General features: G+C 43.4%; 93 protein-coding genes and 2 pseudogenes (2 of these 95 running past the window's edge). 82 read left to right on the top strand and 13 right to left on the bottom strand.

All coding sequences use genetic code 11. The features are described 5' to 3' along the window. The 11 genes and pseudogenes from AC1DOV_RS07335 to AC1DOV_RS07285 all read left to right on the top strand — a co-directional run. Positions 1 to 733, top strand: the 3' portion of a protein-coding gene (locus tag AC1DOV_RS07335) for an alpha/beta hydrolase family protein (protein WP_477549582.1). It extends 722 nt beyond the left edge of the window; only the last 733 of its 1,455 coding nucleotides appear in the window; the start codon falls outside the window, past its left edge; it ends in the stop codon at positions 731 to 733. Between the two features lie 811 nt (positions 734 to 1,544). Then, positions 1,545 to 2,810 (top strand): chloramphenicol phosphotransferase CPT family protein, encoded by a 1,266-nt coding sequence (locus AC1DOV_RS07330; RefSeq protein WP_477549581.1) that lies wholly within the window; start codon positions 1,545 to 1,547, stop codon positions 2,808 to 2,810. Positions 2,811 to 3,475: 665 nt separating this feature from the next. Then, entirely contained in the window at positions 3,476 to 5,248 is a 1,773-nt protein-coding gene (locus AC1DOV_RS07325) for a cache domain-containing sensor histidine kinase (protein ID WP_477549580.1), read from the top strand. Further along, a complete protein-coding gene (locus tag AC1DOV_RS07320) occupies positions 5,226 to 6,782 on the top strand; it encodes a response regulator transcription factor (RefSeq protein ID WP_477549579.1) in 1,557 nt (518 codons plus the stop codon). Before AC1DOV_RS07325 ends, AC1DOV_RS07320 begins: the two co-directional genes overlap by 23 nt. 138 nt (positions 6,783 to 6,920) lie before the next feature. Continuing rightward, positions 6,921 to 8,261, top strand: a complete 1,341-nt coding sequence (locus AC1DOV_RS07315; protein ID WP_477549578.1) for an ABC transporter substrate-binding protein — start codon at positions 6,921 to 6,923, stop codon at positions 8,259 to 8,261. Between the two features lie 166 nt (positions 8,262 to 8,427). After that, a complete protein-coding gene (locus AC1DOV_RS07310) occupies positions 8,428 to 9,306 on the top strand; it encodes a carbohydrate ABC transporter permease (RefSeq protein WP_076266068.1) in 879 nt (292 codons plus the stop codon). 24 nt (positions 9,307 to 9,330) lie between these two features. Next, positions 9,331 to 10,164, top strand: a complete 834-nt coding sequence (locus tag AC1DOV_RS07305; RefSeq protein WP_477549577.1) for a carbohydrate ABC transporter permease — start codon at positions 9,331 to 9,333, stop codon at positions 10,162 to 10,164. 632 nt (positions 10,165 to 10,796) lie between these two features. Next, the gene (locus tag AC1DOV_RS07300; protein ID WP_441883893.1) at positions 10,797 to 11,705 is read left to right on the top strand and encodes an AraC family transcriptional regulator; all 909 of its coding nucleotides are present in this window, start codon (positions 10,797 to 10,799) and stop codon (positions 11,703 to 11,705) included. Positions 11,706 to 11,798: 93 nt separating this feature from the next. Further along, positions 11,799 to 12,797, top strand: a complete 999-nt coding sequence (locus tag AC1DOV_RS07295; RefSeq protein ID WP_477549576.1) for a phytanoyl-CoA dioxygenase family protein — start codon at positions 11,799 to 11,801, stop codon at positions 12,795 to 12,797. 178 nt (positions 12,798 to 12,975) lie between these two features. Further along, positions 12,976 to 13,446 (top strand): annotated as a pseudogene (locus tag AC1DOV_RS07290) (discoidin domain-containing protein); the annotation flags it as partial. 802 nt (positions 13,447 to 14,248) lie between these two features. Beyond that, complete coding sequence (locus AC1DOV_RS07285) at positions 14,249 to 14,854, top strand: DUF1349 domain-containing protein (RefSeq protein WP_441883902.1); 606 nt, start codon at positions 14,249 to 14,251, stop codon at positions 14,852 to 14,854. Positions 14,855 to 15,099: 245 nt separating this feature from the next. Here AC1DOV_RS07285 and AC1DOV_RS07280 read toward each other — a convergent pair whose 3' ends face one another. After that, on the bottom strand, positions 15,100 to 15,309 hold the full coding sequence (locus tag AC1DOV_RS07280; RefSeq protein WP_441883905.1) for a hypothetical protein: 210 nt from the start codon (positions 15,307 to 15,309) through the stop codon (positions 15,100 to 15,102). Between the two features lie 108 nt (positions 15,310 to 15,417). Between AC1DOV_RS07280 and AC1DOV_RS07275 the strand changes: the two genes are divergently transcribed. The 12 genes from AC1DOV_RS07275 to AC1DOV_RS07220 all read left to right on the top strand — a co-directional run bounded on the left by AC1DOV_RS07275 (position 15,418) and on the right by AC1DOV_RS07220 (position 31,936). Beyond that, positions 15,418 to 16,539, top strand: coding sequence for a GerAB/ArcD/ProY family transporter (locus tag AC1DOV_RS07275; RefSeq protein WP_441883908.1), 1,122 nt, complete (start codon positions 15,418 to 15,420; stop codon positions 16,537 to 16,539). After that, the gene (locus AC1DOV_RS07270; protein WP_477549575.1) at positions 16,523 to 17,971 is read left to right on the top strand and encodes a spore germination protein; all 1,449 of its coding nucleotides are present in this window, start codon (positions 16,523 to 16,525) and stop codon (positions 17,969 to 17,971) included. The genes AC1DOV_RS07275 and AC1DOV_RS07270 overlap by 17 nt, the downstream gene beginning before the upstream one ends. Continuing rightward, a complete protein-coding gene (locus AC1DOV_RS07265) occupies positions 17,968 to 19,107 on the top strand; it encodes a Ger(x)C family spore germination protein (RefSeq protein ID WP_477549574.1) in 1,140 nt (379 codons plus the stop codon). The genes AC1DOV_RS07270 and AC1DOV_RS07265 overlap by 4 nt, the downstream gene beginning before the upstream one ends. 530 nt (positions 19,108 to 19,637) lie before the next feature. Beyond that, positions 19,638 to 20,573, top strand: a complete 936-nt coding sequence (locus AC1DOV_RS07260; protein ID WP_477549573.1) for a poly(ethylene terephthalate) hydrolase family protein — start codon at positions 19,638 to 19,640, stop codon at positions 20,571 to 20,573. Further along, positions 20,561 to 21,766 (top strand): pectin acetylesterase-family hydrolase, encoded by a 1,206-nt coding sequence (locus AC1DOV_RS07255; protein ID WP_477549572.1) that lies wholly within the window; start codon positions 20,561 to 20,563, stop codon positions 21,764 to 21,766. Before AC1DOV_RS07260 ends, AC1DOV_RS07255 begins: the two co-directional genes overlap by 13 nt. 8 nt (positions 21,767 to 21,774) lie before the next feature. Further along, the gene (locus AC1DOV_RS07250) at positions 21,775 to 22,407 is read left to right on the top strand and encodes a TetR/AcrR family transcriptional regulator (protein WP_477549571.1); all 633 of its coding nucleotides are present in this window, start codon (positions 21,775 to 21,777) and stop codon (positions 22,405 to 22,407) included. Further along, positions 22,392 to 24,170: a sensor histidine kinase gene (locus AC1DOV_RS07245; protein WP_477549570.1), complete on the top strand. Its 1,779-nt coding sequence runs from the start codon at positions 22,392 to 22,394 to the stop codon at positions 24,168 to 24,170. The genes AC1DOV_RS07250 and AC1DOV_RS07245 overlap by 16 nt, the downstream gene beginning before the upstream one ends. A gap of 2 nt (positions 24,171 to 24,172) precedes the next feature. Then, positions 24,173 to 25,771: a response regulator transcription factor gene (locus AC1DOV_RS07240; protein ID WP_477549608.1), complete on the top strand. Its 1,599-nt coding sequence runs from the start codon at positions 24,173 to 24,175 to the stop codon at positions 25,769 to 25,771. Positions 25,772 to 25,867: 96 nt separating this feature from the next. After that, positions 25,868 to 27,400, top strand: a complete 1,533-nt coding sequence (locus AC1DOV_RS07235) for an ABC transporter substrate-binding protein (RefSeq protein WP_477549569.1) — start codon at positions 25,868 to 25,870, stop codon at positions 27,398 to 27,400. After that, on the top strand, positions 27,397 to 30,096 hold the full coding sequence (locus AC1DOV_RS07230; protein ID WP_477549568.1) for a glycosylhydrolase-like jelly roll fold domain-containing protein: 2,700 nt from the start codon (positions 27,397 to 27,399) through the stop codon (positions 30,094 to 30,096). The genes AC1DOV_RS07235 and AC1DOV_RS07230 overlap by 4 nt, the downstream gene beginning before the upstream one ends. A gap of 1 nt (position 30,097) precedes the next feature. After that, the gene (locus AC1DOV_RS07225; protein WP_339203157.1) at positions 30,098 to 31,030 is read left to right on the top strand and encodes an ABC transporter permease; all 933 of its coding nucleotides are present in this window, start codon (positions 30,098 to 30,100) and stop codon (positions 31,028 to 31,030) included. A 24-nt stretch (positions 31,031 to 31,054) separates the two neighbouring features. Then, complete coding sequence (locus AC1DOV_RS07220; protein WP_477549567.1) at positions 31,055 to 31,936, top strand: carbohydrate ABC transporter permease; 882 nt, start codon at positions 31,055 to 31,057, stop codon at positions 31,934 to 31,936. A 726-nt stretch (positions 31,937 to 32,662) separates the two neighbouring features. On the opposite strand, the gene AC1DOV_RS07215 is transcribed toward AC1DOV_RS07220, so the two are convergent. Together AC1DOV_RS07215 and AC1DOV_RS07210 are read right to left on the bottom strand one after the other, a co-directional pair. Beyond that, on the bottom strand, positions 32,663 to 33,661 hold the full coding sequence (locus AC1DOV_RS07215; RefSeq protein WP_477549566.1) for a phosphotransferase: 999 nt from the start codon (positions 33,659 to 33,661) through the stop codon (positions 32,663 to 32,665). After that, positions 33,658 to 34,788, bottom strand: coding sequence for a glycosyltransferase family 4 protein (locus tag AC1DOV_RS07210; RefSeq protein ID WP_477509797.1), 1,131 nt, complete (start codon positions 34,786 to 34,788; stop codon positions 33,658 to 33,660). Before AC1DOV_RS07210 ends, AC1DOV_RS07215 begins: the two co-directional genes overlap by 4 nt. A 1,155-nt stretch (positions 34,789 to 35,943) precedes the next feature. Here AC1DOV_RS07210 and AC1DOV_RS07205 point away from each other — a divergent pair. The 4 genes from AC1DOV_RS07205 to AC1DOV_RS07190 all read left to right on the top strand — a co-directional run bounded on the left by AC1DOV_RS07205 (position 35,944) and on the right by AC1DOV_RS07190 (position 38,864). Continuing rightward, the gene (locus AC1DOV_RS07205; RefSeq protein ID WP_477509796.1) at positions 35,944 to 36,891 is read left to right on the top strand and encodes a glycoside hydrolase family 43 protein; all 948 of its coding nucleotides are present in this window, start codon (positions 35,944 to 35,946) and stop codon (positions 36,889 to 36,891) included. Between the two features lie 36 nt (positions 36,892 to 36,927). After that, complete coding sequence (locus AC1DOV_RS07200; protein ID WP_477549565.1) at positions 36,928 to 37,758, top strand: metallophosphoesterase family protein; 831 nt, start codon at positions 36,928 to 36,930, stop codon at positions 37,756 to 37,758. A 116-nt stretch (positions 37,759 to 37,874) separates the two neighbouring features. After that, a complete protein-coding gene (locus AC1DOV_RS07195) occupies positions 37,875 to 38,060 on the top strand; it encodes a hypothetical protein (RefSeq protein WP_477509794.1) in 186 nt (61 codons plus the stop codon). A gap of 78 nt (positions 38,061 to 38,138) precedes the next feature. Further along, positions 38,139 to 38,864 (top strand): glycerophosphodiester phosphodiesterase, encoded by a 726-nt coding sequence (locus AC1DOV_RS07190; RefSeq protein WP_477509793.1) that lies wholly within the window; start codon positions 38,139 to 38,141, stop codon positions 38,862 to 38,864. Positions 38,865 to 39,023: 159 nt separating this feature from the next. Here AC1DOV_RS07190 and AC1DOV_RS07185 read toward each other — a convergent pair whose 3' ends face one another. Continuing rightward, positions 39,024 to 39,608 (bottom strand): hypothetical protein, encoded by a 585-nt coding sequence (locus tag AC1DOV_RS07185; RefSeq protein ID WP_477509835.1) that lies wholly within the window; start codon positions 39,606 to 39,608, stop codon positions 39,024 to 39,026. 300 nt (positions 39,609 to 39,908) lie between these two features. On the opposite strand from AC1DOV_RS07185, the gene AC1DOV_RS07180 reads away from it, so the two are divergent. From AC1DOV_RS07180 to AC1DOV_RS06990, 39 genes and pseudogenes are all read left to right on the top strand, one after another. Then, positions 39,909 to 40,478, top strand: a complete 570-nt coding sequence (locus tag AC1DOV_RS07180; protein WP_477509834.1) for a MarR family winged helix-turn-helix transcriptional regulator — start codon at positions 39,909 to 39,911, stop codon at positions 40,476 to 40,478. Between the two features lie 105 nt (positions 40,479 to 40,583). Next, complete coding sequence (locus AC1DOV_RS07175; RefSeq protein ID WP_477549564.1) at positions 40,584 to 41,093, top strand: hypothetical protein; 510 nt, start codon at positions 40,584 to 40,586, stop codon at positions 41,091 to 41,093. Next, the gene (locus tag AC1DOV_RS07170) at positions 41,090 to 41,956 is read left to right on the top strand and encodes an SDR family oxidoreductase (RefSeq protein WP_477549563.1); all 867 of its coding nucleotides are present in this window, start codon (positions 41,090 to 41,092) and stop codon (positions 41,954 to 41,956) included. Before AC1DOV_RS07175 ends, AC1DOV_RS07170 begins: the two co-directional genes overlap by 4 nt. A gap of 617 nt (positions 41,957 to 42,573) precedes the next feature. Beyond that, positions 42,574 to 42,786: pseudogene (locus AC1DOV_RS07165) on the top strand (thioredoxin reductase); the annotation flags it as partial. Positions 42,787 to 42,963: 177 nt separating this feature from the next. Next, positions 42,964 to 43,857 carry a nicotianamine synthase family protein gene (locus AC1DOV_RS07160; protein ID WP_477509790.1) on the top strand — a complete coding sequence of 298 codons (894 nt, stop codon included), beginning with the start codon at positions 42,964 to 42,966 and terminating at the stop codon, positions 43,855 to 43,857. 372 nt (positions 43,858 to 44,229) lie between these two features. Beyond that, entirely contained in the window at positions 44,230 to 44,769 is a 540-nt protein-coding gene (locus AC1DOV_RS07155; protein WP_441883974.1) for a GNAT family N-acetyltransferase, read from the top strand. Positions 44,770 to 45,045: 276 nt separating this feature from the next. Beyond that, positions 45,046 to 45,933, top strand: a complete 888-nt coding sequence (locus AC1DOV_RS07150; protein ID WP_477509789.1) for a LysR family transcriptional regulator — start codon at positions 45,046 to 45,048, stop codon at positions 45,931 to 45,933. A 109-nt stretch (positions 45,934 to 46,042) separates the two neighbouring features. Continuing rightward, the gene (locus tag AC1DOV_RS07145) at positions 46,043 to 46,702 is read left to right on the top strand and encodes a type 1 glutamine amidotransferase domain-containing protein (RefSeq protein WP_477509788.1); all 660 of its coding nucleotides are present in this window, start codon (positions 46,043 to 46,045) and stop codon (positions 46,700 to 46,702) included. 35 nt (positions 46,703 to 46,737) lie between these two features. Further along, on the top strand, positions 46,738 to 47,637 hold the full coding sequence (locus AC1DOV_RS07140; RefSeq protein WP_477509787.1) for an NAD-dependent epimerase/dehydratase family protein: 900 nt from the start codon (positions 46,738 to 46,740) through the stop codon (positions 47,635 to 47,637). Positions 47,638 to 47,749: 112 nt separating this feature from the next. After that, entirely contained in the window at positions 47,750 to 47,989 is a 240-nt protein-coding gene (locus tag AC1DOV_RS07135; protein WP_477509786.1) for a hypothetical protein, read from the top strand. 97 nt (positions 47,990 to 48,086) lie between these two features. Then, a complete protein-coding gene (locus tag AC1DOV_RS07130; protein WP_441884039.1) occupies positions 48,087 to 48,920 on the top strand; it encodes a histidine racemase CntK family protein in 834 nt (277 codons plus the stop codon). Positions 48,921 to 48,946: 26 nt separating this feature from the next. Next, positions 48,947 to 49,741, top strand: a complete 795-nt coding sequence (locus AC1DOV_RS07125) for a class I SAM-dependent methyltransferase (RefSeq protein WP_477549562.1) — start codon at positions 48,947 to 48,949, stop codon at positions 49,739 to 49,741. 30 nt (positions 49,742 to 49,771) lie between these two features. Further along, positions 49,772 to 51,076, top strand: coding sequence for an opine metallophore biosynthesis dehydrogenase (locus tag AC1DOV_RS07120; protein ID WP_477549561.1), 1,305 nt, complete (start codon positions 49,772 to 49,774; stop codon positions 51,074 to 51,076). A 44-nt stretch (positions 51,077 to 51,120) separates the two neighbouring features. Next, positions 51,121 to 52,737: a staphylopine-dependent metal ABC transporter substrate-binding lipoprotein gene (gene cntA / locus AC1DOV_RS07115; protein WP_477549560.1), complete on the top strand. Its 1,617-nt coding sequence runs from the start codon at positions 51,121 to 51,123 to the stop codon at positions 52,735 to 52,737. Positions 52,738 to 52,832: 95 nt separating this feature from the next. Next, complete coding sequence (gene opp1B, locus AC1DOV_RS07110; RefSeq protein ID WP_477549559.1) at positions 52,833 to 53,765, top strand: nickel/cobalt ABC transporter permease; 933 nt, start codon at positions 52,833 to 52,835, stop codon at positions 53,763 to 53,765. After that, positions 53,766 to 54,662, top strand: coding sequence for a staphylopine uptake ABC transporter permease subunit CntC (gene cntC / locus AC1DOV_RS07105; RefSeq protein ID WP_477549558.1), 897 nt, complete (start codon positions 53,766 to 53,768; stop codon positions 54,660 to 54,662). It begins immediately after the preceding gene. A gap of 4 nt (positions 54,663 to 54,666) precedes the next feature. Further along, positions 54,667 to 55,473 carry a staphylopine uptake ABC transporter ATP-binding protein CntD gene (gene cntD, locus AC1DOV_RS07100; RefSeq protein WP_477549557.1) on the top strand — a complete coding sequence of 269 codons (807 nt, stop codon included), beginning with the start codon at positions 54,667 to 54,669 and terminating at the stop codon, positions 55,471 to 55,473. Between the two features lie 3 nt (positions 55,474 to 55,476). Further along, on the top strand, positions 55,477 to 56,211 hold the full coding sequence (locus tag AC1DOV_RS07095) for an ABC transporter ATP-binding protein (protein ID WP_477549556.1): 735 nt from the start codon (positions 55,477 to 55,479) through the stop codon (positions 56,209 to 56,211). Between the two features lie 58 nt (positions 56,212 to 56,269). Further along, positions 56,270 to 57,457, top strand: coding sequence for a staphylopine family metallophore export MFS transporter CntE (cntE, locus tag AC1DOV_RS07090; RefSeq protein ID WP_477549555.1), 1,188 nt, complete (start codon positions 56,270 to 56,272; stop codon positions 57,455 to 57,457). Positions 57,458 to 57,827: 370 nt separating this feature from the next. Beyond that, a complete protein-coding gene (gene bioA, locus AC1DOV_RS07085; RefSeq protein WP_477549607.1) occupies positions 57,828 to 59,150 on the top strand; it encodes an adenosylmethionine--8-amino-7-oxononanoate transaminase in 1,323 nt (440 codons plus the stop codon). A 5-nt stretch (positions 59,151 to 59,155) separates the two neighbouring features. Next, complete coding sequence (gene bioD / locus AC1DOV_RS07080) at positions 59,156 to 59,902, top strand: dethiobiotin synthase (protein WP_477549554.1); 747 nt, start codon at positions 59,156 to 59,158, stop codon at positions 59,900 to 59,902. A 5-nt stretch (positions 59,903 to 59,907) separates the two neighbouring features. Further along, positions 59,908 to 60,906, top strand: a complete 999-nt coding sequence (gene bioB, locus AC1DOV_RS07075) for a biotin synthase BioB (protein WP_477549553.1) — start codon at positions 59,908 to 59,910, stop codon at positions 60,904 to 60,906. Continuing rightward, on the top strand, positions 60,896 to 62,098 hold the full coding sequence (gene bioF, locus AC1DOV_RS07070) for an 8-amino-7-oxononanoate synthase (RefSeq protein ID WP_477549552.1): 1,203 nt from the start codon (positions 60,896 to 60,898) through the stop codon (positions 62,096 to 62,098). Before bioB ends, bioF begins: the two co-directional genes overlap by 11 nt. Next, positions 62,095 to 62,853: an alpha/beta fold hydrolase gene (locus AC1DOV_RS07065; RefSeq protein WP_477549551.1), complete on the top strand. Its 759-nt coding sequence runs from the start codon at positions 62,095 to 62,097 to the stop codon at positions 62,851 to 62,853. The genes bioF and AC1DOV_RS07065 overlap by 4 nt, the downstream gene beginning before the upstream one ends. Continuing rightward, the gene (bioC, locus tag AC1DOV_RS07060; protein WP_477549550.1) at positions 62,843 to 63,709 is read left to right on the top strand and encodes a malonyl-ACP O-methyltransferase BioC; all 867 of its coding nucleotides are present in this window, start codon (positions 62,843 to 62,845) and stop codon (positions 63,707 to 63,709) included. The genes AC1DOV_RS07065 and bioC overlap by 11 nt, the downstream gene beginning before the upstream one ends. A 406-nt stretch (positions 63,710 to 64,115) precedes the next feature. Next, positions 64,116 to 65,438: a helix-turn-helix domain-containing protein gene (locus AC1DOV_RS07055; protein WP_477549606.1), complete on the top strand. Its 1,323-nt coding sequence runs from the start codon at positions 64,116 to 64,118 to the stop codon at positions 65,436 to 65,438. A gap of 140 nt (positions 65,439 to 65,578) precedes the next feature. After that, positions 65,579 to 66,607 (top strand): galactose ABC transporter substrate-binding protein, encoded by a 1,029-nt coding sequence (locus AC1DOV_RS07050; RefSeq protein WP_441874859.1) that lies wholly within the window; start codon positions 65,579 to 65,581, stop codon positions 66,605 to 66,607. A gap of 78 nt (positions 66,608 to 66,685) precedes the next feature. Further along, positions 66,686 to 68,242, top strand: coding sequence for a sugar ABC transporter ATP-binding protein (locus AC1DOV_RS07045; RefSeq protein WP_477549549.1), 1,557 nt, complete (start codon positions 66,686 to 66,688; stop codon positions 68,240 to 68,242). Continuing rightward, positions 68,220 to 69,239: a galactose/methyl galactoside ABC transporter permease MglC gene (gene mglC / locus AC1DOV_RS07040; RefSeq protein ID WP_339203114.1), complete on the top strand. Its 1,020-nt coding sequence runs from the start codon at positions 68,220 to 68,222 to the stop codon at positions 69,237 to 69,239. The genes AC1DOV_RS07045 and mglC overlap by 23 nt, the downstream gene beginning before the upstream one ends. Positions 69,240 to 69,436: 197 nt before the next feature. Further along, positions 69,437 to 76,141 carry an InlB B-repeat-containing protein gene (locus AC1DOV_RS07035; protein ID WP_477549548.1) on the top strand — a complete coding sequence of 2,235 codons (6,705 nt, stop codon included), beginning with the start codon at positions 69,437 to 69,439 and terminating at the stop codon, positions 76,139 to 76,141. Positions 76,142 to 76,642: 501 nt separating this feature from the next. Continuing rightward, complete coding sequence (locus tag AC1DOV_RS07030; RefSeq protein ID WP_477549547.1) at positions 76,643 to 78,211, top strand: response regulator transcription factor; 1,569 nt, start codon at positions 76,643 to 76,645, stop codon at positions 78,209 to 78,211. Further along, positions 78,208 to 79,998, top strand: coding sequence for a cache domain-containing sensor histidine kinase (locus AC1DOV_RS07025; protein ID WP_477549546.1), 1,791 nt, complete (start codon positions 78,208 to 78,210; stop codon positions 79,996 to 79,998). The genes AC1DOV_RS07030 and AC1DOV_RS07025 overlap by 4 nt, the downstream gene beginning before the upstream one ends. A 178-nt stretch (positions 79,999 to 80,176) precedes the next feature. Next, the gene (locus AC1DOV_RS07020) at positions 80,177 to 81,478 is read left to right on the top strand and encodes an ABC transporter substrate-binding protein (protein WP_477549545.1); all 1,302 of its coding nucleotides are present in this window, start codon (positions 80,177 to 80,179) and stop codon (positions 81,476 to 81,478) included. A 23-nt stretch (positions 81,479 to 81,501) separates the two neighbouring features. Then, positions 81,502 to 81,660 carry a hypothetical protein gene (locus AC1DOV_RS07015; protein WP_441874874.1) on the top strand — a complete coding sequence of 53 codons (159 nt, stop codon included), beginning with the start codon at positions 81,502 to 81,504 and terminating at the stop codon, positions 81,658 to 81,660. 3 nt (positions 81,661 to 81,663) lie between these two features. Beyond that, positions 81,664 to 82,164 carry a hypothetical protein gene (locus AC1DOV_RS07010; RefSeq protein ID WP_477549544.1) on the top strand — a complete coding sequence of 167 codons (501 nt, stop codon included), beginning with the start codon at positions 81,664 to 81,666 and terminating at the stop codon, positions 82,162 to 82,164. Next, positions 82,161 to 82,373: a helix-turn-helix transcriptional regulator gene (locus AC1DOV_RS07005; protein WP_477549543.1), complete on the top strand. Its 213-nt coding sequence runs from the start codon at positions 82,161 to 82,163 to the stop codon at positions 82,371 to 82,373. The genes AC1DOV_RS07010 and AC1DOV_RS07005 overlap by 4 nt, the downstream gene beginning before the upstream one ends. 3 nt (positions 82,374 to 82,376) lie before the next feature. Beyond that, entirely contained in the window at positions 82,377 to 83,204 is an 828-nt protein-coding gene (locus AC1DOV_RS07000) for a hypothetical protein (protein WP_477549542.1), read from the top strand. A 275-nt stretch (positions 83,205 to 83,479) separates the two neighbouring features. Further along, positions 83,480 to 86,104, top strand: coding sequence for a glycoside hydrolase family 3 protein (locus tag AC1DOV_RS06995; protein ID WP_477549541.1), 2,625 nt, complete (start codon positions 83,480 to 83,482; stop codon positions 86,102 to 86,104). Positions 86,105 to 86,893: 789 nt separating this feature from the next. Next, the gene (locus AC1DOV_RS06990) at positions 86,894 to 87,226 is read left to right on the top strand and encodes a CatA-like O-acetyltransferase (RefSeq protein WP_477549540.1); all 333 of its coding nucleotides are present in this window, start codon (positions 86,894 to 86,896) and stop codon (positions 87,224 to 87,226) included. 310 nt (positions 87,227 to 87,536) lie between these two features. On the opposite strand, the gene AC1DOV_RS06985 is transcribed toward AC1DOV_RS06990, so the two are convergent. Then, positions 87,537 to 88,955 carry a glycosyltransferase family 4 protein gene (locus AC1DOV_RS06985; RefSeq protein WP_477549539.1) on the bottom strand — a complete coding sequence of 473 codons (1,419 nt, stop codon included), beginning with the start codon at positions 88,953 to 88,955 and terminating at the stop codon, positions 87,537 to 87,539. 266 nt (positions 88,956 to 89,221) lie between these two features. On the opposite strand from AC1DOV_RS06985, the gene AC1DOV_RS06980 reads away from it, so the two are divergent. The 5 genes from AC1DOV_RS06980 to AC1DOV_RS06960 are packed head-to-tail and all read left to right on the top strand — an operon-like array spanning position 89,222 to position 95,349. After that, positions 89,222 to 90,499 carry a nucleotide sugar dehydrogenase gene (locus AC1DOV_RS06980; RefSeq protein ID WP_441874886.1) on the top strand — a complete coding sequence of 426 codons (1,278 nt, stop codon included), beginning with the start codon at positions 89,222 to 89,224 and terminating at the stop codon, positions 90,497 to 90,499. A gap of 15 nt (positions 90,500 to 90,514) precedes the next feature. Further along, a complete protein-coding gene (locus tag AC1DOV_RS06975) occupies positions 90,515 to 91,477 on the top strand; it encodes an NAD-dependent epimerase/dehydratase family protein (RefSeq protein WP_477549538.1) in 963 nt (320 codons plus the stop codon). A gap of 34 nt (positions 91,478 to 91,511) precedes the next feature. Continuing rightward, on the top strand, positions 91,512 to 92,732 hold the full coding sequence (locus AC1DOV_RS06970) for a glycosyltransferase family 4 protein (protein ID WP_441874890.1): 1,221 nt from the start codon (positions 91,512 to 91,514) through the stop codon (positions 92,730 to 92,732). Beyond that, positions 92,729 to 94,087 carry a glycosyltransferase family 4 protein gene (locus tag AC1DOV_RS06965; protein WP_441874892.1) on the top strand — a complete coding sequence of 453 codons (1,359 nt, stop codon included), beginning with the start codon at positions 92,729 to 92,731 and terminating at the stop codon, positions 94,085 to 94,087. The genes AC1DOV_RS06970 and AC1DOV_RS06965 overlap by 4 nt, the downstream gene beginning before the upstream one ends. 26 nt (positions 94,088 to 94,113) lie before the next feature. Further along, positions 94,114 to 95,349, top strand: coding sequence for a sialidase family protein (locus tag AC1DOV_RS06960; RefSeq protein WP_441874894.1), 1,236 nt, complete (start codon positions 94,114 to 94,116; stop codon positions 95,347 to 95,349). Positions 95,350 to 95,436: 87 nt separating this feature from the next. Here AC1DOV_RS06960 and AC1DOV_RS06955 read toward each other — a convergent pair whose 3' ends face one another. Genes AC1DOV_RS06955 through AC1DOV_RS06945 form a run of 3 tightly spaced genes read right to left on the bottom strand, consistent with a single transcriptional unit; the run spans position 95,437 to position 96,875 of the window. Further along, positions 95,437 to 95,895 carry a hypothetical protein gene (locus tag AC1DOV_RS06955; RefSeq protein WP_441874896.1) on the bottom strand — a complete coding sequence of 153 codons (459 nt, stop codon included), beginning with the start codon at positions 95,893 to 95,895 and terminating at the stop codon, positions 95,437 to 95,439. 45 nt (positions 95,896 to 95,940) lie between these two features. Then, positions 95,941 to 96,390 (bottom strand): hypothetical protein, encoded by a 450-nt coding sequence (locus tag AC1DOV_RS06950; protein ID WP_076265539.1) that lies wholly within the window; start codon positions 96,388 to 96,390, stop codon positions 95,941 to 95,943. Positions 96,391 to 96,416: 26 nt separating this feature from the next. After that, a complete protein-coding gene (locus tag AC1DOV_RS06945; RefSeq protein WP_339203094.1) occupies positions 96,417 to 96,875 on the bottom strand; it encodes a hypothetical protein in 459 nt (152 codons plus the stop codon). 124 nt (positions 96,876 to 96,999) lie between these two features. Here AC1DOV_RS06945 and AC1DOV_RS06940 point away from each other — a divergent pair, with 124 nt between their 5' ends. After that, positions 97,000 to 97,638 carry a class I SAM-dependent methyltransferase gene (locus AC1DOV_RS06940; RefSeq protein WP_339203092.1) on the top strand — a complete coding sequence of 213 codons (639 nt, stop codon included), beginning with the start codon at positions 97,000 to 97,002 and terminating at the stop codon, positions 97,636 to 97,638. A gap of 60 nt (positions 97,639 to 97,698) precedes the next feature. Here AC1DOV_RS06940 and AC1DOV_RS06935 read toward each other — a convergent pair whose 3' ends face one another. From AC1DOV_RS06935 to AC1DOV_RS06915, 5 genes are all read right to left on the bottom strand, one after another. After that, the gene (locus AC1DOV_RS06935; protein ID WP_477549537.1) at positions 97,699 to 98,610 is read right to left on the bottom strand and encodes an NAD-dependent epimerase/dehydratase family protein; all 912 of its coding nucleotides are present in this window, start codon (positions 98,608 to 98,610) and stop codon (positions 97,699 to 97,701) included. 213 nt (positions 98,611 to 98,823) lie between these two features. Beyond that, positions 98,824 to 100,065 carry a sialidase family protein gene (locus AC1DOV_RS06930; RefSeq protein ID WP_477549536.1) on the bottom strand — a complete coding sequence of 414 codons (1,242 nt, stop codon included), beginning with the start codon at positions 100,063 to 100,065 and terminating at the stop codon, positions 98,824 to 98,826. Positions 100,066 to 100,646: 581 nt separating this feature from the next. Next, entirely contained in the window at positions 100,647 to 101,099 is a 453-nt protein-coding gene (locus AC1DOV_RS06925; RefSeq protein ID WP_441874907.1) for a hypothetical protein, read from the bottom strand. 57 nt (positions 101,100 to 101,156) lie between these two features. After that, positions 101,157 to 101,552: a hypothetical protein gene (locus tag AC1DOV_RS06920; protein ID WP_477549535.1), complete on the bottom strand. Its 396-nt coding sequence runs from the start codon at positions 101,550 to 101,552 to the stop codon at positions 101,157 to 101,159. Between the two features lie 614 nt (positions 101,553 to 102,166). Beyond that, complete coding sequence (locus AC1DOV_RS06915; RefSeq protein WP_477509760.1) at positions 102,167 to 102,541, bottom strand: MMPL family transporter; 375 nt, start codon at positions 102,539 to 102,541, stop codon at positions 102,167 to 102,169. Between AC1DOV_RS06915 and AC1DOV_RS06910 the strand changes: the two genes are divergently transcribed. From AC1DOV_RS06910 to AC1DOV_RS06865, 10 genes are all read left to right on the top strand, one after another. Continuing rightward, positions 102,512 to 103,582: a helix-turn-helix transcriptional regulator gene (locus AC1DOV_RS06910; RefSeq protein ID WP_477549534.1), complete on the top strand. Its 1,071-nt coding sequence runs from the start codon at positions 102,512 to 102,514 to the stop codon at positions 103,580 to 103,582. The genes AC1DOV_RS06915 and AC1DOV_RS06910 overlap by 30 nt on opposite strands. A gap of 280 nt (positions 103,583 to 103,862) precedes the next feature. After that, entirely contained in the window at positions 103,863 to 104,000 is a 138-nt protein-coding gene (locus tag AC1DOV_RS06905; RefSeq protein ID WP_477509758.1) for a hypothetical protein, read from the top strand. Further along, positions 103,997 to 105,178 (top strand): GH85 family endohexosaminidase C-terminal domain-containing protein, encoded by a 1,182-nt coding sequence (locus AC1DOV_RS06900; RefSeq protein ID WP_477549533.1) that lies wholly within the window; start codon positions 103,997 to 103,999, stop codon positions 105,176 to 105,178. Before AC1DOV_RS06905 ends, AC1DOV_RS06900 begins: the two co-directional genes overlap by 4 nt. 54 nt (positions 105,179 to 105,232) lie before the next feature. Continuing rightward, positions 105,233 to 106,966 (top strand): sensor histidine kinase, encoded by a 1,734-nt coding sequence (locus AC1DOV_RS06895; protein ID WP_477549532.1) that lies wholly within the window; start codon positions 105,233 to 105,235, stop codon positions 106,964 to 106,966. A gap of 1 nt (position 106,967) precedes the next feature. Next, positions 106,968 to 108,623, top strand: coding sequence for a response regulator (locus AC1DOV_RS06890; protein WP_477549531.1), 1,656 nt, complete (start codon positions 106,968 to 106,970; stop codon positions 108,621 to 108,623). Positions 108,624 to 108,722: 99 nt separating this feature from the next. Further along, a complete protein-coding gene (locus AC1DOV_RS06885) occupies positions 108,723 to 110,402 on the top strand; it encodes an extracellular solute-binding protein (protein ID WP_477549530.1) in 1,680 nt (559 codons plus the stop codon). Between the two features lie 128 nt (positions 110,403 to 110,530). Further along, positions 110,531 to 111,388 (top strand): ABC transporter permease, encoded by an 858-nt coding sequence (locus tag AC1DOV_RS06880; protein ID WP_430059307.1) that lies wholly within the window; start codon positions 110,531 to 110,533, stop codon positions 111,386 to 111,388. A gap of 17 nt (positions 111,389 to 111,405) precedes the next feature. Beyond that, positions 111,406 to 112,290, top strand: coding sequence for a carbohydrate ABC transporter permease (locus AC1DOV_RS06875; RefSeq protein WP_477549529.1), 885 nt, complete (start codon positions 111,406 to 111,408; stop codon positions 112,288 to 112,290). Positions 112,291 to 112,312: 22 nt separating this feature from the next. Beyond that, positions 112,313 to 114,763, top strand: a complete 2,451-nt coding sequence (locus tag AC1DOV_RS06870; RefSeq protein ID WP_477549528.1) for a glycoside hydrolase family 38 N-terminal domain-containing protein — start codon at positions 112,313 to 112,315, stop codon at positions 114,761 to 114,763. Then, a protein-coding gene (locus AC1DOV_RS06865; protein WP_477549605.1) for a glycoside hydrolase family 3 N-terminal domain-containing protein crosses the window boundary here: on the top strand, positions 114,763 to 115,343 show its start. Its footprint extends 1,729 nt past the window's final position; 581 of the gene's 2,310 nt are visible here — the first part of the coding sequence; it begins with the start codon at positions 114,763 to 114,765; its stop codon lies off the right edge, out of view. The genes AC1DOV_RS06870 and AC1DOV_RS06865 overlap by 1 nt, the downstream gene beginning before the upstream one ends.

The raw sequence follows: 115,343 nt of genomic DNA, 5'->3' as shown, positions 1-115,343 counted from the left end.
TGGGTTTATCGTGGTCACAATCGATCATACATACAGCACCTTTGCTACCATTTTTCCGGATGGCCGTGTAACGGACTATAAAACAAAGATGACAACAGTAGATGAACGCAGAAGAATTGGAAATATATGGACACAAGATGTAGAGTTTGTAATCAACCAAATTGAAAAGCTAAATTCAGGTGCAATCGAAAGTCAATTTAAAGGGAAAATAGATTTAAATAACTTAGGCGTGATGGGGCATTCTTTTGGGGGAGCAACGGCGTTTAATACAACTTATTTAGATCATAGAATCAAGGCCGGGATTAATATGGACGGGTCACTATTTGAAGTGGAAAATAGAGATGTTATAAACAAGCCTTTTATGTTCATTAGATCGGGAAGTTTTAAAGACTGGTTAGTAGATTTTAAAAATGATAAAAGTTCGGATAACGAAATAAATAAACAACTTTCAGATGAGCTGCACATTATTAAAAATGTTATCAATCAGGGGGGAAGTGCGATTTATGTAGAAGGTACCCAACACTTCAATTTCACGGACCTTCAATTCTATTCTGAGTTGATTAAACTGACTGGAATAACAGGAGATATAAATGGTAAAAGAGGATCAAGCATCGTAAATCAATATGTACTCGATTTCTTTAATAAGCAATTGAAAGGAGCAGGTGGAAATCTGATTCAGGGCCCGAACGACATGTATCCAGAGGTGAAATTTATAAAGCCGGAAGACCTTTAACCGATAATGTCCGACGGCGTAGAGTGTCACTGTAAGTGAACAGCAGTTAACAAAATGGATTAAAATAAAATATTATGCAATAACATGGTATTAAACTAACGTGTACTTTAGCTTAACAATAACCAAGACGAGGCTGCAGGCATGTAACGGCAGCCTCACTGCGCTAATGAGCAGCGTTCTAATATGAAGAAATATCGGATTTGAAAGCCGATGTATGCCGATCGGTTGGCACCAGGCACGGTAAGGATTAATCATAGTGGAGCTGGTACTGCTGTTCACACTATACGAATTGCTTCAACAAAAATCAGAGGTGCTTGACGTAAAGGCAAAGGGGCTAAGTTGCGACCAACAAACCTTGGTTGACATCATCGCCTTTACAGGTTTCGTTTTTTTTTTGGAGGGTAACCTAGTGTCGAATAGATCCTTCATTAATCGGTTATTGAAGTTGAAAGACATGAATATGTGTAACACTTAAAAAAGCTACAGGTTCAGGACAGGAATCTCCACTCCTATCCAAATCCGATTGTGCTCATCATGAGTACGGACCACCCTTCGGGGTGGTTTTTTTTGCTTATTAAGTGACCTATCTGACAATGACTGCGGCATAAGGATATATCTAGTTGAACCATAATATGAACGGGCAGAATAGCACAACAAGATAAGATTATGTTCTCATTCAATTTTACGCCTTATTATATTAAAATTACAGACTATTCCATTAGCCGAATAGTTGCTACAATCTCTATTGTAACTTCCAAAGATGTAGTAAACATTCACAGTATGAATGAAATCATTGTAGGGAGGGAAACGCATGTCACAAGAAGATAAACTCGGACAAATAGTCATTTTGAACGGCAATCCGCGGGCTGGGAAGTCAAGCATTGCCACCGCGATCCAGAATATGTTTGAGGGTGTATGGATGAACGTTGGGGGCAGTCAGTTCAAGAAAATGACCCCCGAACACTACCAGCCTGGGATCTCGCTTCGGCCAGGTGGGGAAAGCCCTGAACTTGAGCCTCTCATTGTGATCCTGTATCAAGCCATGTATGAAGCCATTGCTGCACACAGCCGTCTGGGACTTAATGTCGTGGTGGATGTCTGGCACCATGATGCTTATTCGATTCCGCGGGGGATTCTTCCGAGCTGTGCCCGGATCCTGAGTGGATTGCCTGTTTTGTTTGTGGGTGTACGATGTCCATTAGAGGTTGTCATGCAGCGGCGGATCGCTACCTGGAATTCCGGTTACGAAGAGGACGGCTCAGTGCCAAAGCCAGTGAGATTATGGCAGCAGGCTGTCCATATGCATGGTAACTATGACCTGGAGGTTGACACCTCGGTACTCAGTTCTGAAGAGTGTGCCGCCCTGATCCGCCAGCGCCTCCAAGAGGGTCCGAATTTCCAGTGTCATCAGGTTGAGAGCAGGAACTTTTATTCATTTCAATCAAGGGGGAAGCAAATGTTGCAGGTAGATGAGCCCGGACAGATTATTATTTTAAACGGGACTCCGCGGTCAGGGAAGTCCAGTATTGCCACTGTGATTCAGAATACGTTCGAGGGTGTGTGGATGAACATGGGAGTCGACCGGTTCATGCAGATGACCCCTGAACGCTACCGGCCAGGGATTGGGCTTCGGCCAGGTGGGGAACGCCCCGACCTTGAGCCACTTATTGTGACCCTTTATCAAGCCATGTATGAGTCTATTGCTGCGCACAGCCGCTTGGGGCTGAATGTTGTAGTTGATGTCGGTCACCACGATGCTTATTCGATCCCGCGGGGGATTCTTCCCAGCTGTGCCCGGACTCTGAGTGGACTGCCGGTTTTGTTTGTGGGTGTGCGATGCCCATTAGAGGTTGTTATGCAGCGGCGGATCGCTACCTGGAATTCCTGCTACGAAGAGGACGGATCTGTGCCAAAGCCGGTGAGATTGTGGCAGCAGGCTGTCCATATGCCTGGTATCTATGATCTGGAGGTTGACACCTCGGTGCTAAGTTCCGAAGAGTGTGCCGTCCTGATCCGTCAGCGCCTCGAAGAGGAGTCGCCGCCCTCAGCTTTCCAGCGTCTTAAGGACATGACGTAGTTGTGGAGTTTACACTCTGAAACGACTCTGAAAGCGCAACAGTTACATTATCTACTAGGTATGGTTGGGGTCAGATTTCGTATGATATTTAGCCTCAACCCCCGTTTCTATTCAATTATCGGTTAACGATAGTTGAAAAACACACATGTAGGAGCAGGCACTACAGTGGCATGCTCATTTTATTAAGCTAATGGGTTCGATAGTGGAGGAGCATCTTCGGCAGCTCCTCTTTTTGCTTATACAAATTGGAAATGTGTTTAAGTTAAACAGAGAAATTTTCCATAATAAAGGGCATTTTAGTTGATCTTGCCAATTCTGACGGAAGTGAAGCAAGCCTACGGTTGAAAATACCGATTCACCGGTAATTTATTCGTCGAAGCTTTAATGTGAGGTTGGTTTTCAGATGCTTTTTGGGAATTATTTTTTCAATTATGAGTTCTGTCAATTACTTGAAAACTTCTCCAAGTCAGGGTGAAGTCTCTTTATTATGCTCAGAAAACCTTATAGTTCGAGGGCTTTGATTATTGCAAAATGCACCTTTTTAAAATAAAGAGAAAGAGTAGAAGATAATCTATTTTTTTAATATGAACTATTGTAAGCGCTGTTATAGTTTGAGTAATATAGAGGTTCAACAAACTAATATTGAATATAAAGGAGGAACGACCATGCGCTTCCGTCATTTTCATTCCATTGTAGCCCAACTCTTTTGGTTCTGCTTTATTGGCATGACGCTTCCCGTTCTGGTCATGGGTTTTTTGTCTTATCATAAATCGTCCTCTATCGTAGAGGAACAAGTCAGTAAGGTAGCCTCGCTTACTATTACACAGGTGAGTGATAAGCTGAACCTTTATTTCAAAAAGCTTGATGATTCGTCCATGATGTTGTTAAACAGTAAGGTTATCCACAATATTTTGAAGGAACAATCGAAAGAGAAGTTGTATGAAACCACGCTCAAGATTCAAGATGGACAAGACATTCTAACATCCATCATGATCAATTCGTCAGAAATCCTCGATATCTATATATTCGATGTGAACCGCAACAATTCGGTATTAAGCTCGGACTCCTTGGTGTCTCTGGATCAATGGGATTCCGACTGGTATAAAGCGATATTGGAAGCAAACGGTAATAGCGTTTGGTTCGGACTCTCTCAAAACTCTTATTTAAAGAAAACGGAAATGGGGTTTCCTGTATTCGGCCTTGGCCGCGCTATACGAAGCTGGGAAACCGGCGACATCATCGGCGTGATGTTCTTTGAGATTATGGGCGAGGTTCTGATCGATGAGCTTGACCGCGTTCAATTTGGGGATACGGGTTACATCTACGTCACCAATGACAAGAACCGTTATTTCTATCATCCGGATTCCAAGCAGTATGGGAAAGAGTCCAAGCTCATCCTTCCTTCACAAGCAACGGAATATAACAAAGACAACAAAAGCACGCTGGTGATTCCTGAACGCCTGTATAACGGCTGGGATGTGGTTGGGGTTGTACCTCTCGAGGAACTGACAGCGGATTCAGCCAGTATCCGGAAATTCACGATGTGGATTGCACTTTGCTGCATCCTTTCTGCAATAGGCATGGGGTATTTCGTTACCCGTAAAATCGGTAATCCGTTAGTTAATCTGAGCCGATTGATGCGTAAAGGCGAGAACGGCGACCTAAGCGTCCGGAGCAAGAGCGTCGGCCGGAACGAGATTGGGCAGCTGGGCCGCAGCTTTAATAAAATGATCAAACAGATCGATCTGTTAATCGCCCGAATCGCCAAGGAGGAATCGGAGAAAAAAAAGGCGGAGGTACGAGCGCTCCGCTATCAGATTAACCCTCACTTTCTTTATAATACGCTGAACTCGATTAGGTGGATGGCTAAATTGAACCGGACCAATGATGTAGATAACGCCGTCACTACGCTGGTTCAAATATTGGAAGGCAGTCTTGAACGGAATGGCGTTTTCATTCCGCTCGGGGAGGAGCTTGAACTGCTCCAGAAATATATGATCATTCAGGAATACCGCTATGATAACAAAATCAGTTTAAATATCCATTGCCGGGAGGAGCTCAAAAAAATACAAATTCCCCGAATGCTGCTTCAGCCCATTGTCGAGAACGCCATTTTCCATGGGATCGCTCCAAAGGATGCAGATGGATCGATTGATATTGAAGTCGAACAAAACGGACAAAATATTGTGGTCAAAATAACCGACGACGGTATCGGAATAGATGAGGGAAGGCTTCATCAACTGCAGATGAACGAAAAAGAGCGCAGCAATAAAGGGATGACCAATATCGGGCTGAATCATGTTCATCAGACCATTCAGTTATATTACGGAAGTACATACGGCCTCAGCATCTCAAGCATCAAAAACGAAGGGACCCAGGTGCTTATTACGATTGCTATTTCAAAGGAGGAAACCTATGTACAGAGTGCTATTGGTTGATGACGAGAAGATAGCGCGAATCGGGCTTCGTACCACTTTTGATTGGGAGAGACACGGATTTACATTGGTTGGTGAAGCGTCAAACGGGCAAAACGCAATGAAATGGATTCAGAATCAAGAGATTGATATATTGATCACCGATATTGCTATGCCTGTGATGGATGGACTCGAGCTCACGCGCAAGACTAAAGAATTATGTCCTTGGGTCAAGGTGTTGCTGCTCAGCTGCCATAATGATTTCGAATATGTACGGGAAGGAATCCGGTTAGGGGCCAGCGATTACATCTTGAAGCCGACACTTAATTCGGATTCACTCATAACGGTTCTGAATCAAATGAAGAAAAAGCTTCAGGAAGAAAGCGAGAACAGACAAATCGTTCAGCAGTTTGAAGACCAACAGCTCGCTAATAAGCTGAAAATGCTGGAGAAGACATTCTGCAAGGCGCTATGCGGTGACCTGGCTGCTATCGAACGAATAAAGACAGAATGCCCGGAAGAAAGCTACCGTATTGCCGCATTGGGGATCAACGTATTTGGCAAAACGGATGCTGAAAGGAATGATCTCCTAACGGAGCTGGGAGAATCGCTCAAACAGGTACTTTATCAAGCATTTGGTTCCTATGTGTCGGTCATGCTTCGTCCGGACTTGCTTTTGGCTGCTCTTCCTGTACACCCAAACCTGCATGCCACTTTTTATGAGCTTATCGAGCAGTTTTCGCAGCATACCGAGTCGCACCTACTGCAAGTATCCATAGGACTCAGCGTCGTTTATGAGAATTATCTTGAACTTCAGAATGCCTCCATGGAGGCGAAAAAAATGCTCGCGGTCGGTTTCTTCCTCGGACCGTGTCGCTTGATTGCTGCTGAGGAGCAAACGGATTCCATTTCGGCATCGCCCTATCCTTTTGCGGCAGTCTTACACGATCTCAAAGAGTCGTTAACGATGGGCTTTCATTCCAGATCAGAACAAATAATAAATGAAATCATGAAGCATTGGTTACCGCAATATCGATCGAAAGAGGAAGTGCTGCAGGAGGCAGAGGAATTGCTTAGCCTGTTTGCCATATTCAAAGACGCAGATTCTTCCATCATCCGGAAAATCCGGGAGCTCGGCAGGCTGTGTTATGTCACTGAGGTCATTCAACATGTAAAAGATGTCTACCAAACAATCGTAGGCGGTGAAGACTCTCCACGGCCGGATAAAACATTGCACCAAAGGATCGTAATGGAGGCCGCTGACTATATCAAGAGCCATTATAGGGAATCGATCTCCCTGCAGGAAGTGGCTGATGCGGTAAATGTAAGCAGGAATTATTTCAGCGAAATGTTTAAACGTGTGACAGGAGAGAACTTCATCGACCACCTGATCGCCTTGCGCGTAAAGAAAGCGAAGGAGCTGCTGCAAGGATCATCGCTCAAGGTATATGAGGTAGCCGAGCAGTCTGGTTTTAACGACGTAAAATATTTTAGCAAGCAATTTAAAAAGATCGTAGGTGTATCTCCAGCCGAATTTCAAGGTTTATTGCGAAAATAAAATAACGCTAATTGCGGAAAACAAGACACTCTTTCGGAACATAAACCGTTCAAACCCGCTTTGACAATGAACTATAATTAAAGCGCTTACAAAATATTTTTGAATGAAAATTAGATATCTTGAGGGAGGAAAAAGAGAATGAAAAAGCTCAAATGGTCTCTACTCATCATGATTATTGCTGTGTCTGCTTTGATTCAAGCCTGCGGTACGAGCGGTGGTGGCAACAACGGAGTGTCTAATGGAGAAGAAGCTGGAACAAACAGTCCAAAAGAGGGGAAAGTAAAAATCAAGTGGGCTACATGGGGGAATCCGGGAGAATTAACAAGGTTTCAAGATTTCACAAATGATTTTAATAAGAAGCATCCTGAAATTGAAGCGGAGTTAATCCCGATCCCTGGGGAGTACGATCAAAAAATCTTAACGCAATTGAGTGGCGGAACGGCCCCTGACATTTTTTATGCCGGTGACGCTTTTATTGTTAAACTGATTGAAAACGGCAGCATAGAGGAACTCACACCGTTAATGGATGATGCAAGAAGCGCGGTTAAGAAAGAGGATTTCTTCCCGGGCCTATGGGGAGCCGCTGAGCGCCACGGTAAAATATACGGGGCAACGGTAGACAATAACCCGATGGTGCTTTGGTATAACAAGAAGGTTTTAAAGGACGCAGGCATTACTGAAATGCCCGCCGATTTGCAGATAAATGGTCAGTGGAACTGGGACGCTTTTAAGGAAATGACCGACAAAATCCGCGAAAGCGGCAAATATGGTTACGTACTTGATAATGCATGGAACAGCACACACAGTTGGGTAACCTCTAACGGCGGAAAGGTTTATGACGACAATGGCAAATATATCGGCTACACGGATCCGAAAGCGGTCGAAGCATTCCGATTCTTATATGATAACGTCAAGAGTAAAAACATTACATTTGCCGGTACGCTTCCAAAAGGACAAGGCGGCGATGCGATGTTTATGTCCAATCAGGTTGGCTTTGTCGGCGCAGGGCGCTGGTACCTGCCGCTGTTCAAGAAAAACGATAGCCTCGAGTACGATATCGTCACCTGGCCGACAAATACCGGCAATAAAATCGAGCCCGCAGGTATCCCGACAGCCTATATGGTACTGAATAAGACTACCAAGCATAAAGAGGCGGCGTACACCTTCTTGTCGGAATTCGTCAATAAGGAAGGTCAAACCTATCGTCTTCAAGGAGGAGGCAATGCCGTTCCTTCGGTATCGGGAGCAGACGAAGTGGTGCTTGAAGGGAACCTTCCCGAGCATGCGCAGTTTTTCCTGGATGCTCGTGAAATCGGTTATGCATTAACTCCGTTTGAAGCGGGTATTCCCGGTCTAAGTAATGATATTAATTCCCGTTTTGAGGCGCTATGGCTGAAAAATGAGGATTTGGATACAGCAATGAAGGAAATCGAGGAATTGGCGAACAAGAAGATTGAGGAATACAAAGGAAAAAAATAAGCATCCAGCAGTCCTTTCACAAGGAAATGGAAGGGGCCTTTCGAACATTCGAAAATCCCTTCCTTCTTACTATAATAGAAGAAAGGTGGCATACATCGATATGAAAACGGCCATTAATAATGGGCCCTCTCCGTCAATAGACCAAACAGATTCGAAACGCCATTTCATGAGGACGAAGACGGTGGACAGCCTTTGGGGATATTTTTTCATCTTTCCGCAAATGGTCGGTTTGGTTATCTTTTCGTTGATTCCGCTTATATTGGCTTTCGCCATCAGTCTAATGAGCTGGGACGGCTTCGGTGAACGGACCTTTGTCGGACTGGACAATTTCGTGGGGCAGTTTAAAGATCCCGATTTCAGGATCGCGCTAGTTAACACGCTGTATTATACCGTTCTCACCGTACCGACCGGCATCATTCTGGCGATGCTTGTTGCTATTGGCTTAAATAAAGTAAAAGGAAAGATCCTTTACCGGCTTATTTATTTTATGCCTAACATTACGATGTCCGTAGCTGTAGCAGTCGTTTTCATGTGGCTCTTTAACGCGGATTTCGGGCTGATTAATTTATACTTAAAAGATTGGTTCGGCATTGAAGGTCCCCGTTGGCTGACAGACACGCGGTTCGTAATGCCTTCCATTGCGCTGCTTAGCATATGGATGGGACTTGGAGGCAGTATGGTGCTTTTCCTTGCCGGATTACAGGGAATATCCGCGACATATTACGAGGCTGCACAAATTGACGGCGCCAGCAAATGGCAGCAGCTGCGGCATATTACGGTTCCTTTGTTGTCATCGACTACATTTTTTGTCACCATCATGTCCGTGATCGGATCTTTCCAGGTGTTTGATCAATCCTTTGTCATGACCTCGGGTGGACCTGCAAAAGCCAGTTATACACTTGTATACCACATTTATGACTCGGCATTTGTTGATTTCACCTTCGGTACAAGCACATCGGCCGCTGTCACGCTGTTTGCGATGATTTTGACGCTGACCTTGCTGCAGATGAAAATATCCAAACGTTGGGTTCATTACGAAGAATAAGGATGACCGGGAAGGAGAAAACTCATGAATTCGAAAAAGCTTCAACCCTCTACGATGGTGCTTCATGTCGTGCTGATTATTGGGGCCTGCATCATGGGGCTGCCTTTCCTATGGATGATACTCAGTGCGCTAAAAGATTTGTCCCAAGTATTCGTCGTTCCGCCTAAATGGATTCCAGAACCGTTCGTATGGTCCAATTTCAAAACTTCGTTGACGGCCTTGCCTTTCGGGCGAGCTTACTTTAACAGCTTCTATATCAATGTCATCGTCGTATTTGCGCAGCTGATAACATGCTCGATGGCTGCATACGCTTTCGCCAAAATCCGGTTCCCATTCCGGGAACCGCTGTTCATATTGTTTCTAGCAACAATGATGGTGCCAGGACAAGTGACAATCATCCCGCTGTACTTGATGATGAAAAATTTCGGCTGGCTCGATACGCATCTGTCGATCATCGTGCCTGCTGCCTTATTAAATGCTTTTGGCGTTTTTCTGCTCCGCCAGTTTTTTAGAGGCATCCCGAAGGAAATGGAAGAAGCAGCCATTGTGGATGGTGCCAATCGCTTTACGATCTATACGCGCATCATGCTTCCGCTTGTCAAGCCTGCGCTTTCAGCGCTCGGCATATTCACGTTTCTGGGCATGTGGAACAATTTCTTTTATCCGCTTATCTTTCTCAACAGCCCGGAGCAATTTACGGTACCTATGATGCTGAATCTATACCGCGGCATGTATGCGACGGACTGGACGCTGATGATGGCTGGTGCTTCAATCGCTCTGCTCCCGGTATTGGTCGTTTACATGATCGGACAGCGTTATATTATTGAAGGGGTAACACTGTCCGGCATAAAAGGATAAACCGATCATAAAAAACGGGTTGAGACCTAAGAGACCTCTATCCGTTTCCTTATCGTACAGCGATGCCCGCGAGCCCCGCATTATAGAATTGTGTGTTATTAGCAGATTTTACTTTTTTCGGATCTTCTGCAGAACGCATCGAAATGTACTTCCGGCTGATATCTTCAACTTCTTTTACGAATTGCCAAACCTATAATTCTTAGTATTTTTATATATTGTTACACAACATACTTGGGCATCCGTTTCTTAGGAACGAAGATGTCCATTTTTTTGTGAAGATGAAGTTGAGTGGAGGGAAAGATTTGGCTTCGTTTTTCCATACATACTGTCCGAAGGGGATCAGCAGCAGGTATCGATTGAATGTATGTGATGATTCGAAGGAGGCATTCATACCTCTGACTGAATTTTTACCACGTCCAGCTCAACAGGATCACTGAAAGTATCAGTCATATAATGTGTGAAAACCACAAATGAAACTGGTAGCGATATAACTGCTTGGTATGGTGCATCGATCGTGCGTAAGGTATTTTTCTTTTTTAGCATTAGACTATTTATATGATATCTTCAAGCGAAGGGACAAATAAAATAATTCCTTTGACTGTACATATTAGATAGAGAGGGAGTTGATGAATATGAGTGAACAAGAGCAAGAGACCTTTCAATTGCCCTTAGTCCATAACGCAGGAGACTTTGTCATTCAAGCTGGGTTTGTGCTCGGGCCCAGGCAAATTGACGATTTCGAATTAGTCTACTTTCCCGATGGTACCCAAACGGAATATGAGATAGGCGGAAGCCTATTTGTTCTTAAAGAGCCATGCTTCATATTCACACGCCCAGGTGACTGGCATACCTACCGGTTCGCGCCGGAAAAAAACGTACGGCATTTGTTTGTGCATTTTGATTATGCTTCACTGCGGAATGCGGACGAACGATTCGTGGCCTTGCTCCGAGAAGGGCATATGTTCCTGGCAGGGCGCCATATGCTCGTAACTGGCTTAATGGAGAAAATACTTTGGATTGCGAATCACCAGCCTGCGTATTGGCGGAGAAGGCTTGCCGTTTTGATTTCCGCCTCTCTAGAAGAACTATCGTCCTTTTCCTCACAAGTTGCGGAAGGGGAAGCCATTCCCTTGCCTATTCCTGTTCAACACGCGATTACCTATATGGAAGAGTATTTGACCGATCCTGTAAAGATTGAAGAAATCGCAGCGATATCGGGCTGGTCACATGAATACTTCACACGAATGTTTGTCGCTACCACGGGCATGTCCCCCAAACGGATGCTGCTCGAATTACGGTTTAGGCGTGCTGAGATACTGATGATGAGGGGCACCGGCACGGTAAAACAGATTGCCTATTCGGTGGGCTTCGGTGATGAACACCATTTCTCAAAAATGTATAAAAAAGTTCGTGGAATAACAGCATCGGATTACATAAAAAGGTGCCAGGATCCCTTATTTCGCCACACGGTATCCGTATTGGACCCGTACACTCCTTATCCTTTAAATCGAAATATTTTGGTGAATTCCTTGGTCAAATAAACACATCATTTGCCGGTTTTAGACTATGGAGAGTGCTGCCTCATCACGCTAAAATTAGGGGGTAGGCATATAAATCGAGGGAGTGAACTGGTTATGGGGAAGTTTTATATACCTAAATCACGTGCGAGGGATAACCGCTATTTAGTAAGCGTGAAGGATTATTCCCACTATCACAGAGAAGGCTATTTAATTGTCAGAAACTTATTGTCAAAAGAAGACATCGACGAGCTATATGAATTAGCAGAGCAATCAAGGCTTAATAGCCTTCAGCTAGATAATCAGGCAGATCGTGATAGTAAGGACCCTCTCAAGGAGGAATTTGCAAAGGCGACACGAATTCACATGATGTCTCGTTTCAGCGGAGCAGCGGAGAGGGGCATGCTTAACCCTCGAATAGTCGATGTTACTGAGGCATTGGTCGGGCCGGATGTATACGCCCTTCAGTCCATGCTTTTCTTAAATCCTCCTGGAAAAGGCGGTCAAGGCTGGCATCAGGATGCATGCTATATTAAGACGCATCCAGATACGTTAATCGGAGCGTGGATCGCCTTAGAGGATGCAGATGAAGAAAATGGCTGCTTATGGGTTGTACCCGGTTCGAACCACGAACCCATATATCCTCCTGATGGTGTTGGAGGAGGAAATGTGCACGCGGTGGATGCATTCGAGGATTTGAATGGTGTGCAGAATGTGAGCCATTTGGACGATAATGTGAATACGCTATCTAAGGTTGTCGCAAACTATCCTCCTGCCATACCCGTTCGGCTAAGTCCTGGAGATGTTTTATTTTTCCATTCGCATCTACTTCATCGCTCCTACCCGAATCGTACCCAGGATCGCTACCGTCGCTCATTCGTTTGCCATTATTGCAATGCACGTTCTTGGGTTCCATGGGACCATGACGGATTCGAAGGTCATTCAGGGAATTACCGTCAAATTCTCGTCCGCGGAAACACAAACCTCCCTTATGCTGAGCCAGCATTTGGAACTGAGGTTTATTTGGCAGACGGAGAAGAAGAATCGAGCAGCGTTACAATGATGGGGATGGATAATGGTATGATGATGCCAATTGGAACGGAAAAAGGCGAATAAGAAGTATTGATATTTGGATTGTTTCCAACCATATTGAAATAAATAAAATACAGTCGCCTCAAGCGGGTTCATAGCTTGGGGCGACTGCTCTGTGTAAACATCTATACATATCAAACCTTTTCTGTCTATTGGGCATGAAAGAAGCATATCGCTTTCATTATATAAATTCCAACTGCCCAATTCGACTGTTCGTAACAGCAGCTTACACAATAATTGAGATGATGGCATCGCTGTGTGGACGAGTAAAGCCAATGGCGCGTCAGCAGTGTCACACCACACCATTGAGAACAACTGGCGTGCAGCAGCCGTTGCATTCTTTGGAGGAGGACACAAGTCAACAAATAATGCTATCAGCGACACTGTAGACGGTAACGGTATCAGAATGAATACCGTGTTCCCTGATTACCCACTTTCAGAACAATACTGGCATTCTCTTACCGGATACGATTATTAGTAGTGGCATAAGTAACATCAATGGTACTGGGCTTGACGGAACATTAACCTCACGATTCACATTGCCGCATAAAGGAGCAGCTATTTACACTTATACCGGCAATGGGTATGCAACGTTTAACAATCTGACAACGAGTAATTTGCTAATCCTAACGTGAATTACATTCAAAATAACTTTGGATTAATCATTCAATAAAAATGGCATTCGAAGGGACAACAAGAAACAGGTTTATTACCATCTTAAGTTAATCAGAAATGGATAGAGCAGTGGATTCGTGTGGTTCTGTTTGGAATTGTTTTTTCTATAATACGTTCTATCATGTTACGTTTATCTCGTCGCGGATTCAAGTACAGGGGAATGTTATGCTTAGCTAAACAACATCTACTTTTTTCATAGCTGTAGTTAAAGTAGAGAATGGACATTCACCTGGTTGAGCAATCATGAATTGCTGAAGGACTTTTCTTGATGTCACGTCGATACCAGATACGTGTCCGTCATAACTGGTTTAGTTTGGTTTATAGCGGTAGAGCAGAGAATGATCCAAAAGAGCAGTATCGCTTATCCTTGATGTATACAGATACAAATAAACCTACAGTCAATTCAAATGATGTAATGCTCCTCAGGAGTCTATCATCGGCGATATATATGATAATGACAATTGTTAAAAATGGAAAAAGTTTGATATAATTGCAAAGAGAGATTGGCCACATTATTATAATCAACACAGATATCAGTTGGGACTTCCTACCTCGATGAATCGTTTGGTTCCATCTCAAAAATGTTCAAATGTAATCATTAACTCTTACTAGTGAATTATTGGGATAATTAAAAACGGTATAATTTACTTGTCAAACATGTCGGTTTTCTTGTTTGAAGGAGATTGATTAGGTTAATTTATCGTTGTATCAGCTTAAAATGGTACTATTGTATTTAAGCAATCAGCTACTTTAAACTAGTAATTTGCATCATACTTTATCGAAACAAAGGAGAATCTCCAATGGGAAATTCAATATTTGACAATTTTAAGTGGATTAATGAAAGCAAGGCAACCTATGAAAATGACAAACTGATTATTGAAGCCCCTGCAGAAAGTGATTTCTTCTGTAATAATGGTGCCGTTTCCGAAACAGGAATTACACCGGAAAATCTTTGCAATGCACCATTTTATTACAAAGAAGTTACAGGCGATTTTGTGATGCGTGTTCAGGTTTCTCATGATTTCAGGGATACTTACGATGCGGCGACAATTATGGTTATGCAAGATCTCCAGGTGTGGGCTAAAGCATGCTTCGAACAGACAGATTTTGGTACACATGCTGTAGTAAGTGTTGTCACGAATCATCATTCGGATGACGCTAACGGGTGTAACATTAAAGGTAATCATGTATGGTTACAGGTTGCAAGAGTTGATAACTCATTTTCATTCCATTATTCGTTGGATGGGGTTAAGTTCGATATGATGCGATTCTTTAGCTTACCAGTCGAAAAGACAATTAAGGTGGGACTTGTAGCTCAAGCACCAATAGGAAAAGGTGGAGAACGAGTCTTTCAAAACTTTTCATTGACAAATACAAAGGTTAACAATATTCGGTATGGTGTATAACTTGATTCGAATGTGTTCGTTAACAAATATAAAGAGGTTTTTTCCAACATATAAGAAACTGATTAAGCTGCGATAACCCCAAATAAGTGCGGGATTATCGCAGTTTTTTTTATTTATAATACACCTGTATTCCTGTGGCGAACTGCCAGAACCCAAGTACTTCTTAATATCTTCATTGGCATTATTCGTATAGAGAGAGAGGTACAGATAAACTCAGCTGATAGCGAAGAACGCATAAAATCAATTTATTGCGAATCTTCCGATTTCACGACAGGCTGAAGCCGATCAGCAATAAAGAAACATAGCAATACGGGAACCAGCGTAATGGCATTCACGAGTATAAATCCCCATGTTCCAGCAGCTATCCTTTGGTACCAATAGTAGTCAGATAAAAACACATACACCATAACAAGCCAGACGGCTGAAAAAGTAGACACGATGATATAAGCTTTCACAATGATCTCTCACCTCTGAGCTATTATTCCTTATGCGCAACCCAATTATGCCACGAATAAATTACCAATTACAGCGCATAATGAATCAATCGGTAAGGGAGGTTCAATATGGAACGTCGTATCACGACAATAAGCAACTTTCAAATGATGACCTTAATCGTCATTTCAACGATCGGAACCTCAAGTCTTTACGCCCCTGCAACATTTGCCGATTATGCGGAACGAAACTCTTGGTACTTGGCAGTGGCGGGAGGAATAATGGGTCTCATAAATTTGTGCGTTTTTTTGAAGCTCAATCAACTTTACCCGAATAAAAATATCATTTCCATTTGTACGCATCTGCTCGGTTCTTGGATCGGAAGCGTTATGGCCTTTTTATTTATCTGCTATTTTATTGACGTAACGTCTTGGGTTTTACGCGAGTTTTCCCAGTTTTTTATTATCGTATTAAATCCGCTCATTCCGCAGATCTGGTATTTGTCTGCCGGTGCTATCATGTGTGCGTATGCGGCTTATCATGGCCTTGAAGTGTTTGCGCGTGTTTCAGAGATAATATTCTTTGTTACAGTAACCACCTTCTTGTTGATCTACTTGCTGCTGATCAACCAATATCACCCCGAATATTTGCTTCCAATACTGGAAAACGGTCTGGCTCAGCCGCTCAGGGGGCTTTTGCTCTCTATGTCCTGGTTTGGTGATTTGATGTTTATATCAATGGTTCTGCAGCATGTTCGTAAGACGAAGCACACGAATGCTTATGCCATAAGTGCCGTGGGCATTACATTGCTGCTGCTTTTGATGTCGATCTTATCGTGCACGATGCTGTTTGGCGGCAAGACGACGGCAACCTTTACTTACCCGAGCATTAGTCTCATTCAAAATATAAAGCTGTTCAGCAACATAGAACGGTTTGATGCCGCGCTCGTTGTTGTTTGGGTGATGAGCTCGTTTATCAAAATAACGGTATACTTCTGGTCCGCGAACCAGGGTCTATCACAATTGCTGCGGCTCCGCAAGCCTCACATGTTCATTATTCCGCTGGCCATTGGTTTTGTTATCGTCTCCAAGTTCAAAGTATGGGGATTAATCGAGCTATCTGCCTTTTATGACAGCCAGGCTTGGTATTTTGTTATGTTTCAGCTATTCATTCCAGCCGTGCTGCTGTTTATTGCTTTGATCAAAGAGAATATGAAAAAAAAAGCAGGTGAATGCTGTGGGCAACAACAGTAACAACAAAACAAAGCTCACGAGCAACGTTTGCGATAACAAACGATTGCTAAAGGAATACATGCAAGCGACGGATGATCTGGTTATGGTTCATTCCACCTTTAGCGAGGGCCAGTCTGCTACGGTATGTTATCTAAATGAAATGACAGATACGAGGAAGCTTGATCTTATGCTGATTCGATATAAAGAAGATGAAAACTTGCTGACTGCTTTCCGAATGGACGAGAAAGTCTACACCATCGAGGATGCCGCGGACTCTCTTTCGGCTGGCCTATCGGTACTGTTTTTTGATGAAAAAGAATATGCGATATCCATCAATACGCTCGGAATCCAACTACGAAGCGTGGATGAACCGGTAACTGAAGCGGTAGTGAAAGGTCCAAGAAGTGGATTTACGGAGTCCTTGACCAATAATCTAGCTTTGATCCGTTATCATTTTCCGTCTCCCATCTTAAAGGTTGAATACCGCAAGGTAGGTCACTTGAGTAAAACAAACCTCATCATTCTGTCAGTTGGAGGAATAACGAATCCGGAAATTTTAAAGGAAGTCCACTTAAGAATCAGTGAAATTCCAGCGGATACGATACTGGAAGGCAACTACGTGGAGGAGTGGATCACCGATAACCGCGGGACCTTATTTCCGTTAATTGAATCGACAGAGAGGCCCGATCGAGTTATCGGGGCATTGCTTGACGGCAGAATTGCGGTCATTGTGCAAGGAACGCCTTTTGTAATGCTTCTGCCGTTCGTTTTTTTGCAAGCATTCCAAGTGAGCGAGGACTACGCCTGGAACTACTATATCGGCTCTGTGATGCGTCTAATTCGATTTTTCAGCGCAATGATCGGCATGCTGCTTCCTGCTTTTTACGTAGCTACGGTTACATTTCACCATGAGCTGGTACCGACGACTTTACTGCAGAGCATCGCATCGGCGAAAGAGCCTGTTCCTTTTCCGGCGGTGGTGGAAAGCTTCATGATGATGATCGCTTTCGAAATTATGCGCGAAGCGGGCATCCGCATGCCGAAGCAGGTCGGACAAGCTGTCAGCATCGTAGGCGCCCTCATATTGGGGCAAGCTGCCGTAGCAGCTGGAATCGTATCCCCCATTATGGTTATCGTCGCTGCTCTAACCGGAATTTGCACGTTTACGCTGCCTCCTACCGCTATTAACTATGTCATACGTATGCTTCAGTTCGGAATGACGCTGCTTGCTTCCTTATTAGGATATGTCGGAGTGATGGTTGGGATCATTATGCTCTTGACGTACCTCGCTTCGCTTCGCTCTTTCGGCATTCCTTATTTGGGACCTGCTTCACCATTTAAGTTCGAAGAATTAACGGACATTATCGTTCGTAGGCCGCATTCAATGAACAATAAACGGCCCGGATTGTTTCGTTCGATTCAAAACAGGCGATTCTCAGGTAAGCAAAGATGAAAGCAAGAAAATGGTTTGCTGTCGCGGTAATTGTTGTTTGCTTTATTAATACCGGCTGCAAGGGCAGTATGGAGCTTAACGAACTCCATATTGTACATTCCATTGCCATTGACAAAGGAGAGAACGGAGCGGTTAGATTAACGGCTGAAATTGCGAGGCTGACGACTGGCGGACAACAGCCGAAGGGGATGCAGGAGCGAACGTTTTTTTTATCCACGGAGGGTAGAAGCTTATTCGAGGCCGCCCGTCTCATGAGATCGAAATCGGACCGAACGCTGCTTTGGGGCCACACGTCTGCCATTATATTTAGTGCGGACCTAGCTAGGAGCGGAATTGATAAGATGTTAGAGGATATCCGGCGGTTAAGACAATTTCGGAATTCAACTTTAGTGTACGTAAAGGAAGGTACTGCTTTTGAAGCGTTAAAAGTATCTATGCCAAACGTATCCATCTCTTCTCAAGCACTAAAGGGTTTATCCGAGGGAGGGAACACGACGGCCTTAACCCAAAAAACTACTTTCATTGATGTCTATCAAGAATTAATTAACCAGTACAAAGACATAAGCATTCCGTCGATAGAGATTGTTAGTGACCAGGTAGATAAAAAACTTCAATTGTTACAGACGAAGGGACTTTTTGCTTTTAAAGGCGATCATCTCGTCGGTTTCTTGCATGTACAGGAAACAAAAGGTTTCCTTCGTGCTTCAGGCCAGATGAACGGTTCTTCCGAAACGATAAGGTGCGGGCGAAAGAAGGAGATGCTGACATTTGAAAACATTAATAACCGCAGCGTCATACATCCTATTGTGGATCAGCAGCTCAAAGCAATTGTCAAAATAGAAATTTATGCGGATCTGAATTTAACTAGTCAACAATGCACAGATACGAAGATCGATTCGGAAGAGGTAGCCGCTTGGGAGAAAGCGCTAAATGAAAGCATTACCCAAGAGATCGATCGGTTTATTCAATTTTCCAAGAAAAATAAGGTTGATATGCTTGGGATAGGAGAAATGATTCATCGTAAGCAGCCAAAATATTGGCGTAAAATGAAGGATAATTGGAAGGAGTACTATCCGGTAGTGAAATTTGACATACAGGTGCATACGAGAATAGATCATACGAATTTTACTTCTTGAGTCATAAAGGCTGGTAGTCACATTAAGGTGATTCTGGCCTTTTATGCGTTAAAAGCAATGCTAGTTATTCGTTAAAATGATCTATCAGTATACATAGCCTTGTTTTTAAGAGAGCCAATTACATACCTGGAGTAGAAACCGCCAGTAGTTCACCCAAAATCTACCGCCAAGATGAAAGTCAAAGCAAAAGCAAAAAAGCTAACGTCGAGAAGCAACGGTATGGGAAAAAAAGTCCGAGCGATGAGACTGAAACGGTACAAGAAAGAGCTATTGGCGAAGGTCCAATAGCCCTATCCTCTCCAGAACCCTCAACAACGCCACGATCAAAGAATTAGGATTCCTCTCCACACAAAAGCCTTAATGTGCTGCACTTTTCTGCCCTTATTTTCGTCCCTAGCAACTACAATTCGCAACTTCACAAATCCTGCATTGACAGTGGCAGTGTCCTTTATTATACTTTCATTACACACGGTGTGTAGTAAGTGATCTTGGTGTAATGCAAAATGAAAATGAGAGGATGGCAAGCACGGATGATAACATCAGAGAAGCCAGCTTACCGCCCCTGGGTAAAGTGGATTTTAATTCCGGTCTATCTGCTAGTCATGTATCCGCTTAAATTACGAAGGAGGCTTTACCGCTATCAGCCAGAACCTGTGGAGCAGCGTTATGGCGAACCAGGGCCGCATCGTAGCAGAAGTGTGGTAATTAAGGCAGAGGATGGGAAGCCGCTATACAAAATCTATTGCCCGGAGGAGATGGACGAAGCTTGTCCTGTTATTGTTTGGGGCAATGGCTCGGATGCTCAGCCTGAGAATTATGATGCGCTGCTGCTTCATTTGGCGACTTGGGGCTTTGTTGTAATCGACAGCTATTGCCGTCATACGGGCACAGGCCGAGAAGTTGCAGATACGGTCCGTTATGCCCTGCAGGAGAATGTTAATCCTGCAAGCCCTTTTTATCGCAAGCTGCTGATAGACCGCATTGGTGCAGTGGGTCATTCCCAAGGCGCGACAGGGGTCCTGAATGCAGGGAATTATCTGGATGAGCCGCTTCAGACGGTGGTTACGATTGCGCTGCCGGCTCCGATGTGGTGTGAACCCAAGGATGTTTATGAGATCGAAACGCAAACTGCTGCATTATTTTTCATGGCGGGAACGCATGATTTTATGATCTCGCCAAAGTCCTCCAATCGGAGTGCCTACGCAGCGGTTCGATCAGGCCAAGCAGCTGTTATGGCGATGACGAGAGCGGCACATCATCTAGAGAGCATGGGGCAGGGCGGCATGCATAGAGGTTATTTGACCGCATGGCTGCGTTATCGGTTGGCTGATGATTCAGATGCAGCGGCAGCTTTTTCTGGAGAGCATCCGGAGCTGTACCGCAATAAAGGCTGGAGCGGTGTCCATTCACAAGGACTGAAGGCTGTTAATTATGAGAGAAGAGGGGAATTAGCATGCAAAGGCTGAAGCGAACATTCTTTTTTATTGTTGCAGTGGCAGTCCTTTCCATTGTCTTTGTCAGCCGTAAGGTTTTCAAAAGACCAAGCCAAAAGAATAGCTTCCTTGATACGAAACCGGGCAAGTGGAACAAGGTAAAGCTTAGCAAGCAGACAATGGCCACGGATGGTTCAACGTTTTGCTTGTATTCTCGCAAAGGCAGCAGCCGAAATTTGATGGTCTATTTCTGCGGGGGCGGGGCCTGCTGGGATGCAGAGACAGCGAAGATCCCGTTGTCCCTGCGTTCTTATCTCAAGTATGGGCAATTTGGCTATTATTTCGCCCGAATTCCGTTCTACATCTTTAATATGCACCGTGGGATCTTCGATCAACGTCCAGACAACCCGTTCTCCGAGTGGAATGTCGTCTTCATTCCTTATGTCTCAGCTGACTTCCATACCGGCAATGCTGCAGTTACTTACAGCGATGAGAAGGGAAAGAAGGTGCGGCATATCCGTCATAATGGCAGGAATAATGTGGAGGAAGCGCTGCAATGGGTGTATGCTAATTTCGACACACCGGATAAGCTTCTGATTACAGGCTCCAGTGCTGGTGGGTTTGGTTCAGCCTTCTATGCCAGTGACATTGCGAGCCATTATGAAGATGTAGAAATCTATCATCTCTCTGACAGCTCCTTTCTTGCTTCCGAGCAATGGCCGAGTATTGTAAACAAGCAGTGGAATACGGGTTTCACACGCCAGTTCGCATTTCCGATGGAGACAGATATGATTGGGGCGGCGTTCCGCCACAATGCGAAGGCCATGCCTGCTCATGCTGTGCTCATGCATGCTTGTACGATTAATGACAAGGTGCTCACCTCATTCCAGAACCGTCTTAATGGCAAAGGAGACGATATTGACCCGCAAAGTTTGAAGGCATGGAGCCAGCAGTTTCGAGCGGCAACCCGCCAACTTGACGAACAACTTCCTAATTTTTATTATTTTCTTACAGAATACGGCTATGATAAGGAGAATCACACGACTCCGCATACACTGCTGCCGATGCAAGCCTTCTATGAGGCAGAGGAGGAAGGGCAGAAATTAGTGGCATGGCTGGATAGCATTATTCACAAGCAAGAACGCAGCTCTCGAGGCACACGCTTCCTGCATAACGATGCAGAAGCGAGCTCCAATGCTGCCGAAGAGCTTAGCACTACAGGATAGGGGAGCACATGATGAAGCTTAGAGAGAAACAACTGCAGCTTACCAGAGAAATGATTAAAGAGGCGGCGCTGGCCGCCTTTTGCGAGAAGGGGATTGAGGGTGCGGATTTGGTACTCGTTGCTACCCGTTCAGGCGCATCCAGACGTACCTTGTACCATCATTTTAAGGATAAGGAGGAGCTGGCCACTGAAGTGTATGTAGATAATCTGAAGCACATGTTCGGACGCTTGCTGGTGGAGTTCGATTTTAAATCCCCGCGTGATTCTATTGAAGCCATTCTCGACAAGTATTTGTGGTTAAGAGAGCACCAGCCAGATCTTCTCTATTATGATTCGCTCTTTAGTGTGTATTACGCTAGTATGGGCAAGAATCCGGCGGAACTGGAGGCATTCAAGGAGCTGATCAGCGAGGAGACACGCTTGTCGATGAGTGCTTTTGCCACTGAGCGCGCAGCCGAAATTCCTAATGATGAGAAGCTGGCTTGGATCGAACGTACGCGAATGATTACACATTTGTACTTCATTTATTTACAAAAGTCTGTCTTGATTTGCCGTCAGAACGGTGACGCAACCAAGGCAGAAGAGCTGGAGCAGAATGCGCGTTATAAGGATTTTCTGCTTAGCCTATGGGAAAAGAAATGAATTCACAGCGCAGAAGCAAGCTTCGAAATACGATGCGATTCAAACTCATTGTGGGCGTAGCCGCCATTTTGGTTCCGCTCATTGTGCTGCTCAATTTCAACCAATATTATGCCGCTCAAGTAGTACGTAAGCAAGTCGCTGAGAGCAATCAGAGCTTTATCACCCTCTATATGAATCAAATTGATGGGCTGCTCGATGAAATCGACAGCTTCTTAATTAACATGGTGGCTTCTGACCCGAACCTGCTGCTGCTGGACCGAAGGCAGCCAGAAGCCGAGACGGCACTGCTAAAGGTACAACTGTCCAAGCAGCTATGGAACGAAAACTCCCGTAATGGAGCAGTGGACGGCTTTTTTATTTATAGCACACTAGATGCAAGCTTCATAGAAGCATTCAGTCCACGCCCATCCTATATGGAAAGAGTAGCGGTATCAGGTGAGGTTACCCGTAAGCTGAATGCGTCCCCCACACAGTCTGAGCTTGGGGGGCGTGACTGGCTTGTACGACAGATCGATGGCAGCTATTATATTCTCCGCTTGCTTCAGGCAGCTCCCAACACTTATGTTGGCGCCTGGGTCAAGGCGGACACACTTCTCATTCCGTTTAACCTGATTAATTTAGGCGAGAACGGTTTTTCGCTATTTTCTACAGAAGCTGGAGAGCCTATGCTGCATGCTGAAGTGGTTCGCGAAAAACAAATTGATTTAAGCTTTGCCTCTGGTGGATATAGCTTATCAGGTGGTCCGGAACGTTATCTGACGGTAGGTGAACGTTCCCGGCATGGTGGTTTCCGACTGGTTGCGCTTATACCGGAGCAAGATATTTTGAAAGGTTTTTTCAATCTCTGGAGCTGGAATAGGTTTGTCTCTGTGGGTTCAATATTGCTGATTCCCTTGAGTTTGGTGCTGCTTCGCAAGATGATTTTGCTTCCGATCAGAAGACTGCTATCTGCCATGAATCGAATCGGTGAAGGGCATATGCAAGGGATTCCAGAATCTAAAGCCTCAACCGAAGAATTTAGCGTCGTTAACGATCATTTTAACCAAATGCTTTCCCACATTAGAGAGCTGAAAATCCATGTTTATGAGGAACAATTAAGCAAACAGCAGGCGGAGCTTAGGCAGCTGCAGACAACGATTAATCCTCATTTTTATTTAAATTCCCTTAATATGCTGCACAGTTTGGCTGCTGTACGCAATTATGAATTAATTCAGGAGATGTCGCGCTGTCTCTCGGACTATTTCCGTTACATTTTCCGTAGTCATGTGTCACTCGTCTCTCTCGGGGATGAACTGATGCATATGCGCAATTATATACGTATTCAAGAGCTGCGGTTTCCAGATCAGCTGAGCAGTGAAATTGAGGTGCCATCTTATCTGCTGAACCTCGCTATACCCCCGCTTGTGATTCAAACCTTTGTGGAGAATGCCATCAAGCACGCCTTTACGCTGGAAGCGCCATTCCGGCTATCGATTCATGGAAAGCTAGAATCAGATGGTCAGCTGCCTCGCATTCTACTCGTTATTGAAGATACCGGAGAAGGATTTACCCCAGAGCTGCTGCATCTCTTAAATGAGAAGAGGAACTTGGAGCGTGAGGACGGCAGCAGGCATGGCATCTGGAATGCATGGCGCAGACTAGAACTATTGTATGGCGGAAAAGCCGACCTTAGCTTTCTTAATCTTCATTCAGGCGGGGCTCGAGTCGAAGTTCGCTTACCCATGAAGTCATTCCCGGAAGGAGAGGAGGGAACACCTTGCTGAACGTGCTGATCGTAGATGATGAGATTCATTTTGTGAAAGCGGTTAAAAAAATGGTGGACTGGTTGCAGCTTGGTATTTCCAACGTTTATGTTGCTTACAATCCGACTGCGGCGGAGCGGATTTTTGAGGTACAGGAGATTCATATTCTGCTATGCGATATTGAAATGCCGCAGCGGAGCGGACTAGAGCTGCTGAAGTGGATGCGGGAGAAGGGAATTCGCACCGTTCCTGTGCTGATGACCTGCCATGCGGATTTCAATTACGCCCAAGAAGCTGTACGTCTGGGCTGCTCCAATTATTTGTTGAAGCCGCTGACCAAGGAAGAGCTGGAAGCCGCACTGTGCAAGGCGGCAGACGCTGTGAAGCGCGAGCAAGAACTGGCGGATGCGCAGCGGGTTAAGAACTGGTGGTCTCGGCAGCAGGATATAAATCGTGAGCGCTTCTGGCTGGATGTTCTGAATGAAACCATTCCGGCAGTGAGTGAGATTTTTGTAAAGGAAGCGGCGGCAAGGCAAGTATCTCTCCCTGCGGACTCCTTGGTTCTGCCAGTGTTAATGATCATACGTGGTTGGCAGCAGGACTTCCTGGTCAGAGATCGGAAGCTGCTGGAATATGGGCTCAAGAACGCAGGCAAAGAGATGCTGGGAAGGCTTACGTTAGGCAGTGTCGTTGTACCTGCCGGGAATGACGCTTGGTTGCTTATTATGCCTGTGGAACAGGAACAACTAGAGAACGGACTTGCCATCATGTGTAGCCGCTTGGTTGAGTTTTGTCGTGTACATTTATACTGTGAATTATATTGCTATGGGGGGCGGCCAGTAGAAGGACATGAACTCCCTGCTCTGCTGGCTCAATTACACAATTTAGACAGAGATAATGTGACCGGAATCCATTATGTTGCTCTGAATGAGGCAAAGCGTCTTGCAGCAGCGCCTCCAGCTCTGCCAGATATGAGTGGCTGGGCAGCGATGATGAGGCAAGGCGTGAAGGAGAGGCTGCTGGAAGAAGCGAGAGCTTGCATCCATGCACTGCGGGATCATACGGGAATAGATGGCGATTATTTGCGTGCGCTGAAGGAGAATTTTTTGCAAATGGCCCATGTAGTCCTGCAGCAGCAAGGGGTTCAGGCACATCTCATGTTCTGTGATGAGGAGAGCCTGCGTCTGGCGGAAGCAGCATCCCGCTCGCTTACCGATCTGGAGCGCTGGCTTGCCCATGTCATTATGAAGGCTGTGAATACCACACATCCGTCCTCGATTAGCGATGTGATTGAACGGGCGACACGCTATATTGTATCCAATCTGGATCAGAATCTGTCCAGAGAAACGACAGCGAACCACGTATACTTGCACCCGGACTATTTGACCCGCTTATTTAAAAAAGAGCTGTGCTGTACGATACCAGAGTATATTTTGCAGGAGAGAATCAAGCTGGCTAGGCAGCTGCTTATTCATTCTGAGCTTCCTGTAAGCGCCGTTGCGATGGCTACGGGCTATTCGAACTTTTCTCATTTTGCAAAGTTGTTCAAGGCTCAGTCAGGCTTAAGCCCAATCGAGTTTCGCCAGCACGGACGAGGTGCCCCCCTTGCAAAGTCGAAATGACGTCAGTCAAAGGTCGAACCTGAAGCAGAGGATGCGGTCCTCTTCCCGCTATAATGGCAAGAGAAAGCCAAATGATCAAGCCAGGGGGAAAACAAAATGCGCAAGAAGACATGGTTATTCGCAAGTCTAGTGAGTCTATCGCTGCTCATATCCGCATGTGGTTCGAACGGAAATTCAGGCGGATTGGCGAAAGATCCGGTTAACAGCCCCGGAACAACAGGCGAGGAAGCATCACAAAAGATCGATGAATTGAATGTCGCATTTCTCAGTGTTACCGGCACGCCACCGGATATGAAGGCAGTAGAGGATGAGATTAACAAGATTACAAAGGAAAAAATCAATGTAGCGGTTAATCTGATGCCAATCAATTACGGCGCTTATGCCCAGCAGGTTAACTTAATGCTGACGAGCAATGAGAAGCTGGATCTGATTGTCGTCGGATCACCGTTTGGATTTAGCTCGCAAGTGTCCAGAGGACAGCTGTTGCCGCTCGATGAGCTGCTGGAGAAGAATGGGGAAAATATTCGCAAGGCGCTTGACCCGGACTACTTGAACGCCAGTAAGGTAGATGGAAAGGTTTACGGCGTCACACCTGTGAGAGACTTGGCAACAGCCAACGGATTTACAATGCGCAAGGATCTTGCAGATAAGCATGGAATCGACGCGAGTGCGATTAAAACACTGGATGATGTAGAAGCAGCGCTCAAAATCATTAAAGATAATGAACCAAACATTACGCCACTAATTCCTAGCGGAGCAGGCTTCTCCTTTCTGACCAGCTACAGCTGGCATGATGGTCTTAGCAACGGGATGGGCGTGCTACCAGGCTACGATAATGGTCTGAAGCTTGTTAATAGCATCGAGTCTCCGGAATATGCTGCGCTCCTGAAACGGATGAGGAACTGGTATGAAGCGGGTTATACGTTGAAAGATTCAGCAACCAACAAGTCGAGCCAAATCGAATTAATGAAGGCTGATAGAGCTTTTGGTTATCTCTCTAAGCTGAAACCGGGATTTGATGCGCAGGAGTCCAGATCCATTGGCAAGGAAATGATTAGTGCAACCTTGTCTAATCCTGTATCCATGACAGATCATGTGCTGAACATTATGTGGGGGATTCCGCGTCAAGCTAAGAATCCGGTGGCATCCATGAAGTTTCTGGATCTGATGTATGGGGATGCTGAGCTTGTTAATCTGCTGGATTGGGGTATTGAAGGCAAGCATTATGTCAAAGTGTCCGATAATGTCATCAAATATCCAGAAGGCGTCACGATGCTGACGAACGGCTACAATTTAAATATGAGCTGGCTGTTTGGCAACCAATTCCTCTCTTATGTATTTGAGGGAGAAGACCCGGATATTTGGCAGAAGATGAAGGATTTTAATGAGCAGGCGATTAAATCCAAGGCGATGGGCTTTACGATGAATCCGGAGTCCGTCAAAACAGAAATAGCGGCGGTATCCAACGTCATCGCGCAATATTATCTCGTTCTGGAAACAGGCTCTGTGGACCCAGATAAGGTTTTGCCGCAATTTATTGAGAAGCTGAAGGCTGCAGGAATCGATAAGGTTATTGCGGATAAGCAGCGCCAGCTGGATGAATGGGCGAAAGCCGAGGGTGTGCAATGAGTCGTAAACTTCATGAATTGCTAAGTGGTGAGGAACGGAATTATATTCTTCCGTTCTTCTGGCAGCGCGGAGAAGAAGAGGCGGTCATTCGTGAGGAGCTGTCTCGTATACGGGAAGCGGGCATCCATGCCGTATGTGTGGAATCCCGTCCCCACCCTGATATGCTTGGTCCACAGTGGTGGAAGGATATGGATACCATTATGGATGAAGCCCGGAAGCATGGCATGCAAATTTGGGTCTTCGACGATGATCACTTTCCGACAGGACACGCAGCAGGTAAGGTGAAGGACGCGCCGCTGGAACACCAGCGGCAGTTCCTCTCAGAGCGTCGAATTGATGCACGCGGACCCGATCCTGAAGCTTCATTCCTGCTGCGCCCCTGGTCGGTGCTAGATGGAGCAAGACCTGTCGGTGCTGCTGCAGCTAGGCGTGATCCAGTTACGGGCGAGCTGGATGGGGAGTTTATTGTAATAGATCTCGAAGCTTCTGTGCAAGATGGGGTTCTTTATTGGCCTGTGCCGGAAGGCTACTGGACGATCTGCTTGTTCGTCGTCACCCGGGAAGGCGGGGATGATCGCCGCAAAGATTATTTGAACCCGATCGTGCCGGAATCGACGCAGATTCTGATCGATACAATTTACGAAGCTTATTACGCACGATACAAGGATGATTTTGGCGTCGCATTCGCAGGTTTCTTCTCGGATGAGCCTGGTTTCTATAATAGCAAAGCATCGTACGATTATGCTTCGGGACTTGGTGATGCCAAGATGGCTCTGCCGTGGCGTTCCGATTTGCTGGAGCTGCTGGAGGCAGAATACGGTCAGAACCTGCGGCAGCATCTGCCTCTGCTCTGGCATGAGGGAGGACCTCAGACGTTTGCTGTGCGCTACGCCTACATGAACGTAGTGAGCAAGCTGTACGCAGAGCACTTCAGCAGGCGGATTGGAGACTGGTGCCGAGAACGCGGCGTAGCCTATATCGGCCATCTAATGGAGGACAATAATGTACACGCCAGACTGGGCTGCGGAGCAGGGCATTTCTTCCGTGCGCTGGAGGGGCAGGACATGTCTGGTCTGGATGTCGTGTTATGGCAAATTGTACCCGGGTTTGATGAAATGTCTTTCTCATGGATGGGCGGGAAGACAGACAGCGTCTTTTTCCATTACGGGATGACCAAGCTAGCTGCTTCACTGGGACATATCGACCCTAGGAAGCAAGGAAGAACCTTTTGCGAAATCTTCGGTGCTTACGGCTGGGCGGAAGGGCTGAAGCTGATGAAGTGGCTGACCGACCACATGCTGGTTAGAGGCGTCAATCATTTTGTGCCGCATGCTTTTTCTCAGAAAGAGTTTCCTGACTGGGATTGCCCGCCGCACTTCTATGCCAGAGGGTATAATCCGCAGTTCAGGTATTACCGACTGCTTAATGACTATACGAACCGGGTATGCCACTTGTTGAATGACGGTGAGCATATTGCGAGTGCTGCTGTGCTTTATCACGCTGAGGCTGAATGGTCCGGGGAATACATGCTGTTCCAGGAGCCGGTGAAGCAGTTGATGCAGAGCCAAATCGACTGCGATGTGCTACCGATCGATATCCTGGTTTCTTCGGAAGTTATCGATGGGGAGCTAGCGGTGCACAAAGAACGTTATCGCTGCCTAATCGTACCTTATGCCGAGGCGCTCCCAATAGAGTGGCTGGATAAGCTTACTGAGCTCGCATCAGCTGGTTTGTCTATTATCTTCATTGATGCATTGCCAGTAAGAGCGAGCCAATCTGTACCATGCGAGGAATTGCTGAAGAAGCTGGCGGCTTACCCTCAGGTTACTATAACCCCATTGAAGCTTCTGGCAGAGACGCTTATCGACCGAGGGATGAATGAGCTGGTGCTCAGGGACAAACAGCCTTATCTACGAGCCTACCAATACCGTCATGATCAATTGGAAGTTCTCATGTTGTTCAATGAGAATCCAGATCAGCCGATTGAGACTAGCATTACGCTCCCAGGCTCTGGTGTATGGCTTCGTTATGACGCATTCACTAACAAGGTGGATCACGTAGGGGCAGGAGAAAACTATCAGCTTGATTTGCGACTGAGCACTTATGAATCACTAATTTTGCTTCGTGTACCGGATGGAGAAGAGGGGAATCTACCGGCACCAATAGGCCAGTGGCAGCGTGCTCCACTTGGGACAGATTTGAGCCTGTATGCCAGTGCGGATCGTGCTTTATCCAGACGTATGATAGAGCCTTTCCAGTGGAGCATTTCCCTGGCTACAGCAAAAGAATATCCAACGTTCACACCTTGGGGGACCATGAAGGAGCTTCGTAATATGAGCTCACGCGACCTGTTGCCGAGATTTTCTGGCACGATGAAGTATGAGTGTGTCGTAACTGGTGAATTAACTGGTGAAATCATTGACCCGATATGGCTGGATCTGGGGAAGGTTTATGAGACTGCACAGGTGTGGGTTAATGGTCAGGATGTGGGTGTGAAGCTGTGTGCGCCTTATGTATGGAATATCGCTCGCTATTGGAAGCAAGGAGAGAATGAAGTGACTATTGAGGTGACCAATACACTAGCGAAGAATCAGCAGGACTGGTTCTCCAAGTTCGTCCAGCAGGAGCCCTCTGGCTTGCTGGGTCCAGTTAGCATTATTGGTTCATCTGCGATCAGCCAGGGAAGCGGGGAGTAATATGGAACAAACCTATCGGCCCCGCCGGAAGAGCAGTGTGCGAAAGTACTACGTACTGCTGCTCATGATGATACCGGGGCTTGTCTACTTGCTCATCAACAATTATTTGCCGATGTTCGGGCTAATTATCGCCTTCAAGGATTACAATTTTGCGAAGGGGCTACTTGGTAGTGACTGGGTTGGTCTGAAAAATTTTGAGTATTTATTCAAAACGCAGGATGCGTATATCATTACACGCAATACGATATTGTACAATTTTTGTTTCATCATCTTAAATACTGCTTTTGCACTGGGAATTGCAATCGCACTGAATGAAATTCGCAGCCGCTTTATGTCGCGGTTTTACCAGAGTGTATTACTGTTGCCCCATTTGATATCGATGGTTATCGTAAGTTATTTGGCCTATTCCCTGCTCAGCATGGAGACTGGATTTATTAACAAAACCATTCTTTCCAGTCTGGGGATAGAGGGTATTTCATGGTATAGCGAATCGCAATATTGGCCATTCATTCTGACGATTATCAGCTTATGGAAAGGCGCCGGGTTCTTATGCGTCATCTATCTGGCTGCGATCATCGGGATTGATCCGGAATATTATGAGGCAGCAAAACTAGACGGGGCTTCCAAATGGCAGCAAATTCGCTATATTACTCTCCCATTATTGTATCCGATTATCATCATGATGACCTTGCTTGCCATCGGCAAAATTTTCTATTCTGATTTCGGTCTATTTTATCAAGTTCCACTCGGCTCTGGGGCACTGAATGATACGACACAGGTTATCGATACCTATGTATACAGGGCGCTTATGAATTTAGGTGATATTGGAATGTCTTCGGCAGCGGGGCTATATCAGTCCGTAGTCGGCTTTATACTGGTACTGTTATCGAATTACGCGGTGCGCAAATTCAACAAGGACAGCGCATTGTTCTAAGGCGTGGGACTGGAGTGTAGAAGCATGAAAACGATCAACAAGGGAATATGGCTTCATCTTCCGATGATGGCCCTGGCGGTGGCCTGCGTGCTGCCGTTCCTGCTGCTTGTAATCTCATCGATCTCCGATGAGAGCTCAATTCTGCGACAGGGATATACCTTCTTTCCGGATCAATTGGGATTGGGCGCTTATAACTATCTATGGAATCACTCGGAGCAGCTCGCCCGTGCTTATGGGATCACGGTGTTTATTACGGTATTCGGCACGGCAGCAAGTCTGCTGATGACCTCGATGCTTGCTTACCCGATGTCCAGACAGGGAGTTCCTTTACGTAACGGAATTGCATTTTTTGTGTTTTTCACGCTGCTATTCAACGGCGGACTTACACCAACCTACTTAGTTTATGTCCAATACTTCGATATTAAAAACACCATTATGGCCTTGATCGTACCAGGCTTGCTCATGAATGGCTTTAATGTGCTCCTAATGCGAACATTCTTCATGACGACGATCCCCCCGGCACTTATCGAGGCGGCGCAAATCGACGGATCAGGAGAATTCAAAATATTCTGGAAAATAATTGTGCCGCTATCGATGCCGATCGTAGCTACAGTAGGTTTGATTCAGACGATCATTTATTGGAACGATTGGTTTAATGGGATGATTTACGTGACCGATTCGCGGCTGTTCAGCGTACAGAACATATTGAATCGAATGCTAACCGACATCCAGTTTCTGACGGAGAGCAAGTTCAGTGCTCAGCTAGGTGAGGCTGGAGCTAACTTGCCGAGTACGACGGTGAAGATGGCGATTGCTGTGATCGGTGTTCTGCCGATTATGGTGATGTATCCCTTTTTCCAAAAGTATCTTATCAAGGGGATTACGATTGGTGCAGTGAAGGGGTAAGGGTGTGTAGGGGTAAGGTGGATGAATAAATGGAACAAGTGAAAATAAAGGAATGGCTTCCTCTCATGACAGTGGAGGAGAAGGCGAGTATGTGCTGAGGTAAAGAGCAAAAATATAAAAGTAACAGCTGCCGTTAGACATAGAACGAAACTATATAAAATGATAGAGTATTTGATATTTTTATTCCAACGTCTTTTTTTTCATTTTTTTGTTATCGCTAGTTATAACCTTCATGAATAAGAGGGAAGAAGCTTAAGTTAATGAACTTATCCATAAACATATATTAGAGTTAGAAAATCATAATGAATTTGAAAAAAATAGCGAATAGACCTTATTGGTTTACTCGCTATTTTCGTTTATAAGCTATCTCATTGTTTATTTTTATAATTAAAGTGCTAAAATTCAAAAATGGTAAAATCAATCGTTTTTGATTCTCCAGCAGGCCAGTGTAATTTTAATGCCAGGGATGCCTTGCTGTTATTGAGGGCGAGACTGAAGTGGAAGAAACCTATTAGTAATGTGGTTGTTTTAAAGGCCAACTTGATGATGACGAAGTATCTAAGTGAATCCGGTTTTTCTGCAGTTGAATCACTGAGTGGGAAACAAGCAATCACGTTTGTTGAGTCTACTCTATTAATATTACTGCCTGCGAAGGAAGAACAGCATCTTTTAGAAAGTCGAGCCCGGTGAAAATGAAATATTCAAACCAGTGATTTTACCGCAAATTTATTGGCTATGCTTCGCAGCATAATTGTCGAGCTTTTGCAGGAACGAGCCGATTTTCCTTTCTGATGCTAGCGCCCATTGCAACCAGCTTGTAGTTAAAGGAAACTTCTCAAAAGAAGATAGCACCAAGTACGTAGTGTACGGAAACCGTAACCAGACTTTAATAAGTTCATAATCGGTTTTACTTAGTTTCGCTACCTTGCGGTAACCTGTCAGAATAGCCTTAGCAATCGCGAAATTCCAATTGTAATCTTTGCACGAATTATAGATGACTCGAAACAGGTCGTAGGCGCGCAAATCGACGTGCAGCGTTTCGAAGTCGATAAGATATGTTCCTTTTTCATTTAGAATAAAATTGCTGGGCCCTCCATCGCCGTGTGATAGTACTCCGTTTTGGCGCGGACTACGGCAATAAGCTCGATATCCGCTGTTTCGCAGCAGCGCTCCCGCTTGGCTCGAATAATGCAAAATTTCCGAGCGGTGCTGTTGTACAAAGCGGTTAATCGGAGGACTGAAACCATTTCTATTCGCCTTGGTAATCTTTTTTTGTAGATTCCGTTGCCGATAACGAAGAGTAGAGTGCCATGATCCGATCCTGCTATGAGCGATTTTACCTTTAAGTCCGGTACGTCCAGCCAAATGAAATTGTGCTAAGGCGACGCCGCATGCTCGCATATCGCTTAAAGAACGGGGAGAAGGCTCTCTCCCTGAGATCCATGGTGTAAGTACGTAAGGCTCTCCTTTTTGCGAGATTACATAAAGCCTTCGTCCTTCTGGCATTTGTGGATTGCGCCATGCAAGAAGTGGTCCGCTATTTTGGACACGTCGCAGTACTCGGTCGGTCCACTGTAAACGCGCAAGCTGCTTTGGCATTCGTTTCAAGCTGAATATTTTCCCGCTAGGTGTTACAACCCGATAAACTCCTTTCCGAATTTTCTTTATTCTGCTTGCCTTTATTCCAAATCGTTCTGCGATTCTAGAAATCGGTTGCTCACTCAAGGAGAATTCACCTTCCTCAGTTTCATATATAGTGATTTGTAGCGGCGAGCGATTGAAGGCCATCTATAACGAGCGGCAGTCGAATGGGCGTTGGTCAGACGCTGCTTTTTCTTCTCCGGATTTTTCCACAGCGCTGCAATTGCATCGGCGATAGTGGAGCTATCAACGGAATGAATAACTTGGGCATTCCGTGTGTTCACAAATTCCTTTAGCCCGCCAGATAATGTTGATACAAGTGGTACGCCGTTTGCCATCGCTTCGAGCGCGACAAGGCAGAACGACTCTTTTTTGCTCGGAACAACAACGGCCCCATAAGTAGCGTACATCCGCTGTACCGCATCGTTCGGTTTCTTTTTAATCCAATGAATGCGTTCAGCAATGCCATATCGCTTTGCGAGGGCTTGTAGACTATTTTGATAAGCCACTGAGCCGCTTCCGACGATTGTTAAACTAACATTCTTGTGATTGTGGTATAACAAAGCAACAGCTTTGATTAAGGGGTTAATGCCTTTCGAAGGAAGAAGTCTTCCGACATAGAGCAATTTGGTAGGAGAACCTTTAGTTTGCTTCGACTTGGCTTTCACACCGTTAGGAATGACGGTTATACTGCCTTGTTTACGTGGATTCAGCCGTTTGATTTCATTTGCTTGCCACCTGCTCGGAACGACGATCCGTTTCGCGGTGAGAAACAGTTTGGCTTGGTTTTTTCCTGATGATGAAGTGATTCCTTTTGAAGCCATTGAATGGCATGTATAAATGATAGGAATACGGTACAAGCTTCTTGCTGCCAAAGCAACTGCGGCGAAATCCGTACTATGAACATGAATGAGGTCTGGTTTGCCGAAGCCCATGGCTACTGCAGCCCGCAGAACGGTACTAGCTTTGAACGCTCGAGTGTAATGACTAAAGTAACGTAAGTTTTTGGGAATCCTAACGATTCGCAGTCTGCCGTTAGGGTTCGAAAACGAAAGTTGCTTAGAGTCACTGGAGCATAACACCATAACTTCTACATCGAGCTTGCTCAGCATTTTAGTCAAATTGGTTGCGACAATACCGAGTCCCCCAACAATATTTGGATGAAATTCATTTGTCATGACCCATACTTTAAGTTTCCTTCTACTTTTCATTTGAGTACTCCTTTCACATTAATTTTTATAAAACGAGCCCAAAGAATGGACTTAGTTATTAATGATATTATATGAGTTAACGAATGTAGATTACGCAATTAATAGACTTTGTTGTTGTTGAGGAAGCAGATTGTTTCTTCACGTTTTTCGTCGCGTTCTCTCATCTTGTCTCTCATTGCGACTGTGGACGTTGCAACCACAAGCGATGATGTCCTATAAATGAAAAGCACAAAAATCGTACCTAGGTTATTGCGTGTTTTTTAATTCGCCTCCCTGTGTATTGATTTCCATGTAGAGTATGTACTGATAGAACTTAGTGATTGGATGTTTGTTCTGGTATGATACTAGCCTTTTATAAAAGGCTAGGACAATGTGTGTGAACGTACAGTTTTGCATTGCTTGAGAACTCAAACGTTTGTACCGGAAGTTTATGTTGCTAAACAATCACATCCCGATTTTTAAACGCTATGTAGATTATGTGCGGATGATGCTTTGGGATTGGACGTTTTCTCTGCGGTGATGAGTGACCAGATTGAATATTGAAGCTCTAGATATGAATTTTAGAACACAAAAGACCCAAACTACGAGACTTCTGGATAGATATTTCTTCTCTTCTATCATTGCGGCCGAGGATACCTCAACTACAAGCAATAATCACTAATAGAATGAAAAACACCAGAATCGTATAGTGAGAAGTATATTAATATAAATCTAATGAGGGTATTCCAAATTAAAGAATATTTCATAAAGCATTATTAAGCGAAATGCTAATTTAAACAATCTTATCAGCTGTCTTTTTTGCATTTTCGGAATATATGGCGGTTAATGAGGTATTCACTGAAAATGCGAAATCTGCGATGATTTCTTCAATTAGACAACAGCTCATACTCTTTATTATAACTTATATATTATGTACTAAATTTAATATATAACTTTTGAAATATCCTAAGTATAATGAACACAAATATCTAGGCATGGTATTAAAAAATAGGAAAAGAAGGCATTACTCCATGCTTGCCTTCAAAAAAGTGTGAAGTTGGGAAATAAAAGCAACGGCGGGTCTATGGATCGACAGGCCAAGACTACTACTATAAGTATAGATCTTCACCTGTTGAGTAAACGAACTTCAAATAATTTAGAAGAGTGGGGAATCGTATGAGCAAAACTTTTGTGAATCCATTACTAGTGCATGGCGCGGATCCTTGGATGTATAAACACGTAGATGGAACCTATTATTTTATGGTTACAAGAAGGAATCGTCTAGACCTATGGAGATCAGACAATATTACGAATATCGCCAACGGTGACAAAAAAACAATCTGGATCCCGGAAGAGACCGGAATTAACAGTAATAATCTTTGGGCTCCAGAAATTCATTATATTAACAAAAAATGGTATGTATATTATACGGCGAATGATGGGGGCGGGGACAGTACTCGTAAAATATTTGTCCTTGAGAATGAGGAAGATGACCCTTTTGAAGGAACCTGGACGGATAAAGGATTTATTAATACAGAATATGCAGGCTTGGACGGTACGGTATTTGAACATATGGGCAGTCTTTTTTTCCTATATGCGGGATATGGCCATTTTCCGGAGTATGGGTCTGCGATTTATATGGCAAAAATGATCAATCCTTGGACATTAGAAGGAGAAAACGTCCTGCTAAGTGCACCAACGGACCCTTGGGAAATGCAAGGTGGTATGGCGATTAATGAGGGCCCTGTAATTTTGAAAAATAACGGGAAGATTTTTCTTGTGTTCTCGGCTAGCACTTGTTGGTCTGATGACTATTCACTAGGTTTGCTGACGTGCTCTGAACAGGATAATTTGATGAATCCAAAATCTTGGATAAAAACCGAAAGTCCAGTATTCCAAAAGAGCTTGGAAAACGAAGTGTTCGGGCCAGGACATAATAGTTTTGTTAAGTCACCTGATGGCAAGGAAGATTGGATAATCTACCACGCTATTTCAGTATCAGGCGCAGGAAGTGCGCATAGAAGTACTAGAGCACAAAAATTCGGATGGGATGAACAAGGTAATCCCGATTTCGGAATTCCGGTCCCAATCGATCAGCCAATTGATGTGCCTTCTGGCGAATAATGAAATCGACTCAAATTTAGATAGGGGAGAGATAAAATGATGCGTTTGGCGCTATTTGGAGATTTGCATTTTTTTGATAACAAATTTGTGCAAGGAAATGAAGAACTGTTAAGGGCTAAAGAATATTTCTATGAAAAATATTTGCAAAAGCTATTCGAAATCGAGGCAGATTTACACATCTCCCTTGGCGACTTGACTCACATGGGAACGGAGGAAGAATTCGAAAACGTATATCAGTATATTCGTAGCTCCGGTGTATCGTTTCGACAAGTACTAGGGAATCACGATGCATATGAATTACCTAAAACAAAACTTCAATATTTGATTGATCAACCATTAAACGATGTATATGAAACAAGTGATGCCCTGTTCGTGTTTGTTGATTCGACTAGAGAAATGGACCCGCAAGATTATAGCGGTCATCTTAATCCGGAACAATTGGAATGGTTGGAGGCACAAATGCTCGTTTCTCCATCTAAGCCAATCTTGGTTTTTGCCCATCATCCCCTATATAACACGACAACTGGGTCACTGGATGAGAAGATGCATATTGATCCTACGATTGATATGCGAGCCGTATTACAAAAAAGACAAGGAAACTGTTTTTACTTCAACGGCCACAATCACGTACACTCCATTGTAAAGGAAGGGCAATGGAATTTTATTCAAACTGCTGCAGGGTTGTGTCATCCTTCCATACGCATCGTGGAAATCGATAAGTCTGAAGTTCGCACCCGAATTGTAGCCATCGAGGATGAAGAATTAGTAAGAGCTGCACAGGTTTTATATGAAAAATTACCTCTGTATCATCGGCCATTAAATGCATATGGGCAAAATGCGGATCGGGATCAAATCATGAAGTTTTAGTGGCACAAACTAAAAAGATCGCTCTGGAGTGGAGGCAAGGCAATGAATGATGCTCTGGCAGGCGCCGTGTCAGATATCGTACGTCATTTCGAACTATACTACGAACTTCGGCGGCCATGATACTGTTCGTGGGTGGAGCGGGTATCGGGTTAGGAGCCGGCTTCTATGGTTTCGTGCTTTTTGCTGTACTGACAAGCATGATGTTTGCAAGATTCGCCAACTATGTAGAGCGGCAGAGGTTTCAGAAAGTCTCTCGTATCGAACAACCGGCGGATTCGAATCTGACAGTTAAGAAATACTAGAATTTGCTTGCAGATTCTGCTGTTTACTTTATCAGCCGAATGCCTATTCATAAATTCATAATAGTGGAGGATAAGGCTATGAAAATCAGAGGTGTAGCGCATAGGGGTTATCCGGTGAGATTACCGGAAAATACATTATCTTCGTTTCAGGCTGCCATTGACTTGTCCTTTACCCACTTGGAGCTAGACGTCCATTTGTCTAAGGACGGTGTGCCCGTGCTGATGCACGATTTTGCCATTGACCGTATGACGGACGGGCAAGGTTTGATCCGCGATTATACGTTGGAGGAATTGAAAAGGTTCCGTGTGAAGGAAATAGAAACGATCCCGACGCTGGAGGAAGCGATGAAATTGCTCAAGGGCAACATTTCTGTGCTTATCGAATTAAAGCAAACCGGAGACCGGTATCCGGGACTGGAAGAATCGGTGCTGGATGTTGTTCGCCGTACGAATACATTGGACCAATCGCGGATTATCAGCTTCGACCATTTTTCCATAGCACGTACTAGAGAACTTGATCCTAATATTGAATTGGGAATGATTTGCGGTGGCAGTATGCCTTACGTTTTCCCGTTTATGAAGGAGATCCGCTGTACGTATCTTGGGGTGCAAAAACAATTTATGACGCTGAAATATGCGGAAATGATTGCGGAGCACGGCATTGAATCCGGCCCTTGGCCGATTGATACGATTGAGGATATGGAGTTAATCGCAAAAAAATATCCGACATCTCTGGTTACAACTGACAATCTGGAGCTTTGGGCGGATTTTTACCGCAAAAATCCCGAATTACATATCTCTTAATAAGTCATTTAGAAGTACATGAATAACATTTTAACTGTGTAAAGGATAACCTTTTTGATGAAGGTTGTCTTTTTTTTAGGCTTAATCACTTGCACACGCTCACACTTGGTTCACCTTCATTCTTAAAAATCCACAGCCATTAAGGCTGTGGATTTATAATTAATGTTGATTATTGAACAAGGGTTCCGTTCTTAGTAAATAGTTACCTCTTACCTCTGCAGTCCAATTTGCAAAGACCTCTCTCCATTGAACACTGTTAAAGAAATCGTCAACGGATTGGTTGTCGGAATCCCAATCAATAAATATGTTGAGAGGTGTGATTCCACCAGCCCAAACGCCATTATTGACGTCCGTTCCTTTCTCTCTAACTAATAATATTGGAATTCCGAATTGAAAAGCCATGGCAGGCTCGATTTGAGAGAAAGTCGATCCTTCCCAGAACGGAGTGCTCGATGGCGGCTGCCCCACATTGGATTGAAGAATTTCAACAAAAAATTTGCGGAAGTTGATCGTGAGCAACCCGTAGCTTGAAAAAACCAAGCGTCGTATATTCGTGAGGATGCTCTCTGGATATTGTTCGCTTACAGGCAATGTGCGGGGAAAGAGCAATGCATCTTCAATTTCCGCAATAAGACGATTCAGAAATTGTCCTTGCAGGTCATTTACTGAGTTTGTTGTACTCAAAAATATAGGAATTCGAAAAGCGCGATCTACGCATGCATCGATAGCCAATATTGTGCCCATTTGATTATCGGAGGGCTTAGAATTTGAGGAGGAGGTCCTTAAATTACCGCGGACGGGAGGAAGCTCTCTTACAATGCTTACGGGTGAAAGTTTTTTCATGGAAAATTGCTGTGCTTTATCCTTAGTTGTTTTTGTATTGCTCAATTCTCACATCTCCAATGCCAAAGAATCATGATATTCAGCGCTAGTCTATGCGCATTCGCCCATTTGTGTTACTAGACACTCACGAGGGGGAGAGGAGCTGGGATGACAGCGAAAAAAAATATTGACTCAAAAATGATTAGGTGCCATACTACATTTATGGCGAACGATAAAAATGTAATGATGGATAGTCAAGCTGTTCCTTCACTTGTCCAAACGAAACGTCAGATTGAGCGCTACGGGTTGAACGTCGATGCGCAAGCCGTACTTGTCGCGTCTAGGCTGATGGCCGCTGGAGCCAAGCTTGAACATGCCGCGGAAATTCATTTTTCCAGATTCGGTTTGTCCACAGGCCGGTATCGTTTATTAGCGGATCTTGAAGATCACCAGGGCGAAGAGCTGCCCTCGCAATTAGCGGAGCATCTAGGCGTAACGCGTGCTACCGTTACGGGGCTTATCGACAATCTTGAACGGGACGGTTACGTATCCCGCCGGACCAGTTCGGCGGATGGCCGTCAGAAGTCAGTCATCTTAACTGAGAATGGAGCGAGCAAGCTTCGCGACATGGCTTCAGAGCACTTCGAGAGACTGGAAGCGATGGTCCGCTTGCTTACGGTCGAGGAGCGCAGAGTATTTCTCGATTTGTTAGGCCGGGTGACGCAAGGCATGTCAGCATTGACCGACGAGCCGAGCGCATCCAAGGAAAATGGTAGCATAAAGAAAGGGTAAAACGGGCTAGTCATGCTAGCCCTTATTTACCGCCATATAGTTAGGCGCCTAATTATATGGCGATATAAACATTTGTAGCAAATTTTGGAAGAAAGGGGTGACAACATGAGCAATGTGAAGCATTCGCACAATACAGATCCTGCTTATAGCCTTGCAACGGAAGGTTCCGAATTGAAAGGTTTTGTGCTATGGCGCGAAGTACTGATGGCCTATGTTTCGCCCGCCGTCATGGCAGGCATCGGGGGACTGATCACAGGCGACAAGAGCCTTCAGATCGCTGCGTTAACCACAATTGGGGGAACGTCCGCACTGATTGCATGGCTATTGGGGCTTTGGCTGCGCAAACGGGGGAGAAGCATACGATGGGTTGTTGGACCGCCTCGTTTGCTAGTCGTTGTCATGTTCGCGATAATCTGCGCTTCGCTCGGCTTTTACGCCGCATGGGTGACGAACAAAGTGCCGGATACAGTTCGTTTGAGCGACTATTCGATTTGGTTTGATCGGATATGGATCGATTTTCCATTATCCGGCACGATTGCAAGCACGATCATAACATGGCGTTGGCGCAAGGCGTTGGAAAAAAATGACACGTTAAACGGAGGAGATAGAAGATGATAGCGATTATTGGAGCAACAGGCACGATAGGGAGCGAACTTTTGAAACGTTTGGCCGATCTTGAGGTGCCCGCTCGGGCGCTCAGCAGGGAACCGGAGATGCTGCGCAACCGGCTCGGAGATGCAGGTAAATCCACGATCGAGGTGGCAGGGGCAGATGCCGCCGATCCCGAATCGCTTCGCCGCGCGTTTGCCGGAGTGAAGCAGCTCTTCATGACCATATCCAACAGCCCGAGACAGGTCGAGATGGAAATGACGATCATTCGCCTCGCCGCCGAAGCCGGCATCGAGCATATCGTCAAAATATCCAGTCCAGCCTTCGAGGAGCTCTCGCCCGTGGCAGTCGCCGGCTGGCATCGCGATATCGAGTCGTTTTTGGACGAGGCCGGTATGACTCGCACGGTATTGCGTCCCTATGCATTCATGCAAAACTTGCTGCGCCATGTTCCGACGATTACAGCTCAAGGTGCTTTCTTCGGCGTCATGGGCGATGCGCCTTGCAATTTCATCGATTGCCGGGATATAGCGGACGTTGCAGCAGAAGTTTTGACCAACCAGGAGGCAGCCGGTCGTATTTATACGCTTACCGGATCGGAGATCTACAGCTATCCGCAGATCGCGGATAAGCTATCCGCTTTGCTAGGCAAGACGATTCGCTACATAAACGTGGAGCCTCAAGTGATGCTTCGCAATCTGACTGAGCAAGGGCGCATGCCCCATTGGCTCGCAAACCACGTTGTAGAAATTCAGACGATGTCTACGTTGGTGCCGGAAAGGCCAACGGACGATGTCACGCGTTTGCTCGGCAGACAGCCCCGAACGCTGGACGGGTATCTGCAAGAGAATGTGGATATATTTCGGTAGGCTTCTGTAAATAGAGCGTTCTCCAAACCAAACCGTCTGAACCGTCTGAACCGGCTGTCACAGCCTTCAGGCGGTTTTTGTGATTAAAGTTATTCCAGCGAAAGGTTCTGCTTGAAATAGGAAAACCTCTTACGCCACTCTATTGATGTAATCGATTCTGATAATATTATAAGGGCATCATTTATTGTCGAAGAAATATATGAGAGAATTATAAATACAACATTCTCGAAGTTTACATTAAAAACGACTTGATGCTAGGGAGCAGGTAGAGAGCAATGATAAATTTAAATAAATTAGCAGAGATCTTTGCTGCTGGTACCTATGAAATAGAAGATGTCTATCGTTTAGTCATCCAGCCGAAAAATATATTGCGTGAAATATTCGCTTTTTTATAAAATAGATAAGTTAGATGATGTAAATTGGACTCATGAATGCGACTCTCATTTCAGGCTTGAACCGGGAGCAAATCCAAGTACAAATCATGCTTCATCAGAATGTTCATGCATCTGGAGGGATTGAAAAACTTCGTGTCAAGGAATTATTCTTAAGCATCTTACATCAAGTTCTAATTAGTTGCAGGAATCGAGAGAATGACTTCTTTAACAAATATACCGGATTCCGTACCAGGCATCTATGCAGCAGGAGATATTTTACACCATGATGGAAAGCTGCATCTCATTGCGGGGGCGTTCCAGGACGCTGCGAACGCAGTTAATAAAGCAAAGCAATACGTGACTCCGGATGCAAATGCGAATGGAATGGTATCCTCGCACAATGACTTGTTTAGGAAAAAAAACCGTGAACTGATGAAAAGCTTATATACGAAATAAAAGTCATTTTGCGGAGTGCATTTGGTTCTTAGTAAGTATTTGAGTGAGTAGGGGACGCGAACCTTCGCGTCCCCTTACTTTGTTCCATCCATGTTCCTATATTCGTATACAACCTTAATCATATGAATATATTCTGTAGTAAGAAATTGGATCGAGAATGAAGGAGGAAATGGGTAAATGGAGGTTTATTCATCTGGTTCTATTTTACTTACAAGCAACACAACAAGAATACAAATGGTTGACGGCTTTATCGCTTTTATCCGTGAAGTAAATGAACTTCTTCAAAAAGAAGTTGATCTGTCTCCTGCTAATCAATTAGTTACGAACATGATTAGGCGCCTTTCACTTCAATTACGTTCCCACTACTTACCGGAGGAGGTACAGGCCGTTCTTAGCAACGAATATATTCGAATGAACCAACGAAATTTGCAGGATAAGTTGTCAGAAGCCGAATTTTTAGTAGAGTTAGGCGATTCTCTTCACATTAGCAAATCAGAGGATTCCGTCTTGGATAACATTCGAAGGCTGTCTTACTGGAACATTTATATGGCCTTAGTTAGTGAGGAGCTGTCCACTCTTCGCCGGATTACTCGAGCGGATGGTCAGAAAGAGAAGTCGCGGATTGTCTTTGTTGGAAGTGGGCCGATGCCACTAAGTCCTATTATTTTGCATCTTATCGGGGATGTTGAGGTTCTCTGCCTAGAAATTGATCCTGTGGCCTATGATTCATCATGCTTTTTGCTCGAGCGTATGGGATTAGGGAATAAAGTGACTGTTGTATTGGAGAATGGATCAGATTTTGATTATAGCTCATATAGTAGAGTATTCGTGGCTAGTCTCGTTAGAGATAAGCTTGGGGTGCTGAATCAAATTAAACGTACATCCCCAGATTCTCTAGTAGCTGTTCGAACAGCTGAGGGAATGAAGCGAATCATGTATGAAGCGGTTGATGAATCGCAGTTAAAAAAGCAAGGTTGGCGGATTCTGACGCGAACTTGGCCTGAAGAAACGCTAGTCATTAATTCGACCTTGTTTCTTGAAAGTATGACTGCTCCTGCCATACCTGGTTGACATCGTATCGTGTACATAACGTCAAAGCAATCGACATTATTGGCGAAGATCTAGAGGATCTGATTTGCATGAGGAGTTTGGGATAAGTCGAGCAGTTTATACATTTTCACTTTTTTTAGTGCGAGCCACCCTTCCAGGTGGCTATTTTTATTGCTCATTTAGTGAACTATCTGCTAAAGGACACGCTTTAAATGGGGATGGTGGACAAGCTGATAAGATCAGCTCACATCATTCTCTGCCGCAGTTAAAGCGTAAGTAATTTCTACGATGAATTTACACAAAGACCATATAGAATTAATTAAAGCATCGAAGTTCTTTTATATACTTTAATGGTTAGAAATAGCGAAATAAAAGGACTAGGTGGTAGATTTAATGTTAAAAAAACGTGATTTGCAGGAATGCCATTCACTGTATGACTTAATGATGGATCCTGCGGTTTTTCCTTACGTTCGTTATAATTGCCAATTATATGAACAATACTTATTCATAACCAAACAGTTGATCGTTGAAGAAGAACAGGAGACATGTATATCTAGAACAATAATAAATGAGAATGGACATCCCATTGGTACCATTGATCTATATGATATTGTTAATAAAACCGGCTTTTTAGCCACATGGATTGGAACTCCTTATTTTGGAAAAGGTTATAACCAACGAGCGAAGGAATCCTTTTTTACTGAACTATTCCTTGAGCATAATATCGAAACGGTATTTTTGAAAGTCCGTAAACAAAATATTCGATCGAGGAAGGCGATAGAAAAATTACCGTATGCCAAATTAGCAAATGATATAAACCATCAAATATATAAATCGATAAATAATGCGCAACAGATCTATGATTTGTATAAAGTGGAGCGGTTAGACTTTTTAGATTGCAATAAAATCATGCAACATGATATTGCTACGTAACAAACTATGCAAAAAACTGTCTTCAAGAAAGTTTTGGACCGTTTTTTGTATGACGAAAAGCTTCACTAAAAGCAACAAAAAGAACCTTCTAAGCGATTGCTGGAAGGTTTTTCTTCTGTGTATTTGTTTTATTTGACTAAACCGGCTCTGTACTTACTTTTATTGATATTAACAATATTTTATAGAACTGCATTCCCATGTGTTTTAAATGCATGTTCCCACTGGCAAGGTGTGATAATATAGTGTTATTTATGTTAGTACAAAGGTGGATTCAGCATGGTTGATTTTGAATGGTATAGAAGCTTTTGCACGATTTACAAGCATCAATCCGTTTCCGAAGCAGCAAAAACCCGCATGATGACGCAGCCGGCCATGAGTCAGCATTTAGCTGCCTTGGAAGCGGAGGTCGGAGAAACTTTATTTATTCGATCGACTAGAAAAATCACCCCGACAGAGCGGGGAAAGGAGTTGTATTCCCAGCTCGCTCCGCTCATTGAATCGTTAGAGAATACGACGATGAACTTTAAATCAACTTCTTTGCCTACGTTGAGCGTAATCAAGATTGGAGCGGCGCATGAGTTTTTTAGTGAAAAAATACTGCCGCAGCTTCCTAAATATAATGTTTGTACCATTTCACATTTTGGAACTGCTGAGCAATTGCTGGAGCTGCTGAAGGAAGACAAGCTAGACATCCTCATTATGTCCAAAAGGTTTCAAACGCCCGGTATCGAGTATTTGAAATTGATGGATGAGGAGTTTGTTATCGTTGCTCCAAGCGATTATGAAATTGTTGCATTCGATAATCTGAAGCTTGAAGAGCAATGGCTCTCAGAACAGAAATGGATCAGCTATGGCTTGGAACTGCCAATCATAAGAAGAATTTGGAGAGAGCATTTTAAGATGCGTCCTCAAATTAGACCTATTCATGTCATTCCTAATTTACATATGATCCTGAATGCTGTTGAGCTTGGAATGGGCTTGAGTGTCATCCCTACATATCTCTTGCAAGATTCGTTAAAAGCAGGGAAAACAAAAGTTATTTTTAAACATTTAAAAGTAAAAAACGAGCTATATCTCGCTTATCAGTTAAAGAATAAGCATTTGTCTCTAATCAATGAAATCATGTCAGTCATTAAGGAAAATACGAAGGATCATTCTGTTTAATTTATAAAAATAATTATAAATGAACAGTTATTTCGTAATTTGTTTTATATATGAACTGAGCCTTAAAATAAAGAAGCAGCAGAATAAAAAATAATGGAGGCTAAATATTATGTCAAAAGAAGTGCTGATCGTTGTTACGAACCATTCCGATATTCATGAAGGAAAAAAGACCGGCATATGGCTTTCAGAGTTCGCCGAAGCATATATGGAGTTTACGGCTCAAGGATATAAAGTAACGGTTGCAAGCCCGCTTGGAGGAATCGGCCCAATTGATCCTGGAAGTGTTGATGCTAACACTCCGCAAGAAATATTGAATGCACAGAAATATTTGGAGAACACTATAAAACTGGATGAAGTATCTGCTGAAGGGTTCGACGCTATATTTTTGCCTGGCGGTCATGGAACGATGTACGACCTACCGCATGACGAAAACCTGAAGAGGCTGCTGCGTGATTTTTATGAACAAGATAAAATTGTAGCTGCTGTATGTCACGGTCCTGCGGGGCTGGTTGGTGTAACTTTGACAAATGGACAACCGCTTGTAGCGGGTAAAAGAGTCAATGCATTTACAGATCGGGAGGAAGCCCAAACGACGCTGGACAAGCATCTGCCTTTCTTGCTGGAGAGCAAGCTTCGTGATCTAGGAGCAATATTCGTGGCAGCGCCGAACTGGTCTACTCATTACGAGGTGGACGGCAACCTCATTACTGGTCAAAACCCGCAATCTACGCTTGCTGTAACGAAAGCCGTTATTGAAAAGTTATCTTAATTTAAGTTATACAACATGATTGAGGAGGGATAGTTATGAAAGTGTTTGTTACAGGAGCTTCAGGCTATATTGGTGGATGGGTGGCCAAAGCTTTGCTTGATGCGGGGCATACCGTCTACGGTCTGGTTCGTAATCCCGATAAGGTGGAAGCATTAAGGGAAATCGGTATAGAGCCTATACTTGGAACGTTGGATGATACAGATACTCTAACGAAGTATGCCAAACTCAGCGACGCAGTTATTCATACGGCCGATTCTGATCATTTAGTGGCAGTTGAGACTTTTATTGCTGCGCTGCGCGGAAGCGGGAAACCATTTCTGCATACTTCGGGTTCGAGTGTGGTTGGGGATGATGCCCGCGGCGATACAGCGAGCGAACATATTTTTGACGAGGAAACGCCGTTTGTGCCTATGGATATTAGGGAAAATCGCGTAGCGATCAACAACCTCGTGCGCAGGGCTGGAATTGAGGATTGGGTGAGAGGCATCGTGATTGTCCCGTCTATGATCTATGGTGATGCATTAGCATTGCCTGTGGAAAGCGATCAATTGCCTCAAATTATTCGCAAGTCGCGTGAGCTGAAAGGTGGCGTTCACGTTGGTAAAGGCGTAAACCGCTGGTCCAATGTACACATCAAGGATTTGGTTCAGCTGTATGTGTTGGCACTTGAAAAAGCACCTTCCGCATCGTATTTCTTTGCCGAAAATGGGGAGGAATCGTACGGGGACATCGCCAAATCGGTCAGTGAGGCGCTAGGCTTTGGCGGCAAGACGATAAGCTGGTCCGCAGACGAGTCGATTGCAGAGATTGGGGATTGGGCGCGTTTTGCCATCGCTTCAAACAGCCGTGTACGTGCGGCTCACGCAAGAAATTTACTTGGCTGGGCCCCTAAGGAAGAATCACTGCTTAGCTGGATAAAAAACAATTTACAATAGTAAGTCAGTAGAGAATTTTAAGAGCATCAACAAGGGAGGAGCTCCCGTTAATCAGAGCACTTTCATCCAATCGAGGACAGAAGAAAAAGGTTAATGGGAGGGAATTGTTCCTTTGTTATTGGATTTAAAGCTGGGAGCGGGGAATGGAAAATATTCTTTTGCACTATTTTGGATTGTAAGCCGCCTTTTTAGGTGGCTTTTTCTTTTTGAAAAACATAAAATTCCGCGCAACCGCTGTTTAGTAGGGTCAAATAGTATTGAAAAACCAAAAAAAACCAAAATCAATATTGACACGGTTCAACATCATGCTATAATCAATCCTGTGAGTGATAATCGTAATCATTACATTTAAAACAATGTTATATCGTAATAATTACACTTTATAGCTTGGGAAACTCTACACATTAAAGGAATACCAATAAAAAATTGGAGGGTTGAGGGTAGTTGTGATGAAACAGGAAATAGATTTTATTAAATTTAATCCAACACAAAATATGACGATTTTAGTTAAATCGAATCATCCTGTTGATGAGTATAAGCATATTGCAACAAAAATGATGTCCTATGACAACGTGAATGCGGAGCAAGTAGGTTTTATCGAAAAATCGAATAAAAAAGAAGCGGATGCACATTTGATCATGGCTGGAGGTGAGTTTTGCGGGAATGCGTGCATGTCATTGGCAGCTTTTATTGCGTCAGAAAAAGGGTTGGATCAGGATGCCTTGGCGGAATTACGATTAGAGGTATCAGGAACAGATAAATTAATCATATGCCAGGTAAGAAAAATGGCAGATGAATATTTATGTCAAGTTGCTATGCCAGTTCCTAACAAGATAGAAAAGAGAACGATTAAACATGACGGTTGCGATCTGGATGTTATTCTAGTGAGTTACCAGGAGTTTACTCATATTGTGATAGAAGTAGAGCAATTTGATAAATGGAATAGAGATAAAGCGCAAAGATTAGCTAAATTATTTGGATCAACTTTAAAAGCAAACTTGGTTGGCATTTTATTGTATAAATCACAATCTGCTGAATTAGCTCCGCTGATTTATGTTCCGCATCTAGACAGTATGATCTGGGAAAGGGGATGCGGTTCAGGTACTGCTTCATTGGGTGCTTATCTAGCATGGAAAAATAAGAAGGGAGTTGTTGCACAAATAAAACAACCCGGTGGCACGATTAAAGTAATGGCGGATTGTTATAAAGAAGTACTTGCTAGTCTTAAAATTGAAGGATCTGTTGGAATTGTTGCGCAGGGCAAAGCTTTTATAGAAGTGTAGTGATTTTTTATAGCAGGGGGAAAACAATGAATAAGGTGGAGAGTTTTCAAAATAAATTGATTGAATTTTCAGAAAAATTTGATCGTTTAGCAGGTCGATATGATCATACGGTTAACAATAGCTCGGAGTTGGAAAATTTAATAGATGAATATTCGAAATTCGTAACAAACAGAAGTAACCATGAAGCTTGGGATCTACTTGGACATCATGATTCCAATGAGTTTCTTCAACTTGTGATGGATTTGAGAAGAAAATCGGCATTTTGCGTTGCGATTATGGAGAAATATCGTGCATTAAAGCTTCATGAAGGAAATGCTGAGATAACCGATTATTTCAAAAACATAGAATCGTGCATCGAAGAAGAATTTGGGAGCTTCCAACTATCCTCGGATTCAAAAGTGTTATTAATAGGCTCAGGTGCATTTCCGATGACGCCCATTTTGATTGCGAAGCGCACTGGAGCGGAGGTCGTTGGCTTAGATATTGACGATGAAGCTATAGAGCTTGGAAGGAGCGTTGTGGAGAAATTTAGCAGCGGCTTGAATATTCGATTAGAGAATAGGCTGGTGGAAAATCTTGATTTTACGAAACAGGCGTCCCATATCATTTTTAGCTCAACCGTTGAAAATAAATATGACATATTGGATCAGCTCTATTCATTGACCAATAAGCATGTCGTTGTGGCAATGAGATATGGAGAACAAATAAAATCATTATTCAATTTTCCGCTGAAAGAGGTGAATGCTCAAAAATGGAGGTTGGTTGAACAGGTAAGACGTCCAGATCATTTGTTTGATATTGCATTGTACCAAAAAGCATAGTGTGTTTTTTTATTAGGAAGGAAGGCATTTATGGGTGATTTCAAACATGTTTTGCTGTTAGGCACGGGACCAGCTACGATTCAACTCGCTGTGAATCTAAAAAAATGTTGGGATTGCCGTATAGCGATAGTAGGGAGAGAATCCGTACGTTCTGAGTCATTTTTTGATTCGATTAAACAGAGCAATCAACGTATACGTGTAAGCATTCAGAATGAGAAGCATCGTGCTATGGAGGGTGAATGTTTTGTAGATCACGTATTTAAAGGGTACGAAACGATTACAGGTGAGTGGGATACCCTTATATTTGCTGTCACAACGGATGCCTATATCGAAGTGTTGAAACAAATCGATCCTAAGCTTCTAAGGAAAGTAAAGAGCATGCTATTAATTTCACCGACGTTGGGCTCGAATAACTTAATTCGCCATTATATGAATGATTATAATCCGAGTACGGAAATTATTAGTTTTTCCACCTACTTTGGTGATACAAGATGGATGCATGCGAGACCTACAAATCATGCCCTAACGACAGCGGTCAAGAAAAAAATTTTTATAGGCTCTACAAAGTACCCATCTCCTAATGTTGAAGAACTCTGTAAAGCATACAAACAATTAGGTATTGCGGTAGACATAATGGAATCGCCGATTGAAGCAGAAACAAGAAATATTTCGTTATACGTTCATCCGCCGCTCTTTATGAATGACGTTTCATTAAGCACGATATTCGGGGATCGAGAAACCATAAAGTATGTTTATAAAATTTATCCTGAAGGGCCAATTACACCATTACTCATTCGTGAGATGTTGGCCCATTGGAAAGAAATTATGAATATTATCAGTAAGCTACATATAAAAGGTATAAATTTACTTAAATTTATGACGGATGACAATTATCCGGTAAGACTCGAAAGTTTATCACGTCATGATATAGATAATTTCCCCACGTTCGAAACTATTCATCAAGAGTATTTGTTGTATATCCGTTACACCTCGCTATTGATCGATCCTTTTTCTGAACCAGATAAGGATGGGAAATATTTCGACTTTTCTGCAGTCCCTATCAGAAAGATGTTCATCAATAGGGAAGGTGATTTGGATATTCCAAGAATGCCAAAGGAGGATTATTATCGTCTGAAAATCATTCAGGGAATTGCAAAATTTATAGATTCGAGCTGCCCTACCATCGATAAATTCATACTTACCTATGAGAAAAAATTGGAAGAAGTTGCTCAATCCCATAAGGAAATTAGGTTATCTGCTGCATTTGCTGTTCAAAGCTTTGAAGAGGACTTGAACAGAATTTGTAATGAAATTAGTAAATATTTAAAAGCGTAATTGTTGAAATCATAATGAACTTATATTTTTTAGGAGGAAATATTGTGAAAAAAGGAAATTTGCTTGTTGTTGTTTTATCCATGCTGATGCTTTTAATTGTGCTGGCAGGCTGCAGCGACGTCAAGGATGCGAAATCGAAATCAACAAATAAGGAAAAGAAAACAGAACTCGTGTATGCATCGGCCAAAGACATTAATGATATGAATCCACATCTTTATACAGGTTCAATGCCAGCACAAGGAATAGTGTACGAATCTTTAGTCGAAAACACAAAGGAGGGAATCATGCCTTTACTGGCTGAAGCATGGGAAATTTCTGAAGATGGCAAAATATATACCTTTCATTTGAGGAAAGATGTGAAGTTCCATGATGGTGAACCTTTTAACGCAGAGGCTGTAAAGCAAAATATTGAAGCGGTACAACATAATAAAGAAAAGCATACTTGGATCAAGCTGTCGACAAAAATAGTAAGCGTTAAAGCGTTAGATGAATATACAGTTGAACTCACACTGTCTGAATCCTATTATCCAACCTTAGTTGAATTATCCATGACTAGGCCGTACGTATTCATCTCCCCTAAAAACTTTATGGATGGAGAAACGAAAAATGGCGTAAACGGCTACAATGGCACAGGACCATATAAGCTTACGGATCATAAAACCGATAAGTATGCTTCGTTTGAAGCGAATGATGCATATTGGGGCGGCGTTCCTAACATTAAAAAAATTACGTCTAAAGTTCTCCCAGCGGGGGAGACGACATTCCTAGCTTTGCAAAAGGGTGAAGTGAACTTTGTGTTCACTGACGATCGTGGTGCAGACAGTATCGATGTTGAAGCGATGGAACAATTAATCGAAACAGGCAATTATAAGCTTGTTAGAAGTGAAGCGATGAACACAAAAATGATCGTGGCCAACAGCAGTAAATCCGATTATCCCGTAAGTGAAAAAGCTGTTCGTGAAGCCATCTGGCACTCTATTGATAGAGATACGATTAGTAAGGATATTTTTAATGGGACTGAATCAGCAGCCCATTCCCTATTTTCTGCTAACGTCAATTATGCGAATGTCGATTTGAAGAAACGAGACTATGATTTGGAAGCAGCGAAGCAACTATTGGAAGGTGCAGGATGGAAACTGGAGAAAGGCGCTGCTGCTAGAGTAAAGGATGACAAAAAATTAGCAATCCAATTATATTATGACAGCAATTCTTCTTCCCAAAAAACGCAGGCTGAATTTATTCAAAGCTCTTTGAAGGAGATAGGTATTCAATTGGAAATTATCGGTGAGGAATCAACCTCAATCGCCAAAAGAAGATCAACCGGAGATTATGATTTATTATTCAATCAAACATGGGGACTAGCTTATGATCCGCAAAGCACTATCTCTGCTTTTACTTCTGAGAATGCTTATTTGCATACAACAAGCGGAATTGCGGAAGCAAGTGAGCTTTACAAGAAAATTGATGCGGTCATGGTATCCAAGGATGAGGCTGCACGGAAATCGTTATATGCTGATATTATGACAATCGTTCATGACGAAGCTGTCTTTATTCCAATCTCGAATGGCAGTGTCACTATCGTGGCGCCAAAAGAAATAAAAGATATCACGTTTAAACAAACACAATTTGAGCTGCCATTCGAGCGAATGAGCTTTGAATAGAACGGGGAAAATTAAAGGGGAGGATTACTCCCTTTTTTATTTTGAGTAAAGAAGGTTAGAGTCATTTGATATTTTTGTAGAAAGGAGATTTTTATATGGCAAGGTACATCATTAGAAGGCTATTGTTAGCAATCCCTCTTCTTTTAATTATTTCATTTATAACGTTTATATTCATTAATCTCTCTCCCCAAGATCCGGCCCAGTTGATATTGCAAGCGCAAGGCATACCCAATATAACAAATGATTTAATTGCTCAGACGAAAGAAGAACTTGGCTTGAACCAGCCATTTATCATTCGTTATTTACATTGGGTCGTTGCCTGCATGCAACTAGACTTTGGAGATTCATATGTCACAGGAAAACCGATTTGGTCATTGGTAGGCCCAGCTTTACTGAATACGTTGAAGCTAACGCTGGTTTCATCTATCGTTGTTATTGTTTTGTCCATCCTATTGGGGGTGCTTAGTGCATTAAATGAAGGGAAAATGATAGACAAATCAGTAAGGGGCATCTCATTTTTATTAACATCCATGCCGTCATACTGGCTTGCAGCTATTTTAATTTGGTATATATCCGTTAAATTGGATTTACTGCCTACGAGCGGAATGGATTCGTATAAAAGCTATATTTTGCCGGTAACTGTGATTGCGATAAGTTATGCAGGGATTTATTTTCGAAACGTCAGAAGCTCGATGATAAGCAATCTAAATGAAGACTATGTTCTATATGGCAGGGCATCTGGCTTGTCTGAGAAAAAAATTACGATGCATATATTAAGAAATTCCTTGCAGGTTGCCATTTCGATATTCGGTATGGCTATCCCGATTATTTTAGGAGGCACCGTCGTTGTTGAAAATGTTTTTGCGTGGCCAGGGTTAGGCAGTTTAAGTATAAGATCGATTTTGAGCAGAGATTTCCCTGTGATTCAAGCCTATGTTCTGATAGTGGCAGTCGCATTTGTACTATTTAATACCGTATCGGACATCGTAAATGCCGCTTTGAATCCTAAAATGAGGAAGGAGATCTAGATGAAACGATTAAAAAACATAAGCGAAGATAAAATAGGCAGCTTATCCTTAATCGTTATTGCTGCAACGCTTATTGTCGGATTATTTCCTTCTTTTTTTGCCCCGCACGATCCTAACGAAGTCAAGATGAGCGTAAGATATGCGACCTCGTCCTGGGAATACCTGCTCGGGAACGATCACTTGGGGAGATGTATTCTATCCCGATTAATTTATGGGATTCGTCCCAGTGTCTTGTGGGTATTGGCAGCATTAGCGATATCGATAGGGATAGGTGCTTTATTAGGCTTTATCGCGGGTTACTTTAGAGGAAAAGTAGATGCCTTTATTATGCGAATTTGCGATATCATGCTTTCTTTCCCGCTATATGTTATGACACTGGCGATAGTCGGCATTTTAGGCGTAGGTCTTGAAAACATTTTGATAGCGTTTGTTGTTATGAAATGGGCATGGTTTGCTCGGGTAATCAGAACGTCTGTGATGCAGTATTCCGAACTTAATTATGTCAAATTTTCCAAAGCATCTGGCATCAGCAATACGAAAATTATTTATAAGCACATGATTCCGGTTACATTTGCGGACATAACAGTCATATCGAGCAGCGCGATCGGTTCGATGATTTTGCAAATATCGGGGTTTTCGTTTCTAGGATTAGGCATTCAAGCGCCCGACGCGGAATGGGGAATGATGCTGAATGAAGCGCGGGAAGTTATGTTTACAAGACCTGAGCTCATGTTAGCCCCAGGCATAGCTATTATTATTATCGTTTCGGCATTTAATTTCTTGTCAGATGCCCTTCAGGTTGCATTGGATCCGAAGTTAATGAGGTCTAATTCTATGCTTCAAGAGAAACGAATCGGGACCAAAAAAAGTTTTCGCGAAAAAGAGGTGGCAGATTAGAGCCATGAATGTATTAGAGGTGAAAAACTTAAAAGTATGGGATATGAAAACGGATCATGTGATCATTCATAACAGCTCATTCGAGTTAAAGCAAGGCAGCTGCCTCGCTATAGTAGGGGAAAGCGGGAGCGGCAAGTCTGTCACCAGCAGGTCGATTATGGGGTTGAATAAAGGCTGGCTGCGCCAAGCTGGAGATATCATATTTAAAGGTGAACATCTAAATCATCTTTCTGAACATGAAATGAGGAAAAAAAGGGGAAAGCAGCTATGTATGATTATGCAAAATGGGATGAGTGCATTTGACCCTTCATGTGTGATCGGCATTCATTTGAAGGAAACCCTTTATGAACATTTCGGCTGGAGTACGAACGAAATCGTAGAAAAAATGAAAAAAGCTATGGCAAGGGTGATGTTGAACAATCCGATCGAAGTGATGAATAAGTATCCGCATCAGCTATCGGGGGGCATGCTGCAGCGAGTTATGATTGCGCTCGCATTAGTACTGGAGCCTGACATTATTATCGCAGATGAGCCAACAACAGGTCTGGATACCATTTCACAATTTGAAGTGATTGAACAATTTATGCAATTGCGTGAGCGAATGGGCTGCTCGATGATCTTTATTTCTCATGACCTCGGCGTTGTAAAAAAAATGGCTGATGACGCTTTGGTTATGAAGGATGGAGAGATTGTCGAACAAGGGAGCATCCGAGCTGTTTTTTCAGAACCAGTGCATGAATATACAAAATATTTGTTGTCTACTAGATTGGCGCTGAGTAATCATTTTAAGCTGATCATGGGGGAGGGTTGAACAATGCTGAAAATTGATCATGTGGATAAATCGTATGAAAAAGGCGGGTTTTTTTCGAAAAAGAAACAAAAAGTGTTAAATGATATTAGTTTTGAATGTGGAGCGGGCGAATGTCTCGGTATTATTGGAGAGAGCGGAAGCGGAAAATCAACATTAGGGCGTTTGTTATTAGGCATTGAAAAGCCTGACCGAGGCAGCGTTTTATTTGATGGCAAGAGTGTAGGGGATAGAAAAGTGCGCTTTGGCAACATTAGCGCGGTATTTCAAGACTATAAGTCGTCCATTAACCCTTTTTTTACGGTCGAAGAAGCCATTATGGAGCCAATAAAAAGGTATAAAAAAAAACATAGTATGGTTGATACGCTGTTAAATCAAGTTGGATTACATCCATCCTATAAAATAAAATATCCACATGAATTATCGGGCGGAGAGGTACAGAGGGTATGTATTGCAAGAGCCATCTCCACAGAACCAAAATGCATTGTGTTAGATGAAGCAATCAGCTCATTAGACGTATCTGTTCAAACCCAAGTGCTTGATTTATTAAAAGATTTAAAAAAAATGTACAACATGAGTTATGTATTTATCACACATGATATACAGGCTGCGGCCTATATTTGCGATAGAGTCATTATTTTTAGAGATGGTCAAATTGAAGAAATAGTGAGAATCGAACAATTAAAAGACGTCAAGTCGGAATATGCGAAAAAATTGTTGCAGATGCTTATCACTTTTTAGCTGAATGAGTTTTGGAGAATTGGATATTTGCATGCAGAAGTTAGGAGGAAGGGAAGTTGTGAGTGGAGCATTATCTTGGCCTTTTATACGATTGTATATGCTGGCTCTTCTTTATTTCAGCGGCAATTCCATATTAAATGTCATTATACCTTTGCGTGGAGAGTCACTCGGAGCCAGCAACACAACGATCGGTTTAATCATGGGGGCGTATTTGTTCACAACCATGTTCTTTCGACCGTGGGCAGGCCGAATTATTCAAATGCACGGACCGATAAAAGTGCTGCGCATTATTCTTATCGTCAATGGTTTTGCTTTAATCCTCTATACAATTACGGGTTTAGAGGGTTATTTAATTGCCCGTATTTTACAAGGAGTTTCAACCGCTTTTTTCTCAATGGCATTGCAGATTGGCATCATTGATTCACTGCCAGAGAAGGATCGCTCCCAAGGCATTTCACTTTATTCTTTATTTACGTATATGCCAGGTATCCTTGGTCCTGTTCTGGCTTTGGGTATTTGGCAAACGGGGGATATGAATTATTTTACGATGGTCATGATTGCGATTGCGATCTTTACGGGGGTGTTCGGCTATGGCACCAAAATGGATCAAGGAAGCGACCAGACTGCTGCAAATCAGACCGAGCAGTCAGAAAGTATGTTTAAATCCTTCGGTCAGTTAGTAACTAACCCAATCTTGTTTAAGTGCAGCATGTTGATGTTAGTAGCTTCAATGGTATTTGGAGCAGTTACCACCTTTATTCCTTTATACGCTTCGGAATTAAAAAACGGCAATGCAGGAATCTATCTAATGCTTCAAGCAGGTACCGTTGTTTTGGCTCGTTTTGCTTTAAGAAAAAAGATTCCTTCGGACGGTAGATGGCATTCATCGTTTATGATGGGGAATATGCTCCTTTTGACATTGGCGGCGCAATGCGTGAGCTTTTCTGTAACGGGAGGAGCTTTTTTTTTCTATGCGGGTTCCATTTTAATGGGAACGGCTCAGGCTCTCATCTATCCTACGTTAACAACCTATTTAACATTTGTTTTGCCGCAGAAGAGCCGCAATGTGTTAATCGGACTTTTTATTGCTATGGCTGATTTAGGAATTTCACTGGGCGGCGTTATTATGGGGCCAATAGCTGATCTCACCTCATATTCTATGATGTATATGATCTGTGCTGGCTTAGGTGCGACGATGATCATCCTTGCTTATGATCGAGGGAAAATGTCTGTTCGACAACGATAGCAGGGCTTGAAAATATTTATTATTCTTACACATGTGCAAGCTAAAAAAACATTAAATCATATTTCATAATTTAAAAAATCGACCCTTTTGTGATCCAAGCAGAAGGGTTTTTGTTGTTTCTATTTTAGTATTTTTTCGAGTAGCTGAACAAAAGTATAATTCTATATTTTGTTATTATTCATGAGGCTTTCGGTTGCTTCCTCGCGGTGTTAATCTTCAATCTTTCATTTTGTATTCTCTTTACAGAGGAGTGCAGGTCTGCTAGAATAGCAAAATCCGATTGTTAACCTTGATTTAATATTTTAGGTTAACAATTAAAAATAATGGATGGTGATCATTTGTGATAACAGATTTCGAACGGCTTGCTGCCATGAATAAGAACCACCTATGGCATCCTTTTACTCAAATGAAAGATTACAATAACGCTGATCCACTCATTATTGAACGCGGAGAAGGCATCAAGCTATATGACGTCCAAGGACGCGCATATTATGACGGTTTCTCATCCGTCTGGCTTAACGTACATGGACACAACGTGCCGGAGCTAAATCAGGCGATTACAGAACAGTTAGGGCGAGTGGCCCATTCCACCCTTCTTGGTATGGCTAATGTTCCGGCAATTGAGCTTGCAGAAAAATTGGTGGAAATTACACCGGAAGGACTAAACAAAGTATTTTACTCCGATTCAGGAGCAACCGGTGTCGAGATCGCGATCAAGATGGCGTTTCAATACTGGCATAACAAGGGGATACAAGGTAAGACGAAGTTTGTAACGATGAACCAAGCGTACCATGGCGATACAATTGGCGCGGTGAGCGTCGGTGCCATTCCTCTGTATCATGACACTTTTCGCCCCATGTTATTTTCTTCTTACACCATTCCATATCCCTATGCTTATCGTCATGCAGGCGGTGAGACGCAGGCACTGGAAGAGACGTTAGCGTCACTGCTTCATTTGCTTGAGACAAAGTCGGATGAAATCGCGGCACTTATTGTGGAGCCGATTGTGCAAGGGGCTGGGGGCATCATCGTTATGCCTTCAGGCTGTTTACGCCAGATGGCTGCGTTGTGCCGTGAGTATGGCGTATTGCTCATTGCTGATGAGGTGGCGACTGGTTTCGGTCGGACAGGCGCGATGTTTGCTTGTAATCTCGAAGATGTTTCACCTGATTTGATGGTGGTTGGCAAAGGGCTGACCGGTGGGTATTTGCCTGTAGCAGCGACACTTGCAACTGACGAGTTGTATGAAGCGTTTTATGCTGATTACGAAGAGCAGAAAACATTTTTCCACGGTCATTCTTATACCGGCAACCCGCTTGGCTGTGCCGTTGCTTTGGCAAGCTTAAAGCTGTTTGAAGAGCGTAATATGATCGAAGGAGTAAGAGCAAAGGCGTCGTTTGTCCAGCAAAAGCTCGCAGCGCTAAAGGATTGCCTGCATGTCGGTGAAATCCGGCAAAAAGGACTAATGATCGGAATAGAGCTGGTTCGCGATAAGGTTTCACGAGAGCCGTATGACTGGGCAAATCGAATTGGAGTTCGCACAACCTTGCGGGCAAGAGAGCTCGGAATGTTAACACGGCCGCTTGGCAATGTGATCGTCTTTATTCCTCCGCTCTCGAGTAATGAAGATGAACTGGATGCTATGACAAATATTTTGATGGAATCGATACTTCACGTCACCGAAGGGGAATGATTTCTTTGAACATTTTTAACGAGGATTCGATACGCGGATTATTTGTGACAGGAACAGATACAGCCGTCGGGAAGACGGTTATAACGGCAGCCATTACCGCTATGCTCCGTGCAGAAGGAATGAATGCAGGTGTCTGGAAGCCGATTCAAACCGGTGCTCGTATTGGCAGCGGACATACCGATGCTGAGCGGCTGATAAGAAGTACGGGAATAAACGAACAGCCTGAGGCAGTCGCGCCATTTACATTCGAAGCTCCACTTGCGCCAATGCTCGCAGCTAAGCAGGCTGGTGTGATGCTTACGATGAAGGAGTTAATTGCCGCTGGTTTACCACTAACCAAACAATACGAGGGACTGCTCATCGAAGGGGCTGGCGGCGTTGCCGTGCCACTGACCGATGGCAACCTCATGGTGGATCTCATTGCGGAACTCCGAATTCCTGCTCTAATAGTAGCCCGTTCCAGCCTCGGGACAATTAACCACACACTTCTGACTGCTTCTTTCCTTCAAAATCGGGGGGTTCCTATTGTTGGCGTCATACTGAACGATGGTGAATTAACGGAAACAGATGACGATCCGAGTGTTGCTACGAATGCACAACTAATTGAACAATTTAGCGGCCTTAAAGTTCTCGGTCGGTTTCCTCGTTTGCATACCGAAGAGACTACACACATGCTGATACATACCTTACAAAAATCCATACAATTCGCGCCTATTAGAGAGGCATTTGCAGTTAAACCCATGGGAGGATAATAGAGATGAAAACAATTAAAGTAGAGATGGATTGGCAATCGCTTGCCCGAAAAGCATTGCATGGAGAATGCTTAACGTTAGAAGAGGGGCTCGCTGTGCTTGAAGCTGCCGATGATGAGCTGCTGCTGCTCATGCAAGCAGCGTTTACGGTGAGAAAACATTTTTACGGTAAAAAAGTGAAGCTGAATATGATCATCAACGCCAAAAGCGGCCTTTGCCCCGAGGACTGCGGCTATTGCTCGCAATCGATCGTTTCGACGGCTCCAGTTAAAAAATACTCCCTGCTTGATAAAGACACATTGCTTTCAGGTGCACGTGAGGCGATGGCGCGTAAAGCTGGAACCTATTGTATTGTTGCGTCCGGGAAAGGCCCAACAAACAGGGAGCTCGACCAAGTGGTGGCTGCAGTAAAAGAAATTCGTCAAACGATGCCTCTAAAAATTTGCGCATGTTTGGGTATTCTAGGGGATGATCAAGCTAGGCGACTTGCTGAAGCAGGCGTACATCGATACAACCACAACTTGAACACCAGTAAAGCCAACTACCCTTCCATCACGACGACCCATACTTATGATCAACGCGTTGAAACTGTGGAAAAAGTAAAGACATACGGCATGTCCCCTTGCTCTGGCGTCATTATTGGCATGGGTGAGACAAATCAGGAAATTGTTGAAATGGCTTGTGCGCTGCGCGAACTAGATGCGGATTCAATTCCAATCAATTTTCTGAATGCGATACCGGGAACACCACTAGAACACGCAGGTCGCACGCCATCGATGAAAGCGTTGAAGGTACTAGCACTGTTTCGTTTCATATGTCCTTCTAAAGAAATCCGTGTGGCAGGCGGCCGAGAGGTCAACCTTCGTACGCTGCAGCCTTTATCTCTGTACGCAGCGAATTCACTTTTTGTGGGGGATTATTTAACGACAGCAGGCCAAGACATATCAGCTGACCATCAAATTATTGAGGATTTGGGTTTTGAGATTGAGTTAAATGCCCTTTAAGGCGGTGCCGACTATAAAATGGATGAAAGAAGAACTAGAATTATTGGCTGATGCTTCGAGGGAGCGTTCTTTGCGTATAACTAGCTCTGTATTCGGATCACCTGGTTATACGATGCGCGGAGAACGAACATTGCTCAATTTGTCCTCTAATGACTACCTTGGACTTGCCCAGCATCCGGCCATACTTGAAGTGATGCGTGAGACCTTGCTCACTGAAGGAGCTGGTTCAGGTGCATCACGCCATGTGACAGGCAACCGATTACCTTATGGTTGTCTAGAAGAAGAACTAGCGGATTGGCAAAACTGTGAAGCAGCGTTAGTTTTTGCAAATGGTTATATGGCTAATTCTGGTGTGATTAGTGCAATTGTAGGGCGAGGAGATGTTGTTTTTAGCGATCAGTTGAACCACGCGAGTATTGTGGACGGCATTGTACTCAGCCGTGCGGAGCACGCCCGGTATCGCCATAACGACATGGAACATTTACGTACGCTATTAAATAAGCATCGTGATAAACGGCGTAAGCTGATCGTTACAGACGCTATTTTCTCTATGGATGGCGACATGGCACCATTGCGTGAACTTGTTGCGCTCAAACAGGAGTTCGGAGCGATGCTTTTGGTGGATGAGGCACATAGTGGAGGGATCTACGGAGGGCGAGGCGAAGGATTGTGCCATGAATTTGGATTGCAGAATGACATTGATGTTCATATGGGAACATTCAGTAAATCGTTCGGTATTTATGGCGCTTATATTTGTGGCAGCCGCTTGCTAATACGATGGCTTGTGAATAAGGCTAGACCACTCCTATATTCAACAGCGCTGCCTCCTTCAATCGTTGCTGGTATTTCAAAGGCGTTAGTTTTAGTAAAAGAGGAACACTGGCGTCGAGAAAGGCTTTATGCAGCAAGCAGATTATTTCGTTCCTTCCTTAGTGATGCGGGGTTTAACATCGGTTCCGGAAATTCGCAAATTGTACCCTTAATCGTAGGCTCTAACGATATGGCTTTACGCTTCAGCGAAGCTCTTGAAGAAGAGGGAATCACAGCGGTTGCCATCCGTCCACCTACTGTACCTGATGGAACAGCGCGTATTCGCTTTTCCTTGTCAGCAGTTCATACAGATAAGGAATTGTTAAATGCAGCCGCAAGCATTCATTCAATTGGACTTCGACTAGGAGTGCTGAGTCCATGATTACATTGGATAGCGAATCAGTGAAACTTAAGCGACAGACAAGCGGCACTTTTTTATGGTTATGCGGATGGAGTATGCCAGATGCGGTTTTCGATCGGATACGTGAGTTTCTTCCGGACTTTCATCATGTTTCTGTTGATTACAGTGATGCCGATTCTCCAGAGAAAATGCTGCTCCTGACTGAAATGGCAGTAGACAAGGCGATGGCTTGCCATAGCCCGTTGTTAATCGGAGGTTGGTCTCTTGGCGGTTTACTCGCACTGAGACTCGCGGCCAAAGGATTCGCTGATGGGCTTGTGTTGTTCGGAGCAACTGCTCGATTTACTCGAACAAAAGGTGAGTCTGAGCTCGGCTTTGCAGATATATATGTTAGGAAGATGATTACAAAGCTCAAACAGGACCGACAAGGGATTGAAGCAAGATTCCGAGAGCTCATGTTTTCGGATGCAGAAAGGGAAGTCAATCTAGACGAAAGCCTCCCCCCGATTGGCAGCTGGACAACCCCAGCGTTAATCGCAGGACTTCAAATTTTACGAAGCGAGGATTGTTTGTCTCAACTAAAGAGCATCACTTGCCCGGTATTTATTGTGCATGGGTTTGATGATCGTATTTGTCCTTACGGCGCTGCAGTGGAGCTTATGACCCAGTTGCCAAAAGCAAAGTTATTCACGATGCCATCCTGTGGGCATGCCTCTTTCCTAGGAAGGGAAGACCAAATAGCTAATGAGCTGAGGAGATGGTGGCATGAGCAGTAGGAAAAATGATATTCGACGTCAATTTAATCGTAGCGCAAATTCGTATGACGCTCATGCTCATGTTCAGCGTATGATGTCAGATCAGCTTGCAAAATCATTCATAGGGTGGAAGAACAAGCGCAACATAGCCGTGCCCAACATTCTTGAGATCGGGTGCGGCACGGGGACATTGACTGAGATTCTAGTTCATGAATGGCCTAGTGCAAGTATTACAGCACTTGATATTGCTCCCGCCATGATCAAGCTGGCTGAACAACGTGTCTTATCAAATGAAGCGAACCGTGATGGTATCCTAAAAAATACTTCAGATCGTATAAGCTTTATTCAGGCGGATGTTGAAGTATGGGCGGAAGATGCTCAGGAATCCTCTTGTGATCTCATCGTCTCCAACGCCTGTTTTCAATGGCTGAGCAACCCAAGGCAAACACTTGGTCACCTTCGGCGCATGCTTCGTACTGGAGGCTTGCTCATATTCACGACATTCGGACCTGCTACATTTTGCGAAATGCATTATGCTTTTAACGAAGCTTATCGAGCGAGTGCAGTCGAGCCGCAGCGGCACGGACTCGGGTTTCTATCGACAAATGAATGGAGTAGCTTGCTCAAGCAATCTGGTTTTTTTAGTATTCAATCTGAAAGCTTCATTCAGATAGAAAAATATGCTTCAGCAAGGGACTTTCTTCACTCGGTAAAAGCGATGGGAGCCAGCACTTCAGAGGCTAATACGATGCGAGGTCTCAGTTCGAGGCGGTTGTTTGCCAACATGTATAAGGAATACGAGGAGAAGTTCAGCATACAAGGAGGCGTTGCTGCCAGTTATGAACTTCTATTGATTCAAGCATTGGCAAATGAGTAAATAAGTAAAATCACAAAGTTTAATAAAAGCAGCCCCGTCTAGAGCATGGTATTCCATGTTATAGACGGGGCTGCTTTTTTATGAGCTTTAGGTTTAAATCCATATTCATCAAGAATGGGTTTATTATCTTTTTCCAAGCTAGTTTTAGCGATTATTAATTATTTTTCAATAAAACCATCGGAGCAAAATACTGCTCATTGTATAGCTGAGCATAGCTGCGAACCAATAAAAAAACAAAATCTAAAAATAATACCAACACAAAATGTAAGCATTTTCGGATAGGCAATGAAAAGGACAAAAACGTATAAAGTTTGTCATAAGGCCTGATTTTATAGGGTGATATGATGAAATTGTAAAAAATTCATGACGCATCTTGTTTAAATTGGAGGGGATTCGTTTGAATAATATGCTTCTTGTGGATGAAGAGTCAGACATAACAAAAGAAATGAAGAAGAATGTAGAGCATTCTGAATACTTTCGAATTTTGCAAGATCATTATCGAACAAGTATGCCTGTGCTTCAGGAATCATTTCTAGCATCGCTGCTTACCCGAAAACTGACAAGCCAGCAAATTGAAGAAAAATCAATGAATTATGATATTCAGCTGCGCGGCTCTCAGTATGTTGTAGCGCTCATCGCTCTTTATCCTATGGAAGAACCAAAAGAATACTCCTCTTCCTTGTTAAGACAGTCGCGTGGTGTGGATTATATGATTCAAGCTGTTTTGAATAGAACGCGAGAAGTATGGGACATCAATTCGCTTGGGAAAGTGTTTATTTATCAAGAAAGCATTGCTTTGCTGGCTATCGATAATGGACAGCACAAGGAGCATTGGTTTTCGATTATGCAAGCAGCACTGTCAGATGTTCTTGAACAGATTGTGCAAGAGCTGAAGCTGAATGTCACGATTGGTGTTGGCTCGCGTGTTTCAGATATTGCCGATGTACATCAGTCTTACCGGGAAACGCTTATTGCACTAGACTATCGTCTTGTTATGGGGTCCAAGAAGGTTATCTATTTTCACAATATTGAAGATTATGAGAGTGAGCAACTTCGATTCGACGAACTGAAGGGGCAAGCTTTAAGGAACAGTTTGAAGATGGGGACGGCCGAAGAGCTTTCTGAAGCAGTTGATACGATATTCGATGAACTGTTTGAAAGTAAATTTGCTTTGCAGGACATTCAAATCTATTTATTTGAGGTATTAACGGTAATATTGCGTACAGCGAAAGAGGCTGATATTGATCTTGACGGACTGTTAGGTACAAGTATTCAACTGCATGCGGAAATGTATAGATTGCCGGGTTTAAGAGAGGCAAAACGTTGGGTTTATGATATTTGCATTGAAATGATGAGGAAGATTTCCAGCCAGCGGAAGCATGTATATAAAGATATTGTCGAAGAAGCCATTCAGTATACGAAAGATCATTTTATGAATCCAGCTTTATCCATTCAAGAGGTTTGCTCATTCCTACACATTAGTACAGGTTATTTCAGTCGTGTATTTAAAAAAGAAGTAAAACTAACCTATGGACAATATGTCATGCACATCCGGATAGAGGCTGTTAAGCAAATGCTGCGTCTTACAGAGCTTAAAGCTTCTGAGATTGCAGATCGCGTCGGGATAACCGATCCTAAATATTTGGGTTTTTGCTTTAAGAAGCATGTCGGGATTTCGCTAACGGAGTATCGGAGTAGAATTACAGAATCCCTAGTGAAATATGAGTGATTCATCGTTACACACCATATCAGATTTACAACAATAGATTAGAATTTCCAGACAAGACGTGAGAATTGTGGGTTCGAATAACAATCATTCTTTTACATAATAGGTCGAGAAGTTAAAAAATGAATTTGGGGGAATTTTGGATGAAAAAGAAATGGGTTCTTGCGTTACTGACAGGTATGATGTTGACGGCTGCAGCATGCAGCAACGATGGAGGAAATACAGAGGGAGAAAAAAAGGATAGCATACAGATCGGAGCAGCTATTTACAAATTTGATGATACCTTTATGACGGGTGTGCGCAATGCAATGCTGGAGTCAGCGAAAAACGGAGCGAAATTAGATGTTGTGGACAGCCAAAACTCGCAACCAACACAAAATGAGAAGGTGGATCTATTTATTTCGAAAAAGTACGATGCGCTTATTATTAATCCAGTTGATCGTACAGCTGCAGGCGTCATTATCGATAAAGCAAAAGAAGCTAATATGCCAGTCGTATTCTTAAATCGCGAGCCGATTGCGGAAGATATGGAAAAATGGGATAAGGTATACTACGTCGGTGCTAGAGCAGAGGATTCAGGAACGATTTCGGGGCAATTAATTAGCGATTATTGGAAAGAAAACCCAAGCGCGGATAAGAACGGTGACGGCAAGCTGCAATACGTGATGTTAACTGGTGAGCCAGGGCATCAAGACGCGGAGCTTCGTACAAAGTATTCTGTTGAGGCTATTGTGGACGCAGGCATAGAGGTTGAAGAGCTTGCTAAAGATACAGCGATGTGGGACCGAGTCAAAGGGCAAGAAAAAATGCAAGCATTTCTAGCATCAAATGGAGATAAAATCGAAGCAGTTCTTTCTAATAATGATGATATGGCGCTTGGCGCGATTGAAGCGTTGAAAGCATCGGGTTACTTCAAAGGTGATAAGTATATTCCGGTTGTTGGTGTAGATGCAACAGCTCCTGCTATTCAAGCCTTGAAGGATGGAACCATGCTGGGTACGGTGCTGAATGACGCGAAAAACCAAGGAGCAGCATCTGTTGCGATTGCTACTGCGCTTTCCAAAGGGGAGACGCCAACAAAAGAAAATATTGGTTTTGAAATCACAGATGATAAATATGTATGGATCGCTTACAAGAAAATCACAAATGCGAACATTGCAGACGCGGAATAATGAAATAAAGATGAGGGACAGCGGTATCCCGCTGTTTCCTCCTAACTTATTTATTGGTTTTTGATGGGAGGATATGAAATGGAGCAGCATTATGTTCTGGAAATGCGAGGAATTTCGAAGGGCTTTCCAGGGGTACAAGCGCTCAGCAACGCAACAATAAAGGTGAAACCAGGAACTGTACATGCCCTTATGGGTGAAAACGGGGCTGGGAAATCAACGCTAATGAAGTGCTTGTTCGGCATATATAGACCGGATGAAGGTGAGATTTTTATAAATGGCCATAAAACAACGATTCATAACTCTAAAGAGGCACTGAAAAATGGAATTTCCATGATTCATCAAGAGCTTCATCCCGTACCGCATCGTAATGTAATGGAAAATATTTGGCTTGGTCGGTTTCCGGAAATAGGTTTTGGTCCGATTAAGTTTATTCATGAAAAGAAAATGTACGAGGACACATTGCATTTATTCAAAGATCTTGAGGTCGATATAGATCCTCGAGTCCGCACGGGGACGCTGTCTGTTTCAAAAATTCAAACGCTGGAAATTGCGAAAGCGGTTTCTTTTCACTCAAAGCTCATCGTAATGGATGAGCCAACATCCTCTTTGACTGGCAACGAGGTTGAACAGCTATTCAACATTATCAACAGTTTGCGTAAACGCGGTGTATCTATTATTTATATTTCTCACAAAATGGAAGAAATCTTGCGCATCTCTGATGAAGTGACGATCATGCGTGATGGTCATTATGTTGGAACTTGGCCTTCAAGTGAGCTAACGACAGACCTCATTATTACGAGAATGGTCGGTCGTGATTTGAAAGAACGCTTTCCTGCACGAAAGAATATGCCTGGCGGCACAATGATGAAGGTAGAAGGTCTATCGTCGCCTAATCCCAAGTCGTTTCAGGATATTAGCTTTGAGCTGAGGAAAGGGGAAATACTCGGCCTAGGTGGCTTGGTTGGCGCTCAACGAACAGAGCTGATTGAAGCCTTGTTTGGACTTCGGAGCGTAGTTTCCGGCAAAATCTACATAAACGGGAAGCCAGTGAATTTAAAAACACCATCTGAAGCGAAAAAGAATAAGATTGCGCTTCTGACCGAAGAAAGGCGAGTAACGGGGATTTTTCCAGTGTTATCGGTTTATGAGAACACGATTATCGCGAATTTGTCTCGTTACCAAAATAAAGTTGGGCTGTTGAATGAAAGAAAAGGACGAGTTGACGCAGCGGATAATGTTGAAAAGTTTGGAACAAAGACACCGTCTGTTCATCAACAAATTCGTTATTTATCAGGAGGAAATCAGCAGAAAGTACTCTTGGCAAGATGGCTGCTTACAGAACCAGATATATTGCTGCTTGATGAGCCTACTCGTGGTATTGATGTTGGCGCTAAATTTGAAATTTATACGATTATTACCGAGCTTGCGAAGCAAGGGAAAAGCATTATTATGATCTCCTCGGAAATGCCTGAGCTGCTTGGGATGTCTGACAGAATTATGGTCATGAGCGAAGGCAAATTGACAGGAATTGTGGAGGGCAAGTCAGTAACAGAGCAAGAAATTATGCGCCTAGCTGCGCAGCAACGTTCGGTCGTATCAGGGGGTAAACGTAATGAACACGCAATTACTGTTTAAAGTGAAAGACTATTTAATGCAACGAGCGATTTTCGTGGTGTTGATTTTGATTGTAATTGGCATCGCGGTGGCAGATCCTAACTTTCTAGCCTTTTCTACGCTTAGAGATATATTGCAGCAGTCTTCGACTAAGCTAATTATTGCAATTGGTGCGGCATTTATTCTTATTACAGGCGGTACAGATTTGTCATCTGGACGAGTTGTTGGGCTAACGGCAGTTATTTCGGCATCGATGCTGCAAATAGATACGTATGCCAACCGATTTTACCCGGACTTGCCGCAGCTTTGGGTAATAGCTCCGATTTTAATAGGCATTGCAGTTGGTTTGCTTGTTGGATTAATAAACGGTTTTATCGTAGCAAAGCTTCATGTTCCACCCTTTATTGCTACGTTAGGAACAATGGTAGGAATCTACGGTATCAATAGCCTTTATTTCGATATGAAGCCGAATCAATCGCAGCCGATTGGCGGTCTTCGAGATGATTTTAAAGTGTGGGGTTCGGGATATATCGATCTTGGAGGCGGCTATACGATCCCGTATATTGTACTTATTGCGCTCGCTGTAGCACTTATCTGTTGGGTCGTATTTAATAAGACTCGACTGGGAAAAAACATGTATGCAATTGGAGGAAACGTCCATGCGGCACATGTTTCCGGCATTAATGTCGCTCGAAATCTTATTTATATTTATGCCATTTCGGGAGCATTGTATGGTCTTGCTGGTGTACTTGAAGCAGCCCGAACAGGAGGAGCTACGAATAACTACGGAAACATGTATGAATTAGATGCCATTGCGGCATGCGTAGTTGGCGGGGTGTCAACTGCTGGCGGGGTGGGCAAAATCCAAGGCGTAGCAGCAGGCGTATTAATCTTTGGCGTCATTAACTACGGATTAACGTATATCGGTGTTAGTCCCTATTATCAGTTAATTATTAAGGGACTCATTATAGTTGCAGCCGTAGCTTTTGATATTCGAAAATATATGGCAAAAAAATAGTTTATACATTCAGCGTATTAAAAAGGAGGTGATGAATGTATTGCTTATTGGCAAGTACATGATGATTCAAAGGAATGTTTATCACGTGCAGCCTTGGCGATTGCCATGGCTATTAAAGGCATACATTCCTTTAGGTAACAGAGGATTTATAAAAAAAGTGATGCTTTAGGATGCTACTATTTTTGGGAGGGTTGAAATTGGGTATTAAAAAACGTGCAAAAAAAATGTTGGTGTCCTGCTTGGCATTTTCGCTAGTAGGATCGATGTTTGTTGGCTTACCGAATGCTGTCTCGGCAGCACCAAGTGCAACTGAAATTAAGTTAAGTCCAGACAAGATGAAGAAAGTATGGGATGGTTGGGGAACTTCATTAATATGGTTTGCTAATGCTACTGGCGGCTGGGAAAACGAGCAAGCGAAAAATGATTTGGTGGATGCATTATATGGCAAAGAGGGACTTAATTATAATATTGCCCGCTACAACATTGGCGGTGGCGATGATCCGACTCACAATCATATGCGTGAAGGCGCTGATATTCAAGGCTTTTCAACAGAAGAGGGTCATTTTGATATTAACCGTGATGAAAAACAGCGTTGGTGGTTGCAGGAAGCAATGAAACGTAAACCAGAATTAATTATGGAAGCGTTTTCCAATTCCGCACCATACTATATGACCCACAGTGGTTGTACTGCTGGTAATCATAATGCTTGGGAGAATAACTTAAAAGAAGATTATTATGATGATTTCGCGGAATATTTAGCAGAGGTAGTCAAACATTATAAAGATGATTTTGGAATAGAGTTCGATACTCTTTCGCCAATTAACGAGCCCAATACAAATTACTGGGGTGCATTCAATCGTCAGGAAGGCTCGCATTGGGATCCATGGGCGCAGTCATGGATTATTTGGGAAGCTCGGCAAAAGCTGAATGAAAAAGGATTGAATAATGTTGGCATTTCAGCAATGGAAGAATCAGTGATCGATACTTACCTAGAAAATTGGAGCCATTATAATGACGATGCAAAAAACAGCATTTCTCAAATGAACGTTCATGCGTATGGAGGTTCAAAAAGATATGAGGTTCGTCAGCTTGCCGAACAGGAAAATAAAAAGCTATGGATGTCAGAAGTTGATTTAGGACCAGGCGGTATTGCTCATAATCATGATGATATCGAACCAGCATTAGCGCTGGCTGATCAAATTATGGTGGATATTAAATGGTTTGAACCGCAGGCATGGGTAATTTGGCAAGCTATTGAAAGCGAACAAAATATGCAATCAGACAAGGAGAATATGAACTGGGGTCTGATTCATGCTGATTTTGATACTGAACAATGGTGGTATACGAAAAAATATTACGCGATGGCGCAATTTAGTAAATTCATTCCGCAAGGCTCGAAATTTTTTGAGAATAGCGATGGTGATGGAAAGACACTAACGGCTTATAACGAAGGGACAGGGGAAACGGTTATCGTCTATCGCAACCCGGATCAAGGCAGCAGACAATTGTCATTTGATCTTTCCAAGTTTGTAAAGCCTGGAAGTGAAGTATCCACTTATGTGACAACTTCAGAAAAAGATTTACAGGAAGGTAAATTAGAAGTTTTAGGAACTAAGCTTTATGCAAATGTGGAAGGAAAATCAATTACAACTTTTGTTATCAAAAACGCTCAGTACGTCGAAGGCCAAGAAGCAGACGTTACACAGATATTAAATGATTTAAAGGTAAGTATTGAACAACATAAAGCAACCTTGAATGAAGATAACCCGGATATTGAAGAGTTGGAAGCGCTAATTACAAAAGCTGACGATGCGCTTCAATCTGGCAGCAATGAACAAATATCTGATGCAATTGTTGAAATCAGCCTCAAATTCAAGGCAATGTTGTCTGATGGTGTTATAGGTGTTATACCACAACAGTTGATGAGAGCTTCGGCGAGTAGCGCACAATCTGGAGAAGGTCCGGAGCTTACCATAGACGGTGATGTAAATACAAAATGGCATACGCCATGGGGCGATGGCTATCAAGATCCACCGCACTCTATTACTTATGAATTAGGCAAACTGTACAAAGGTATTAACAAACTGGAATATACACCAAGACAAGACACAGATACGAATGGTACAGTTACTAAGTTTGAAATTGAAGCAAGTATTGACGGTGTGAATTTTAATAAAATTGCAGAAGGAACATGGGATGCTAACAAAGCAATAAAAACAGCAACCTTTACTCCCGTCGATGCGACTCATATTAAATTCAAAGCACTAGCATCGCAAAGTGATGCTGGCACACAGTTTGCATCTGCTGCTGAAATCAATTTGTACAGGGATTCAAATTTTAAACTAAATTCAGAGCAACTTGATAAAGCAATAACAGATGCTGAACAATTTATTGCAACTTCGAATAAAGATGAAAATCTATTAGAGCTTTTGAAACAGTATGTTGATGCCGGCAATGCATTAATGAGATCGGATTCATCCACGCAAGAAGAAATGAATCGTACGACTAATCAAATTAATGATGAAATGGTTAATTTGCAGAGAGATAGTTTCCTCGTTGAAGGGATCACAGTGAAATACGCCCCAGAAGCACACTGGAGCACACCTATAGAAAGCATGTTAGATGGTAATCGAGATACATTTTATGAAACGAATTGGGAAGATTGGGGCCGTAAATACCAAGCAGGCGACTATATCGTTCTTGACTTGAATAAAAGTAGAAAAGATATAAGTCAAATCCTCTACACACCGAGACAAGGTAAAGATAAAGAAAACGGTCGTATTAAACAATTCAAAATTTATACAAGCGATAAAGATTTGTCAAACGTTGAATTGACAGGTACACAAAGTGAATTAAATCAACATTTTGAGTTGGCAGCCGTCGGCGGTCTTGATACAGGAAAAGATTATGATCAATCCGCAACCTTCACCTCAAAAAATGCACGTTACGTAGCTATTCAAGTTATCAAAACTGGCGGCAACAGCTCTACTTTATCGATTGGCGATTTGGCTGTTTATCAAAAGTATGTTGCGGACATTGATACGAGTATAGTTCAAATTGCTAAGGAAAAGTTGGTTACTCTTTACGAAGATATGGTTCCATACGTAAGAAATATTATGGACAATTATTTAAATGAACTCGAAGATACAGAACATCTAACGTTAGAATCATTAGAACATTATAATTACTGGCTTAATGAATATTATAATTTCTATTCTAATCTTGGTCATGTAAGCTCAATCAAAAATGGTGAAGTGTGGCTAGATACTGAGGGTGTGCCCATTCAGGCGCATGGCGGAGGTATTATATATGACGAAAACACTAAAAAATACTATTGGTACGGAGAAGATAAAACGGAATCGAACATGGGTGCTGGTTATGTTCCGATGACTGGTGTACATGCTTACTCATCTACTGACCTTTATAATTGGAAAAATGAAGGTGTTGTATTGCCAGTATTTAATAATCCGTCTCTTGGAGATAGAACACACGATGGATTGACGGATGCTTCTGACATTCCAATGTATATTCATGAAGATGATGAATTGTATAAGGAATCGGGAGTAGGATTCGAGTCTTGGCGACAAGAACAAAATTATGGGAAGCTTGATGATTGGAATTTCATTCCGGAAAATGGAGTGGAAAAACGTTTTTATAATTTCGCTGGTAACATGAAATCACCAGTTCAAACACTTAAAAAACATAATACACGGGAACAAATTGCCGATTTGAATGCACTGTATAAAGATACTTCTATCGAAGAGAAACAAAGATTATACGGGCTGTTCAATTGGGATAAAGTTGTGGAACGACCAAAAGTTGTTTACAACGAGAAATATGATAATTATGTAATGTGGTGGCATCATGACGGTCCAATGTCGGGTAAATATTGGACAGCATCAGGTGGTGTAGCTGTAAGTAAATCACCGATTGGTCCGTTTAAAGTGCTTGATATTGAGAGAATGCCAAATGATGGATGGGATCCTGACAAAAGGGGTGAAGGAGATGGTATGCTCCGCGATATGACCCTTTATGTTGATGAGGATAAAACAGCATATTTGATCTATTCATCCGAAGGAAATGGGACTACCATCGTTCTAAAACTGGATGATACTTATACACAACCAGCTCGTGAGGAACATGGAAATGCGATTTGGGCGAAAGCTCATAGCAATGGTAGAGAAGCTCCAACATTATTTAAACAAGATGATACGTATTATTCAATAACATCTGGTTTAACAGGCTGGAACCCAAATCCTGCTAAATATCATATTACAGGACATCCATTAACATGGTGGTGGGAAGATAAAGGCGATCCATTCTGGGATGATTGGAAAGGAACTACTCATGAGAGTCAAAGTACTTTTGTACTGCCATACAGAGATAAAAACGGAAATATTGTAAGAGATAAATTTATCTTTATGGCAGATCGTTGGAATCCTGGAAACTTGAGTGACTCCAGATACATTTGGTCCCCAATACACTTGGACAGTGAGAATAAACGCATTTCAATGAATTGGCAATCGGAATGGGATTACTCACAATTTGGAGAAGCGCAAATAGAAAAGTACACTGTAACATTCAATAGTAATGGTGGTAGTGGTGTAGCTAGCATTGAAGCAAACCCTGATTCACCGATTTCTGAACCATCAGCGCCGATAAAAGAAGGATACATTTTCATCGGCTGGTACAAAGACGAAGCTTTGAATGAACAATGGAATTTTGCAACGGATAAAGTAGCAGAACAAGATATCACCTTATATGCGAAATGGGAATCTGAATCTACGAATGTGTTGGTAGAATCGATCAGCCTGACTAGCGCGGTTGGCAATACAGCAATAGATGTGAAGGGCGGCAGCCTGAAGCTGACGGCAGAGCTATTGCCAACGAACGCTTCCAACAAGAAGGTTGCTTGGACTGTCTATGAGTCAGATGAAGTAACGGCAACAGACAAAGCAACAATCGATCAAAACGGATTGTTGACTGCCGTGAAGGATGGCGCTGTAAAAGTAATCGCTACAGCAGCGGACGGTTCAAAGGTTCAAGGTGAGATCGTGATTGTCATCACGAATCAATCTGAAGTTGAAGATATTTCTGTTACTTTTAATAGTAACGGCGGCAGCGAAGTAGCAAGTATTAAAGCCAAACCAGGCTCCGTACTTTCTGAACCAACAGCACCAACAAAAGCAGACTACGTGTTCGTTGGCTGGTACAAAGATGAAGCATTGATGGAACAATGGAATTTTGCAACGGATAAAGTAGCAGAACAAGATATCACTTTATATGCGAAGTGGGAGTCTGAATCTACGAATGTGTTGGTAGAATCGATCAGCCTGACTAGCGCAAGTGGCAAAGCGGCAATTGATGTGAAGGGCGGCAGCCTGAAGTTGACGGCAGAGCTATTGCCAACGAACGCTTCCAATAAGAAGGTAGCTTGGACTGTCTATGAGTCAGATGGCGTAACAGCAACGGACAAAGCAACGATCGATCAAAACGGATGGTTAACTGCGGTGAAGGACGGCGTAGTAAAAGTAGTCGCAACTGCAACGGACGGATCAGAGGTTCGAGGTGAAAAAGCGATTGATATTACTAATCAAACTTCCGACGGAGGAAACAACGGTGGTAGTGGTAACGGCGGTGGTACTAAAGAACCGGCCGTCGAAAACCCAGCTTTATACGAACCGATGAAATCCGAGCTTACGTTTGATTCCGCGCTAGATAGCTTGACGGCTTCGCTTGATCGCAATCAACTTGCCAAAAAGGCAGCGGAGTTTTTAAAAGCGGAACAAGCCGGTACCATTTTAACGATTGATGTTCCTGGAAATTACACACGATATGAAGTGAGGATTCCTTTGGACGCTTTGAGTGGATTAGCCGCGAACAAGCCGGATTCGACCTTGTCGATCCGCAGCAAGTTTGGAAGCTACGAATGGCCGGTGTCTATATTAAACAGCAAGGATATGAAAGGTAAAGTAGATGCCGACGCTGTGTTAATTGTAAGCATGGTGAAAGCGAACGAAGATAAGTTGCAGCAATTGGATGCAGCCCTATCCGGCAATGGAATGAAGCGTATAAGCGATATTATCGACTATAAAGCAACGCTGAAAACGAAAGATGCGGAATACGATAATCATTCCATCGGTTATATTGAGCGTACTTTAACCGTAGACAAAGTAATTCGCAATTTGAATGAAGCAACGGTCGTATCATATGATCCTGAAACGGGAGCCATTCGATTTGTACCAGCGGTGTTTACCGTTATGGATGGTAAAACTGTGGCAACGATCAAAAATAACTCGAATGGCATATATGTCATCATTGAAGGCAAGAAAACATTCGACGATATGATCGGACACTGGGCTCAGAAGGATGTAGAAGCGCTCGCTTCTAAGCTGATCGTGAATGGGAAAACGAATCATGTCTATGATCCGGAAGGAAAAGTGACACGTGCAGAATTCGCATCACTGCTAGTAAGAAGCTTGGGCTTGAATAACAATGGCGCTGAGCAGGCATTTGACGATGTAGCAGCTGCTAAATGGTATGCCGCAGATGTAAGTACAGCAGTTCAGCACGGGTTAGTACAAGGAGTAGGCAACAACAAGTTCAATCCTGACGCATTCATCACTAGAGAGCAAATGGCAGTTATGATTATGAAAGCTGTTCAGCTCGTTCAAGGTGATACAAGTGTTGGATCGAATTCATCAAGCACTTCGTTAGCTGCATTTGCTGATCAAGACCAGCTATCGGGCTTTGCCCGTGAAGCGGTTCAAGCCGTAATAAATGCCGGTATTATGAATGGCAAATCGGAAACCACGATTGCGCCTAAAGATACAGCAAGCCGTGCTCAGACAGCAGTCATGCTGAAGCGAGCATTGAGCTTTGTTAAGCTGATTAATTCGTAATCAATAAAGAATGACACGTAGTCAGCTCATCATGTGAGCTGACTACGTGTTTTTAACCAAACGTATGAGAAGATAGAGCTCAATTTGCAGACTGATTAAGGTGTATTGTTAATAAGTGGTTATTCGCAAGACACTGATTGTAAGCGATATCAAAAATTGCTTCGAAGAAAATGATGCTGTGTTTGGCAAAAACCTCCTGAATGATAAAGATTGGCCAGTCTACAACTCACGACACTCCTAACATTGTACTTATATACATTATATTACCAATATTTTCATTAAATTTCACGAGTGGTGTGTACAATTATACATGAAGTGAATACAAGCATACATGGATGAATCTGTGATATTCCTCTACACTTATAACAATTACCAAGAGTAGAGGACTGTATTTGAATGAAAGACCAAAAATGAATTACCCTGGTAATTTTCAGGGTTTTTTAGATTGAAATCAAATCGTAGCGTATTAATTATAGGTTGAAAAGCTGCAAGGGGGCAGAAATGAAACCAATATATAAGATAATGATTGTAGATGACGAAATGCTTGTTAGACAAGGAATTAAGCACCTTCTAGATTGGGAACAGGAGGGATACCGAATCGTCGCTGAGGCTTCGAATGGTCTTGAAGCTTTGGATTTGGTTGATGAGGTCAACCCTCATGTCATTCTAACAGACATCGTGATGCCAGTTATGGACGGTGAGGAATTTGTTAAGCGGGTGAAGGAGAATTACCCTCATATTGAGGTAATCGTCTTAAGCAGCTTCAGTGAATACGGCTACGTTCGCTCCACATTTCAGAGCGGAGTAGCGGACTATATCCTAAAGCCGAAGTTGGAAGCTGAATACCTGTTATCGATCTTAAATAAAACAACTGCCAAAATGGTTGGGACGCAGATGGGCGATCAAGGAATTGATATGGAGGAAAAACAGCTTACACGAATAATCGAGAAGCTAATGAGCGGATACGAGGCTTCGCAAGAACCTGGGTTGGTGCGTTCGAAGTTTCCACACAGACGCTATGCATTTTTCGGTACGGACATGAACCATATTAAAGATTCTGATGAAAAGGTGACTTTCGCAAGCCGAATAGATAGAGGGCTGCGTAAGCTCAGCAAGGACAAAGCAGCCTATATGCAGCTGAAGTTTGACAACGATTTTATTCTTTTCTTAATCAATGTGAATCCAGAGCAATGGGTCGAAATGGTCATGGAGCTCAGGTGCCTCGTCTCAGAAATGACAGAGATTAAGAGCGGTACCCAATTCGTACTTAGTCAAAGCTTCGAGGATTTTAACTGCCTTGGAGAGATTTATCGGAACAATTACTTGAAGCTTACAAGATATAGCTTTTACCTGCCGACACGAAGCCTGATTGAAAATGATCATTTACCGGGACTCTCGGATGCGTATCAAGAATACGACATGGCCGAATTATCGGAACAGCTGCGACGAAAGCAATTCCAGAAGGCGTTTACGAGCTTTCTGGAATTTGTGCATCTGTGGTCAAAGGACTATCGCACCGAAATTTTTGAATTCAAATCGTTTTTGGGGAACTTCATATTTAACGTGACGACAACACTTGGGAAAATGAAGTATGAAACCCCTGGGGGAGAAGACGCTAAATATGACTACTTCCGAAAAATTGATGAAGCTAGGTATGCCAAAGACGCAATTGCTCTTGCTGAAGCATTCATACATGAGGCAGAACATGTGATTCGCAAGGCGAACTCATTATTTAATCCGAATATATCAAATCTGCTTGAATATATTCATGAGCATTACGCTGATCCGATCACGCTGACCGGAGTGGCGAGGCAGTTTCATTTCAATGCTTCGTATCTGTCTAGTTTTTTCGCTACTCATAATGAGGAAGGTTTCAGTGAATACCTGAACAAAGTCCGGCTGGAAAAAGCGATGGAGCTTCTCTTGACGACGGGAGAATCGATATCCGAAATCAGTGCAAATGTAGGCTATTCGGACCAGAGCTATTTCACAAAGGTGTTTAAAAAGCATACCGGCATATCGCCAAGCCAGTATCGGAAACAATTCTCGGAGGAGATAAAGGAGTCATGATAAGAAATGCTGCATTAAAGCTGAAAAAGCAGGGCTTGTTCCTCAAGTTGTTTCTCGTCACGCTCATTAGCATCGTTACCGTATCGCTAATAACTCTAGCTATAACGATCAGCATGTCGGAAAAATTATTTTTTCAAACGTTCAGCATTACTAACAGCAAGCTGCTGAACCAGATGAAGACCAACCTTGAGTCTTACAACTACACGGTAGCTACTGGAGCAGCGATGATAGCTCAAAATGCCTCCATCCGAAACTATTTATCTGGGCAAGAGACGGATGCAGTATCACTTGCCACCGAAACATACCATATGACAGAAGGCATGAAGGCGATTCGGTCCAACTTTAGCGCTTATGACGTTGGGATTATGATCATAGGCGTGAATGGTCGGAGTTATTCAACAGATGCTTATTATTGGTCCACTTTCGCCGAGGAAATGAAAAACCACACCGTTATGAAAGCAACAAATGAGCAATCTGCGCAAATCCTGTATCAGCTCTATCCAGCTGGTGACAACAAAGGCATTGCGAAAGAGCAAGTGCTTGTGGCTTCCAAAGCTTTATTTGATCAACAGACAAGTAGTTTTTACGGCACCTTGTATGTTGCGATTCGTGATCGCAATTTCAGATCTTTTTATGCTAACTTTACGAGTGAAGGCAATGACGTGTTGTTGATAAATAAAAACGGATTGATAGTGTCCAGCAATCGGAGCGAGCGGATTGGGCTAATGGATAAGCCGTTATATACAGAAGTAGCAGCTCAGCAGCTCGGAGAAGAAGATGAAGGATCTGCCTATGTCATGGGTAATGAACGAATTGTGTTTTCTGAATATTTGCCGGAGTTTGATTTTTATCTGGTAAATCTAATTGACAAGAAAGCCGTGACCGGACAGATGGTGAATGCTGAAGCGGTGACGTTGACAATTATGGTCATCGTGGCGATTTCCCTTATTATCGTATTTTTAATTACCCGAAAAATGACGAAGTCCCTGCGTGTACTCGTTAAACAGATGTCGCATATTCCAACGAGTGGATTCGATAATCATATCGATATCGCTACTAGCAGTTATGAAGTTAAAGAGCTGGGCAACGCTTTTAATTATATGCTTGATGCACTGCATGATTATGTAGATCGGCTGTTGGAAACCCAAAAGCAAGTGCGTAATGCAGAGCTGGCCGCACTTCAAATGCAAATCAATCCGCACTTTCTATACAATACGCTGGCATCAATAAAGTTTTTGGTGCTGCAAGGCAATAAGGAAAAAGCAGCAGGTACGATTAATGCACTTATCTCTCTCCTGCAAAATACAGTTAGTGATGTAGAGTCCACTATTCCTGTTTGTCAGGAACTGGAGACAATGAAGCATTATGTCTATATCAATCATGTACGGTACAGTGAGAAGATACGCGTGAATTATTTTGTGGAGCCTGACAGCTTGGATTACCACATACCGAAGCTCATTCTCCAGCCTTTTATCGAAAACGCATTCTTTCACGGATTCAACATTAAAGAACAAGGAAGTATTTTGATCATGATAGCCGTGCACGAGGACCAACTAGTATGCGAGGTCGTGGATAACGGAGACGGTATGGATATAGAGCAAAAGCAGCTGAAAGTGGAGCAGATACGTACGCCGAAGAGAAAACGCCAATTTTTCTCCGGCATCGGCATACATAATGTTGACGACAGAATTAAATTAATGTACGGGGAGAATTATGGGATTAACATAACAAGCAAACAGGGAGAAGGTACTAAAATCAAAATTAACATTCCATTAATTAATAAATAAAGAATGTGCTAAACAACAAAAGAATGTGCTAGAGACGTCATGAAAAGTGAATAAACGAACTAATAATAGCACCAAAGCTAACAAAGAAAATACAAAAGAAAATGAATACAAAGTGTTAAGATGGATGCGTTATTGGAAAACGCTTTCATCTTTTTTATTTTACAAGGGGGATTATTTATTGAAAAAATTAGTTTTCGTTCTGCTTGCTGGCGTTATTCTCTTGACGGCATGTTCGTCTGGTGGAACGAAAGGCAGCCTAACAAGCTCGGGCGATGGAGGCACTTCCAACCCGAAAGAGATTACAGTTTGGGCGTGGGACCCGGCGTTTAACATTGCCGCCATGGGGGTAGCAAAGGAAGCATATTCACAGGTTCATTCGGATGTCATGATCAACATCGTGGAAAACGCGCAGGCTGATATCGTTCAAAAGCTGAACACCGTGTTGAATTCAGGTTCTACGAAAGGTTTGCCTAACATCGTATTGATCGAGGATTATCGAGCTCAGAGCTTTTTACAAGCGTATCCGAATTCGTTTTATGAATTGACAGACGCCGTAAAAGTCGAAAATTTCGCTGATTATAAGATTGATCCGACCAGTGCAGATGGCAAGCAATACGGCGTGCCATTTGATTCAGGTGTAACCGGAATGTATGTACGGACAGATTATTTGGAGCAAGCGGGCTATAGCTTAGCTGATATGGAAGAAATCGACTGGAAGCAGTATATCGAGATCGGTAAAGCTGTAAAAGAGAAGACCGGCAAAAGCATGCTCACCCTTGACCCTAACGATCTTGGACTTATTCGCATGATGATGCAATCTGCGGGGCAATGGTATACGGCTGAGGATGGCAAGACTCCGATCATTGCAGACAATGCCGCTTTAAAAGAGGCGATTGAATTGTATAAAGAAATGCTGGATTCCGGCATTGTGAAGGTGATATCGGATTGGAGCCAATTTGTTGGTGCATTCAATCATGGTGAAGTCGCCAGCGTACCTACCGGTAACTGGATTACCCCTTCAATTAAAGCTGAAGCTTCTCAGTCACAAAAGTGGGCAGTAGCTCCGCTTCCTAAGCTTGCAGTAACAAAAGGCTCCGTCCATGCATCAAGTCTTGGCGGCAGCTCTTGGTATGTAATGAATGTGGAGGGTAAAGAAGCTGCTGCCGAGTTTCTCGGAAAGACATTTGCTTCCGACACTGAACTCTATCAGTCTCTAAATACAAAGATTGGAGTTATTGGAACCCTAAAGGCTGCGGCAAGTGGAGAAGCTTACTCTGCGGCAGACGAATATTTTCAAGGCCAAAAAATCGTATCTGATTTTGCAACATGGACTGCTAAGATTCCTACCGTCAACTATGGCACGAACACTTACGCCATTGAGGATATTATCGTTGTTGCATTGCAAGCTTATTTTGGCGGGAAAGATGTAGATACCGTCCTGAAGGATGCGCAGACGCAAGCTGATACTCAAATTCGCTAAAAACATTTCAAGCGTTGCTACTCTTGGAAACAGCCCCCGACGAGTCGCTGGAAGCTATAACAGAGCTTGGCCAGCAATTGACCCGGATATTCCAGGATATGTACGATAATGATATCTGTGTTGTGATCAGCGGATTGATGGATGATGCGAAGCAGCTCCACAAACAATTTCACGAGATGTAAACGATGCTGGAAAACAAGTTCTTTTTCGATGAGGGTACGGTGATGCTTGCGAACCGCACGTCATTTGTTACGGGCGATATGGCGGCAGGAGTAAATGATGTGCTAACGGAATTGAAGCAAAACATTCAGCACAATCGATACGATATCGCGCAACTGCATGTCGAGCAACTATTTGATGCTTTGCAACACAGGGAGCATTTTACGGTTATCTATGTAAAATATGTGTGCACCGAAATTGTCAAAGCTACATTCAATGCTTCTATAACAAAGAATAATGATAGATTCAAGCATAGTTTGGAGGACATCTATAAAACGGTAAAGCTGAGTGATTTGCGTAAAGTAGTACTGAGAATTTTAAAGGCAAACGAGTCTTCCTGCGAAACGAATTCGGAAGCGACCTCCAAAGCGATCGATGAAGTCGTCCGAATAATCGAGAACGAATACCAGTCAGACTTGTCGTTGGAGTTATTGGCGGAGCGGGTTTATTATCTCCTAGTTATTTGAGCCATTTATTCAAGAAACAGAAAGGGATAAGTCTCAATAAGTTCATGACCTTGCACCGAATGGAAAGGGCAAAGGAACTGCTTATAACAACCAACCGTAAAATTATCGATATCAGCCATGATGTTGGTTATAGCAACTTTTCCTACTTCAGCTCGTTATTCAAAAATCATTTTGGTCGAACGCCTTCCAAGTGCAGAGAAGAGGCATAACCTATGAAACGGCTGATCTATGGATTGTTCAATCGTTTACGGTTTAATCAAAAACTATTTCTTTCCTATTTAATCGTTATTATCATTCCTATTATGGTGCTTGGCATATACGCCTACAATCAATCAAAGGACATGTTGAAGTTGCAGGCACTGCAAGGGATTGATAAGAATGTAAATACCGTTACTCAGAGTATTGACAATTCGGTTGAACGCTACAATCATGCGATTCGATCGATCGTATTCACTAAGATGTTTCAGAAGATCGTAGCCAATGATTATATCGACTTAGTCAATCTTTCGCGGGATTTGAATGATTTCTTAGATCCGTATTTTATTATGATGATGAACCTTGACAAGGATATTCAGAAAATAACCTTTTACACCCAGAGCACTGTGCCGGAATTCGGCGATTTAGTAGTCTCACACAAACGTGTTAGTGAGGAGCCATGGTATAACGAAGCTATCAAGGGGATAGAACCACTATGGAAATATGAGAATAACGAACTGTTTGTAGTCCATAAATTCCCAGGTAATCTAAAAGAGCGCTACACGAATATTGTTTATATACGAATTAATGAGAGCAGTTTTTTCAAAAACATTACCGATTTAGCTCAGGAGTATGGTGTCATCATCTCTGATGACAATAGTCGGATCGTATATGCGAATCAAAGTGCAAAGTTGACGGCCTTCGACTTCAAGGGCGACCGTTTTCCTATACATAATAGGGGAACGGTTGTTTTTTCTGAGTACGCCGATTTCCGAAACTCTAATGGTTCGCTATTGCTTCCGTATCTCCGATTATCCATTCATGTCCACATAGTGCAAAATTAAGTCTTGTTAGTTCAAATACTAATATGGTTTGGGAGTTTATCATCTAAGAATATGCTTTTACTAATAGACTGATAGTTTAGAGTCTGGAGAAGTTGTTTCAACTTCAGGACAACGAAAAAAACCTTAATTATGAAATTCGGTATACAGCTATGATCTTATTCCAGGCTGGGCAATATGGCCATTCAGGCTTGTGATCTTGTTCACTTGAAGTTTGACAGATACTTTAGCCAACAAATGAAAGAATCAAGCACTCAGAGAGCTAAAAGGAGAAAACAATGAGCACAAGAAAAGACTTACAACATTACCCTTATATGAATGCAAGCTTGCCTATTGAAGAAAGAGTTGCGGACCTTATATCGAGAATGTCACTTGAAGAAAAGGTAAGACAGCTTGATATTTATTCTGGAAATGAAATTTCCGATTCAGTAGAAGGCTTAAATGCAGATTTGCTTAACTACGAAAAAATGGAAAAGGTATCTGCTGGAATTGGAATCGGATGCATCCAAAACCGAAATTCCAAAGCGGAGACTGCTAATAAAATTCAGGAGTATATCATCCAAAATTCAAGATGGGGGATTCCGGTACTCTTTAGTGAAGAGGGACTTCACGGTTTTGGGTGGAAAGGCTGTACAGTGCTCCCTCAGCAGGTCGCACTCGCATCAACATTTGAGCCAGAACTCGGATATAAACAAGCGAGAGTCATCGCTTCCGAAGCGCGCAGCTTTGGTATACATGAGGTTTGGGCACCTGTTCTCGATCTAGCTAGGGAAATCCGATGGGGACGAGTGGAAGAAGGATACGGAGAGGATCCTTATCTAGGGTCTATGTTCGCGGAGAACATGGTAAGAGGGCTTCAAACGGATGACCTTACAAGACCCGATGCCGTAGTGTCGGAACCCAAACACTTTACAGGATACGGTGCTCCTAGGGGAGGACACAATTGTGCTCCGGCCATGATGGGGCATCATGATAATGCATTTTACTGTCTGCCTGTATTTGAGGCTGCTTTTCAAGCGGGTGCAATGAACACAATGTGTTCCTATAACTCTATTGACGGCACTCCTGTAGCTAGCGAACATTCGCTGCTTACTGGTGTACTTCGCGATAAGTGGGGCATGAAGGGCTTCGTACGAGCGGATATGACGGCTGTCTCCATGCTGCATACCATGCACTTTGTTGCTGAAAACAATCGGGAAGCTATCAAAATGGGTCTTGAAGCCGGTGTTGACATGCAGCTTTACGACTTTCCGCATGATATATACCAGGACAGCATTATTGACCTTGTAAAATCAGGTGAGGTGGACGAGAAAGTAGTAGACACAGCTGCTGGACGTGTACTTACAGTGAAATTTACAGTTGGAATCTTTGAAAATCCATATACAGATATCGAACTTTCTTCGAAAGTTGTGCACAGTGAGGAGCACGTACAGACGGCTCTCGAAGTTGCAAGAAAGTCGATCTGCCTGTTGAAAAACAGCAAAAATACGCTTCCTCTCAAAAGAGACATTGGCAAGATTGCAGTGATTGGACCAAGCGCGGATGTTCCCCGTTACGGAGATTACAGCAGCCCAGTTGTGCCTGAGCATGCGGTTACGCTTTTGAAAGGCATCCAAAACATCGTTTCGGAAAAGACCGAAGTTATCTACGCCAAGGGCTGCGAAATTCTGGAGTCCGACTTAATGACTATACCGGGCAAATGGCTCAAGGACAATGATGGCAACGACGGACTTGTAGGTGAGTACTACAATTCTCTTTCTTTTGAGGGAGATCCTGTTTGTGTGCGAAATGACAAACAGATAAACTTCAACTGGATTTACACAAAACCTGCTGACGGTGTAAACGCAGATAACTTCACTGTTCGTTGGACAGGCAAAATTAAACCGTGCGATACAGTGGATGGTTACATTGGACTCAGCAGCATGGACAGCATGCGTTTGTGGATCGACGGCACGCTGCTTGTTGACGGTTGGGGCGACCTTGACTCCAATCAGATGGTTGCGTTCAAATTTGTCGAAGGCGAAGAGTACGATGTTAAGGTTGAGTATCTCAATGATTCACGTGGGGTAAGGGTAATCCTCGGTTACAGCCTCGGCAACGATTATATGGACGCTGCGGTTAAAGCAGCACAAGAGGCGGATGTTGCTATTGTAGCGGTGGGTGACAACGATCAGACTAGTGGAGAGAACCTGGACAGAGCGGACCTTAATCTTCCGGGCAGACAACTTGAACTCGTCAAGAGAATTTATGAAACAGGAACGCCTGTTGTTCTTGTCCTCCAAAACGGACGTCCGATGTCGATCACATGGGAGGCAGAGCATCTGCACGCGATTATAGAGGCATGGTTTGTTGGCGAGCAGGGCGGAAATGCTATTGCAGAGGTTATTTTCGGAGATGTCAATCCTGCTGGTCGTATTCCGATGTCTTTCCCAAGATCGGTTGGTCAGCTACCTGTATACTATAACCGCACACCATTCTATGGACATAAATATGTTGAAATGGACTGGCTCCCACTGTACCCATTCGGGTTTGGTCTGAGTTACACAACATTTGCGTATTCGGATCTTGACATTTCAGCAAGGGAAATTGCTCCGGATGGAACAGTGGATGTATCGTTTAACGTAACTAATACGGGAAATGTCGCAGGTGAGGAAGTTGCTCAGCTTTATATTAGGGATGAATTCAGCAGTACGGTCAGACCAGTCAAGGAGCTTGCAGGGTTTAAGCGAATTCATCTTGAAATAGGCGAAACAAAGCGCATCACGCTTACACTGGGATACAGACAACTCCGTACACTTACTAGAAGCCATGATTGGGTTGTGGAACCGGGTAAATTTGAGGTAATGGTCGGACCAAACTCGGGCGACGTTCCGCTAACAGGAGAGTTTTTCGTTCGGAAATAAATATGTATGAGTTATCACTGCTGGTATGATTCGAAATTAGGGAGGTAGTTCATTTGCCGCGTGTTCTTTTTATACGCAGCAAGGGAACTGTATCCCTTTTTTTGGTTCCATTTACCTCTGTATTTCTCCCCATTTTATGGGAATAACATGATTATCATAAAAAATTGCTTCGAAATCAGAAAAACCTTTTGACTTTTTATTATGACCCCAATAATTACATAACGCACCGTGAGTGCTCATGAGGTTAAAGCGATTGCCGGCGATCATGAAGTAGAGGTTAGCTCAAGGAATCCGGATCAGACTTTTTCGATGAGCGTAATGATTAAAAGCGGAGTGATCATGTTATAAAGCGGAAGAAAACGGAACCTTGCGCTATTGTCACGGGATGGATGAGGTTAACAACATTCTGGAGAGAGTTAGGAACTAATGGACAATTATGATGTGTTGACTCTGCTTGCTCGATAATTATAGAGTGCTCAGTGTCGGCCGTGTTGGTCAGAAAATCAATTTGTAAAACAAAATTAAACATGATCTCAAACCACTTTCTAAAGTGGTTTTTTTATTGTCTTAATAGGTTTCTATCCTAGTTTTTTTACTCTTAATCCACCGTTCGAACAAAGCTAATTTACTTTTGCATCGTATTTATCCAGTATAAACGTTTGAATTGGATTCTAAAAATTTCTGGAGTGATGATCTTTACAGGAAAAATTATGTCTGCTAAACTAGCTACATTCTATTGTTAACCAAAATAAAAATATAAGGCTAACAATTAAACGTATTCAGCAAAAGGTGGTGTCATCCTGTGGCTATCTCTACAGTCGTTATCTTGATGACATAAAAAAGTACGGAAATGTTAAACAATTTGCCGCTAAAACATACGAACCACCGGGCACTTTCCCCATTTCTAGCATTCCTTGGGTTAGCTTCACTGGCTTTAACCTGAACATCTATAATGAGGGAACCTATTTATTACCCATCTTTACAATGGGGAAATATTTTCAGCATGACGAAAAAATACTGTTGCCATTATCTGGACAATTCCACCATGCCGGGGTGCTGTGTAATGAGCTGCAATTACGTGCAGATACTTGTACGGAATGGTTGCCAAACTACACGGGTTAAATAGAGCAAGGAGCAGCTACTACGGTAGCTGCTCCTTGTTTCTATTAAGCTAAAGGGCAGCCTGCTCATACAATAGAATCTTAATTTATACGCTTATTCATAAGCGGTTGCACAATGCTCATATCGGGAATTGTGTATCCAATAGGCATTACTTGAAGAATACGATTCCAGATGTTTTTTTGTTCAATATCATGGGCTGATGAGAATTTGGAATCGATCATCTGCTGTAAATTATGAGCAGTTAGCAATTCTGGTCTTCTCAGGTTAAAAAGTATTGATCTTCGACGTGCTTTTTTAAGCACTCGTTTAATTATCTTCTTTTTGCGAGTCTTCTTTTTCTGTTTTTTCGTTTTCTTATTTTTAATGCGATTAGATATCTTCTTCTTCGTAAGATGCGCCATTTACTTCTTCCTTTCTTTTTCTTCCGTTGAACAGGTTGTATAGGTTGTATAATTTGTGTAGGTTGTATAGTTTGCAAACTAATTCCGTTATCGATTTCTGGATGCTTGCTTTTCGCGAGATTATACAAATCGACGACACGTTCAGTCATCGCATGCAATGACCAATGTTCCTCTCCCCATCTCTTTGCATGATTTGCCAGCTCAATCAGTGATGTTGAATCATCTTCATCTAAGGCTGATCTTAAGCAATGAAATAGCTGATCTCTATCTCCAGCATGAAATACAAGTCCAGTCGATGAGTGGGTTACCATTTCTGGAATACCACCAGCGTCTGAAGTGATAACTGGCTTGCCTGCAATTTGTGCTTCGATAATGGCAAATGGCTGGTTATCCTGCATGCTGGGCAGGACGACAAAATCAGCTTGTCGAAGCAATTCAGGAACATCCTCGCGGTTTCCCATAAAGATAACGTGATCAGTAAGACCGAGATTATTGGCAGTTTGCGTTATTTCTTCACGAAGAAAACCATCTCCTACGAACCAACAAATCCAATCCGTACGTTCTTCTTTTAGTTTGGCTAGTGCATAGATGAGATGGATTTGACCTTTCACAACATCAAAGCGTGCAGGGCACATAAATACTTTCTTCTCAGCAGGTCTTGTAACATTTGATTCTCGATTCATGTTTTGAAGAAACTCGTCAATGTCAAAACCATAATGGCTGACTGTAATACTATGTTCTGGAACAGAAAATTCATTTACTAAAACATCTTTTAACCACTGCGAGGGCGAGATTGTTACATCACTGACGGTTGCACCCAAATTTTCACGTATGGCCGAATAGTGCCAAAGCGGGGTATTTGTGTCTTGTTCCAGTAACCCCAATTCTTTCAACTTAACAAACCACTCTTTGGTGAGACAGCCATGAATTGTCGTTACTAAAGGAGTTTTAGGAGATTTAACACGTGACAACGCATGTGCGCTAACAATGTCCTGTGCATGGATAATGTCATAATCGGATAAGTCGAAGTACAAGGCAGCTGCTTCAATACAATACCGCTCAATTTCGGTGCTAGTTATCCATGGATCAGTTCCGGGCAAATAGTGATTCATATAGAGACTAGTCTGATCGGCAATAAGAGATGTTAGTTTGCTTTTATCAATGAATAAGCTTTTTCCTGGGACATGGAATCCCTGTCCATCTGGCGTCGGGGAGAATATATCTACGTGATGCCCTGTGAGCTGTAATCCTTTTGACAACTGATTGACATACGTATTTACGCCACCTGCATGAGGTAGAGACCAGCTGCAGGCGATTAGTATTCGCATTTGTTCCCCTCCGGTCAATTTGTCTGTCATTCCACTATCATATGAGTCTATTACAATAATGTTAACGTACATCCACCTATTTTTCTCTCGTATCATTACAGGCGATTGTCAATCAACAATTGCATCCAGTCGGTATAATTCAATATCCTCAAAATCTTATAAACTTCGTGACATTCTACTATTTCTGTAAAATATAGACTTTTATCTAATGCGATTTTGATTAATTTTCGTATGATGCTAGAAGATTAGTCAAAGGAGTTGAGAGAGTGAAAGAGCATGCTACTAATTATAAAATTGGTATTATTGGGCTAGGGTACGTTGGATTGCCATTGGCTGAGTTGTTTCTTGAGAAAGGAAATACGGTTTATGGTATTGATACTGATGAACGAAAAATCAATATGTTAAACAAGCGTCAATCCTATTTGTCTGACTATAAGAAAAACGAGATTCGAAATCTTTTCAGTAAAAATAGTTTTCATGTTGGGACTACCTTCAATGTCATCGAGAAAGTCGATGTCATAATCATTTGTGTGCCTACGCCGCTAGATGATCATGATCAACCTGATTTGAAATATGTGATTGGAGCTGCACAAAATTTGCTTCCACATTTGCGAAGAGGTCAACTCATTGTATTGGAAAGTTCTACGTACCCGGGAACTTGTGAGGAGCTGCTTAAGCCGATATTGGAGTCCACTGGTCTCCTAGTAGGCAAAGAAATTTCGCTCGCATATTCACCAGAACGAATTGATCCCGGTTCGAAATGGGAATTGGAGCATATCCCCAAAGTTGTCGGAGGCGTAACGCCATCATGCACATCGTATGCCAAGGAAGTATATGAAGCAGTGTTTAAACGCATGGTCGTCGTGTCTTCACCGCGCGTTGCCGAAATGACGAAGCTGCTCGAGAACAGTCAGCGTTATTTGAATATCTCTTTTATGAACAGTCTGTTGAAGATATGCGAGGAGCTGGATATAAGCCTATGGGAAGTGATCGAGGCAGCAGGTACAAAGCCATATGGTTTTACGAAATATTATCCAGGTCCTGGTGTTGGCGGACATTGTATACCGGTTGACCCATTATATTTGTTGTGGAAGTCGAGGGAACACCATATTGATCTGCCTTTTATTGAGCTTTGCCGTCAGGTAAATGAGGATATGCCTAGTTTAATAGTAGAACGGGTTGCAAAGACTTTGCGTCCTAAAGAGCTAAACGAATGCAATGTACTTGTCATCGGGGTTACGTATAAGAAAGATGTAAATGATATGCGAGAGTCCATCGCGCTGCACATTATAGAGCAACTGCTAGAATCCGGAGTTAAGGTAGATTATTTTGACCCGTATGTAAATGAACTGAAAATTGGCGAAACGGTGCTTCATGCAGTCCCGCTTACGGCACGAAATATGAGAAATATTGATTGTACGTTAATTTTAACGGATCATTCGAATATTCCTTACGAGCTATTTGTGAAACACACACCTGTTGTCATAGATACACGCAATGCTACAAGCAAAGTCGCAGACCGTAAAAACGTCATCTTACTTTAAAAGGGGGGGATTTCAATGAAAATAGTAGTAACTGGTGGCGCAGGTTTTATCGGCTCACATTTAGTTGAGCGTTTGCTGGAGGAAGGCCACACCGTTTGGACAATAGATGATTTCTCGAATGGGCGGCCGGAATTTTTATCCCATCTCCAAAATCATAAACGTCACACACTTATCCAAGGCTCAGTAATGGATCGAGTGGTGATGAAGAAATTGATTGCCAAAGCTGATGTTGTTTACCACTTAGCGGCTGTTCTAGGCGTTAAAAATACGGTAGATGATCCCATTAAAGTTATAGAAGGCAACATTGACGGTACACGCAATGTACTTGAATTAGCATATCCGCGCCATGTCAAAGTCATTTTTGCTTCAACATCCGAAATATATGGAAAAAATGAGGAGCTGCCTTTTCACGAAATGTCCGGACGTATCTATGGTGCCCCATCTGTTCATCGTTGGTGCTATGCAACGGCGAAGTCGCTGGATGAGCATATGTGCTTTGCTTATGCCCAAAAGGGACTGCCAGTTACCGTGCTTCGGTATTTCAACGCATACGGATCTAGGCAAACAAATTCGCAATATGGCGGTGTTGTAGCACAATTCATTAAGGCAGCCTTGAAGGGAGAGCTACTTGAGGTTTATGGAGATGGGTTTCAAAAACGTTGTTTCACTTATGTAGAGGATACGATCTCTGGTACTTTAGCAGCACTCAAGCCGGAAGCTAACGGACTTGCATTCAATATCGGTACGAACCGCTCTATCTCGATTAGGGAACTTGCAAACTTGATTGTTTCTCTTAGCAATTCGACATCTTCTATCGTGTCCAAAACGTATGATGAAGCTTATGGCGCGGGTTATGAGGATATACCGGCACGAGAGCCGGACTTAACAAGATCACAAACTTTGCTTGGCTATAGACCTTCCGTGAAGTTGGAAGAAGGACTTATGAGAACAATAGATTGGTATCGAAATCATATATGATTTTTGTTCCTTTTGGCTGAAAGAGGGGTGACGGATGAAAATTGCACTTGTTTCATATTGGTGTGTTCCATATACAGGTGGAGTATCCACTTATGTATTGGCACTCAGGAAAGGACTTGAAGATAGGGGGCATGAGGTCGATATCCTCTCTCATAACGAAACTGGGCAGAATTACCACGTTGTCGATAAAGGTAAGTCGATTGATAAGCAAGCTGTATTAACTCCGATCATGCAGTATATGGGTCTTCGGTTCAATGAGAAATCATTGAATTATGATTCTTGGTTGGCAGCAATGGACGGGGAACGAATCGCTTTCCGTCAAGCATTATCCGAATTTTCCTTAAAGGAATATGACCTGATTCATGCGCAAGATGTGATCTCTGCGATTGGAGTATCTGAAGTTAAGCCGCGAACTACACCTCTTATTGTAACCCTTCACGGGAAACTAGAAGCCGAATGGAGGCTTCAAGGTTATATTTCTGATGATACCCTATCTGAACAATGGGGAAATGCGCTCGATCATTATGGAAGCATGGTTGGTGATTGGAATATTTACCCTTCCAAATGGCTTAAACAACAATATGAATCAACTGGGCTCATGAATGATATACAAATGGATGTTATTCCATATGGATTCGATACGTTATCTTTCCTCCATAAATCTACTAATGGAATAATAACGACTAAACCAGAAGGGGTGAAGCTGTTGGTCTGTCCCGCGCGTCTAGATCAGGTGAAAGGCCATGATGTTTTATTCCATGCACTTTCATTGCTGTTAAAGAACCGTTCGGATTGGATATGTTGGTTGATCGGAGACGGACCGCTGCGGGATAGTCTTGAACAAGTGATGAACCAGTATAATCTGGAGGGCCATGTCAAGTTTCTTGGACATCGGAACGATATGGCAGCTCTATTGAAGGAAGCGGATTACGTTGTAGTGCCAAGCATTCATGATAATTTTCCGTTCGTGGTCATGGAATCGCAAGCAATGGGGAAACCGATCATTGCTTCAGCAGTAGGAGGTATTCCAGAGATGATAACTCATGGCGAGAACGGTTTATTAGTGCCAGCCGGTCGAGCAGATTTGTTATGCAGCCAAATTCATAAACTATTCAATGATGACTCTCTTCGAAAACGTCTGGCCAATAAAGCCAGATCTTATGGACTCAAAAAATGGTCATTGGATAAGATGTGCGATCGAACTTTACAGCTGTACGAAAAGGCGCTTCAAGTCAAGCGAGGTGAAGTAAATTGAAAATTTTACTTGCAACGTACTGGCTGATCCCCCATGTTGGAGGGGTTTGGGTCTATATTCAAGATTTAAAAGCAAGCTTGGAACGACTAGGTCATGAGGTGGATGTGTTCGCTAGGCATCCGGATGAAAATAGCTATTATATGGCTAATACTGGTGAGGGGGTAGAGAAAGAGAGATTTAAACGGCTCGTCGAAGGCGAAATACGAGCGATCTACGCTCCATACCAGTCGCTAATTGATCCATGGATTGTTGAACAGGAAATTGAGTTCTGCTCTTATGCCCTTGCAGCATCTTATTTTGGACTTGGAAAATATGATTTGATTCATACTCAGGATGTCATTTCATCCCGAGCACTATGGCAAATTAAACCGGAAGAGATACCATTAATAAGTACAATCCATGGATGTCTCTCAACTGACTACTGGGTATCGCTCGAAGGGAAATTGCCGTCCGATACGATTTGGAAGTATGCATGTGCTCGGGAGTATTATGGCGCAACCTCAAGCGATTTGACTATTGTTCCGACGAAATGGCTGCATGATACGCTCGTTGGATATATGGTGCCTTCCCAGCATATGGAGGTTATCCCATATGGGATGAACGTGGAGCTATATTTGCAACGGATGAATGAACGCTCTACCTTTACGATACCGGATGCAGCGAATGTCATCATCTGTCCTGCGCGATTTGACAAAGTAAAAGGGCACAGCTGTTTACTAGATGCTCTGTATACTCTCAAACAAATAAGAAATGATTGGATATGTCTACTCGTTGGTGATGGGAATCTTCGGTCAGAGTTAGAGTCGAAAGCAAACCGCTTGGGCTTAGCTAGTCACGTAATTTTTACGGGCAGCAGAAATGACGTTCCGTCATTGATTAAGCAGTCTGATATCGTCGTGCTCGCAAGCTTAAATGACAATCATCCGTTTACTGTCATGGAAGCGCAGATTGCACATAAGCCACTCGTTGTTTCCAATGCTGGCGGTATTCCGGAAATGGTGAAACACAATCATACGGGATTGGTTGCAAAAGCTGGGGACAGTGACGAATTGTCACACTGCTTGAATGCACTGTTGGATGATCATAAGCTTCGCAATAAGCTTGCAGCAAATGGTTACAAATGGGGCGTGAAACGATGGTCACTAACGACCATGGAGCAGCTAACCACCCATCTTTATGAACAGCTCTTGAACAAACAGCGTATACGAAAAGTAACACATCCTCCGAAACATGCTGGAAGACATGGGGCATGGATAAGCTCATCACTAAGAGAAGTGTACAATATGTACATCCCGCAATCCTATTCAATTGTTGATGATCATATTATTGGTTCCGTTCTATATCAAGGAAAATAAAAAAACTATCTGAAAGGAAAGATTTCATGACCAATATACAAATCACTCCATCAGGTCCTCAACAAGAACCTTCCATCGCTCTTAATTCACTGGATCAATCTACTGTCATCGTAACAACGAATGATCTGCGGTCGGGGAATAATATGACGACGATCTACCGGTCAGTCAATGGCGGTGCATCATACACCGAGATGCTGAATCCCCCTCCAGCGGGGTTCGCGGCATCAGGTGATGGTGTAGCAGCGTACGGTTATCCTAATCTGTTTCTTGTTGCAGCGACAGCTTTGAATGTGAACCCTGTAAGGGACTCGTCCATTATCGTGTACCGCTCGACGAACAATGGCGCCTCCTTTTCAACCCCAATCATTGTAAACCAGGGGTTTGGCACCGCGGTATATAACGACAAGCCGTCAATACGCATAGATACGTCGAATGGCAGTCCGTATCTTGGTCAAGCGTATATTGCTTTTACACGTTATTTCAACAATTTCCAAAGCTCTGAAACATTGATTTCGCGATCACTAGACCAAGGGATAACCTGGTCTACTCCCTTTCTGTTAACAAATCAAGTTCAAGATGTTTCGAATTTTGGATCGAGTATCGCAATTGGTCCCGCAGGCGAAATTTATGTCGGATGGATGCAATATGGTCCAGGAACGCCGCAATTTCTTATGCGCAGATCAGATGATGGGGGAGTGACGTATGGTCCTATTATTACCATATCGACAGTCTCGTTAGTTCCAACCCCTCTTCCTGTTCCAACCTTTGGTTTTCGCGTCTTGACGATTGCTTATTTAGCCGTAGATATCTCGCCATTTAACGGAGAAGGCATTGTCTATGCTGCTTGGCAAGACAACCGTACAGGTTCTGCACATATATTTCTCTCGCGATCGACTGACAAAGGCGTTTCATGGTCAACGCCAATTCAAGTAGATGATAGCCCGGTAGGATCGCAAAATATTTTGCCCAATTTAACGGTATCGCGTGATAATGGCGGGGTGAAGGTGATGTACTATACGAACCGTGTAAGCAACTCGTTAATCGATGTGTTTTTAGCTGAATCAAACAATGCCGGTTCGTCGTTTGCGCCTAATCTTCGTGTGACAAGCGTCTCCTTCGATCCGAATGCGGACCCGTCATTAGGCACTCCAACACCATCGATTGGTGATTATAACGACCTAATTGTAAAAGCAACTGGCGCAGCACTCATTGTCTGGATGGACACACGGACGGGATCACAGAACATCTTCGAGGATATCTAAACAAAGAGCGAATTGATTTCCAGCCTAACGGAAATCAATTCGCCATACTGCTTAGTATAGAAACGGTAAAGGTATCGGACTATTGTGTTATAGAAGAACGGTACCGTCCAAATGAACTGGACCAGTAATCGTAGCAACGTTTTGACCGATATGTTCAACAGTTAAGGAGTATTGCTGGAATGTGCCAACGATAGCAGGAATAGCCGTCTCGGTGTGTTGGAAAGAAGTCGTGAAATCGAGCGGTACCCATGGACCTTCACTTGCGGTTCCTAAAAATACGGAATCAGTCGTTTGGAAGACAACCGTCGCGGGGGCACTCGTTCCGCCGCGACGAATGCGGAAGAGAAGCTTCGGTACGATATTCAGGACCAGTAATTGCGCCTCCCAGCCGATGGTTGCTTTTAACTCAATCCGGTTGTTTACATTAGTAACTTGAAGAAAGATAGATGTCAGCAGCACTTCCGAACCGGGAGAAATAGAAAGGGGGAGAGACCCTGTTCCAACGGGAACTTCTTGAAACTGGTAGTCATTAATGATTACAGCCATAGCTTTCACCTCCTTTCCTATTGAAAAAAGCATGAATTGGGATATTTAAAAGCCAATCGTTGTACCCATTAACGTAACCGGACCAACTACCGTAATCGTTCCGAGTCCATTGCTTTGCACAGTCAAAAAGTATTGTTGAAACGAACCGACAAGGCTTTGATCAGGCGATTCTACGTGATTTAAAGTTGTTGTTATGATGTTCGAGATTAACCCGCCTGTTCCTAAAAATTCCGAATCTGTTGTTTGATAGACCTCAGGGAATGCCACCGTAGAACCCCCGCGTCGGATGCGGAATGTGAGCTTGGGTACAATCGGAAGCAAAAGTAATTCAGCTTGCCAACCGACCGTAGCTTGCAATACTAATTTATTGCTTGTGCTCGTGACATTAAGAAATACGGATGTTAATAACGTTTCGGTACCGGCAGCCAGCAATAATGGTAATGACTGTGTGTTTTGCTTCACCTCTTGTGACGCAAAATCAACTAAAAATGCCATACTCTCAACTCCTTTTTAATCGTAAATTACCCGATAATTGATCCTAATAATGTAACGGGTCCAATAATTGTCGCCCCACCCGTGCCGCTCAGTTGCGCGGTTAAAAAATACTGTTGATAGGTTCCTGCAATTGCGGGGGTATCAGGAGAGTCGGAACGCTGAAGGGATGTAGTCAAGTCAGAAGTCAGTACCGGTATCAAGTTGCCAGCTCCGAGAAAAACGGAATCTGTAGTCTGAAAGATGAGCGTGCTAGCGGGTGTGAATCCACCGCGGCGGATACGGAAGATGACCTCAGGAACAAGGGGCAGCAGTGATAGTTGAGCCTCCCAGCCGACGGTAGCAGACAGTTCCACTTCCACATTTGCATTAGCGATATTAAGAAAGATAGAGGTCAGCAAAACTTCTGTTCCAGCTGGCAAATTAAGAGGAAGCGACATTTGTCCGATAGAAACTTCTTGTGATGCAAAATCAATCAATTGAGCCATTTACGCAGCTCCTTTCCTGTTCAATTGAATATTACATTATAGTAGATTCATAGATTCACATTGCGGACACGGATAGATGTACCCGTTTAAAGGTTTGATTTTTTTGGTTATTGGAGGAAAGAGAATGGATGACGAAATTACGAAGATGGAACGAATGTACGCGACGTCCTTCCACGATGTCATGATGGATCATCATTATCGATATCATTTTGCATTGAACTACATTCGTCGTGGAGATTATATATTGGATGCGGCTTGCGGCTCAGGGTATGGCACTCATTACTTGGCTACAAACTCTGCTTGCACACTGACTGTCGGTGTGGATCGATCGGATCATGCATTAAATTGGGCGATTGATCATTTCTACTGCGACAAAACCGTTTATGTGAAAAGCGACTTATCTGGATTGTTTCAAGAAGAACTTCCTATCCAAAAGTTCGATGTTATTACCTGCTTCGAAACCGTCGAGCATATGAAGGATGATCGGTCATTCGTCCAGAAGCTTTATGATTCTCTTAATGTAAACGGCATTCTTCTTATCTCAGCACCAAATGAAAAGGTTATTCCGCATTTGAACAATCCGTACTTCCTAGGTGGTGTGAATCCTCATCACTATCGCCATTATCAACCTAATGAATTGTCCAGCTTGTTGACGGATTGTGGCTTTCGTATCCAACAGGTATGTACACAAGATAATGAGACGTATGAGCTTATTATAGGCCGTGATGATGGTTTTACAACGGTTCTTGTTGCCATGAAATGAATAAAAAATAGGCGATCGCTCTCAGGCTGAATGCCGAGAAACGATCGCCGCTTTAGCCTATTATTTACGGTAATACTCATAAGTTTGTGTTAATCCTTCGATTAAGCTAACTTTCGGCCGCCAACGCAATATTTGTTCAGCTTTCAAATTATCGAGACAGCTGTCCATAATATCACCTGGCCGCTCTGGGCCATGTGCAACATCTATGGCTGAGCCGTGAATCTTATTTAACCTATGCACTAAGTTATTAATCGAAGTAGGCAAGGCTGTACTTATGTTGATCGTTTCTTGATTCCCTTGACGGCTCGCAGCTATATTTGCTCTTACAACATCTTGCACAAAAATAAAATCGCGATTCTGATTGCCGCTGCCATGCACAAAAAGCGGAAGCCCCTTATGCAGGTTGCTCATAAATATGGCAATAACGCCACCTTCACCTTTTGCAGTTTGACGAGGACCATATACGTTGCTATAACGTAATATCGTGTAGTTAATGCCGTTCAATTCATGAAACAATCGAATATAGCACTCGCTTGCATGTTTGGATAAACCATAATAGGAAATCGGAGAAGGTAATGCATCCTCCGATGCACGTTCTTTTTTTGAGACACCATATACGGCCGAGGTAGAGGAGAATATGATTTTTCCGACGCCAGCTTGCTTGCAAGCATGAATAAGCCGCACGGTACCAACGATATTTACGTTAGCGTCGAATGCAGGGTCGGCTATCGACCGTTGAACATCAACCTGAGCTGCCATATGAAACACAACATCCGGCTTAACTGTTTGAATGATTTGAGAAGATGAATCGCTGTTTATATCTTCAATATGCAATGTTACTGCAGGATTTACATTTTTTATTGATCCAGTTGTAAGATTGTCGATAATGTGTACCTCAGCGCCATTATCGATAAGCATATCTGTAAGATGGGAACCAATAAAACCTGCACCTCCTGTAACCAAAGCTTTCATAACACAACTCCCCACTATGACGTTTTGATTCATCATATGCATAAAAAAGGGATTGGAATATGTATTCATACCCTAGGTTATAGCCAAATTGACAGCAGAAATAATAATGGAGCGGCATATATTACGCCCCTCCATGTGGATGACAAACCTGCCGGTATTATGAACGTTGCTCCGGGTACCAAGATTCCAGCTAATGCAAATAGCTTATTTAGGTTATAGGTTTGAAATAATATTTTGTATGTTGTTGATCATTCCTGTCCATACCGTAATCTGTCTGTCGGGATATGTGAATGCAACATCAATATAGTCTCCTAAAGACGGGCAAGGCTCCCCATAACTCGGATCTACGTTAGGATCAAATGAAGTGTCTGATAGGCGGGTATTAACAGCAAAAGTGGCGCCTGCATCTCCTGAAGTTGTGCCATAAACATCAAGCATACTGGAGTCGACGCGATTCGTGTAATACACAATTTGGATGAGTCCCGTACTACGAGAAACCGCAATATTCGGATAAAAATTTTGCGTACCAGTGGGGCTGTCATCCACTTGAATCGGTGTCGACCAAGTATTTCCTTGATCGGTTGACCTCGATAAGTAGATGTGCGAAAAGCCAGTCTGATAACCTTGCCAAACGGCGTATAGTATTCCTTGGCCGAGATTGGCCGAAATATCTACCGCAAGGAAGGCGCTGGTCAAGACGCGGAAAGCGAATCCGGGTACGGGAAGGGGACTTGGGACGAGGGAAATATTCGATACTACAACAATCGGATTAAAGGTCGCACCTCCATCATCGGATCGTCGAATGAGGAATTGAGGATTACCTGGTGCATACTGCGCCCATGCTACATAGACCTGTCCCGTTGGTCCTATTGCTACATTCGTGCCGAACACGGCGGTTCCTGTCGTTTGATTTGACAAAAGAATGGGAATCGACCACGTTTGTCCTAGATCGAGAGAACGTTGATAAAAAGTGCCTGAGGTGGCGAAATTGTCATAATATCGTGTAAAGCCAACATGTGCCAGACCGAGATAAGGACTTCCGTTAGAGTTATCGAGTTGAATGAAGGGTTTATCATTATATATTTGCTGTCCAAAGCCCTCACATGTAATGACCGGAGCGGAGAAAATAACTCCATTATCTGTAGAAGTATAGACGGTGATAGAAGAATCCATGACCGGATTCGTGTTCAGTGCGGTGCAGGCTATCATAAATGTATTGCGATAGCCATAAGTGCCTATAGCATTACCTTGGGTAGTAAAACCGACAGGTAGAGTCAGCGTCGGACTGGTTGGGTACGTAAACCCGCCATCCTGCGACACATATACATTGATTCTGGAAGTTCCTGTAGAAATGCTGCTAGATGTAACAATGACGGTTAAGTTGTTCAAAGTATTAACGGTAATGGAAGGCTCTTGCTGTGATTGCGCACCCATAGTAACCGGTATGTTCGTCAAATAGATGTCCTCCTCATGGTAGATTTTATATGTAGAAAAACAACTTGTCACCTACAAACGGTAGGAACAAGTTGTTTTCTTCTATTATCCTAGAACTTGCCCTGTAAGGTTTATCGGTCCGGTAATGGCCACGTTTCCGAGGCCAAAATAGGAAACGGTCAAAAAGTAGGGTACAGCGACACCAATTAACGTTGGATTTGGTACTTGCGTATGAGTGAAGGAAGTGTTAAATGATACCTGAGTTATAAAGCCCATGTTACCAGGAAATAGCTCGGAGTCCGTGGTTTGAAATACGATAGGATCTGTTGGGCTGAATCCTCCCGTACGAATACGAAAAGTTAGTTGGGGAGATACAGCCTGATTGAGAAGTTGTAACGCCCAACCGACATTTCCCCAGAATTGAAGCTGGTTCGTTGAGCTTGTGGCTGTGAGAAATATCGAAGTTAAATTAATCTCGACCCCCTGTGTTAGTCCTAGGGGCAACGATCCACCGCCTGCGGGAACCTCCTGTGTAGCATATTGCAGAATACTTGGCATAGGTCTATTCCTCACTTTTTTTAGATTACATCGGGACCCTGCTTTTAACCGAGAATCATGCCAGTAAAATTGACAGGACCAATAATTGATACATTTCCGATGCCAATTTGTTGAACAGTCAAATAATACTGTTGATAACTACCTACGATTGATGGGCTAGGATTCTCAGAATGATCAAATGAAGTATTAAAGTTGATAGGCATAATGAATTGTTGGAAGTCCGGTAAATACTGAGAATCTTGTATCTGAAAGACGATGGGGGAGCTCGATCCCGAACCTCCACGGCGAATTCGGAAGATGAGTTCAGGTATGATGGTTTGATTCAGCAGCTGTACTTCCCATCCTACGGTAGCAGATATTAATAAGTTGACGTTTGTGCTGGAAATATTGAGGAATATTGAAGTCAAGGCAAGTTCGGGGCCTGGGGTTAAATTTAAAGGGAGCGACCCTGAACCAATTGGAATTTCTTCCTTGTCGAAGTCAAGGATATTGAGCATTTAAATCACAACTCCTCTATTGTAGACTATGGTGAATTCATTGGCTGTATTCTTCAATTATCCTAATACAAACCCTGTTAAATTTACAGGACCGACAATGGAAGCATTGCCAACTCCTATATTCTGAACGGTTAAGAAATATTGTTGTGCTACTCCTATTACTGACGTTGGTGGGAGCTCCGTGTGATCAAATGCTGTAGTCATTCCAATATTCATACTGATAGCCGTGTTTCCAATTAGCAAAGCAGAATCCGATGTTTGAAACACAATCGGAGAATTCGTTCCAAATCCGCCGCGCCGAATGCGGAAGACAAGCTCGGGAGCAATAGACGTAGTGGTGATTTGTGCTTGCCATCCAATGGTAGAGTACATGAAGATATACTGATTAGAGCCGGTGACACTAAGCCAAATTTCAGTTAGTGGTAGTTCGGAAGCCCCTGCATTTACAGCCAAGGGCAAAGACCCTCCTCCGATAGGGACCTCTTCAAATTCAAAATCAAGGATATTTAACATGAGCGACATCTCCTTTATTATGATACTAGCCTTAATGACTTGTCCGATTATGATGATAGGTACAACAACCGTTACACCTTCACATTCAGACATCTCCTTTCAGTTGAAATCTACTACCATTCCACTATATTCAAACTATTTTGAAAGAAATGTACAAAAACCCCGATACAAAAGTACAATTTTCTGAGAGGAACATCCCTATGAGTTCACTTTCGTCATGTATTGGATATTCGAATGTTCTCTATTTAATAGAAGAATCTAAAAAATATGCTGAATTTGGACCGACTGATTATAGAAGACAATTTCGAAATCATAAGTGAAAATAAGGGTCAGTCTCGAAAGTAGATATAACTACTAACTTGTGGTCGGTGGATGATTGTATAGGAAAGTGTAATTGGAGAAATGATGGGAACGATAGATCAGAATAGTAAAATGGCTGTACAGGCATAGTCTCCTGTACAGCCATTTATTCATGGTGTTCAACATTATCATTCAGAGCGGGCAATCTCGCTAGAGAGCTTACTGCTTTTGAGACAGCCCCTTATTTAATTAAATTAGTATGCCTTACGAGAGCTAGACTTGATATTGGAGGTACTCTCCTGATCTTTAAGCTGTGCAATCAGTTTATCACCTTCGACATCCAGGTTCGGCAGCAGGCGGTCTAACCATTTAGGCAGCCACCAAGCTTTATCGCCGAAGATTGCCATGACCGCCGGGACGAGTGCCATACGGACGATAAAGGCGTCAATAAGGATACCGATCGCCAGTGCAAAACCAATCTGCTTGATCATGATATCATGAGCGAAAATAAAGCCAGCGAAGACGGACACCATAATTACGGCTGCTGCTACAACTACGCGGCTGGCCTGATTGTATCCGTGAACGACGCTCTCCGTTCCATGATGCCCATGGACATAAGACTCTCGCATGGTGCTGACAAGAAAGACCTGATAATCCAAGTATCATTTGAATTCGAAGAGAAGACGAAGATTGCTTGGTTGATTCAACCGAAACAGGAAGGATTCTTCTCCAGCAGAGTGACGGTGACGAGAGAGCAGGCTTTGGCGTTTGTTAAAGGCGCAGCAGAGATGATCCAGAACGCGTGCAAGAAGCTGCTCAATATAAAACTATCATTCGCCGTGGGTACGACATACCGGGAATGGAAAGAGCTATCCGATCAGTTTGAGCATTTGCGCTTGTTGATGTATCGCGGGCTGGGACTTGGACAAGAATTACTGCTGCTTGAACAGGAATCACACGAACTTGCCGCGGATTTAGACGTAAGAGAGCTGCGCAAACAAATGAAGAAAATGACGTTGATGCAAACGCTTCTGGAAAACGGTCAACAGGTACATTTTTCTGTCGAATATTCCGCACTGATGAAGCTCGCGGCATCCGCTGAAGGGAAATCAGACAGTACTAGAAGTGAAATATATTTTACGCTCATTTCTATTTTCTTATCGTACGTGAATCGCTGGAAGGTTCATGAGGAAATCGGCGATGACATTAACCTCGGAAAGATGACCCTGTTGGATTACACGAACAATTGGTTTGAAGTGACCGAATACTTCGGGAAATTGGCTGAAGTGATTTTTGAGCACAAATCATCGGGTCATGGGTATCAGGAGATGGATGTTGTAAGTCAAGTTCAGCGTTATATCCGGCACAATGTGGCAGGCGATCTTAGCTTGAATCGAATTGCCGAGGTGGCAGGCCATAATCCGTCTTATTTATCTAGGTTATATAAACGCATAACGGGTGAAGGACTATCCGATTTTATTACGGCGGTGAAAATAACGAAGACGAAGGAGTTGCTGGGGGAAAATAGGTTGAAAATCAACGAAATATCCAAAGCAGTCGGTTTCTTGTCCAAGCAATCATTTTACCGTTTTTTTCGTAAAGCAACGAATGCAACCCCGCAGGAATACCGGGATCAGATTGGAAGGTCAACAGATGATAGTCGAATGTAAACAACGGCGAATAGTAGGGGGACGACAAGCTCTATTATAATCAAGGAGCAAGATCGAGAAGAGACAATTGCGAAGGGGGAAAATAAATAGCTAAGTGAATATCAACTAGTTGTCCGAAATGTGCAAAAATAAGACTTTATCTTTCAAAGACTTGAAACGATTACTTTTTGTAAAATGAAACAATAAAACTTGTGAATGCAGGATCTGACTGTCCGTCATACCAGCCCCATTTGTCTTAAGGAATCTCTAAGGGCTAAATAACAATTAGGAGGAAAGATCGGTGAAAATAAGAAGAAAAGCACTTATAACAACAGTAATGATGTCGCTTTTAGCGTTCCCCTATAATGTATTAGCAGGAGACTCCATGCCGCCTACAGGCGATGCAGCATATGGCAAGAATCAACCAAAACATCAGTGAATGATGGTTCTGATATCCAGTTAGGACTTATTTTCAAAGATGCGCCGGATCAAGTTGAATATGTCACCGTACCGAATAGCGGGAAGAGGACAAAAGGCTTTGTCACAGCCAAATTGAATCTAAGTTCGTATGCGAATCGTGAAATCGCTGCCCTGGGTCTAGCATTTGATCCGAAGGGGAAATCCATCAACGGCTATCAAGTCAACATCGGGGAGCTTAAACTCACAGATGGGAAAAACTACACGCCTAGCACGCCTACGGGTTTTGCAGTCAAAGATCGATATCTTACCAATGAAATCGATGTCGTGTGGAATCGTACTGATTATAGTAAGGTGAAGCAATACAATCTCTATGCAAAGCTGAATAATGGAAAAGAGGAATTTTTAGGCGGAGTTTATGGCGACAACTTCTATGTGAAAAACTTAGATAAACATGTCGTGGCTCTTAAATTGACTGCTGTTGGAGCCGATCAAAGCGAGAGCAAACCAGCCATTATTGAACTTGAAAGTAAAGATTATCTTTCGAAAGTGTCAGTCAATGAAACAGCCGAAGGATTCGATATCAGCTGGGGCAAGGAGAACCGCGGCAGCAAAGTTCGTTTCGACTTGAGCTTTACGGATGGCAGAAAAGATACTTATACCAAGACCTTGGATATAAAACTGGCTTCAACGAAATTCGAAGTACCAGTGAAAGATGATGATCGTTACCTGTTAAGAAGATCCACATTGGATAAGAGAGAGAATGTTATAGATACCGTCAGTTATGCAAGCAAAATGAAAGATATTTATTCCGAATCATTTGATGGAAGCTACTATATTAATGGCAATAAGCTTGGGATCGATGTACCTTCCTCGAAAGACTGGTGGCATATGTACATTACCGTTAATGGAGTAGAGGTTAAACCTACAAAAAAGTATGATGGTGCAACAACCGATTATTTCATTCGGGGATATCATGATTTGAATGGATTATCTATTCCGGTAGAGGGATCTGTAATCGGTATTACGCTGGAAGACTATAAAGGGAACATGTCCGAAGTCAAGAATATTACGGTAAACAAGTTACCGAATAGATTGGTAAAGCTCACCCATATATTTAATGAAAACCTGACCCTTTGCGGTCGGGTTTTTCCAATGTTGGAACGCTTCTGCGGGTTCAAACAATTGATTTTTTTCTGAGAATAGTAAGTACATCATGGAAATCGACACATACGTTCGGCAGGAGGAAATGAAATGTGGTTTCAAAAGTGGAGATTTACGATTTTTCCTAAGCTGCTCCTGGGCTTCTTGATCGCGATTTTACCTGTGTACATGTTGGGCATTTATTTGAACAAGCAGGTGGCCAGCAGTTTGCGGGATCAAATTCTGCAATCCATGCAAACCAATGTGAAATTTTATTTGTCATCACTGACGAATGAAATCGTTAATATCGAAAATTTCAAACGTTCCTTACTGGTGGACGAGGATCTTATGGCTTTAAGCACGGTAGCTCCGGCCTTGACGGAAAACGAGCTGCGTGAAGCGATTTTGCGATTAGAGAGAAAGGTGGCTCTTCTGCAGGACTCCAGCTCTTATATTGCGAGTGCAACTCTTTACATCCCGATGATTGACAAGCAAATAAAGTCCGGAAGCTACATCGAGGGCGTCTCGATCAAAGAACTGGAAACGATTCGATTCAAGATGCAGCAGCAATTATCTCCACTAGTATGGCATGGCGACAAGCTGCTTATGGGCTCTTATTACCCGGAAAGCGTGATCAAAAACAGGGCTCCCGTCTTCTTGATCGAGATCGAGATCAATCAGCGGATGATCATGGACGATTTAAGCAGTATGTCCGATCAAGGAGGAGCTTACCTCTATTTCAAGCAGGAGGGTCGTGTTATTACTAATCACGCGGTGCCCAATACCTCCGATGAAATCGAAAAATTATTATCTCGGCAGTCAGGCGGTGAAGTTGAAAGCGTCATATTTGAGAACCAAGGGAAGAAATATTTGGTTTCGCTCCGACAATCGTCAGGATATGATTTTTCGCTAGGAATATACACGCCGGAAGACGTCATTATGCGCGACTTTGACAAATATAATGCGTTGTTCTGGATCTTGTTCGCTTTGTCCATCATTGTGATGGCGCTGTTCTCATATTGGATTTTCAAAGCGATTCGGAATCCCGTCCGCAACCTGTTAAAGGCTTTCCGAAAAGTGGAGGAAGGCCAGCTAGCGGTTCGGGTCTCACAGAGGAGTAATGACGAATTTTCGGACCTGTCAGAACAGTTCAATAAGATGGTATCTAAGCTGCAATCCTTGATACAAGAAGTATACGAGCAGCAAATTAGGAGTCAGCAGTCTGAACTAAGACAGCTGCAGTCGCAGATCAACCCGCATTTCCTATACAACAGCTTTTTTATTTTGCATCAGCTGATCGAGTTCGAGGATTTGGATAATGCAAGGAAGTTCGTACACTATCTTGGCAACTACTTTCAGTTTATTACGAGAGATGCAAAGTCAGAGTTGTCACTAGGGCAAGAAATGAAGCATGCTGAAGCGTATTTAAATATCCAGATCATGCGGTTCGGCAGCAGGATCAATGTTTCGGTGGAACCGATTCCCTCGTGGCGGGAGGAATTGCTGGTACCGCGTCTCATCGTGCAGCCTATCATTGAAAATGCCTACCAGCATGGACTGGAGTCCAGAATATCAGATGGTCATTTGCGAATTACGAATGAATTGCGGGACAACTTCCTTTGTATCTATTTCGAAGATAATGGCACCACGCTTACGGAAGACGAGCTTATGCGGCTCAAGTTCAAGCTTCAGGATGCATCGGAACTTGAAACGACGGGAGTCGTCAATGTGCATAGGCGGCTGCAGATCAAATTTGGCCTATCGGCTGGTCTATACGTATTCCGAAGCGAGCTAGGCGGCTTGGGCGTTGCGATGAAAATACCTGTTAAGACAAAGGAGGAGTAAGATGTACCGCTTATTAATCGTAGATGATGAGCCTTTGATTCTGCAGGGGCTTACGAAGTTATGCAGCCGGTTGACGGAACCCGAATTGGAAATCTATTCGGCGGGTACGTCGCAGGAGGCGTTGATGTGGCTCGGAAGAGTGAAAATGGACATTGTGTTGTCGGATATTCGGATGCCAGGCATGAATGGTCTGGAGCTTCAGGGCGAGATTGTGAAACAGTGGCCTAGGTGCAAAGTGATCTTCTTGACCGGTCACAGCGACTTTGCTTATATTCAGCAAGCGATTCGGCAAGGCAGCGCGGACTATATTCTAAAGACGGAAGGCAATGCCAAAATTGTGGAATGCATTCTCGCTGTTGCCAAGCAGCTTGATCAAGAGCAATTAGTGGATATGCAGCTCATCGAGGCGAGCCAGCAAAGGAAGGTCGCGCTGCCTTATATTCAGAAGCAGTATTTGAACGAGCTGATACAAGGGGACGACAGGTCGCTGCATTCGCTTCGAGACAAATTCGAAGATCTGCAGATTCCTCTGGATGCTGGCGTTCCTTGCTTGCTCATGATTGTGCGCATCGATGATTGGGGACAACGGGAAAGCTTGTTGGACAAAACACTGTTCCAATTTGCGCTGGACAATATGACGAACGAATTATTATCTCCACTCACGAAAGTAATCTCTATGAGTTATGACAAAAACAAAATGGTTTGGTTTATCCAGCCTTCCGAAGCTCCAGCTGATCAAGGCGCTTTCAAAAGAACATTCCTGTTCGTTCGCGAAATGTTGGGGCAAATTCAACTGACATCGCTTAATTTGCTTAAGCTGCCTCTGTCTCTGGCGCTTGCGAACAGCTTCTCGGAATGGTATGACGTTCCGCACAAGTTCGAGCGGCTTAATCTGCTCTTCCATAGCGGTCTTGGATTCGGAAGCGAGCTAATTTTGCTGGAGCCTGAATTTATGCCGCAAACTCAGAATATTAGCGCCGAGATGCGTCTTACCTCGGTTCATTTTAATAAAATTTCCTATTTGAAGTCCTGCATGGAGAACGGACAGGAGGAAGCAACAATTGAAACGCTGGAGGAGCTGCTTGCTTTCGCGTCGCTTTCAGGAGCTTTCCCAAGCGCTGTACAGATGGAGCTATACTATTTGCTTGTGGCAGTATTCCTGCCTCATGGCTTGCTGCATTCGAGTAATGACGCTCACACTGATCAGGATTTGGGACGGTTTACGCAGTTCGAAAGATACCGTTCCTGGCATCAAATTTGCGAAGAATTCACATCTTACGCCAAGAATATATTTGAATGGCAGCATGCCGGCATGGTCGTTCAGGAGCATGAGCTCATACAGAAAATCCAGTATTACGTGGCGAGCCATCTGTCTGGAGATTTGTCGCTGTCGAGAATTGGTGAGGTGGTGGGGCATAACCCTTCCTATCTCTCCAGGTTGTACAAAAAACTGACGGGTAAAGGTTTGTCCAGTTATATCAACGAAATTAGGCTGGAGAAAGCGAAGCGTATGCTGGAACAAGATGGTTACAAGGTGCACGAGATTGCATCCGAGCTCGGTTTCTTGTCTTCCCAGTATTTCCACCGTTTTTTCAAAAAAGCGACGCACCTGACGCCGCAGGAATACCGCGAACTGAAGAGGGATTCAAACGTGTAAATAAAAGATACAAATGTCACGAATGGAAACTAGTTAGCGTACTCGCTTTACTTTTATAATGAAGCCGTAGCAAAGAAAACTAACTAGAAAAGGGTGTTCATGATGAAGAGAAAAGGTCAATTAAGTATCATTCTCGCAAACATCTTGGTATGTTCCGTTGTGCTGGCAGGCTGCGGCAGCAAAGACGAAGGCATCGAACAAAGCGGGAGTGCTAATTCTGGAAATCAAGGGACAGGAGAAGTCGTTATTGAGCCGCTTGGCAAATATGATCCTCCCATTGATGTAACGGCGGCGAAATTTATCACGCAAGACGTGGTGTATCCGGAAGGTCAATCGGAGTCGAAAAACGCCTGGGAAGATCTCTATAAAGAAATGGGTATTAATCTAAAATACGATTGGATTGTAAAAGGTACGGACGCACAATATTTTCAGAAGCTGAACCTCTCCATCGCTTCCGGCGAAATACCCGATCTCATGATGGTTAACTCCTCTCAATTAAAGCAATTGGTCGAATCGGATATGTTGGAGGATCTGACATCGGTTTATGAGAAATATGCAACTCCAGCTGTAAAAAGCGTTTTCGAGCAGGACAAGCAGGCTTTGCAATCCGTTACTTTCGACGGCAAATTATATGCAATTCCAAAGACGGAGCCGATGATCGGCGCGCAAACACCGTTGCTATGGCTGCGTACGGACTGGTTGACGAAGCTGGGTCTTTCCGAGCCGAAAACATGGGAAGAAGTATTGCAAATTTCGAATGCCTTCACAACCAAAGATCCTGACGGCAACGGCAAAGCGGATACATTCGGCATCGCGCTAAGCAAAGATATCATTAACGGATATCCTTCCCTGAATGGATTCCTGAATGCTTACGGCGCATATCCTCGGATCTGGAAAAAAGATGCATCAGGCAACTTGGTGTACGGAAGCATCCAGCCAGAAGTCAAATCAGCGCTGATCAAGCTGGCGGAACTGTACAAAAACGGCGAACTGGATAAGGAATTTGGCGTAAAGGACGGCTCGAAAGTTGCGGAGTCGCTGGTCGGCGACCGTATTGGGATGCTGTTTGGTCCAAGCTGGGCTTCACAATGGCCGCTTCAAGATAACAAAAAGAAAAACGGTGCTGCAGAGTGGAGAGCGTTTCCGATCCCGTCCGTCGATGGCGGTAATGCCACCGTGCAAATGCCGTTTGGCGCATCATTCTACTATGTAGTCAAGAAGGATATGAAACATCCGGAAATTGCGGTCAAGATGGCAAATCTCTTCATGGAGAAGCTGTATGGAGAAACTGCAGATTATTTGAAATATGGAGTAGACGGCAGCGGTATAACGGTTGCCAAATATTCAATGGTGGATTTATTTGCGCCGGATAAAGATATCAACCGTTCGGTGAACGTAGCGGAAGCGATCAAGATCGGGGATCCATCCAAGCTGAACCCGGAAGAGAAATCAACTTACGATAAAATCAAGGCATTTGAAGGCGGAGACTTGAATTTCTACGGTGAAATGTACCAGAACGGTCCAGAAGGAGCAATGATGGTGCTGAAGAAGCTGTCGGATGAAGGTAAAGTGATCGCTGAAGGATACGGCGGAGCTCCTACCGATACGATGGGTGAGAAAAAAGCTACATTGGAGAAGATGGAGACTGAAATCTTCACGAAAATCGTTTACGGTGCTGCTTCGATCGACCAATTCGACAAGTTCGTCGAGGATTGGAAAGCGCTCGGCGGCGATCAAATTACACAAGAAGTCAATGAATGGAACGCTTCACAACAATAATCCAAGTGTGAGGGGTAAGATGCTTATGGCTTGCCCCTTTTCTTCTATACAGACAAATTGAGATTCGAAATAAGGAAGTGGACATCTTGCACACAAAAAAGGGACTCAGGCAGCTTCCGTTGCACTTGATGTTAATACCGGGCATCGTGATCGTATTGATCTATTGCTACTTTCCGATGGTCGGGGTATTGATGGCGTTCCAAAAGTATATTCCGTCAAAAGGTTTGTTCGATTCCAAATGGGTAGAATTTAGAAATTTCGAATATTTGTTTCAAATGCCCGATTTCGGGCAGGTTCTCTGGAATACGGTTTATATCGCTGTTCTCAAGATGGTGTTTGGGCTTCTTGTGCCGATTACGATCGCTATTTTGCTAAACGAAGTTGGCAAAATGTATGTGAAGAGATGGGTTCAAACGCTAATTTACCTTCCTCACTTTTTATCATGGGTTATTCTGGGCGGCGTATTTATCGATATTTTGTCACCGTCCAACGGACTGCTGAATCAGTTTTTAGGTATCTTCTCAATTAAACCTATTTTTTTTCTAGGAGATAATACTTGGTTTCCGATAACCTTGATCGTTTCGGATATTTGGAAGGAATTCGGATTCAGTACGATTGTTTATTTAGCGGCACTGACAACGATTAATCCCAGTTTGTACGAAGCAGCCATGATCGACGGCGCGGGCAGATGGAAGCAAACATGGAATATTACCCTTCCAGGTATGATGCCGGTTATCATTTTGATGGCGACATTAAGTTTAGGAAATGTATTAAATGCAGGGTTTGACCAAGTATTTAATTTATATAGTCCGCTAGTTTACGAGAGTGGAGATATTCTGGATACGCTAATTTATCGAATTGGTTTAATGGATATGCAGTACGGTGTGGCTACCGCACTTGGCTTGTTCAAATCAATTATCTCTTTTGCCCTTGTATCTATCTCGTATTGGCTGGCATACAAAATTGCTGATTACCGCATTTTTTAGGAAAGGAGAGAACCGATTTGGTAGAAGGAAAATCATTTGGACGAAGCTTATTTCACTCACTCAATTATGTCTTACTTATTGGGATCGCATTATCTTGTCTGATACCACTTATTCATATTTTGGCGGTATCCCTAAGCTCAAATGTAGCGGCAAGCGCTGGGATCGTAAAGTTATGGCCTCAGGAAATGACGTTCAAAGCCTATGAATTCGTGTTATCCAAGAGTGAGTTTCTTACTTCGTTATGGATTACGGTGGAGAGGGTTGTTCTGGGCACAGTCATTAGCATGGTTTTAACTATTCTTATTGCCTATCCGCTGTCCAAAACCGGCAAGGATCTGAAATTCAGGACGGGTTACGCGTGGTTCTTCGTCTTTACGATTTTGTTCAGCGGGGGATTGATTCCTTGGTATATGACGATTCGCGCGACCGGGCTGCTCGATTCCATATGGGCATTAGTTATTCCTGGAGCTGTTCCTGTATTCAATGTCATTTTATTATTGAATTTTTTTAGAGGGCTGCCCAAAGAACTGGAAGAAGCAGCATTTGTTGACGGTGCGACACACTGGACTACGCTATGGCGCATATTTGTGCCGCTGTCGATGCCTTCCATTGCCACGATTATGCTGTTCACGATTGTTATGCATTGGAATTCCTGGTTTGACGGACTTGTGGTCATGAATTCGCAGCATAACTATCCGCTGTCGAGTTACCTGCAAACCGTCATCGTTCAATCGAGCTTGACCAACATGTCCGCGGAGCAGCTGGCGAATTTAGCCTCCGTGTCGGACCGAACAGTAAAAGCCGCGCAAATTTTCGTAGGTGCGCTGCCGATTCTTGCTTTTTATCCATTCCTGCAGAAGTATTTCGTGAAGGGTATGGTTTTGGGCGGGGTAAAAGAATAATTAATTAAAGGAGCGATTGCTAATGGAGACTGGAACTAAACCTTGGACAATATACGCGATTCATCACTCGCATACCGATGTGGGATACACGGAGCGACAAGAGAAGATAAAACAATATCACGTCGATTTTATACGGCAGGCGCTTCATATTTTCCGCGAAATTCAGGCTGGACGTATCCCTGAATGGAATGGATTTAAATGGGTCTGCGAAACGTTTTGGCCAATTGAGGCGTTCCTCGAAAAGGCTGCAGAGCAGGAAAAGCTGGAGTTTGCTGAAGCGGTAAGACGCGGAGATATCGGACTTTCAGGCACTTATCTTAATATGAGTGAGCTTGTCGGCAAAGATCTGCTTGAAGCTATGATCGGCCGTGTTCGCACTTACGGAGAATCGATTGGAATGCCGGTGAAGTCTGCCATGACAGCAGATATTACGGGCTTTAGCTGGGGGTATGGCGAGGTGCTGCTCAATGCGGGTATTCAAAACTTGATCACCTGCATCCATACTCATCATTCGATGTATCCACTATGGAAGAAGCAGCAGCCTTTCTGGTGGGAGATGCCAAATGGCGAAAGGCTCCTGACATGGAACGGAGAACATTACGTCTTCGGCAACGATTTGGGATTAATTCCAGGTATCGGAGGCTCTTATACCATTAAGGATGAATTCGATACGTCCAAGGGCATCACGTTCGAGATTGCGGAAGCGCGTATTCCGAGGTATTTGGAACGGTTGCGTGCGGACGGGTATCCGTTCCCATTCGCACCTGTCATGATGTCTGGGCTGCCGACGGACAACAGCTCTCCGAATGCCCAGCTTATGGATTTCGTGAACCAGTGGAACAGCAAACATAGCGAAAAAATCAAAATCGTACCGTGTACGTTGGATGAATTTTTTGACGCGGTACGTGGTCATGCAGAACAGCATCCCGACGATATTCCTGTATTCCGGGGAGATTGGCCAGATTGGTGGACAGATGGCGTTGGTTCAACGCCGAAGCATGTGCAAGTATTCCGAGAGGCGCAGCGCGTCCATCGGAAAGTGAAGCAGCTTGATCCAAACGGAGAGATTGTGACGGCTGAGGCGATGAGAGCTATGGAATACGAGCTGACGTTGTTCGCCGAGCATACTTGGGGCTACCATTCCTCTGTGACAGAGCCTTGGAATCCCTTCGTGCAGGAGCTGGGTGTCCGCAAGGAGGCGTTTGCCGCCAATGCGAGCACGCTCGCACATCACGCATTGTATGATATTTTGGAACATAAAGGGGATGCGCTGCTCGCACCAGACCGGCCGATGCGGTTCAAGCTGCACAATCCTAATCCTTTTGCACAAGAAGACGTTGCCCATCTAATTATGGAAGGTTGGCACTACGACCTGATCAAGGACGGATTCGAAGCACGTGTCGAAGGAAGTGGAGAAGTATATCCTGCTCAGCTAAGAGTTGCGCCGAGGGGTGTCATCGTTAGCATACCAGTGACACTTCAACCCGGAGAAGAGAAAATATTGATGATTCATCCTGTCCAGAATGGTCAAGTAAAGACAGCATACACGACGGATTACGTAGGGTCTGACAGGATGATGGATATCGACGTATCGCATGTAGTGAAAACTTTCCACTTCACCTCGACTTATTTGGAAACGCCATTTGTCCGGATGGAATGGAAGAAGGGCGATGGGATTACATCTTGGATCGACAAGCGTACCGGGGCGGAAATGCTGCGCTCTGACCGCAATCACCATGCCTTCTCGCCGGTATATGACATAACACGTGCTTCCAGCGTTAAGGATATGTACGAAGTTAGACGCAAGATGGGCCGCAACCGTAAAGGAGCCGATGCGATTATCTCGACAGGGGTACTGACGAGTGCGGAAGTGATTGCGCAGGGTGATGTGTACGGTACAGTTCAGTTGACATTCGAGGTGGCTGGATGCTCGCATTATTCATTGCTCGTTACGGCATATACAGACAGACCTCGCGTGGATGTGGCCGTGCGTATGCATAAGGACAGCGTATGGGATCCGGAGAATCTGTATATTTCCTTGCCTTTCGGGGGACCCATTATGGACGGCGAGCAGGAGTTGTGGATGGATAAAATGGATTCACTAGCTCGCCCGCGCAAGGATCAATTGCCGGGAAGTCTAGCCGATTATTATTGTATCGGGGAAGGCGTCGCTTACGTGGGAAGTCAAGGTGGAGTGTCAATAGCGATGCCGGATACACCGCTTATTCAACTAGGTAAGCTTGAACACGGCTTCCGATTACTGAACGGGGACGAGAAGCTGAAGCAGGATCCAGGCCATCTCTATTCATGGGCAATGAACAATTATTGGGAAACTAACTTTACGGCAACGCTGGGCGGCTTCTATGAATTCCGATATTTTGTCGCATGGGGCGAAGCGCTCAATAAGCCGGAATCAGCAATGACCATTTGCCGCAGCATGAATGCTGGTATCTTGGCATGGAGATCGAAATGATGAAAGTGAAAACGTATTTAGATGCTTCAATATCGACGGAAAAGCGGGTTCATGATCTGCTGGGCCGCATGACGCTAGAGGAAAAAATCGGCCAGCTTATCCAACCCTTTGGCTGGCAGGCTTACGAGCGAACGGAAGACGGAATAGAGCTGACGGAAACATTCCGTGCCTATATCGAGAGGGGGAGCGTCGGCTCACTCTACGGCGTTTTGCGAGCTGATCCTTGGACAGGTGTAACGCTGGAGTCGGGATTATCGCCCCGCGAAGGGGCGGAAGTTATTAATCTGATTCAAAAATACGCGATTGAGCATACGAGGCTTGGTATTCCAATCTTGTTCGGGGAGGAATGCTCCCATGGGCATATGGCCATCGGTGCAACGGTATTCCCAGTGCCGCTTGCGATGGGCAGCAGCTGGAATACGCCGCTGTATCTAGAAGTATGCCGCGCGATTGCAGCAGAGACGAGGGTACAAGGGGGAACGGTCACATATTCCCCTGTCCTCGACGTCGTCCGCGATTCTAGATGGGGACGGACGGAAGAAACATTCGGCGAGGATCCGTATCTTATCGGAGAGATGGC

This window comes from Paenibacillus sp. 01T47 (assembly GCF_056398245.1).
The sequence above is the reverse complement of the archived record's forward strand: the minus strand, read 5'-3'. Positions and strand labels throughout refer to the sequence as shown.

Excerpts from the sequence above, each read along its gene's own strand:
- AC1DOV_RS07250 (WP_477549571.1), top strand. The coding sequence starts at position 21,775 with ATGATGAAGCTTAGAGAGAAACAACTGCAGCTTACCAGAGAAATGATT.
- AC1DOV_RS07285 (WP_441883902.1), top strand. The coding sequence starts at position 14,249 with ATGGGAAATTCAATATTTGACAATTTTAAGTGGATTAATGAAAGCAAG.
- AC1DOV_RS07225 (WP_339203157.1), top strand. The coding sequence starts at position 30,098 with ATGGAACAAACCTATCGGCCCCGCCGGAAGAGCAGTGTGCGAAAGTAC.
- AC1DOV_RS07295 (WP_477549576.1), top strand. The coding sequence starts at position 11,799 with ATGGGGAAGTTTTATATACCTAAATCACGTGCGAGGGATAACCGCTAT.
- mglC (WP_339203114.1), top strand. The coding sequence starts at position 68,220 with ATGAACACGCAATTACTGTTTAAAGTGAAAGACTATTTAATGCAACGA.
- AC1DOV_RS06910 (WP_477549534.1), top strand. The coding sequence starts at position 102,512 with ATGATGCCCATGGACATAAGACTCTCGCATGGTGCTGACAAGAAAGAC.
- AC1DOV_RS06955 (WP_441874896.1), bottom strand. The coding sequence starts at position 95,895 with ATGGCTGTAATCATTAATGACTACCAGTTTCAAGAAGTTCCCGTTGGA.
- AC1DOV_RS06935 (WP_477549537.1), bottom strand. The coding sequence starts at position 98,610 with ATGAAAGCTTTGGTTACAGGAGGTGCAGGTTTTATTGGTTCCCATCTT.
- AC1DOV_RS07255 (WP_477549572.1), top strand. The coding sequence starts at position 20,561 with ATGCAAAGGCTGAAGCGAACATTCTTTTTTATTGTTGCAGTGGCAGTC.
- AC1DOV_RS07275 (WP_441883908.1), top strand. The coding sequence starts at position 15,418 with ATGGAACGTCGTATCACGACAATAAGCAACTTTCAAATGATGACCTTA.
- AC1DOV_RS07190 (WP_477509793.1), top strand. The coding sequence starts at position 38,139 with ATGAAAATCAGAGGTGTAGCGCATAGGGGTTATCCGGTGAGATTACCG.
- AC1DOV_RS07130 (WP_441884039.1), top strand. The coding sequence starts at position 48,087 with ATGAAACAGGAAATAGATTTTATTAAATTTAATCCAACACAAAATATG.
- AC1DOV_RS07125 (WP_477549562.1), top strand. The coding sequence starts at position 48,947 with ATGAATAAGGTGGAGAGTTTTCAAAATAAATTGATTGAATTTTCAGAA.
- bioB (WP_477549553.1), top strand. The coding sequence starts at position 59,908 with ATGAAAACAATTAAAGTAGAGATGGATTGGCAATCGCTTGCCCGAAAA.
- AC1DOV_RS07220 (WP_477549567.1), top strand. The coding sequence starts at position 31,055 with ATGAAAACGATCAACAAGGGAATATGGCTTCATCTTCCGATGATGGCC.
- AC1DOV_RS06915 (WP_477509760.1), bottom strand. The coding sequence starts at position 102,541 with ATGCGAGAGTCTTATGTCCATGGGCATCATGGAACGGAGAGCGTCGTT.
- AC1DOV_RS06950 (WP_076265539.1), bottom strand. The coding sequence starts at position 96,390 with ATGGCATTTTTAGTTGATTTTGCGTCACAAGAGGTGAAGCAAAACACA.
- AC1DOV_RS07065 (WP_477549551.1), top strand. The coding sequence starts at position 62,095 with ATGATTACATTGGATAGCGAATCAGTGAAACTTAAGCGACAGACAAGC.
- AC1DOV_RS07315 (WP_477549578.1), top strand. The coding sequence starts at position 6,921 with ATGAAAAAGCTCAAATGGTCTCTACTCATCATGATTATTGCTGTGTCT.
- AC1DOV_RS07305 (WP_477549577.1), top strand. The coding sequence starts at position 9,331 with ATGAATTCGAAAAAGCTTCAACCCTCTACGATGGTGCTTCATGTCGTG.
- AC1DOV_RS07205 (WP_477509796.1), top strand. The coding sequence starts at position 35,944 with ATGAGCAAAACTTTTGTGAATCCATTACTAGTGCATGGCGCGGATCCT.
- AC1DOV_RS06895 (WP_477549532.1), top strand. The coding sequence starts at position 105,233 with ATGTGGTTTCAAAAGTGGAGATTTACGATTTTTCCTAAGCTGCTCCTG.
- AC1DOV_RS07325 (WP_477549580.1), top strand. The coding sequence starts at position 3,476 with ATGCGCTTCCGTCATTTTCATTCCATTGTAGCCCAACTCTTTTGGTTC.
- AC1DOV_RS07120 (WP_477549561.1), top strand. The coding sequence starts at position 49,772 with ATGGGTGATTTCAAACATGTTTTGCTGTTAGGCACGGGACCAGCTACG.
- AC1DOV_RS07025 (WP_477549546.1), top strand. The coding sequence starts at position 78,208 with ATGATAAGAAATGCTGCATTAAAGCTGAAAAAGCAGGGCTTGTTCCTC.
- bioC (WP_477549550.1), top strand. The coding sequence starts at position 62,843 with ATGAGCAGTAGGAAAAATGATATTCGACGTCAATTTAATCGTAGCGCA.
- AC1DOV_RS07155 (WP_441883974.1), top strand. The coding sequence starts at position 44,230 with ATGTTAAAAAAACGTGATTTGCAGGAATGCCATTCACTGTATGACTTA.
- AC1DOV_RS07230 (WP_477549568.1), top strand. The coding sequence starts at position 27,397 with ATGAGTCGTAAACTTCATGAATTGCTAAGTGGTGAGGAACGGAATTAT.
- AC1DOV_RS06975 (WP_477549538.1), top strand. The coding sequence starts at position 90,515 with ATGAAAATAGTAGTAACTGGTGGCGCAGGTTTTATCGGCTCACATTTA.
- AC1DOV_RS07320 (WP_477549579.1), top strand. The coding sequence starts at position 5,226 with ATGTACAGAGTGCTATTGGTTGATGACGAGAAGATAGCGCGAATCGGG.
- AC1DOV_RS06970 (WP_441874890.1), top strand. The coding sequence starts at position 91,512 with ATGAAAATTGCACTTGTTTCATATTGGTGTGTTCCATATACAGGTGGA.
- AC1DOV_RS07180 (WP_477509834.1), top strand. The coding sequence starts at position 39,909 with ATGGCGAACGATAAAAATGTAATGATGGATAGTCAAGCTGTTCCTTCA.
- cntC (WP_477549558.1), top strand. The coding sequence starts at position 53,766 with ATGAAACGATTAAAAAACATAAGCGAAGATAAAATAGGCAGCTTATCC.
- opp1B (WP_477549559.1), top strand. The coding sequence starts at position 52,833 with ATGGCAAGGTACATCATTAGAAGGCTATTGTTAGCAATCCCTCTTCTT.
- AC1DOV_RS06925 (WP_441874907.1), bottom strand. The coding sequence starts at position 101,099 with ATGCTCAATATCCTTGACTTCGACAAGGAAGAAATTCCAATTGGTTCA.
- AC1DOV_RS07010 (WP_477549544.1), top strand. The coding sequence starts at position 81,664 with ATGCTGGAAAACAAGTTCTTTTTCGATGAGGGTACGGTGATGCTTGCG.
- AC1DOV_RS07140 (WP_477509787.1), top strand. The coding sequence starts at position 46,738 with ATGAAAGTGTTTGTTACAGGAGCTTCAGGCTATATTGGTGGATGGGTG.
- AC1DOV_RS07300 (WP_441883893.1), top strand. The coding sequence starts at position 10,797 with ATGAGTGAACAAGAGCAAGAGACCTTTCAATTGCCCTTAGTCCATAAC.
- AC1DOV_RS07000 (WP_477549542.1), top strand. The coding sequence starts at position 82,377 with ATGAAACGGCTGATCTATGGATTGTTCAATCGTTTACGGTTTAATCAA.
- AC1DOV_RS07145 (WP_477509788.1), top strand. The coding sequence starts at position 46,043 with ATGTCAAAAGAAGTGCTGATCGTTGTTACGAACCATTCCGATATTCAT.
- bioA (WP_477549607.1), top strand. The coding sequence starts at position 57,828 with ATGAATAAGAACCACCTATGGCATCCTTTTACTCAAATGAAAGATTAC.
- AC1DOV_RS07055 (WP_477549606.1), top strand. The coding sequence starts at position 64,116 with ATGCTTCTTGTGGATGAAGAGTCAGACATAACAAAAGAAATGAAGAAG.
- AC1DOV_RS06985 (WP_477549539.1), bottom strand. The coding sequence starts at position 88,955 with ATGCGAATACTAATCGCCTGCAGCTGGTCTCTACCTCATGCAGGTGGC.
- bioF (WP_477549552.1), top strand. The coding sequence starts at position 60,896 with ATGCCCTTTAAGGCGGTGCCGACTATAAAATGGATGAAAGAAGAACTA.
- AC1DOV_RS07235 (WP_477549569.1), top strand. The coding sequence starts at position 25,868 with ATGCGCAAGAAGACATGGTTATTCGCAAGTCTAGTGAGTCTATCGCTG.
- AC1DOV_RS06940 (WP_339203092.1), top strand. The coding sequence starts at position 97,000 with ATGGATGACGAAATTACGAAGATGGAACGAATGTACGCGACGTCCTTC.
- AC1DOV_RS07045 (WP_477549549.1), top strand. The coding sequence starts at position 66,686 with ATGGAGCAGCATTATGTTCTGGAAATGCGAGGAATTTCGAAGGGCTTT.
- AC1DOV_RS06945 (WP_339203094.1), bottom strand. The coding sequence starts at position 96,875 with ATGGCTCAATTGATTGATTTTGCATCACAAGAAGTTTCTATCGGACAA.
- AC1DOV_RS07330 (WP_477549581.1), top strand. The coding sequence starts at position 1,545 with ATGTCACAAGAAGATAAACTCGGACAAATAGTCATTTTGAACGGCAAT.
- AC1DOV_RS07170 (WP_477549563.1), top strand. The coding sequence starts at position 41,090 with ATGATAGCGATTATTGGAGCAACAGGCACGATAGGGAGCGAACTTTTG.
- AC1DOV_RS07200 (WP_477549565.1), top strand. The coding sequence starts at position 36,928 with ATGATGCGTTTGGCGCTATTTGGAGATTTGCATTTTTTTGATAACAAA.
- AC1DOV_RS06880 (WP_430059307.1), top strand. The coding sequence starts at position 110,531 with ATGTTAATACCGGGCATCGTGATCGTATTGATCTATTGCTACTTTCCG.
- AC1DOV_RS07245 (WP_477549570.1), top strand. The coding sequence starts at position 22,392 with ATGGGAAAAGAAATGAATTCACAGCGCAGAAGCAAGCTTCGAAATACG.
- AC1DOV_RS07195 (WP_477509794.1), top strand. The coding sequence starts at position 37,875 with ATGATACTGTTCGTGGGTGGAGCGGGTATCGGGTTAGGAGCCGGCTTC.
- cntD (WP_477549557.1), top strand. The coding sequence starts at position 54,667 with ATGAATGTATTAGAGGTGAAAAACTTAAAAGTATGGGATATGAAAACG.
- AC1DOV_RS06885 (WP_477549530.1), top strand. The coding sequence starts at position 108,723 with ATGATGAAGAGAAAAGGTCAATTAAGTATCATTCTCGCAAACATCTTG.
- AC1DOV_RS07150 (WP_477509789.1), top strand. The coding sequence starts at position 45,046 with ATGGTTGATTTTGAATGGTATAGAAGCTTTTGCACGATTTACAAGCAT.
- AC1DOV_RS06960 (WP_441874894.1), top strand. The coding sequence starts at position 94,114 with ATGACCAATATACAAATCACTCCATCAGGTCCTCAACAAGAACCTTCC.
- AC1DOV_RS07160 (WP_477509790.1), top strand. The coding sequence starts at position 42,964 with ATGGAGGTTTATTCATCTGGTTCTATTTTACTTACAAGCAACACAACA.
- AC1DOV_RS07050 (WP_441874859.1), top strand. The coding sequence starts at position 65,579 with ATGAAAAAGAAATGGGTTCTTGCGTTACTGACAGGTATGATGTTGACG.
- AC1DOV_RS07095 (WP_477549556.1), top strand. The coding sequence starts at position 55,477 with ATGCTGAAAATTGATCATGTGGATAAATCGTATGAAAAAGGCGGGTTT.
- AC1DOV_RS06995 (WP_477549541.1), top strand. The coding sequence starts at position 83,480 with ATGAGCACAAGAAAAGACTTACAACATTACCCTTATATGAATGCAAGC.
- AC1DOV_RS07185 (WP_477509835.1), bottom strand. The coding sequence starts at position 39,608 with ATGGGCACAATATTGGCTATCGATGCATGCGTAGATCGCGCTTTTCGA.
- AC1DOV_RS07210 (WP_477509797.1), bottom strand. The coding sequence starts at position 34,788 with ATGAAAAGTAGAAGGAAACTTAAAGTATGGGTCATGACAAATGAATTT.
- AC1DOV_RS07175 (WP_477549564.1), top strand. The coding sequence starts at position 40,584 with ATGAGCAATGTGAAGCATTCGCACAATACAGATCCTGCTTATAGCCTT.
- AC1DOV_RS06890 (WP_477549531.1), top strand. The coding sequence starts at position 106,968 with ATGTACCGCTTATTAATCGTAGATGATGAGCCTTTGATTCTGCAGGGG.
- AC1DOV_RS07260 (WP_477549573.1), top strand. The coding sequence starts at position 19,638 with ATGATAACATCAGAGAAGCCAGCTTACCGCCCCTGGGTAAAGTGGATT.
- AC1DOV_RS06870 (WP_477549528.1), top strand. The coding sequence starts at position 112,313 with ATGGAGACTGGAACTAAACCTTGGACAATATACGCGATTCATCACTCG.
- AC1DOV_RS07030 (WP_477549547.1), top strand. The coding sequence starts at position 76,643 with ATGAAACCAATATATAAGATAATGATTGTAGATGACGAAATGCTTGTT.
- AC1DOV_RS07265 (WP_477549574.1), top strand. The coding sequence starts at position 17,968 with ATGAAAGCAAGAAAATGGTTTGCTGTCGCGGTAATTGTTGTTTGCTTT.
- AC1DOV_RS07310 (WP_076266068.1), top strand. The coding sequence starts at position 8,428 with ATGAGGACGAAGACGGTGGACAGCCTTTGGGGATATTTTTTCATCTTT.